Annotated in this window: 109 protein-coding genes (1 of these 109 cut by a window edge); 53 read left to right on the top strand and 56 right to left on the bottom strand. The window is 59.3% G+C overall.

The annotated features are described in order from the left end of the window. Window positions 1-97: 97 nt before the first annotated feature. The 6 genes from F1529_RS03120 to F1529_RS03095 all read left to right on the top strand — a co-directional run bounded on the left by F1529_RS03120 (window position 98) and on the right by F1529_RS03095 (window position 6,737). Window positions 98-1,414 carry a 2-hydroxychromene-2-carboxylate isomerase gene (locus F1529_RS03120; RefSeq protein WP_155132093.1) on the top strand — a complete coding sequence of 439 codons (1,317 nt, stop codon included), beginning with the start codon at window positions 98-100 and terminating at the stop codon, window positions 1,412-1,414. A gap of 188 nt (window positions 1,415-1,602) precedes the next feature. After that, window positions 1,603-1,989: an MAPEG family protein gene (locus F1529_RS03115; RefSeq protein WP_007151160.1), complete on the top strand. Its 387-nt coding sequence runs from the start codon at window positions 1,603-1,605 to the stop codon at window positions 1,987-1,989. A 104-nt stretch (window positions 1,990-2,093) separates the two neighbouring features. Further along, complete coding sequence (locus F1529_RS03110; protein ID WP_155132091.1) at window positions 2,094-3,089, top strand: 2Fe-2S iron-sulfur cluster-binding protein; 996 nt, start codon at window positions 2,094-2,096, stop codon at window positions 3,087-3,089. Between the two features lie 200 nt (window positions 3,090-3,289). Next, a complete protein-coding gene (locus F1529_RS03105) occupies window positions 3,290-4,615 on the top strand; it encodes a paraquat-inducible protein A (RefSeq protein WP_155132089.1) in 1,326 nt (441 codons plus the stop codon). After that, window positions 4,612-6,231, top strand: coding sequence for an intermembrane transport protein PqiB (gene pqiB / locus F1529_RS03100; protein ID WP_155132087.1), 1,620 nt, complete (start codon window positions 4,612-4,614; stop codon window positions 6,229-6,231). Before F1529_RS03105 ends, pqiB begins: the two co-directional genes overlap by 4 nt. Continuing rightward, entirely contained in the window at window positions 6,228-6,737 is a 510-nt protein-coding gene (locus F1529_RS03095; RefSeq protein ID WP_155132085.1) for a membrane integrity-associated transporter subunit PqiC, read from the top strand. The genes pqiB and F1529_RS03095 overlap by 4 nt, the downstream gene beginning before the upstream one ends. Before the next feature lie 151 nt (window positions 6,738-6,888). Here F1529_RS03095 and F1529_RS03090 read toward each other — a convergent pair whose 3' ends face one another. From F1529_RS03090 to F1529_RS03060, 7 genes are all read right to left on the bottom strand, one after another. Then, on the bottom strand, window positions 6,889-8,121 hold the full coding sequence (locus tag F1529_RS03090) for a heme biosynthesis HemY N-terminal domain-containing protein (RefSeq protein WP_155132083.1): 1,233 nt from the start codon (window positions 8,119-8,121) through the stop codon (window positions 6,889-6,891). Continuing rightward, window positions 8,118-9,083: a uroporphyrinogen-III C-methyltransferase gene (locus F1529_RS03085; protein ID WP_155132081.1), complete on the bottom strand. Its 966-nt coding sequence runs from the start codon at window positions 9,081-9,083 to the stop codon at window positions 8,118-8,120. The genes F1529_RS03090 and F1529_RS03085 overlap by 4 nt, the downstream gene beginning before the upstream one ends. Window positions 9,084-9,340: 257 nt before the next feature. Further along, entirely contained in the window at window positions 9,341-10,069 is a 729-nt protein-coding gene (locus F1529_RS03080) for a uroporphyrinogen-III synthase (protein ID WP_155132079.1), read from the bottom strand. Then, window positions 10,066-10,998 (bottom strand): hydroxymethylbilane synthase, encoded by a 933-nt coding sequence (hemC, locus tag F1529_RS03075; protein WP_155132077.1) that lies wholly within the window; start codon window positions 10,996-10,998, stop codon window positions 10,066-10,068. The genes F1529_RS03080 and hemC overlap by 4 nt, the downstream gene beginning before the upstream one ends. A 213-nt stretch (window positions 10,999-11,211) precedes the next feature. Beyond that, on the bottom strand, window positions 11,212-11,523 hold the full coding sequence (locus F1529_RS03070) for a TRL-like family protein (RefSeq protein ID WP_007150603.1): 312 nt from the start codon (window positions 11,521-11,523) through the stop codon (window positions 11,212-11,214). Window positions 11,524-11,628: 105 nt separating this feature from the next. After that, window positions 11,629-12,369, bottom strand: a complete 741-nt coding sequence (locus tag F1529_RS03065; RefSeq protein WP_007148361.1) for a LytTR family DNA-binding domain-containing protein — start codon at window positions 12,367-12,369, stop codon at window positions 11,629-11,631. Between the two features lie 14 nt (window positions 12,370-12,383). Then, window positions 12,384-13,412, bottom strand: coding sequence for a sensor histidine kinase (locus F1529_RS03060; RefSeq protein WP_155136926.1), 1,029 nt, complete (start codon window positions 13,410-13,412; stop codon window positions 12,384-12,386). 136 nt (window positions 13,413-13,548) lie between these two features. On the opposite strand from F1529_RS03060, the gene argH reads away from it, so the two are divergent. Further along, window positions 13,549-14,949, top strand: a complete 1,401-nt coding sequence (gene argH / locus F1529_RS03055) for an argininosuccinate lyase (protein ID WP_155132075.1) — start codon at window positions 13,549-13,551, stop codon at window positions 14,947-14,949. Between the two features lie 137 nt (window positions 14,950-15,086). Here the strand turns inward: argH and rnk are convergent, their stop codons facing one another. Next, on the bottom strand, window positions 15,087-15,482 hold the full coding sequence (rnk, locus tag F1529_RS03050) for a nucleoside diphosphate kinase regulator (protein ID WP_155132073.1): 396 nt from the start codon (window positions 15,480-15,482) through the stop codon (window positions 15,087-15,089). Window positions 15,483-15,763: 281 nt separating this feature from the next. Here rnk and F1529_RS03045 point away from each other — a divergent pair, with 281 nt between their 5' ends. The 3 genes from F1529_RS03045 to F1529_RS03035 all read left to right on the top strand — a co-directional run bounded on the left by F1529_RS03045 (window position 15,764) and on the right by F1529_RS03035 (window position 18,293). Continuing rightward, complete coding sequence (locus F1529_RS03045) at window positions 15,764-15,949, top strand: lipoprotein (protein ID WP_155132071.1); 186 nt, start codon at window positions 15,764-15,766, stop codon at window positions 15,947-15,949. 2 nt (window positions 15,950-15,951) lie between these two features. Continuing rightward, window positions 15,952-17,193 (top strand): diaminopimelate decarboxylase, encoded by a 1,242-nt coding sequence (lysA, locus tag F1529_RS03040; protein ID WP_155132070.1) that lies wholly within the window; start codon window positions 15,952-15,954, stop codon window positions 17,191-17,193. Window positions 17,194-17,288: 95 nt separating this feature from the next. Further along, window positions 17,289-18,293, top strand: coding sequence for a Solitary outer membrane autotransporter beta-barrel domain (locus F1529_RS03035; protein ID WP_155132068.1), 1,005 nt, complete (start codon window positions 17,289-17,291; stop codon window positions 18,291-18,293). 24 nt (window positions 18,294-18,317) lie between these two features. Here F1529_RS03035 and F1529_RS03030 read toward each other — a convergent pair whose 3' ends face one another. After that, complete coding sequence (locus F1529_RS03030) at window positions 18,318-19,169, bottom strand: 23S rRNA (adenine(2030)-N(6))-methyltransferase RlmJ (protein ID WP_155132067.1); 852 nt, start codon at window positions 19,167-19,169, stop codon at window positions 18,318-18,320. A gap of 319 nt (window positions 19,170-19,488) precedes the next feature. On the opposite strand from F1529_RS03030, the gene dapF reads away from it, so the two are divergent. From dapF to F1529_RS03005, 5 genes are all read left to right on the top strand, one after another. Beyond that, entirely contained in the window at window positions 19,489-20,337 is an 849-nt protein-coding gene (dapF, locus tag F1529_RS03025; RefSeq protein WP_155132066.1) for a diaminopimelate epimerase, read from the top strand. Window positions 20,338-20,403: 66 nt separating this feature from the next. Then, window positions 20,404-21,129, top strand: a complete 726-nt coding sequence (locus F1529_RS03020; RefSeq protein WP_155132065.1) for a DUF484 family protein — start codon at window positions 20,404-20,406, stop codon at window positions 21,127-21,129. A gap of 16 nt (window positions 21,130-21,145) precedes the next feature. Then, window positions 21,146-22,069: a tyrosine recombinase XerC gene (xerC, locus tag F1529_RS03015; protein WP_290516648.1), complete on the top strand. Its 924-nt coding sequence runs from the start codon at window positions 21,146-21,148 to the stop codon at window positions 22,067-22,069. 77 nt (window positions 22,070-22,146) lie between these two features. Then, entirely contained in the window at window positions 22,147-22,854 is a 708-nt protein-coding gene (locus F1529_RS03010) for an HAD family hydrolase (RefSeq protein WP_155132064.1), read from the top strand. Between the two features lie 18 nt (window positions 22,855-22,872). Next, on the top strand, window positions 22,873-23,187 hold the full coding sequence (locus F1529_RS03005; protein ID WP_196220359.1) for a YqcC family protein: 315 nt from the start codon (window positions 22,873-22,875) through the stop codon (window positions 23,185-23,187). 162 nt (window positions 23,188-23,349) lie between these two features. On the opposite strand, the gene F1529_RS03000 is transcribed toward F1529_RS03005, so the two are convergent. Continuing rightward, window positions 23,350-24,330, bottom strand: a complete 981-nt coding sequence (locus F1529_RS03000; protein WP_155132061.1) for a hypothetical protein — start codon at window positions 24,328-24,330, stop codon at window positions 23,350-23,352. A gap of 375 nt (window positions 24,331-24,705) precedes the next feature. Next, window positions 24,706-24,882 (bottom strand): hemin uptake protein HemP, encoded by a 177-nt coding sequence (hemP, locus tag F1529_RS02995; RefSeq protein WP_007149677.1) that lies wholly within the window; start codon window positions 24,880-24,882, stop codon window positions 24,706-24,708. 256 nt (window positions 24,883-25,138) lie between these two features. Between hemP and F1529_RS02990 the strand changes: the two genes are divergently transcribed. The 10 genes from F1529_RS02990 (at window position 25,139) to F1529_RS02945 (ending at window position 35,910) form a co-directional block, all read left to right on the top strand. Next, window positions 25,139-25,657: a DUF6231 family protein gene (locus F1529_RS02990; RefSeq protein ID WP_007149223.1), complete on the top strand. Its 519-nt coding sequence runs from the start codon at window positions 25,139-25,141 to the stop codon at window positions 25,655-25,657. A gap of 79 nt (window positions 25,658-25,736) precedes the next feature. Further along, entirely contained in the window at window positions 25,737-26,429 is a 693-nt protein-coding gene (locus F1529_RS02985) for a hypothetical protein (RefSeq protein WP_155132057.1), read from the top strand. 115 nt (window positions 26,430-26,544) lie between these two features. Next, the gene (locus tag F1529_RS02980; RefSeq protein ID WP_370456937.1) at window positions 26,545-26,967 is read left to right on the top strand and encodes an OsmC family protein; all 423 of its coding nucleotides are present in this window, start codon (window positions 26,545-26,547) and stop codon (window positions 26,965-26,967) included. 232 nt (window positions 26,968-27,199) lie between these two features. Then, the gene (gene ubiD / locus F1529_RS02975) at window positions 27,200-28,675 is read left to right on the top strand and encodes a 4-hydroxy-3-polyprenylbenzoate decarboxylase (protein WP_155132055.1); all 1,476 of its coding nucleotides are present in this window, start codon (window positions 27,200-27,202) and stop codon (window positions 28,673-28,675) included. A 91-nt stretch (window positions 28,676-28,766) separates the two neighbouring features. Further along, window positions 28,767-30,125, top strand: a complete 1,359-nt coding sequence (locus tag F1529_RS02970; protein ID WP_155132053.1) for a D-arabinono-1,4-lactone oxidase — start codon at window positions 28,767-28,769, stop codon at window positions 30,123-30,125. Window positions 30,126-30,200: 75 nt separating this feature from the next. Beyond that, window positions 30,201-31,481 carry a DSD1 family PLP-dependent enzyme gene (locus F1529_RS02965; protein ID WP_155132052.1) on the top strand — a complete coding sequence of 427 codons (1,281 nt, stop codon included), beginning with the start codon at window positions 30,201-30,203 and terminating at the stop codon, window positions 31,479-31,481. Next, on the top strand, window positions 31,481-32,449 hold the full coding sequence (locus F1529_RS02960) for a 1-aminocyclopropane-1-carboxylate deaminase/D-cysteine desulfhydrase (RefSeq protein ID WP_155132050.1): 969 nt from the start codon (window positions 31,481-31,483) through the stop codon (window positions 32,447-32,449). Before F1529_RS02965 ends, F1529_RS02960 begins: the two co-directional genes overlap by 1 nt. Before the next feature lie 181 nt (window positions 32,450-32,630). Beyond that, complete coding sequence (locus F1529_RS02955) at window positions 32,631-32,996, top strand: NirD/YgiW/YdeI family stress tolerance protein (RefSeq protein ID WP_155132048.1); 366 nt, start codon at window positions 32,631-32,633, stop codon at window positions 32,994-32,996. A 235-nt stretch (window positions 32,997-33,231) separates the two neighbouring features. Beyond that, window positions 33,232-34,977 (top strand): SDR family oxidoreductase, encoded by a 1,746-nt coding sequence (locus tag F1529_RS02950; protein WP_155132045.1) that lies wholly within the window; start codon window positions 33,232-33,234, stop codon window positions 34,975-34,977. Between the two features lie 15 nt (window positions 34,978-34,992). Further along, complete coding sequence (locus F1529_RS02945) at window positions 34,993-35,910, top strand: metal-dependent hydrolase (RefSeq protein WP_155132042.1); 918 nt, start codon at window positions 34,993-34,995, stop codon at window positions 35,908-35,910. A gap of 141 nt (window positions 35,911-36,051) precedes the next feature. Here the strand turns inward: F1529_RS02945 and F1529_RS02940 are convergent, their stop codons facing one another. Further along, the gene (locus tag F1529_RS02940) at window positions 36,052-37,548 is read right to left on the bottom strand and encodes an amidase (RefSeq protein WP_155132039.1); all 1,497 of its coding nucleotides are present in this window, start codon (window positions 37,546-37,548) and stop codon (window positions 36,052-36,054) included. Between the two features lie 151 nt (window positions 37,549-37,699). On the opposite strand from F1529_RS02940, the gene F1529_RS02935 reads away from it, so the two are divergent. Next, window positions 37,700-38,710 (top strand): zinc-binding alcohol dehydrogenase family protein, encoded by a 1,011-nt coding sequence (locus F1529_RS02935; protein ID WP_155132036.1) that lies wholly within the window; start codon window positions 37,700-37,702, stop codon window positions 38,708-38,710. A gap of 284 nt (window positions 38,711-38,994) precedes the next feature. Next, on the top strand, window positions 38,995-40,155 hold the full coding sequence (gene cfa / locus F1529_RS02930) for a cyclopropane fatty acyl phospholipid synthase (RefSeq protein ID WP_155132033.1): 1,161 nt from the start codon (window positions 38,995-38,997) through the stop codon (window positions 40,153-40,155). Here the strand turns inward: cfa and F1529_RS02925 are convergent. From F1529_RS02925 to F1529_RS02915, 3 genes are all read right to left on the bottom strand, one after another. After that, window positions 40,093-41,184: a metal-dependent hydrolase gene (locus F1529_RS02925; protein WP_155132030.1), complete on the bottom strand. Its 1,092-nt coding sequence runs from the start codon at window positions 41,182-41,184 to the stop codon at window positions 40,093-40,095. The genes cfa and F1529_RS02925 overlap by 63 nt on opposite strands. A 337-nt stretch (window positions 41,185-41,521) precedes the next feature. Continuing rightward, window positions 41,522-42,094: a DUF2780 domain-containing protein gene (locus F1529_RS02920; RefSeq protein WP_007150612.1), complete on the bottom strand. Its 573-nt coding sequence runs from the start codon at window positions 42,092-42,094 to the stop codon at window positions 41,522-41,524. 112 nt (window positions 42,095-42,206) lie between these two features. Continuing rightward, window positions 42,207-42,638, bottom strand: coding sequence for a MarR family winged helix-turn-helix transcriptional regulator (locus F1529_RS02915; protein WP_196220358.1), 432 nt, complete (start codon window positions 42,636-42,638; stop codon window positions 42,207-42,209). Window positions 42,639-42,730: 92 nt separating this feature from the next. Here F1529_RS02915 and F1529_RS02910 point away from each other — a divergent pair, with 92 nt between their 5' ends. Beyond that, window positions 42,731-43,006, top strand: coding sequence for a DUF2218 domain-containing protein (locus tag F1529_RS02910; RefSeq protein WP_007149813.1), 276 nt, complete (start codon window positions 42,731-42,733; stop codon window positions 43,004-43,006). Between the two features lie 24 nt (window positions 43,007-43,030). On the opposite strand, the gene F1529_RS02905 is transcribed toward F1529_RS02910, so the two are convergent. Next, complete coding sequence (locus F1529_RS02905; RefSeq protein ID WP_007148634.1) at window positions 43,031-43,645, bottom strand: trimeric intracellular cation channel family protein; 615 nt, start codon at window positions 43,643-43,645, stop codon at window positions 43,031-43,033. A gap of 170 nt (window positions 43,646-43,815) precedes the next feature. On the opposite strand from F1529_RS02905, the gene F1529_RS02900 reads away from it, so the two are divergent. Beyond that, window positions 43,816-46,005 carry a TonB-dependent siderophore receptor gene (locus tag F1529_RS02900; protein WP_155132024.1) on the top strand — a complete coding sequence of 730 codons (2,190 nt, stop codon included), beginning with the start codon at window positions 43,816-43,818 and terminating at the stop codon, window positions 46,003-46,005. Between the two features lie 86 nt (window positions 46,006-46,091). Here F1529_RS02900 and F1529_RS02895 read toward each other — a convergent pair whose 3' ends face one another. The 3 genes from F1529_RS02895 to F1529_RS02885 form a co-directional block, all read right to left on the bottom strand. Next, window positions 46,092-46,937: a S1 RNA-binding domain-containing protein gene (locus tag F1529_RS02895; RefSeq protein ID WP_007149493.1), complete on the bottom strand. Its 846-nt coding sequence runs from the start codon at window positions 46,935-46,937 to the stop codon at window positions 46,092-46,094. A 157-nt stretch (window positions 46,938-47,094) separates the two neighbouring features. Further along, window positions 47,095-47,634, bottom strand: coding sequence for a DUF2058 domain-containing protein (locus tag F1529_RS02890; protein ID WP_155132021.1), 540 nt, complete (start codon window positions 47,632-47,634; stop codon window positions 47,095-47,097). A 57-nt stretch (window positions 47,635-47,691) separates the two neighbouring features. Then, window positions 47,692-48,216 carry a DUF4262 domain-containing protein gene (locus tag F1529_RS02885; RefSeq protein ID WP_007150353.1) on the bottom strand — a complete coding sequence of 175 codons (525 nt, stop codon included), beginning with the start codon at window positions 48,214-48,216 and terminating at the stop codon, window positions 47,692-47,694. Between the two features lie 147 nt (window positions 48,217-48,363). Here F1529_RS02885 and F1529_RS02880 point away from each other — a divergent pair, with 147 nt between their 5' ends. Continuing rightward, window positions 48,364-49,104, top strand: coding sequence for a TIGR04219 family outer membrane beta-barrel protein (locus F1529_RS02880; RefSeq protein ID WP_007149379.1), 741 nt, complete (start codon window positions 48,364-48,366; stop codon window positions 49,102-49,104). Window positions 49,105-49,208: 104 nt separating this feature from the next. Here F1529_RS02880 and F1529_RS02875 read toward each other — a convergent pair whose 3' ends face one another. The 8 genes from F1529_RS02875 to thiC form a co-directional block, all read right to left on the bottom strand. After that, on the bottom strand, window positions 49,209-50,099 hold the full coding sequence (locus F1529_RS02875; protein ID WP_155132018.1) for an acyltransferase: 891 nt from the start codon (window positions 50,097-50,099) through the stop codon (window positions 49,209-49,211). Between the two features lie 169 nt (window positions 50,100-50,268). Next, window positions 50,269-52,506, bottom strand: a complete 2,238-nt coding sequence (parC, locus tag F1529_RS02870) for a DNA topoisomerase IV subunit A (RefSeq protein WP_007148975.1) — start codon at window positions 52,504-52,506, stop codon at window positions 50,269-50,271. Between the two features lie 168 nt (window positions 52,507-52,674). Next, entirely contained in the window at window positions 52,675-54,561 is a 1,887-nt protein-coding gene (gene parE / locus F1529_RS02865; RefSeq protein ID WP_007148567.1) for a DNA topoisomerase IV subunit B, read from the bottom strand. Between the two features lie 81 nt (window positions 54,562-54,642). After that, entirely contained in the window at window positions 54,643-55,233 is a 591-nt protein-coding gene (locus F1529_RS02860; protein WP_039926753.1) for a YqiA/YcfP family alpha/beta fold hydrolase, read from the bottom strand. A 198-nt stretch (window positions 55,234-55,431) separates the two neighbouring features. Further along, window positions 55,432-56,238: a 3',5'-cyclic-AMP phosphodiesterase gene (gene cpdA, locus F1529_RS02855; RefSeq protein WP_039926751.1), complete on the bottom strand. Its 807-nt coding sequence runs from the start codon at window positions 56,236-56,238 to the stop codon at window positions 55,432-55,434. Between the two features lie 251 nt (window positions 56,239-56,489). Continuing rightward, complete coding sequence (locus F1529_RS02850) at window positions 56,490-56,948, bottom strand: DUF1249 domain-containing protein (RefSeq protein ID WP_007148940.1); 459 nt, start codon at window positions 56,946-56,948, stop codon at window positions 56,490-56,492. After that, window positions 56,945-57,580 carry an NUDIX domain-containing protein gene (locus F1529_RS02845; RefSeq protein WP_155132015.1) on the bottom strand — a complete coding sequence of 212 codons (636 nt, stop codon included), beginning with the start codon at window positions 57,578-57,580 and terminating at the stop codon, window positions 56,945-56,947. Before F1529_RS02845 ends, F1529_RS02850 begins: the two co-directional genes overlap by 4 nt. Beyond that, on the bottom strand, window positions 57,573-59,447 hold the full coding sequence (gene thiC, locus F1529_RS02840; protein ID WP_370456936.1) for a phosphomethylpyrimidine synthase ThiC: 1,875 nt from the start codon (window positions 59,445-59,447) through the stop codon (window positions 57,573-57,575). The genes F1529_RS02845 and thiC overlap by 8 nt, the downstream gene beginning before the upstream one ends. Before the next feature lie 164 nt (window positions 59,448-59,611). Here thiC and F1529_RS02835 point away from each other — a divergent pair, with 164 nt between their 5' ends. Continuing rightward, window positions 59,612-61,030, top strand: coding sequence for a TolC family outer membrane protein (locus tag F1529_RS02835; RefSeq protein WP_007150139.1), 1,419 nt, complete (start codon window positions 59,612-59,614; stop codon window positions 61,028-61,030). 138 nt (window positions 61,031-61,168) lie between these two features. Here the strand turns inward: F1529_RS02835 and waaA are convergent, their stop codons facing one another. Beyond that, window positions 61,169-62,449 carry a lipid IV(A) 3-deoxy-D-manno-octulosonic acid transferase gene (waaA, locus tag F1529_RS02830; protein ID WP_155132012.1) on the bottom strand — a complete coding sequence of 427 codons (1,281 nt, stop codon included), beginning with the start codon at window positions 62,447-62,449 and terminating at the stop codon, window positions 61,169-61,171. Between the two features lie 96 nt (window positions 62,450-62,545). On the opposite strand from waaA, the gene F1529_RS02825 reads away from it, so the two are divergent. The 3 genes from F1529_RS02825 (at window position 62,546) to F1529_RS02815 (ending at window position 65,058) form a co-directional block, all read left to right on the top strand. Next, the gene (locus tag F1529_RS02825; RefSeq protein WP_155132009.1) at window positions 62,546-63,754 is read left to right on the top strand and encodes an FAD-dependent oxidoreductase; all 1,209 of its coding nucleotides are present in this window, start codon (window positions 62,546-62,548) and stop codon (window positions 63,752-63,754) included. Window positions 63,755-63,916: 162 nt separating this feature from the next. Further along, window positions 63,917-64,711, top strand: a complete 795-nt coding sequence (locus F1529_RS02820; protein ID WP_155132006.1) for an aldo/keto reductase — start codon at window positions 63,917-63,919, stop codon at window positions 64,709-64,711. Between the two features lie 17 nt (window positions 64,712-64,728). Then, entirely contained in the window at window positions 64,729-65,058 is a 330-nt protein-coding gene (locus F1529_RS02815) for a hypothetical protein (protein WP_155132003.1), read from the top strand. Between the two features lie 48 nt (window positions 65,059-65,106). Here F1529_RS02815 and F1529_RS02810 read toward each other — a convergent pair whose 3' ends face one another. Continuing rightward, window positions 65,107-65,958 (bottom strand): patatin family protein, encoded by an 852-nt coding sequence (locus F1529_RS02810; RefSeq protein WP_155132001.1) that lies wholly within the window; start codon window positions 65,956-65,958, stop codon window positions 65,107-65,109. Between the two features lie 344 nt (window positions 65,959-66,302). Here F1529_RS02810 and atzF point away from each other — a divergent pair, with 344 nt between their 5' ends. The 4 genes from atzF (at window position 66,303) to F1529_RS02790 (ending at window position 70,839) form a co-directional block, all read left to right on the top strand. Beyond that, window positions 66,303-68,093: an allophanate hydrolase gene (gene atzF, locus F1529_RS02805; RefSeq protein WP_155131999.1), complete on the top strand. Its 1,791-nt coding sequence runs from the start codon at window positions 66,303-66,305 to the stop codon at window positions 68,091-68,093. Between the two features lie 18 nt (window positions 68,094-68,111). Next, entirely contained in the window at window positions 68,112-68,837 is a 726-nt protein-coding gene (locus F1529_RS02800; RefSeq protein WP_155131996.1) for a GntR family transcriptional regulator, read from the top strand. Window positions 68,838-68,908: 71 nt separating this feature from the next. Continuing rightward, window positions 68,909-69,784, top strand: a complete 876-nt coding sequence (locus F1529_RS02795) for an AEC family transporter (protein WP_155131994.1) — start codon at window positions 68,909-68,911, stop codon at window positions 69,782-69,784. A 140-nt stretch (window positions 69,785-69,924) separates the two neighbouring features. Next, entirely contained in the window at window positions 69,925-70,839 is a 915-nt protein-coding gene (locus F1529_RS02790; RefSeq protein WP_155131991.1) for a bile acid:sodium symporter family protein, read from the top strand. Between the two features lie 23 nt (window positions 70,840-70,862). Here the strand turns inward: F1529_RS02790 and pdxH are convergent, their stop codons facing one another. Beyond that, window positions 70,863-71,492 carry a pyridoxamine 5'-phosphate oxidase gene (pdxH, locus tag F1529_RS02785; protein ID WP_155131988.1) on the bottom strand — a complete coding sequence of 210 codons (630 nt, stop codon included), beginning with the start codon at window positions 71,490-71,492 and terminating at the stop codon, window positions 70,863-70,865. A 92-nt stretch (window positions 71,493-71,584) separates the two neighbouring features. On the opposite strand from pdxH, the gene F1529_RS02780 reads away from it, so the two are divergent. Further along, a complete protein-coding gene (locus tag F1529_RS02780; protein WP_007151579.1) occupies window positions 71,585-72,148 on the top strand; it encodes a gamma-glutamylcyclotransferase in 564 nt (187 codons plus the stop codon). Here the strand turns inward: F1529_RS02780 and F1529_RS02775 are convergent. Next, entirely contained in the window at window positions 72,145-72,564 is a 420-nt protein-coding gene (locus tag F1529_RS02775) for a VOC family protein (protein WP_155131985.1), read from the bottom strand. The two genes, F1529_RS02780 and F1529_RS02775, sit on opposite strands and share 4 nt — an antisense overlap. 92 nt (window positions 72,565-72,656) lie before the next feature. Between F1529_RS02775 and F1529_RS02770 the strand changes: the two genes are divergently transcribed. Together F1529_RS02770 and F1529_RS02765 are read left to right on the top strand one after the other, a co-directional pair. Next, window positions 72,657-73,229: a TetR/AcrR family transcriptional regulator gene (locus F1529_RS02770; RefSeq protein ID WP_007149721.1), complete on the top strand. Its 573-nt coding sequence runs from the start codon at window positions 72,657-72,659 to the stop codon at window positions 73,227-73,229. Window positions 73,230-73,250: 21 nt separating this feature from the next. Continuing rightward, window positions 73,251-73,691: a YchJ family protein gene (locus F1529_RS02765; protein WP_007151005.1), complete on the top strand. Its 441-nt coding sequence runs from the start codon at window positions 73,251-73,253 to the stop codon at window positions 73,689-73,691. Between the two features lie 104 nt (window positions 73,692-73,795). Here the strand turns inward: F1529_RS02765 and F1529_RS02760 are convergent, their stop codons facing one another. Beyond that, window positions 73,796-75,277, bottom strand: a complete 1,482-nt coding sequence (locus F1529_RS02760) for an NAD(P)/FAD-dependent oxidoreductase (protein WP_155131982.1) — start codon at window positions 75,275-75,277, stop codon at window positions 73,796-73,798. Window positions 75,278-75,551: 274 nt separating this feature from the next. On the opposite strand from F1529_RS02760, the gene F1529_RS17760 reads away from it, so the two are divergent. From F1529_RS17760 to F1529_RS02745, 3 genes are all read left to right on the top strand, one after another. Further along, window positions 75,552-76,973, top strand: a complete 1,422-nt coding sequence (locus F1529_RS17760) for a fatty acid desaturase (protein WP_196220356.1) — start codon at window positions 75,552-75,554, stop codon at window positions 76,971-76,973. A gap of 639 nt (window positions 76,974-77,612) precedes the next feature. Further along, window positions 77,613-78,842, top strand: a complete 1,230-nt coding sequence (locus F1529_RS02750; protein WP_155131979.1) for a trans-acting enoyl reductase family protein — start codon at window positions 77,613-77,615, stop codon at window positions 78,840-78,842. Window positions 78,843-78,957: 115 nt separating this feature from the next. Continuing rightward, on the top strand, window positions 78,958-81,084 hold the full coding sequence (locus F1529_RS02745; protein WP_155131976.1) for an IgaA/UmoB family intracellular growth attenuator: 2,127 nt from the start codon (window positions 78,958-78,960) through the stop codon (window positions 81,082-81,084). Here F1529_RS02745 and F1529_RS02740 read toward each other — a convergent pair. From F1529_RS02740 to F1529_RS02715, 6 genes are all read right to left on the bottom strand, one after another. Further along, the gene (locus tag F1529_RS02740; protein ID WP_230457691.1) at window positions 81,081-81,440 is read right to left on the bottom strand and encodes a DUF4189 domain-containing protein; all 360 of its coding nucleotides are present in this window, start codon (window positions 81,438-81,440) and stop codon (window positions 81,081-81,083) included. The two genes, F1529_RS02745 and F1529_RS02740, sit on opposite strands and share 4 nt — an antisense overlap. 143 nt (window positions 81,441-81,583) lie before the next feature. Next, window positions 81,584-81,931: a hypothetical protein gene (locus F1529_RS02735; RefSeq protein ID WP_155131973.1), complete on the bottom strand. Its 348-nt coding sequence runs from the start codon at window positions 81,929-81,931 to the stop codon at window positions 81,584-81,586. A 112-nt stretch (window positions 81,932-82,043) separates the two neighbouring features. After that, on the bottom strand, window positions 82,044-82,955 hold the full coding sequence (locus F1529_RS02730; protein ID WP_155131970.1) for a bestrophin family protein: 912 nt from the start codon (window positions 82,953-82,955) through the stop codon (window positions 82,044-82,046). A 356-nt stretch (window positions 82,956-83,311) separates the two neighbouring features. Further along, a complete protein-coding gene (locus F1529_RS02725) occupies window positions 83,312-84,748 on the bottom strand; it encodes an efflux transporter outer membrane subunit (protein ID WP_196220355.1) in 1,437 nt (478 codons plus the stop codon). Continuing rightward, entirely contained in the window at window positions 84,741-87,935 is a 3,195-nt protein-coding gene (locus F1529_RS02720; protein ID WP_155131964.1) for an efflux RND transporter permease subunit, read from the bottom strand. Before F1529_RS02720 ends, F1529_RS02725 begins: the two co-directional genes overlap by 8 nt. A gap of 154 nt (window positions 87,936-88,089) precedes the next feature. Beyond that, a complete protein-coding gene (locus F1529_RS02715; protein WP_155131961.1) occupies window positions 88,090-89,271 on the bottom strand; it encodes an efflux RND transporter periplasmic adaptor subunit in 1,182 nt (393 codons plus the stop codon). Between the two features lie 700 nt (window positions 89,272-89,971). Here F1529_RS02715 and F1529_RS02710 point away from each other — a divergent pair. Continuing rightward, window positions 89,972-90,928 carry an AraC family transcriptional regulator gene (locus F1529_RS02710; protein ID WP_039926738.1) on the top strand — a complete coding sequence of 319 codons (957 nt, stop codon included), beginning with the start codon at window positions 89,972-89,974 and terminating at the stop codon, window positions 90,926-90,928. Window positions 90,929-91,188: 260 nt separating this feature from the next. Here the strand turns inward: F1529_RS02710 and F1529_RS02705 are convergent, their stop codons facing one another. The 3 genes from F1529_RS02705 to F1529_RS02695 form a co-directional block, all read right to left on the bottom strand. Continuing rightward, window positions 91,189-91,950 carry an ABC transporter permease gene (locus F1529_RS02705; RefSeq protein WP_007149452.1) on the bottom strand — a complete coding sequence of 254 codons (762 nt, stop codon included), beginning with the start codon at window positions 91,948-91,950 and terminating at the stop codon, window positions 91,189-91,191. Continuing rightward, entirely contained in the window at window positions 91,950-92,939 is a 990-nt protein-coding gene (locus F1529_RS02700; RefSeq protein WP_007149257.1) for an ABC transporter ATP-binding protein, read from the bottom strand. The genes F1529_RS02705 and F1529_RS02700 overlap by 1 nt, the downstream gene beginning before the upstream one ends. Before the next feature lie 133 nt (window positions 92,940-93,072). Next, window positions 93,073-93,663 carry an NADPH-dependent FMN reductase gene (locus F1529_RS02695; protein WP_155131955.1) on the bottom strand — a complete coding sequence of 197 codons (591 nt, stop codon included), beginning with the start codon at window positions 93,661-93,663 and terminating at the stop codon, window positions 93,073-93,075. 90 nt (window positions 93,664-93,753) lie between these two features. Here F1529_RS02695 and soxR point away from each other — a divergent pair, with 90 nt between their 5' ends. After that, complete coding sequence (gene soxR / locus F1529_RS02690) at window positions 93,754-94,218, top strand: redox-sensitive transcriptional activator SoxR (protein WP_155131953.1); 465 nt, start codon at window positions 93,754-93,756, stop codon at window positions 94,216-94,218. 202 nt (window positions 94,219-94,420) lie between these two features. Continuing rightward, on the top strand, window positions 94,421-95,437 hold the full coding sequence (locus F1529_RS02685; RefSeq protein WP_007149111.1) for an isocitrate dehydrogenase: 1,017 nt from the start codon (window positions 94,421-94,423) through the stop codon (window positions 95,435-95,437). On the opposite strand, the gene F1529_RS02680 is transcribed toward F1529_RS02685, so the two are convergent. The 9 genes from F1529_RS02680 to F1529_RS02640 form a co-directional block, all read right to left on the bottom strand. Further along, window positions 95,424-95,639, bottom strand: a complete 216-nt coding sequence (locus F1529_RS02680) for a hypothetical protein (RefSeq protein ID WP_155131951.1) — start codon at window positions 95,637-95,639, stop codon at window positions 95,424-95,426. The two genes, F1529_RS02685 and F1529_RS02680, sit on opposite strands and share 14 nt — an antisense overlap. A gap of 33 nt (window positions 95,640-95,672) precedes the next feature. Further along, on the bottom strand, window positions 95,673-97,280 hold the full coding sequence (locus F1529_RS02675) for a hypothetical protein (protein WP_155131948.1): 1,608 nt from the start codon (window positions 97,278-97,280) through the stop codon (window positions 95,673-95,675). A gap of 376 nt (window positions 97,281-97,656) precedes the next feature. Further along, entirely contained in the window at window positions 97,657-98,808 is a 1,152-nt protein-coding gene (locus tag F1529_RS02670) for a hypothetical protein (RefSeq protein WP_155131945.1), read from the bottom strand. A gap of 30 nt (window positions 98,809-98,838) precedes the next feature. Further along, entirely contained in the window at window positions 98,839-99,222 is a 384-nt protein-coding gene (locus F1529_RS02665) for a hypothetical protein (protein ID WP_155131942.1), read from the bottom strand. Between the two features lie 122 nt (window positions 99,223-99,344). Further along, the gene (locus F1529_RS02660) at window positions 99,345-99,716 is read right to left on the bottom strand and encodes a hypothetical protein (protein WP_155131939.1); all 372 of its coding nucleotides are present in this window, start codon (window positions 99,714-99,716) and stop codon (window positions 99,345-99,347) included. A 30-nt stretch (window positions 99,717-99,746) separates the two neighbouring features. After that, complete coding sequence (locus F1529_RS02655) at window positions 99,747-100,097, bottom strand: hypothetical protein (protein WP_155131936.1); 351 nt, start codon at window positions 100,095-100,097, stop codon at window positions 99,747-99,749. A 173-nt stretch (window positions 100,098-100,270) separates the two neighbouring features. After that, window positions 100,271-101,353 (bottom strand): ferrochelatase, encoded by a 1,083-nt coding sequence (gene hemH / locus F1529_RS02650; RefSeq protein WP_155131933.1) that lies wholly within the window; start codon window positions 101,351-101,353, stop codon window positions 100,271-100,273. A gap of 132 nt (window positions 101,354-101,485) precedes the next feature. Next, complete coding sequence (locus F1529_RS02645; protein WP_007149765.1) at window positions 101,486-101,887, bottom strand: thioesterase family protein; 402 nt, start codon at window positions 101,885-101,887, stop codon at window positions 101,486-101,488. 101 nt (window positions 101,888-101,988) lie between these two features. After that, complete coding sequence (locus F1529_RS02640) at window positions 101,989-102,774, bottom strand: hypothetical protein (protein ID WP_155131930.1); 786 nt, start codon at window positions 102,772-102,774, stop codon at window positions 101,989-101,991. Window positions 102,775-102,974: 200 nt separating this feature from the next. Between F1529_RS02640 and F1529_RS02635 the strand changes: the two genes are divergently transcribed. Together F1529_RS02635 and F1529_RS02630 are read left to right on the top strand one after the other, a co-directional pair. Further along, window positions 102,975-104,564, top strand: a complete 1,590-nt coding sequence (locus tag F1529_RS02635) for an ABC-F family ATPase (protein ID WP_155131927.1) — start codon at window positions 102,975-102,977, stop codon at window positions 104,562-104,564. Between the two features lie 215 nt (window positions 104,565-104,779). Beyond that, complete coding sequence (locus F1529_RS02630; RefSeq protein WP_155131924.1) at window positions 104,780-105,106, top strand: DUF1244 domain-containing protein; 327 nt, start codon at window positions 104,780-104,782, stop codon at window positions 105,104-105,106. 102 nt (window positions 105,107-105,208) lie between these two features. Here F1529_RS02630 and F1529_RS02625 read toward each other — a convergent pair whose 3' ends face one another. The 3 genes from F1529_RS02625 to F1529_RS02615 form a co-directional block, all read right to left on the bottom strand. Continuing rightward, on the bottom strand, window positions 105,209-107,113 hold the full coding sequence (locus F1529_RS02625; protein ID WP_155131921.1) for a choice-of-anchor I family protein: 1,905 nt from the start codon (window positions 107,111-107,113) through the stop codon (window positions 105,209-105,211). A 212-nt stretch (window positions 107,114-107,325) separates the two neighbouring features. Then, on the bottom strand, window positions 107,326-108,879 hold the full coding sequence (locus F1529_RS02620) for an NAD(P)/FAD-dependent oxidoreductase (RefSeq protein WP_155131918.1): 1,554 nt from the start codon (window positions 108,877-108,879) through the stop codon (window positions 107,326-107,328). Window positions 108,880-108,952: 73 nt separating this feature from the next. Then, window positions 108,953-109,879: a ferritin-like domain-containing protein gene (locus F1529_RS02615; protein ID WP_155131914.1), complete on the bottom strand. Its 927-nt coding sequence runs from the start codon at window positions 109,877-109,879 to the stop codon at window positions 108,953-108,955. Window positions 109,880-110,058: 179 nt separating this feature from the next. Here F1529_RS02615 and F1529_RS02610 point away from each other — a divergent pair, with 179 nt between their 5' ends. From F1529_RS02610 to F1529_RS02600, 3 genes are all read left to right on the top strand, one after another. Beyond that, entirely contained in the window at window positions 110,059-110,679 is a 621-nt protein-coding gene (locus tag F1529_RS02610; RefSeq protein WP_155131911.1) for a TetR/AcrR family transcriptional regulator, read from the top strand. 54 nt (window positions 110,680-110,733) lie between these two features. Continuing rightward, window positions 110,734-111,222, top strand: a complete 489-nt coding sequence (locus F1529_RS02605; protein ID WP_007150640.1) for a DUF4282 domain-containing protein — start codon at window positions 110,734-110,736, stop codon at window positions 111,220-111,222. A gap of 370 nt (window positions 111,223-111,592) precedes the next feature. Beyond that, window positions 111,593-112,558 carry a nitronate monooxygenase family protein gene (locus F1529_RS02600; RefSeq protein ID WP_007150945.1) on the top strand — a complete coding sequence of 322 codons (966 nt, stop codon included), beginning with the start codon at window positions 111,593-111,595 and terminating at the stop codon, window positions 112,556-112,558. A 163-nt stretch (window positions 112,559-112,721) separates the two neighbouring features. Here the strand turns inward: F1529_RS02600 and F1529_RS02595 are convergent, their stop codons facing one another. Then, window positions 112,722-114,221 (bottom strand): NAD(P)/FAD-dependent oxidoreductase, encoded by a 1,500-nt coding sequence (locus tag F1529_RS02595; RefSeq protein WP_155131908.1) that lies wholly within the window; start codon window positions 114,219-114,221, stop codon window positions 112,722-112,724. A gap of 235 nt (window positions 114,222-114,456) precedes the next feature. After that, window positions 114,457-114,855 (bottom strand): hypothetical protein, encoded by a 399-nt coding sequence (locus F1529_RS02590; RefSeq protein WP_155131905.1) that lies wholly within the window; start codon window positions 114,853-114,855, stop codon window positions 114,457-114,459. 179 nt (window positions 114,856-115,034) lie between these two features. On the opposite strand from F1529_RS02590, the gene F1529_RS02585 reads away from it, so the two are divergent. After that, on the top strand, window positions 115,035-115,277 hold the full coding sequence (locus tag F1529_RS02585) for a hypothetical protein (protein WP_007150877.1): 243 nt from the start codon (window positions 115,035-115,037) through the stop codon (window positions 115,275-115,277). A 16-nt stretch (window positions 115,278-115,293) separates the two neighbouring features. Here F1529_RS02585 and F1529_RS02580 read toward each other — a convergent pair whose 3' ends face one another. Then, window positions 115,294-115,343, bottom strand: the final stretch of a protein-coding gene (locus tag F1529_RS02580) for an alpha/beta hydrolase (RefSeq protein WP_155131902.1). 838 nt of this gene lie beyond the right edge of the window; the window shows 50 of its 888 coding nt (coding positions 839-888); its start codon lies beyond the right edge, outside the window; the stop codon is at window positions 115,294-115,296.

The following is a 115,343-nucleotide window of genomic DNA, read 5'->3' as shown; positions in this document are numbered from 1 at the left end:
GCGTTTTTTACCCCTTTTCACGGAAACAGCTGGATGGCTTAAGCTATAGTCGACAGTCTGGCCAACAATGCGCCATGCCAAAGGAGCCATCATTCGCATGAGCCTCAAACACAAACTGATGCCCCTGCTTGCCCGCCTGATCACCAGTGAAGGCCTGCAACAGTTACGCCGCAGACTATTGGAGTGGCGCCGCATATTGCGCCGCCAACCCCACCAGGCCACCTTCTACTTCCGCATTGATGATCCCTATTCGGTGCTCATGGCGCAGGTAATGCCGCGCTTTGCCCAGCACTTCGGCATCACCGTCACCCCCCGGGTAATGCTGTATCTGGATCAGCAAATGTACCCCGCCGCCGACATGCTCGCGGAGCTCGCCCCCCGTGACGCGGTCAAGCTGGCCGGCCTGCACGGGCTGGACTTCCCAAAAGACTGGCAGCTGCCTCCCCGCGAAGTCAGCCTGGCCGCCACCCGCTGCCTGCTGAAACACGAAGGCGACGAGCGCTTCTGGAGCCTGGCCGCCGCCCTGGCCGATGCCCTGTGGCGCAATGATCACGACAAACTGGAAGCCCTGCTCAGCGAGCATGGCCAACAGGCTGCCGATCGGGCCCAGCTATCACTGGAAGCCCGCCGGGACCAGTTCCTGAAAGACGGCCACTACCTCACTGGCACCCTGCACTACGCCGGCGAATGGTACTGGAGCGTGGAACGGCTGGATCATCTGGGCCACCGCCTCAACGAACTGGGATTGGGCGGCGCCGACTGGCCATTACCCTACGGCCGCGCCAAACGGGCCCGCCTGAAAGATACCCCCGAAGCCCTCAAAGGCACCCCGCTGGCGCTGTATTTTTCCTTCCGCAGCCCCTATTCCTACATCGCCCTGGCGCGCACCTATGCGCTGGCCGACCACTACGGGCTGGACCTGAAAATCCGCCCGGTGCTGCCCATGGTGATGCGCGGGCTCACGGTCCCCAAAGCCAAGCGTTTCTATATCCTCAAGGACGCTGCCCGGGAAGCCCGCCTGCACGCGGTGCCGTTCGGCAAGGTCTGCGACCCGGTGGGCGCCGGCGTGGAACGCTGCATGGCGATCTGGCCCTTTGCCGAAAAAGAAGGCCGCCTGCGCGAATGGTTGCGCGCCGCCGCCACCGGCATCTGGAGCCAGGGCATCAACGCCGCCAGCGATAATGGCCTGAAGTTTCTGGTGGAAAACGCCGGCCTGGACTGGAACCGGGCCCGCCGCTGGCTGGATGACGATAGCTGGCGCGATCTTGCTGAGGACAATCGCAACGCCATGATGGAGGCAGGCAGTTGGGGCGTACCCAGTTTTATGACCCAAGATGACATGATATGGGGGCAGGATCGTTTTGCGATTATCGAGCAGAGGCTGCTAGCCTCACAGGCCGATGACAGCGCCTGAACTACCCTGATGGCATAATCACAGTAGTCTCGCTGGGGGCGAGAAAAACAGGAGCGAGTGACGAGGAGTGAGTCGCGAAAGGCAAACCGATTTGGGTTTTCGAAACTCGCTCCTCGTCACTCGCCACTATCTCTTGTTTCGAACCGCCAGCAGCATCCCAACAACCCCCATAACAACCGGAGAACGTCATGACCATTGCTTACTGGTGCGTGCTTGCCGCCATGTTCCTGCCTTATCTGTCCACCGGCATCGCCAAGTTTCAGGGCGGATTCGGCCCCAGACAGAATCACAACCCCCGCGAGTTCCTGGAAACCCTGGAAGGCAGCCGCAAACGCGCACACTGGGCGCAGCAGAACGGTTTTGAAGTCACCCCGGCCTTTGCCGCTGCGGTGATCATCGCCCACCTGGCGGCCACGTCTCCGCAGGGCACCATTGATGGTATCGCCGTGGCCTTCGTCGCCAGCCGCATCCTCTTCACCGTCTGCTATGTGGCGGACTGGGCCAGCGCCCGCACCCTGGTTTGGGCCTTTGGCATGGGGTGTATTGTGGCCCTGTTTGTGGGCGTAGGCAGTTAAAACAGTGGCGAGTTACGAGTATTGAGTTTCGAAAGGCAAAACCACAACCGGCAACAGCGATTGTAGATCTTCGCTTCTCGATACTCGTAACTCGCAACGTTTCCATGCCCCAGACCTTCACCATCACCGTCAGTGGCAAGGGCCATTTCCCCTGCCGCACCGACCAGAGCATCGTCGACGCCGGCCAGCAGGCCGGTTTCGGCTTCCCCATTGCCTGCCGCAATGGCGTGTGTGAGCGCTGTATCGGTCAGCTCAGTCATGGACAGGTGCAACAGAAAAACCGCACCATTCACGCGGGCGATGCCAGTAGCTCCCAGGTGTTATACTGCGTCGCCCTGCCACTCAGCGACTGCGAGATAGATGTGCCCGAGGTAACCGCGCCCGGTGAATTGCCGGTCCACCAGATTCATTGCCAGATCCAGCAGATCGACGCGCTCAACCATGACGTGAGTCGAGTCTGGCTGCGCCTGCCCGCCGGCAAGAAAATCCAGTGGCATGCAGGCCAGTATCTGATGCTGAACCTGCACGGCGAAAGCTATCCCTTTTCCATCGCCAACCATTGCGATGGCCGCGATATTGAGCTGCACGTTCGCCATGGCGATGACAACAGTGCCGCCCAGGACATCATGGCCAGCCTGCAGGCAGACAGCACCGTCAGCACGACCCTGCCCGCCGGCCTGCGTTTTATCGACAGCGCACCGGATCAGCCGGTGTGGTTTATCTGCGGTTCCACAGGTTTCGCGCCGGTGAAAGCCATGATCGAACGCCTGATCGCGCTGAATTTCACCCAGCCCGTGCGATTGTTCTGGGGCGCACGAACCGACGCTGACCTGTATCTGCCCCACCTGCCGGCCCAATGGCAGGGCGCCCTGGCCGACTTCGATTTCGTCACCTCCCTGTCGGACATCCGCCACCCGGACCACGCCGAAGGGCTGGTCCATGAAGCCGCACTGGAAGCGCTCAGCGAACCCGACCTGCCCCTGTTCTTTCTGGGCGGTTCCCCGCCCATGGGCTGGGCGGTTTTCGATGCACTGGTCGCCGAAGGTGTTCCCGCCGGCAACATCCACTGCGACGTGTTTGATTACGCGCCACGGGATTAGCTGCAAGCTTCAAGCTACAAGCGGCAACACGAATTAAGTCCAACGCTAACCGGAAAGGGCCTTGCCACGCGCTACAAGTCTGGCTGCTCAGACAAAGCCAGGATCCAGCACAAATCGCGGCCAAAATGCTGTCGGGCTGGCAACAACCCGGCTCGCGTTGTAGCTTGTAGCTTGAAGCTACACCCCAGGGAAAGGATACGATGGCAGACTCCCCCTCCTCGGCTCACGACGGTCAAGTGCTACTGCTGCCTTGCCACGAGTGCGACCTGGTTTCCGAGGTAGTGATTCACCGGGACGGCCAGTGGCTGCAGTGCCCCCGCTGCCAGCACCCGCTGATGCGGCCGGCGCAAAACGACCAGCTCACCCCTGCCCTGGCGTTCACCGCCCTGCTGCTGCTGACGTTGTCCTTACTGTTTCCCTATCTGGGCTTCGAGAAGAATGGCATTGAACGGGCCATGACCGTCACCGACGCGGCCTACGAGCTGGCGATTTATCACCACCCGGCCCTGGCCGCTATCGTGATCGCCACCATCATTGTGATCCCGGGGCTATACCTGCTGTCGGTGTGCTGGATTCATATGAGCCTGGCCAGCCCCGGGCGCTTGCCCGGCAGCCTGTTTCTGGCCCGCTGGCTGCCACGCATGCAGCCCTGGATGATGGCGGATGTCTTCGCCATCGCCGCCCTGGTCAGCCTGGTGAAGATCATCGCCATGGCCCATATTCAACTGCTGTCCGCCTTCTGGACCTTTTCCGGGTTCGCCTTGATCCTGCTGATCACCGTCACCCGCATGAACACTATCGGCCTGTGGCAGCGACTGCTCGGCGACCTGCAACAGCCAGCGCAGGCACAAGCCGGCGACACCGCCCAGCGCCAGGGCCTGATTGGCTGCCAATGGTGCGGGCAACTGCAACCGCTGGGACAATCCCACCGCTGTCATCACTGCCACAGCTTTCTCCATGAGCGTCATCCCTTCAGCCTGCAGCGGGTCTGGGCATTGCTGGTCACCGCCATTCTGTGCTGCTTTCCGGCGCACCTGTTCCCGATCATGATCACCACCAGCCTGGGCAAGACCGAGCCGTCCACCATCATTGCCGGGGTCATGCTGTTTCTGCGCCACGGCGACTGGCCCATCGCCCTGATCATCTTCACCGCCAGTGTGCTGGTCCCCTTCGGCAAGATCCTCGCCCTTGGCTGGCTGTGCATCGCTGCCCGCCAGCGACAGGCACTGGACATGACCAGCCAGATGAAGCTCTATCGCCTCACCGAGTGGATTGGCCGCTGGTCCATGATTGACGTCTTTGTGGTGGCCATCATTGTCGCCCTGTTTCAGATGGGCAATATTCTTACGGTCACACCCGGTGTGGGTGGGCTGGCGTTTTCTGCCGTGGTGATTTTCACCATGCTCGCCGCACACCAGTTTGACCCCCGCCTGATCTGGGACCGACAACAACAGCTGCAGCAATACTCAAAACAACGCGCAGAACAACGCCTGCCCCCCACTCTCGCACCGGAGAAATCCTCTTGAACCAGGCCGATTCGCCACCGTCACATCGTCGCCCGCGGTTATCTTCTGTCTGGCTGATTCCGTTGATGGCCGCACTGATCGGCCTGTGGCTGGTGTTCAGCTACCTCTCCAGCCAGGGCCCGGTGATTACCCTGGAACTGGAAGATGCGGAAGGCATCAACGCCGGTAAAACCGCCGTCAAAATGCGTAATGTACAAGTGGGTGTAGTAGAAAGCGTCAGCCTGTCCGAAGACCTGAGCCACACCCTGCTCAGCGTACAGATGCAGGCCGACACCGAGCGCATGCTCAACAGCGACACGCAATTCTGGGTGGTCAAACCCCGAGTCGGGCGCGAGGGCGTCAGCGGCTTGAGCACCGTCCTGTCCGGTGCCTATATCGAATTGCTGCCCGGCAACAGCAGCAAGAAGGCCAAAACCTTTACCGTAGAAAATTCGCCACCGCCGGAGAAAACCGGCGACGGCCTGTTCCTGAAACTGATCAGCGAACCGGGCACCAACATCAACAACGGCGACCCGGTGAGTTTCCGCAGCCTGAAAGTGGGCCGCGTGGTGGACACCACCTTCGACCCCGATGCCGAACTGTTTCGCCACCGCCTGTTCATTGAAAAACCCTACGATGTACTGGTCAGCGACAGCAGCCGCTTCTGGAAGGTTTCCGGCATCGGCTTTCAGCTGGATGCCCGCGGCTTCCAGGCACAACTCAGCTCACTGGAAGCCCTGCTTGGCGGCGGCATTTCCTTCTCCGTACCGGACCCCAACATGAGCACGGGCGCCCCCGTGGAAGACGACCACCAGTTCGTGCTGCATGACAACCAGGAAAGCGCCAGGCGGGCACTCTACACCCAAACCCTGGATTATGTGCTGCTGGTTGAACGCAGCGTGCGCGGCCTGCAAGCCGGGGCCCCCGTCGAATACCGCGGCATCCGTATCGGCACGGTGGAGCAGGTCCCCTGGGCCTTTGGCGCCGAAGGCCCCAACGCCATGACCGACAGCCCGATTCCGGTACTGATCCGCCTGGAACCACAACGGGTCACCCATCAATCCGCGATTGCATTGCCCTCGTGGGAAAGTGAAATCCGCCAGATGGTGGAGAACGGCCTGCGCGCCAGCCTGAAAGCCGGCAACCTGCTGACCGGTTCCCTGTTTGTTGACCTCGAGTTCCACAAGAACGTCACCGCAACCGACACCACCCTCACCTACCGCTCCGTACCCGTCCTTCCCTCCGTGGACAGCGGTGGGCTGAGCAAGCTGGAAGATCAACTCCACGCCCTGCTGAAAACCCTGAATGGTCTTCCCATGCAGGACATGGCCAACAACCTCAACAGCAACCTGAAACACCTGTCCGGCGTGACCGGCCGCATCGAAAACCTGCTGGATGATCCCGCCCTCAATGCGCTGCCCCAGCAGATTTCCGACAACCTGAATGCGCTGGAAAACACCCTGCAGGGCTGGCAGGCAGGCGGCGATGGCTACCGGGAACTGCAAGGCACCCTGCAGAAGCTCAATCGCCTGCTGGATGACGCCGAGCCATTACTCGACACCTTGAATGAACAGCCCAACGCGCTAATTTTCCAGCGCCACCCGGCCACCGACACCCAACCCCGAGGTGCACAATGATCCGTCTGCTAGCCATCGCCGCCATTCTCACCGGCCTGTGGGGCTGTAGCCACGCCCCCGCCACATCGCCACCGGGCTACCTGTTGCCCTCCGCCACCGGGGCCGCGCATTCACCGCTGACCATCAAGGTACACCTGGCCAGCTACCTGAACCGGGGCGGCATTGTCATGCAACTCAGTGACAGCGAGATACAGGTGGGCCGCCACCATCGCTGGGCCGAACCGTTGGCCGCGCAATTACAACGTTCCCTGGAAACCCGCATGCCCAGCGGAGACGAAAAGACGCTCACCGTGGAGCTGACCCGTTTTCAGGGCCTGCAAGGCAAAGACAGGGATTCCGCCGTCATCACCGGCCGCTGGGCACTGACTGGAAACAATGGGGAAGCAACACAGGGGCGCATTCAATGGGAAGCCGCGCTGGACAACGGCGGCTATGCCAATCTGGTAAGAACGCTGGATCAGGGTTGGCAGGCAGTGGCGGCAGAGATTGCCACCGCCATGGATTGAAGGGGGGCTTGCCTGCATCCCCTAATGCGTTGTCGGATTACGGCCTTCGGCCTCTCTGTGCCCTTGGGTAAATACGACCTACAAGGTGCTGCGGTTTTTGTAGGTCGCGTTAGCCGCGTAGCGGCGTAACCCGAAAAAACGACATTCAACACTACTGCACGCTCTTATCAGGCAGCGGCAGGGCAGGAAGCTCCCCTTCCAGCTGCGCCATACGGCGATCGAAGGCAGACATGGCCTTGCTGGAATCTCCCAGCGCCCGGTACAGGCGCGCCAGTTCTGCCAGCGCCGTGGCACTCTGGCTGGAGTTGGCCGCCGCCTCGAAAAAGCCCTGAGCCTTACCCCACAGACGCGCTTTCAACGCGACGCGACCAGCGGTAATCAATACCGACGCATTGCCCGGCCGTTCCACCAACCACTTTTCCAGTACCTGTAGCAGGTCGTCCGGGGGAATGTCGTCGATGGCTTCCAGCACCGGCGGCAAGCGGTCATCCCACTGGTTACCCAGTTGCTCACGGACCAGATTCAAGGCACCACGGCCACCACCCAGCTGGGCCAGAAAGCCGGCATAGCGTGCCACCATGGCCGGATCGTTTTTCAGGTGTACCGGCACATCTTTCCAGAGTTTGCGCAATTCATCCCGGCGACTATCGGCATCGTTGAAGCCAGGCCTGCGGGCGGTTTCCTGCAACCAGGCCAGCCAGGCCCGGCGCTCACGGCGAGCCTGATTCGCCTCGCCAAAGGCCCGCTTCAGGCGCGGCATCAGTGCACACAGAGCCTGCCAGTCCTTCTGGCTTTCCAGCACCTCAGCGTAGGTATTGAGAATACGCTTGTTGCGCGGAGCCATATCCGCCAGCACTTTCAGCTCGCTGCGTGCCTGCTCCGGGTAGCCGTCATCCAGGGCGAAGCGCGCTTTCATCAGGCCGGCGACCAGGCGTCCCCGCCGGTCGGTGCTGGCCTGTTCAAGATAATGCTGCGATGCCTCTACCTTGTCCTGTTCCTGGGCCGCTTCCGCCGCCAGCAACCAGGCCACCAACGGCCAGTCACCGTCTTCACCGGCGGCCACCAGCAAGCGCTCGGCTTTTTCCTGTTCGCCATCCACCAGCTGCAGGAAACCACTGCGCAAGCGACGCTCCGCCACCGCTTTTTTCCAGCGTCGGGTGGCCCGCACCGGCTCCATGGCATTCCAGGCCGCGTTGCCCAGCAAAGTCAGCACCACCAGCGCCACCGCCCCAAGCAGGGCCATCAGCACCACAAACCCCAGGGTGGTATCCACGGACACGGAGTCACGGATGATCAGCACATAACCGGAATCCGCTGCCATCCAGCGCCCCAGCGCCAGCGCGGCAACCAGGGCGATAATAATCAGCAGGACGACTTTCTTCATGCGCCGCCCTCCTTGCGTTTCAAGGCCTCGATGGCCGCCAGACCATTCCCGATCTGCGGCAGGGCCTGGGCCACACTGGCACCGCCCATTTCTTTCAGGGTTGCCTGCATTTGTGCTGCACGGGGATCATCGTCCCGGAACCATTGTTTCAGCGTGCTCCGGGCATTTTCGACGGCTTGACCATAGGCATCGGCACGGCCCTGCATCAGCGCCAGCTGCGCCTGCTGCAGGCTACCATCCAAAGTCAGACGCACCAGCGAGGCCTGCTCACCCGACAACGGCAGCGGCACCGCCCCTTCGTGACGACGCACGGTCACCGGCATCCGGTCCAGCACATCTTGCCACCAGGGTTGATCTACATCCGGGGTATCACGCTCCGGTGGCGACGCTTCTGCGGGTACCGCCAACTCAGCGACCAGTTCCCGCAAGGCCCCCAGGCGCAGCACCATGCCCTGCACGTCCACTTGGCTGGCACCACTGAGGGTTTCCATGTCCAGAGCCAGCGCCTTGCGGGCCGGCAACACGGCGGGGTCATCCAGGCGGGCCAGTGTTTCGTCCGACGCTTTCAACAAGCGGCGCGCGGCCTGGGCATCCTGGGTGAGCAACAGCCGCTGGCTGGCCAGGCTCGCCAGGGCACGTGCTTCATTGATCAGCCACAGGCGCTGGCCACCACTTTTCAAATCAGTCAACGCAGCACGATCCTTGGTCATCTGTGCCGCCAGTTTGGCCTGCTCTTTTTCCAAACCGGACAGGGCAGACTGAACCTGGGCGCGCTGGCTGGCCAACTCGCCTTTCACGGTCGTCACTTGATCCGCCAGGCTGCTCTTTTCACTCTTCAGCCGGGAAAACTCCTGCCACCCCCACCAGCCCGCTGCCCCGAGTGCGGCCAGCACCACCAGTACCAGCAGCACAGTCAAAAGGCTTACTCCTGCCTGGCGGGAAAAAGGACGATCCTGCGTCATGTCAGCTCCGTTGTTGTCATAGCGAGGCGTGCGCGAGTCTCGAACCCCCTGCGCCCTCGGTGTGGCGATACCCGATATCATTGCAAAAACCTTAAAGTGAGCGCCCATTGCTGTCCAATCATTAACGGTTAGATCGGGTAAAAAGTTCTACGCGGAATGGCGTGACACGCCGGTTTCAGGCGTTGCGTGTGCAGTAAAAAGGGAGATTCGCAGCCAGGCCGGCAATCGCATAGACACAGAGAGAATTCAGGTTCGCCTTAACCGCCGCCCCCATCCATCAAGGCCGCCAGCATATCCTCGTCATGGGCGCTGGCCGCCACCCGCACAGGACCGGCGTGACAGGCCTGCACCGCCGCGGCCACACGCGCTCCAGCCGCCACCACGCCGCACCCGGCGGGCAGGGCTGACTGTAACGCCTGCCAACCCTGCACACTGGTAACCATTACCCAGTCAGCTTGCATCGAAAGGGTGATGCCGCTGATTCCATGGCGCCGATAGAAGGCCAGTCCATCGACACGGGCACCACGCGCTTCCAGGCTTTGCGCCAACAATTCGCGGCCGCTGTCGCCCCGACAGATCAGGACCTGTTTTTCGTGCAGCTGTTGCAGGCAAGGCAGCGCCAGCACTGCTTCGGAATTGAAGCCATGCTCTGGCACCGTGGCAGGCAGATGCCAGGACGCCAACTCCGCCGCCGTGGCCCGACCAACCGCCAGCCAGTGCACTCCCACCGGCCACTGCGGCCACAGGTCCGCCATGGCCGACAGGGCCAACCGGGCGGCATTCACGCTGGCAAAAAATACCGCGTGGTAACGGTCCAGCTCCATCAGGGTGCGTTGCATGGCGCCATCCACCGGCACCGGCTCTATTGCCAGCGCTGGCTGGTGAAGAGGCTGGTAGCCCGCCTCCGTGAGCAGGGCCATCAGCCGTTGCTGCTGGCCCGCGGGGCGGGTCACGACGACCTGTTGCTGCCGTCCTTGCTGGGTCATTGGCGTGCGTACAGAGCCTTCAAAATGGCATCCGCACCCTGCGCCAACAGCTGTTCGGCAATATCGATACCCAATTCGGCACCCTTGGCGCGCGGCGCCGAGCCTTCCGCCCGCAACACCCGGCTACCATCTTCCTCTGCCACCAGGCCGCGCAGCCACAACTGGCCATCTTCCAGCAACGCAAAACCCGCGATGGGGACCTGGCAGCCCCCTTCCAGGCGGCGGTTCATGGCCCGCTCGGCCACCACGCGATCCCAGGCATCCACATCACTCAGCGGTGAGAGCAGATCAATGGTGCGCGTATCCGCTTCGCGGCATTCGATCCCCACCGCGCCCTGCCCTACGGCGGGGAGCGATTCTTCTGGAGGCATTTCATAGCGAATGCGGTCGTGCATTTCCAGACGCTTGAGGCCCGCGGCAGCCAGGATAATGGCGTCGAATTCGCCGGCATCCAGTTTGCCCAGCCGGGTTTGCACATTACCGCGCAGGCTTTTCACCACCAGATCCGGGCGATTGGCTTTTACCTGGGCCTGGCGGCGCAGGCTGGAGGTGCCCACGCAAGCGCCATGGGGCAAAGACGACAGGCTATCGAATGTATTGGAAACAAAGGCATCCCGGGGGTCTTCGCGTTCACAGATCACCGGCAGGGCAAACCCTTCCGGCAGCTCCATGGGCACATCCTTCATGGAGTGCACGGCAATGTCCGCGCGCCCGTCCATCATCGCCTCTTCCAGCTCTTTCACGAACAGGCCCTTGCCACCGATCTTGGCCAGCGGGGTATCCAGAATCTTGTCCCCCTGGGTCTTGATCCGCACCAGCTCCACCGCCAACCCTTCATGCAGGCTTTCCAGACGCTGCTGAACATACTCGGCCTGCCAGATAGCCAGCGGGCTGGAACGGGTAGCGATACGCAAGATTTCGCGGGACATGGGGCATCCTGAGGGCAGTGAATTTGGGTTGATAGTCTATCAGTTTAAAAAGCTTCAAGCTGCACGCGACACGCTGCAACACGACTGCCTGATTGCCGCGGTTTTAAACGACCGGAGCCGCGCCCATACTCTGGACGCGGCTCCGATGCGTAAGAACATTCAAACCGTTAAGCCGTGTTGTTGCTTGCAGCCTGAAGCTTGTCGCGGATCTTTTCAGTTGCCGTAGACCACTACGGTAAATTCCGCCAGCACCCCAAAGAAATTCTGGGATTCATAGTCCACGTGGTGGATTTCGGTGATCCCGCCATTGCGGGCAGCGGTCTGGATACTGGCATCACCGGAGGCGATCACACCGAGGATGGAGCGGGCACTGGCGCGGCCTACACGGGTCGGTTTTTCCGAAGAAGCGGTGGCCGCCATGGGCGCCTTCACGTTGCCGTACAGGAAGCCGGTAACCGGCATGGTGGCACTGGCACAGCCGCTGAGCACAACCGCGCTGACCAGAAGAAGCAGAGTCTTTTTCATTACAGAGATCCTGTTTTTGTTATTCGTTATCGTTCACTTTTCGTGCAATGCAGCAGGCCCAAGGCTAGCACGCGGCCCGGACCTTGTTAATTACCCCGACGCCCGTTACAGGCTTTGCAGCACCCGCCGCAAGCCCGCCACATGGCGGCGGCTCACAGTCAGGCGCTCGTCTACCCCGCGCAGACGGACCTGATGGTGCCCGGCGGTGGCCATTTCCATGCCCTCGATATACCGAAGCGCCACCAGCGCATTGCGGTGAATACGTACAAACTGGTCGCCGAATTCGGTTTCCAGCTCTTTCAGGGTTTCGTCGATCAGCACTTCGCCTTCACTGAAACACACGGTCACGTATTTTTGATCCGCCAGGAAGTAGCGCACATCATCCACCGGCACCAGCTCCAGCCCCCGGTGAGTACGGGCGCTGATATGGCCGCGACGGCGAGGCTTGTCTTCGCTCACCTCATCGCTGATTTCCGCCAGTTGCACACGGTTAAGCGTTTTCGCCTTGGTCAGCGCCGTCGTCAGGTCGGCCGCATTGACGGGCTTGAGCAGGTAATCCACTGCGTGGACCCGAAACGCCTGCAAGGCATGCTCGTCATAGGCCGTACAGAAGATCACGGCCGGCGGATTATCCATCTTGCCCAGATGCTCCGCTGCTTCCATGCCATCCATTTCCGGCATGCGGATATCCATCAGCACCACGTCCGGCTTGCAGGACTGGGCTTCAATGATGGCTTCACGGCCATTGGCCGCCTCTGCCACCACCTCGGCATTCTCGATTTTATCGACCAGCCTCTTGAGCCGGTCCCGAGCCAGTTGCTCGTCATCGCAGACAAGTACCCGCATAAGTCCCATCCTTTTTATTGCAGCGGATATCGAATTTCGATCTCGTATTCTTTTTGTTCCGGGCGGGATTCCACCGCCACCTCGTCACCGTACAGGGCTTCCAGCCGGTGACGTATATTTTCCAGTGCCATGCGGTTGCCTTTGTGATGCCCGTCGCCTTCCGGCTTGGGATTGCTCACCGACAGCACCAGGTTGCCATTGTGCGCGAGGGCACGAATCGTCACCATCCCCCCCGCCGATAATGGCTGTATGCCATGATAAATGGCATTTTCAAGCAAGGGTTGCAAGGTTAATAACGGAATCTTCAGGGATTTTGCGTCTACCTGGATATCCCATTCCACCTGCAGCCGCTCGCCCATGCGTAGCTGTTCAATGTGAATATAGCGCTGACACAGCTCCAGTTCCTCTTCCAGAGAGGCTTCATTCCCGCTGTTCTTGAGGCTGGCGCGAAACAGCACCGACAAGTCTTCCACCACCTGCTCGGCCCCGTCCGGGTCCACCGCGATCAGGCTGGCGATGATGTTCATGGAATTGAACAGAAAATGCGGGCGAATCCGTGACTGCAGGGCCTGAATACGCGCCTGCAGCTCCGCCTGGCCTTTCTGGCGCAGCTGCTCCTGCACATAGAAATAACGCATCACCAGCCCGGCGATAATCGCCGCAATCAGGCCATTTACCGGAATATCTGCCGACCACAATCCCGTTTCTAGCGCGCCGCCGCTAACCCAGTCCATCACCAACCGGGCCAGAATGCTGAACAATAACGTATCGGCCACCACCAGCAGCACCACCACGGTGGATGTCCAGGCAGGCGGCAGACGATTCAGCCGATTGCGCAGCTGGCAGATCAGCGCCGCAGAGCTCAACCCCACCCACTGCACAAACAGGGAGGTAATTGCCAACCGGCCAACGCTGAAATCGTCGTAGTAAGTGGCCACCAACGTCACCACCAACGCCATCAGCTCGGCCACCACCACCACCACCAGCACGGCACGGGTGCTGCACAGGTCGGGCAGGAAACTGTTATTGGCCGGCACGTCCATGGCCACAGGCGATCCCCTTTATACGGAAAAAGAACTAATTATTAAGATGTTATACCTGAACCAACCGCCACTCCCAAGGAATAGTGTCTCCCTGCTATACTTGCGCCCCCCGCAAACCAAGCGTTGAGCAAGTACGATGACTGACAAGCAGCAGAACAAACTCTGGGGCGGCCGCTTCAGCGAGTCCACCGACCAGTTCGTGCAGGAATTCACTGCCAGTGTGAACTTCGACCGCCGCATGTACCGTCAGGACATCTACGGCTCCCAGGCCCATGCCACCATGCTGGCCGAAGTGGGCGTGCTCACCGATGAAGAGCGCGATGCCATTATCCAGGGGCTGCGTGAAATCCAGCTGGAAATCGAGAACGGCGAGTTCGAGTGGTCCGTGGCCTTGGAAGATGTGCACATGAACATCGAGGCCCGGCTCACCGACAAGATCGGCATCACCGGCAAGAAGCTGCACACCGGCCGCAGCCGTAACGACCAGGTGGCCACCGACATCCGCCTGTGGCTGCGTGACGAGCTATTGATTCTGGAAGAGCAATACCTGCACCTGATGGTCGGTCTGCTGGACCTGGCTGAGCGCGAAGCGGCCACCATCATGCCCGGCTTCACCCACCTGCAGACCGCCCAGCCAGTGACCTTCGGGCACCACCTGCTGGCCTGGTTCGAAATGCTCAAGCGTGATCGCGAGCGCCTGCTGGATTGCCGCAAGCGGGTCAACCGCATGCCCCTGGGCGCCGCCGCCCTGGCCGGCACCACCTACCCGATCAACCGCGAGCGCACCTGCGAGCTGCTCGGCTTCGACGGCGTCTGCGAAAACTCGCTGGACGCGGTGAGTGACCGGGATTTCGCCATTGAATTCTGCGCCCTGGCCGCCCTGACCATGACCCACCTGTCACGGATCAGCGAAGAGCTGGTGCTGTGGACCAGCGCCCAGTTCAACTTCATCAACCTGCCCGACCGCTTCTGCACCGGCAGCTCCATCATGCCGCAGAAGAAAAACCCGGACGTGCCGGAACTAGTGCGCGGCAAGACCGGCCGCGTCAACGGCCACCTGATCAGCCTGCTGACCCTGATGAAAAGCCAGCCGCTGGCCTACAACAAGGATAATCAGGAAGACAAGGAACCGTTGTACGACGCCGTGGACACCCTGAAAGGCAGCCTGCGCGCCTTCGGCGACATGATCCCGTCCCTGGAACCTAATCGTGAAGTGATGCGCGAGGCGGCCCGCCGTGGCTTCGCCACCGCCACCGACCTGGCCGACTATCTGGTCCGCAAGGGCATCGCTTTCCGCGACTCCCACGAGATCGTCGGCAAGGCCGTGGCCTATGGCGTAGAGAAGAAAAAGGACCTGGGCGACATGTCCCTGTCTGAGCTAAAGCAGTTCAGCGACCAGATCGACGACGACGTGTTCGACGTGCTGACCCTGGAAGGCTCGGTGAGCGCCCGTAACCACATCGGTGGCACCGCGCCGGACCAGGTACGAGCGGCCGTCGGCCGTGCCCGCGAGGCGCTGGACAACACCGGCCAGTAAGCGCCGCAACAAGCGCTTTCTTCGGAAGGCGCCGTACGATAAAAAACGCCGCCGGCTCCAGAGAGCCGGCGGCGTTTTCGTTCCGGGCAACCGGCTTGCGCAGCCGTAGCACGCCCGGCAGCAGTCCCATCCCGGCGCTACTCCAGATCCTCACCATTGGCTTCCGGCTGATATTCAACAGCCAGGATTTCCAGTTTCAAGATCTTGCCGTTGGGCGCCGGCCAGTCAATGCTCTGCCCCACCGACAACCCCAGCAACGCCGCCCCCACCGGCGCCAGTATCGACACCCGCTCCGGACCGTTATCCTGTGGATACACCAATGTCAGGCTCATTTCCCGACCACGGGCCTGCTCCCGGCAGCGAATCCTCGAATTCATGGTGACCACATCCGCCGGCATTGCCTCGGGCGCCACCACCGTGGCTCGCAACAGTTCCTCTTCCAGGCCTTCGGCCACCTCGCCATGGGCGGTCGCTAACAATGCTTCCAGGCGCGCAACATCCAAACGTGAAACGGTAATGGCCGGTAACGCCATGGCTTTCTCCTTACAGGGTCAATCATTCAGAAATGCCCCACGCATACACGCCCGCCCGCATGCCGGGGTATCCAGGCGCAGGCAGGGCAAGTACGAGAAAGGGGCGAAAAGATCAGCAGAAATGCGTCCACGCGGAGCGGACTATCCACAGATAGTAAACCGGACCGTTTTTTTCTCAAGCGGCGTTATCGGACACCGCCATCACCGGATTTCACATCGACCCCGCATTACCTCCAGAGTCACGAACCGTTATACTCACACCCCAGCAAACGGAGTACCCCATGCGCCCATTCAGCCTGTTACTGTTCCTGCTCCTGGCCGGCTGCGGCCAGAAAGGCCCGCTGTATTTTGATCAGGAACGCAACACCGCCGCGTCGGCCGGCAACGCCCAGGCGGCGCAAGCCGACGCCACTGACAGTGACGACATCCAAGACGAAGACGACGCCAACGCGTCCGGACAGGAATAATCATGGACCCCTTTCAGTACCGCGACGGTGAATTGTTCGCCGAAGAACTTCCCGTAGAGCAACTGGCGGATCGCTTCGGCACGCCGCTCTACCTGTATTCCCGTGCGGCTCTGGAGCGTCATTATCTGGCCTTCGATGAAGCCTTCGGCGACCACCCTCATCAGGTGTGTTACGCGGTGAAAGCCAACTCCAACCTGGCGGTGCTGAATGTACTGGCTCGTTGTGGCGCGGGGTTCGATATCGTCTCCGGGGGCGAACTGGAGCGGGTGCTGCGCGCCGGTGGCGATCCGGACAAGATTGTCTTTTCCGGCGTGGGCAAAACCGCCGATGAAATGGCCGCAGCCCTGAAAGCCAACATTCATTGTTTCAATGTGGAATCCGCCGCCGAGCTGGAGCTGCTGAATCTGGTAGCCGGCGAACTGGACCGGGAAGCGCCCATCGCCATTCGCGTGAACCCGGACGTGGACGCCCAGACCCACCCCTATATTTCTACCGGCCTGAAAGACAACAAGTTCGGCGTGGACATCACCAAGGCGCCCGCCCTGTACCAGCGCGCCGCCGAATTGCCGCACATCCGGATTCTCGGTATCGACTGCCACATCGGCAGCCAGCTCACCAAGCTTGCGCCCTTTGAAGATGCGCTGGAGCGGGTATTGAAGCTGCTGGCCCAGCTGCAGGAACACGGCATCGAAATCCATCATCTGGATCTGGGCGGCGGCCTGGGCGTCACCTACGACGACGAAACCCCGCCGGACCGTTCAGCGTATGTGCAGGCCCTGCTCAAGCACATTCCCGGCGAATTGCCCGTGCATATCGAACCGGGCCGCTCCATTGCCGCCAACGCCGGCCTGTTCATTACCCAAGTGCTGTTCCTCAAGCCCACCGAGCACAAGAACTTCGCCATTGTCGACGGCGCCATGAACGACCTGATCCGCCCCAGCCTGTACTCCGCCTGGCAGAACATTATCCCGGTAAAACCCCACGACGCCGATTGCCGCGAGTGGGACATCGTTGGCCCGGTGTGCGAAACCGGCGATTTCCTCGGCAAGGACCGCGCCCTGTCCCTGGAAACCGGCGACCTGCTGGCCGTGCGCAGCGCCGGTGCCTATGGCTTTGCCATGGCCAGCAACTACAACAGCCGCAACCGCCCCGCCGAAATCATGGTGGATGGCGACCAGGCCTTTGTGGTGCGCCAACGGGAAACCTATGACGATCAGCTGAAGCAGGAGTCGCTGCTTCCTTGATATGGCCTGACAAGGCACAGAAAACGGGCTTCGGCCCATTTTTTGTTTTACGCTTTGGTTGTCACGGCCAACCCCCTGGACCTCCCCCTGCCATCATGAATTTCCGTGCCGCGCTGTCATTACTGATCCTGTCCGGGCCGTTACTTGCCACCGCTCCCGGCAAAGCGTCAGCCAACGACGCCGTTAACCGTGCGATTCGGTTAAGCCTTGCGGAAAGTTTTGTCACTGCCAACCTGCTAACCAGCGGCGACGCCGTACGCTTCGGGTTCTGGGATTTTGACCCCAACACATTGCTGAATCTGGACGACGATAACTTCGGCTCACTGGAATCCCGGGAACTGCGACAACGCATCGCCACCTTCAGCCTGCCCTACACCTGGCAAACCCCTCTGGCGGAAACCGGTAATACCCTGTCGCTGGGCGTGAAAGCCGCCTATGTGGAAAACAAACAGCAGACCCAGATCATCAATAGCACCAGCCGGGCCAAGGACGAAATCAACAGCTCGGTCACTTCCCTGAGTGTCGGCGGGACCTTTAGCCGCCGGTTGTCCACCCACTGGGACCTTGCCTTCTCCACCCACGCGCACTGGATGCGTTACCGCAACGACACCGACTTCAATACCGCCGATTCCCAGGCCATCGCCCCCGCCGTCGACGGACTCATTACCAACTTCAACGCGGATGCCTGGCTACTGGAACCCAGCGCCCGGCTGACCTATTTCATTGGCGGGGAACAGTCGGAAGTACAGCTGTTCAGTGACATCCATTATATGGCCGGGCACACCTTTCATACCGACCGCGCCGCCCATGACGTCGCGCCGGAAGCCTGGCACTGGTCCAATGGGGCACGCTGGAAACACCCCTTTGTCACCCGCATCCTGCCCGGCCAGAACGTGTGGATGCAGGCATCCCGCTTCGACCTGGGCGGCGATCTGGAGGGGTCACTGGGGAATCATTATTACTACGAGGCAGGCGTAGGCTGGCTGCTGGATATTCACGAGCGCATCCCGTTCATCGACAACATCGGCATCGGGATCAATCTGAACTACGGCAGCCTGCTGCGTGGCGGCACCCTGGTGCTGTTATTCAACGAGACGTAAACAGCCACCAGGGCGACAACCGGATCAGGACTGACCCTGTTCCCCGGTGAGCATTTTCACCAGCGTATGGCCGTTGGTATCGCAGAGCGCGTCTTTTAATAACGGCATGGCCTGAGCCATGTGCTGGGCCAGCGTGTAAGGCGGGTTGATGATCAGCATGCCGGTGCCGGTCATGCCACGGCCGGAAGCATCCGGGCGCACGCAACACTCCACCCGTAGCAGGTTGGGAATGCCGGCTTTCACGAAACGGCGAATAAAGCTTTCTGTGCGGTTGCGGTCCAGCACCGGGTACCAGATGGCATAGGTGGCGGTGGCAAATTTCTCCATGGCCATTTGCACCGCAGGCAGCACGCCGTTGTAATCCGCTTCCATCTCGTAGGACGGATCGATCAATACCAGACCACGCCGGTGCTGCGGTGGCAACAATGCCTTGAGCCCCTGCCAGGCATCTTCCTTGAGCACCTGCACGCGCTTGTCGTCGGCAAACTCACGCTTGAGCAGGGCAAAGTCGGTGGTGTGCAGCTCAGTGCATTGCAGCACATCCTGCTCACGCAGCAGGCGGGCACTGATCTGCGGCGAACCGGGATAATCGGTCAGCCGCCCCACCGGGTTCAGCTTTTCCACCAGTGACACGTACTGGTCAATCACCCCCACCCCGGTGCGCTTGCCAAACAGTTTGGCAATGCCGTCCTGGTACTCACCGGTCTTCTGCATATGCTCGCTGGCGATGGCATAACGGCCCGCGCCGGCGTGGGTATCGTGCACGGTGAAGGGTTTGTCCTTCTTCTTCAGGTATTCAATGATTGCCACCTGCACAATGTGCTTGAGCACATCCGCAAAATTGCCGGCGTGGTAACTGTGACGGTAGGAAAGCATGACGGACACCTGAACTGGGAATGAAAAACGCCTCACGGCGGATTCGCGACGACAGATTCGCCACGATCAATGGACAATTGTACCTTGCTCGGCCGGCGTAGGGTCTGTTTTTTGATTGATTGTGTCTTTTGCAAGGCACTGAATGCCCCGCGCATGAAACCGTATAACCGGCGCCAGCGTTCGCAGCAGACCCGCAATTCATTCCGCGTATCGCCGGAAAGAATCAGCCCCATAGACATTTTGCACCGCCCAAGGCACTGATTTCAGCCCCGGGAGGCCGTACAATAGGCCTTTAATTACGATTTCACCGGACAGCGGTATGAACCTGCGCTTTACCAAAATGCACGGCCTGGGCAACGATTTCATGGTCATCGACGGCATTCGCCAGACATTACCGGAAACCGGCCTGCCCCTGCCTGCGGATGAAATTCGCCGCTTGGGCGACCGCAATTTTGGCGTGGGCTTCGATCAGATGCTGATCGTGCAACCCTCCCGTTCCGCTGACGCCGATTTCCGCTACCGCATCCTCAATGCCGACGGCTCCGAAGTGAGCCAGTGCGGCAACGGCGCCCGCTGCTTTGCCCGGTTTGTGCGCGAACAGGGGCTCACGGACAAGCGTGAAATCCAGGTGGAAACCGCCGCCGGCCAGATGACCCTCACCGTCACCGACGATGAACAGGTCACCGTGGACATGGGCGCGCCTCGCTGGGCGCCAGACGCCATCCCCATGACCGCCAAAGCCGAAGCGGACAGCTATTTCCTGGTATCCGGCACGCAAGCCTGGGAAGTGGGCGCGGTTGGCCTGGGCAACCCCCACTGCACTCTGCTGGTAGAAAACGTGGATAACGCGCCAGTAGAGAGCGTCGGCCCGCTGCTGGAAAGCCATGAACAATTCCCCGAGCGGGTGAACGTGGGCTTTATGCAGATCGTCAGCCGCAACGAAATCCGCCTGCGCGTCTACGAACGGGGCGCCGGCGAAACCCTGGCCTGCGGGTCCGGCGCCTGTGCCGCTGTGGCCATCGGCCAGCGTCGGGGCTGGCTGGATGCCGCCGTCACCGTGCACCTGCCGGGCGGTACGCTGCAAGTCTGCTACGATGGCCAGGGTGGCATCCAGATGACAGGCCCCGCCAGCCATGTCTATGATGGCGCTATTGAAATCACTCTTTAGCAGGCGATTACGAGCACCGGCGATGTCAGTGCCGACTGACCCGAATGATGACAAAGGACAGGATTGATGACGGATCAGACCCCAGCCAGCGCCGACCAGGTCGCCGCCTACCTGCGAGAACATGCCGATTTCTTTCAGCATCGCCCGGAGCTGCTGGAGCTGTTACGCCTGCCCGATTCCAAAGGCCAGGCGGTATCGCTGCTGGAGCGCCAGGCGTCGATTCTGCGCGAGCGCAATACCGAGCTGCGCGACCGGCTCAACGGCCTGCTGGATGTGGCACGGGAAAATGATCACCTGTTCGACAAGACTCGCCGCCTGACCCTGTCGCTGCTGGAAGCCCGCGGCGCGGAAAAACTGTTCCGCAATCTCCTCACCAGCCTGAGCACGGACTTTCACTGTGATCAGGTGGCACTAATGCTGTACGACCGGGAAGTGCCCATTCTTGGTGACCTGCGCAACCAGATCCGCTGCGTGGACAGCGACGCCCTGCCCAGCGCGCTCAACCATCTTCTGCGCAGCGGCAAAGCTGTGTGCGGTGCCATGCGCACGGAAGAAATGGAAGCCCTGTTCCAGGACAATGCCACCGACATTCGCTCCGCCGCCATGGTGCCGCTGGAATACCAGGGCCGCCTGGGCCTGCTGGCCATTGGCAGTAAAAGCGCCATGCACTTCCGCAGCTCCCTGGGCACCCTGTTCATTACCCATATTGGCCAGGTGCTGAGCCGCCGGCTCCACGAAGTCGTGCGCCAATACCCCCATCAGGCAGCCAAGAAAACCAGCGATATCAGCTGAACGAGGGCCGTTAACCGTGGACAGCGACAGCACTGGCACAGCGCCAACGGTTAACGCCTTCCTGACCCATCTGGCCAGCGAGCGCCGCCTTTCCCCGCACACCGTCAGCAGCTATCAGCGCGACCTGGTCGAGGCCCGAAAAGTCCTGGGCACCCAGCCCTGGGATGCCCTCACCGTGCACGACATTCGCAGCCTGGCGGCCGCACTCCACCGCAAGGGGAAAAGCGGCAAAACCATCCAGCGCATGCTCTCCACCCTGCGCACGTTTTTCCGCTACCTGATGCGCGAAGGGCTGGCCCGTGATAACCCGGCCATGGATATCCGCGCCCCGAAAAGCGGCAAACGCCTGCCCAAGGCGCTGGACGCGGATCAGGTCAGCCACCTGCTGGATGCCGGCACCCACAGCAGCGAACCGCTGGCCCTGCGCGATCAGGCCATGATGGAGCTGCTCTACGCCTGCGGCCTGCGGCTGGCAGAGCTGCTGAGCCTGAATCTGGACAGCATCGACCTGCGTGACGGCCAGCTACTGGTCACCGGTAAAGGCAACAAAACCCGCCAGCTGCCGGTGGGCAAACCCGCCCTCACCGCCGTACGCCGCTGGCTGAAAGTACGCCCCCTGCTGATTAAAAGCGGCGACCAAACCGCCCTGTTCATCAGCAAGAACGGCCGTCGCCTGTCACCTTCCAGCGTGCAGCAACGGCTCAAGCGGCACGCTCTGGAACGGGGTCTCGACGACCATCTGCACCCGCACAAATTACGCCACTCCTTCGCTACCCACCTGCTGGAATCCTCCGGCGACCTGCGTGCGGTACAGGAACTGCTCGGCCATGCCGATCTGGCCACCACCCAGGTCTACACCCATCTGGACTTCCAGCATCTGGCCCAGGTCTACGATGGCGCCCATCCAAGGGCCCAGCGCCGCAAGGACGAAGACGAATAATCCCGGGCACCCGCCCCATCTCTGACACAAGCAACCCGGTGTGCTGCCATTAGCGGTTTTACGATAAACTACCGCCCATGAGTACACTCAAGCTGATTACCTTCGATCTGGACAACACGCTGTGGCCTGTGGATGAGGTGATCCGCAAGGCCGAGAAAGCCTGTAGCGACTGGATCGCTGACCGCCACCCGGATGCCGCCCGCGCCCTCAACGCGGAGCGGGTGCGCATGGTGCGCACCACCCTGCTCAAGGAAAACCCCGGCTACCTGGACAACCTGACCGCGCTACGCCAGGACGCCATGACCCGGGCCTTCATGGACGCCGGGTTCAGTAACGCCGAGGCCCGCAAGATCGCCCTGGACGCCTTCGCGGTCTTTCATCAGGCCCGAAACCAGGTATCGTTTTTTCCCGGTGCCCGGGAGGTACTGGAGCAACTCGCCGACAGCTACACCCTGGGCGCACTGACCAACGGCAACGCCGACCTGCGCCAGATCGGCATCGCCGAACTGTTCGCGTTCCATCACTCTGCGGAAACCATCGGCAAGCGCAAACCCGCCCCGGACATGTTCCATGCCGCGCTGGAATCCGCCGGGGTTCAAGCCCACCAGGCCGTCCACGTGGGTGACCACCCGCTGGAAGATGTGCACGCTGCCCGCGAACACGCTATGCATGCCGTCTGGGCCAACCTCATCGATCTGGCCTGGCCGGTTGAACTGGACCGCCCCCGTCACCATATCCACAACCTGCATGAGCTACCGGATCTGGTGCCGCTCTTCGACGACTGACCGCGGATGATTTCCCCCATGAGCCAACGCGCCCAACTTTCCTCGTTACTCGATGACCTGCAAACGGAACTGGACCAGCAAGGTCTGTGGGCCACGCAGCCGCCGGCGCCATCGGCTTTCGATAGCAGCACGCCATTTTTTGCGGACACCATGAATTTCAGCGAGTGGCTACAGTGGGTCTTCATCGCCCGTTTCCGGGCCATTCTGGAAGCGGACCATCCCCTGCCCGGACAATGCGATATTGCCCCCATGGCAGAGGAAGCCCTGAAAGGCATGGAGCAGGACGTGACCGGAATCATCAATCTGATCAAGCAATTCGATGATCAGTTTTGAGTGATCTGACTGCCCGGCGCGGGCTGACGACAGCCCTGCCTCGCTTCAACCTGACGCTTCAGCGTCTGCCATGCGGCAGCAGCACCGTAGAAACGTAGCGGCGTGAAACGTTTCTACTTTTCCCAATCCCGTCGCTCGTCGCTCGTCGCTCGTCGCTCGTCGCTAGCGAATAACACTATCTTTCAATAGCGCCCGCCACTGGCTTTCCTCGTCACCGGCGGACAGGGTCCACAACCACTGACCTCGATCATCCAGGGCTTCAAGGGCGGTAACCACCTGCCCATCACCGGGCTTGCGCAGACGCCACAGGCTGTCCATCTTTGCCATGTCCAGCGACACCAACGCGCCGTTATGGGCCAGATGGCAATGGCTGCCCTGCCAACGCGGCGACGACCAGGGCGCAGTCATGCACAGGCGCACCCCCTGATTACCCACGCACAAGGTTGTTACCGTGTCTCGAACAGCCGCTTCCGCCAACACTGCCGGCAACGTTTCCGGCCTTACCTGGCAGGCAAAGCTGTCGCGCACCGAGCGATACAAGACGTCGCGCTGTTGATCGCAGCGCTGCAACAAGCCGGCAAAATCTTCGTCATCCGTGCTGCTCGCCCAGTCGCGTTCCAACTGGCTGAGCGACCCAAGTTCACCGCCCACACCACACGGCAACACCGCCGGCAGATTGAGCGTTTGCTGGTCCGGGTGAAGCATGGCGCACACCAGTTCCTCGAACGCCAACCCGCCACTGTCCGGCGCCACCGCCATTTGCTGTAGCGGCTGCCCATGACGGTCAAAGAACACCAGGCTGCGGGCCGGCAAGGCACCTGTGGGTTCCAGCACCGCCAGCACCGAATGCCACTGGCCGACCTGCAAGCTCTGGCGCAGCCGGCAGCGCTCCCCCACCGACTCCAGCCACCATTCACCGGGCACCCCGGACTCGCCGTCCTGAAGGGTCGGGTAATGCATGTTCTGGGAAATGCGCGAGCCACTGGAGAACGTGGTTACCACCAGTGAACCCAACCGGTACAGCGCTTTGAGAATTGCCAGCGGTTCATCCTGCAACCGCAACACCCGGTCACCGAGCGCAGCACCACACTGCCTCAACAGAGGGGATGTTGCCGGGGCCGCGGGCCATGCCATGACAGCCATACTGCCTCCAAAAAAATAGCGCAGCAGGCAACATGCTTCACGCCACAACGCGGTCACAGGGTCATGACTATTGCCGCTTGCTGCCGCGCCGAAAGAGTGGGCTCGGCTGGCAGACAACCTAATGACAACAGATCCTGTGCGTTGCGGCAGGTGGCATGCTGCATGCCGAAGAGCCTTAAATTAGGTGTGGAAAGCTGGCTGCGGCTGGCGATCCACGTCAGGGAGAAAGATGAGACGCGACACGCAACAACGCGATTCGTTGATTGTCGGTTTTTAAACGCCTTGCCCCGCGCTCACGTTTTTACGCGGGATTGGGACCTTGAAAACCAGAAGCGCTTTCTGCGTGTTGTTGCGTGGAGCGTGTTGCATGCCGCGTCACTTGGTAAGTATCAACTTGTTGTTGGACGTACGGCGCAGCTGGTAACGCTCACCGGCATGCTCAATCCACAACTTGCCCTGATGGTTAAGCAGCAAACCACTTGCCACACTGCTCTCCGCATTGATGGCAACCTGGCGCGTGGTAGTGGCAACGTTTTTCTTTACCTGAGACATGCTGACCTCCTTTTCGTATATGAGAATCATTATCATTATTGATTAGACAGTCGTCAACGCCTGTTTTTCATTTTCTGATGAAGATCTCATTTCAGTGGCCCAGCCCGATGGCGCACCGGTCAAACTCTCCCGGCACCCTGCCCAAAACACCCCCCTGTAAACCACCCGGGAAGCCATAACGGCAATGCATCAAAAACTGCAAAACGCTACCCAACCCCCTATCGAAAGCCACCCACATTGGCGTTAGACTGAAATCATGAATATTGCGACGGCACACTCCATGACCGAATCTCCACAGGAACGTCTGGCCGCTATTCTTGATAGCCACCAGCCCACCTCCATTCTCACTGTCAGCCTCAACCCCATCCCTGTCGTTGCCCAGTGGTGCAAAGACCACAACTGCACTCTGGTAGAAATTCAGGAACAGAACCCGTTCCCCGCCCTGGATGACATTAACCGGGTGGATATCGCCATCGTGGCGGATCAGCTGGAATACATGCCCCAGCATGACGGCGAGGCACTGATGGGGTTGCTCCGCAACCTGCATACCGACTCCATGGTGGCCGTGTATCAACCCACCCTGGCCCCGCAAAAATTGCGTTGGCCGGCCAACGGTTTTCTGGCACTGGGCTGTCGTGAGCAGGGGCATTTTGCTGAAGACGGTCGCGAGCTGAACATCTATAGCTACGACCTGGATAACTACAATTTCGAACGCAAGTGGAATAACCCGCGCTTCTGGGCCAACCCGGAAAACTGGGGAAAATACTGGTGGTAGCCCCGGGATGGCGCTGCGTTCTGGAAATGGACGCAGCGCTGTCGTATGGTTGCGCCGTCGACTGAATTGATGGCTCACCATGATCGGACACCGTTTTCGCGAAATTCTCCTCTTCTGGTGGCGGCACCTTGGCCCGCTGTTTCTGGTCACCGCCCCCTTTGCCCTGATCACCGAAGCTACCCAGTGGATTTTCGGCCCCTCCTTCGTGCTGCCGGAAACCGAAGGGGCCGCCCTGCAATTCAGCGGCATCAGCCTGGCCATTATTCTGCTGGTACGCCCGCTGGCCGAAGGCGCGCTCTATGTACAGCTGTCCGCCATCAGCAACGGCAAACCACGCGGCCTGCTGGCCTGCACCGCCCCGGCATTACTGGTTTATCCGCCCTTGCTGCTCAGCTATGCACTGATGGCCATTGGTGTGTCACTGGGCTGGATGGCCCTGTTCTTCCCGGCGGCGTGGGTCTATACCCGCCTGTGTTACGCCCCCCTGCTGGTGGTACTCAAGCAACAAAACCCCATAGCAGCCCTGCGCCAGTCCTTCCGGATGACACAGTCCCAACAATGGCCGCTGCTGCTGGTGCTGGTACTGGTATTCCTGGCGTACCTGATGATGAGTAGCCTGGTGGCCAGTGCCATCCTCGGGGTGGTCAGCCATACCACCGCCGCTTCCTTGCTCGCCGCCCTGCCGGTGTCGCTGATGAGTGCGCTGGTGAATATTGCGGTATTCCGCTACTGGTCATTAAGCCAACCCAGCGGCCCCTCCGGCACCGCCTGACAGCGAGATAGCAACACTGGACCCAAGACGTCATGGCAAGTGGCTCTTTTGATGGCATACTGCCCCAAAGGGGTTCACAACAGCCTGCTAATAACGGATCAACCGGGGAAATTTCGTGTCACAACACACCATGCATTTAAGCTGGACCGCCCACGGCGACCGGGAACATTACCTCTGGCATCTTGCAGACGGCAATGAAGTGCGCGTGGTCGATGGCCACCACGGCCACCAGGAATTCATGGAACCGGAAGAAGCCTTCCTGGCCGCCTTGGCCAGCTGCCACTTGCTCTCGTTCCTCACCGAAGCGGCCCGCGAAGGGCTGTCGGTGGCCAGCTACGATGACGACCCCCAAGGCGTACTCGGGCAAAACGATCAAGCAAAGATTTATATGCAGACCATGGTGCTGCAACCGCTAGCCACCTTTAATGGCGAACAACCGGACGCCGCCAAGATTCAGGCTCTGCACCAGCGCGCCCACGAAAAGTGCTTTATCGCCCAATCGGTGAGGAGTGAGGTTCTGATCGAACCGCGGGGCTAGATCGCTGTGCGCATCAGATAAGACAACACAACAAACGAGAGCTCAATCGCGCTGTAAGCAATAGAACTCGCGCGATTCCACCAGGTCTGTCTATCCCTGCAGCGGCTTCGTCGATCTTTAGGACTAGTTTTTTCAGCGTTTCACTGTCCAGCCTCGCGCCGCTTCTAGCTTCCCCCCGGCCTGCTATACTCGCCGCACAACCTTTTCGGTGACCCGATCAACAAGGAACGCCATGAAATATCGCGATCTTCGAGACTTCATTTCCCAGTTAGAGCAACTCGGCGAACTCAAGCGCATTACGGTGCCGGTGGACCCGAATCTGGAAATGACGGAAATCTGCGACCGCACCCTGCGGGCCGGCGGGCCGGCCCTGCTGTTTGAAAACCCGGTGGGGTTCGGCACCCCGGTCCTGGGTAACCTGTTCGGCACCGAACGGCGGGTGGCGCTGGGCATGGGCCGCGATTCGGTGGCGGAGCTGCGTGAGCTGGGCGAACTGCTGGCCTTTCTCAAGGAACCGGAACCGCCCAAGGGCTTCCGTGACGCCTGGGAAAAACTGCCGGTGTTTCGCAAGGTCCTGAGCATGAGCCCCAAGGTGTCCAACTCCGGCCCCTGCCAGGAAAAGGTGCTGGAAGGCGACGAGGTGGACCTGTACAAGCTGCCGATACAGACCTGCTGGCCCGATGATGCCGGGCCACTGGTGACCTGGCCGCTGGTCATCACCCGCGGCCCCAACAAGGAACGCCAGAACCTGGGCATCTACCGCCAGCAACTGATTGGCCGCAACAAGCTGATCATGCGCTGGCTTAGCCACCGCGGCGGCGCTCTGGATTTCCAGGAATGGCAGCAGCAACACCCCGGCGAACCGTTCCCGGTGAGCGTGGCCCTGGGCGCGGACCCGGCCACCATTCTCGGCGCCGTCACCCCGGTGCCGGATACTCTCAGCGAATACGCCTTTGCCGGTTTGCTGCGGGGCTCCAAGACCGAGCTGGTGAAATGCATCGGCAATGACCTGCAAGTCCCCGCCAGTGCCGAATTCGTTTTGGAAGGCTACCTCTACCCGGATGACATGGCCGACGAAGGCCCCTTCGGCGACCACACCGGCTATTACAACGAGGTAGAACGCTTCCCGGTATTCACCGTGGAACGCATCACCCATCGCCGCGACCCGATTTACCACAGCACCTATACCGGTCGACCACCGGATGAGCCTGCCGTGCTGGGCGTGGCCATGAACGAAATTTTCGTGCCGATTCTGAAAAAGCAGTTTCCCGAGATCGTGGATTTTTACCTGCCCCCGGAAGGCTGCTCCTACCGCATGGCGGTGGTGACCATGAAGAAACAGTATCCCGGTCACGCCAAGCGCGTAATGATGGGCGTGTGGTCTTTCCTGCGGCAGTTCATGTACACCAAATTCGTGATTGTCTGCGACGACGACGTGAATGCCCGTGACTGGAAAGATGTGATCTGGGCCATGACCACACGCATGGACCCGGCCCGCGATACCGTGATGATCGAAAACACCCCCATCGATTATCTGGACTTCGCTTCTCCAGTGGCAGGTCTGGGCTCCAAGATGGGCATGGATGCCACCAGCAAGTGGGCCGGAGAAACCACCCGCGAATGGGGCCGCGCCATCAGCATGGATCCAGCTGTCAAAGCCCGGGTCGATGAAATGTGGTCATCACTGGGTATCGATACCCCGGAATAATCCCCGGGGTGGGCGCCGCATCACATCACAGCAGTGGCGCCCAAACACAAATATGGTACGATCGTGCAAAACAAAGATAACAAGGTCGCCCATGTCCGCTTTTTCGTCACTCAACCGCCGTGCTTTCCTGAAATCCCTGGCCGCCACCGGTGCCCTGGGCTCAATGAGCCCCGCCCAGCTACTCGCCAACACAGGTAACGCTCCCGCCTGGCAAAACTGGTCCGGTAACCAGAGCGCCACCCCCCGGCAACTGGTGTACGCCACCGATGAAAGCATGGTGCGCGACACCATTCGCAACAGCACCGGCACCCTGCGCGCCTTCGGTGGCAGCCACTCTTTCAGCGGCATCGTGCCCACCGACGACACCCTGATATCCCTGGAACCCATGGCCGGACTGCGCGGCGCTGACGGCAACACATTCCGCTACGGCGGCGGTACCCGGCTGGCCATGGCCAGCGCCATGGCCTACGAACAGGGCTACAGCTTCACCAACGAACCGGACATCAACCTGCAATCCCTGGCCGGCGCCATTGCCACCAGCACCCACGGCACCGGGCTGGGTTTGCAAAGCCTGTCCGGGCAGGTGGACTCCTTGCGCCTGGTCACCCCTGACGGTGAACCGCTTGAGTTGACGGCCGCCGATGGCGATCACTTTCTTGCCGCCTGCTGCAACGTGGGCGCTCTGGGTGTCGTCACCGAAATCGGTTTTCGCCACGATCCCGCCTATCGGCTGGAAGAGCACACCTGGACCTTGCCCCTTCGCGACGCCATGGATTTTGTGGAGAAAGAAAAAGACAATTTCCGCCACATTGAATTCTTTGCCTTCCCGCTGGGTGATCAGGCCATCGTCAAGACCATGGAGATCACCAGTGACACCCAGGACAGTCCTACCCGTGCCGACGACAACGAACTGCTGGAAATGGTCTCCAAGCTGGCCATGCAGGCCGGCTGGCTAACACCAACCCTGCAGAAACTCTCCACCCTCTTTGTGGAAGACAGCCGTTATGTGGGCCCGGCCAACAAAGTCTTTGCCAACCACCGCACCGTGCGTTTCAACGAAATGGAATACACGGTACCAGCGGAACAGGGCATCGCCTGCCTGGAAGAAGTCTGTGCCGCCATTCGCCAGCATGACATCAACGTGTTCTTCCCCATTGAATTCCGTTACGTCGCGGCCGACGACAATCTGCTGTCCATGTTCCATCAGCAATCCGGTGCCAGCCTGTCGATACACCAATACTTCGAGCAGGACTACCAGCCGCTTTTCGACGTGGTAGAGCCCATCCTGCGCCGCTACGCCGGCCGGCCTCACTGGGGCAAGATTCACAATCTGGGACGCAGGGAACTGGCGGAACTGTACCCGGCCTTTGATCGTTTCCAGGCCGTGCGCAAAGAACTGGATCCACAGGGGCGGATGCTGAATCCGCATCTGAAACGCCTGTTTTTATAGGGTGAGAGTCGACCGTGCCGGGGAGGCATCATCCCGAGCCTTTGCGGCAGACACACGCTTGATCGGTTATTGCTTATGAAACGACGTCATTTTCTCTTCGGCGCAGGCGCGCTTGCCGTGGGTGGCTGGTGGCTGCGACCGGACAATCGTGGTGCGGCCCATAATGCTTACTTCCAGTCGCTGAACGACACCCTGAAACAACACGGCCCCGGTCGGCCGCTAATGCTCATTGACCGTCAGCGACTGATTGGCAACTGCCGGACCCTGGTTCAGATGCTGCCCAGCCACTGCCAGCTGCGCATCGTGGCAAAATCCCTGCCCAGCGTACCGCTGATTCAGGAAGTCATGACACACACCGGCAGCCAACGGGTGATGGTCTTTCACCAACCGTTCATGAATGCCCTGGTCGATGCCGAGCCCGGTGCGGATCTGCTGCTGGGCAAACCCATGCCCATCCAGGCGGCCCGCCGTTTCTATACCGAGCTGGGCGATACCCACCCTTTCAAACCTGATCAACAACTGCAGTGGCTGATTGATTCACCCACTCGCCTTGAGCAATACCTGACCCTGGCCCGCGAGCAAAACCGGCAACTCAATATCAATATCGAAATTGATGTGGGCCTGCACCGGGGCGGGCTCACCGACCCACAACAACTGGACGCCATGATCGCGCTGATCGAGGCCCATCCCGAACAACTACGGTTCAGTGGCTTCATGGGCTACGACGCTCACGTGGGGAAATTGCCCGCTTTTATCCAGAGCGCAGAAGAGGGCCACCGGGAAACCGAAGCCATCTACCAGCGCTATATCGACAGGCTGTATCAACTGAACCCCGCCTACCAGCAACAGACATTGTGCTTTAACGGCGCCGGCAGCCCCACGGTGGCACTCTACGACAACACCACCGTGGTCAACGAACTCAGTGCCGGCTCCTGCCTGGTCAAGGCCAGCGACTTCGACCTGCCACTATTGAAAGACTTCCAGCCCGCCGCCTTTATTGCCGCCCCGGTACTCAAGCAACTGGATGGCCTCGCCCTGCCCGGCCCGTTACCGCTGGGCGAACTCTGGCAAGGCTGGGACAGCAACCGCCGACGCACCTACTTTATCTACGGCGGCTACTGGAAGGCCGAGCCGGTTTCCCCGCCGGGAATTCAGGCCAACCCGGTGTACGGTGTGAGCACCAACCAGATGATGTACAACGGCAGTCCGGACACCGCTCTACAGGTCGACGACCAATTGTTCTTCCGCCCCACGCAAAGCGAATTCGTGTTGCTGCAATTCGGCGACCTGGCAGTGTGGGATAACGGCGCCCTTGCCGACTGGTGGCCACCGCTCTCCCAGGGTAACGGGGCCTGATGAGCTGGCCCCTGCTCACCCGGTTTCCGCATCTCGCCAACCTTGCCCCCGTTGCGCTGTGCGATCTGCCCACTCCGGTGGAGCCGCTTCCCGAACAAAGCCCCCTGTGCTGGGTCAAGCGCGATGACATCAGCGCCCACCCTTACGGCGGCAACAAACTGCGCAAACTGGAGTGGGTGCTGGGCGAGCTTCGCCAACGGTCCATAAAACGCGTCGTCACCCTGGGGGCCACCGGAACCAACGCCGGGCTGGCCACCGCACTACTCTGTGAACAGGAACAACTGGGCTGTGACATTTTCACTTTTCCCCAGCCGGATTCCCCCGTGGTCCACCAGAACCGCCAGCGCATGCAACAGGCCGGCGCCCAGCTGCACGACCGCAACAGCCTGCTACGGGCCGCCCTGGGCTGGTACCTGCACCCGGGACGACTTCGCCGCGACCACTACTTCCTCTATGCCGGCTGCTCCAACCCGGCGGCCACCCTTGGCTATGCCAACGCCATGCTGGAACTCAAACAGCAAATCAACGACAGCCTCTGCCCGACACCCGCTGACATTGTGGTCGCCGCCGGCTCCGGTGCCACCGTCGCCGGGCTGCTGGTGGGCAACCAACTCAGCGGCCTGAATGCCCACATCCATGCCGTGCAGGTAGCACAGGACCATCTCGGCCCGTTCTCGGTATGCAATGCCCGACTGGTCATTCGCATGGCCCGGCAATGCTGGCAACAACTGGGGCTACCCTGGGAACAATTCGATACCGGTTTCCTGCAATGGCATGACGACTACCTGGGCACCGGTTATGGCCACCCCACTGCCGCCAGCACCCAGGCCGTGAATGCTGCCTCTCGCAGTGGCCTCCGCCTGGAAAATACCTATACCGGCAAAGCATTCGCAGCGTTTCTCTCCCTGGAAAAACACGCCGCGCAACCCTGCCTTTTCTGGCACACCTTCAATAGCCACTGCCGCTAACCCCCTCACCTCCCCTCACCTCATTTGTCGCCCCACGCCCTTCCTCTCTTCTGAACCTGTGAGCCAGCTCGCAAAACGCAGCGTTATGCAGGGGCTTTAACCGAGCTTTTACAAACACCAGGAACGACCTGCCCCCATCGCCCCACTAATTCCCTGAGACATCAACCAAGGAGGATGACTCATGAAAAAATTGATTCTTGCATCTGTACTGCTGGGCGCCACCGCCACCGTGAGCGCCGGCGACACCATCACCACCGACAGCGCCGCCATCACTCAGGGCATCAAGGAAGGCACTGAAGTACGCATGGACGGTGAAGTGGTTCAAGCACTGGGCGATGAGCGTTATTTGCTTCGTGATCGCAAAGGGCAATTCGAAGTCGAACTCGACGATGACCTGACGGCAAACCGCCCGCTGAAAGCCGGCACCCAACTTTCCTTTACCGGTGAAGTGGACCACGACGACGGCCGCAGCGTGGTGGATGTGAAGAAGGTGCACTCAGTGAAGGGCACCACCACCAACAGCCCGAGCGCGACGATCAGCAACTGATGCGCTGATCCCCTGCTCCGACCTTGTTGACGGCGGCCTCCGGGCCGCCGTTTTTCGTTCCCCCTCCCCGCGACCTGCCGCTTTGCTTCCTCACCGCCCCCGTCCTTGACCCATGGGACTGACCACCGGGTATTTATTGCCATTCTCTGCACATTGACCGTTACATTGAGCACTGATACATTCGATAAAACTTGACGTTGTCTAGATGCAACGTTGCCATGCTTCAGGAGCCAACATGACCCCCACCACCGTCAACAGCCAGGGCGTTTCACTCCAGGCCTATACCCTCGGCGACCCCAAAAAGGCGCCCGTGGTGCTGGTGCACGGCTACCCGGACAACCACAGCGTGTGGCAACCGGTGGCTCAGCAGCTGGCCAAGCACTACTTTGTGATCCTCTATGATGTGCGTGGCGCAGGCGCCTCCCAGGCCCCCCGGGCACAAGCGGACTACCGCATGAAGCTGCTGTCCGCTGACCTGCTCGCGGTGGTAGATACCCTGATCCCCGACCGTGGGTTTCATCTGGCTGGCCATGACTGGGGCTCCATCCAAAGCTGGGAATCGGTCACCAGCGAGCCGCTGAAATCGCGCATCCTGTCCTACACCACGATTTCCGGACCCTGCCTGGACCACATGGGCCACTGGATGCGCGAGCGCACCCTGAACCTGTCCGCCTCCGCCAAGGCGAAAGTCTTCAAGCAGGTACTCAGCTCCTGGTATATCGGCTTCTTTCATCTTCCCGTGCTCGCTCCCAGCGCCTGGCAGGGCGGCCTCGACAAACTCTGGCCGCAGTACCTGAAGCACCGTGAAAATGTCGCCGAACCCGACGCCAACCCCACCCAGGGCAAAGATGGCAAATTCGGTGTGCAGCTCTATCGGGCCAATTTCCGCAACAAGCTGATCAACCCGGAAAAACGCTACGCCAATTGCCCGGTTCAATTGATCGTGCCCACCCGCGACAACTATGTGGGCACACAGTTATTTGAGGACCTGCATCTCTGGGCAGATCAACTCTACCGCCGCGACATCAACGCCAACCACTGGGTGCCCCTCAGCCACCCGGAACGCATTGCCGACTGGATTCACGAATTCGTCAGCGGCGTTGAGAAAGGCACCATGAGCGGCACCCTGCAGCATGCCCGCGTGCGGCCCGCCCGCAGTGCCCTCCCGCTGAATGGAAAAACGGCGGTGATCACCGGCGCCGGTTCCGGAATCGGCCGCGCCACCGCGCTGCGCTTCGCTGCCGAAGGCGCGGACCTGGTTTGTGTGGATATTGATGAAGACAGCGCCGCAGACACTGCTGCCCAGGCGCGGGAGCTGGGCGCCGTTGCCTGGTCTCGCAAAGTCGACGTGGGCTCGGCCCAGGCCATGCAACGACTGGCCAATTGGGTGAGCAAAGAAATCGGCGGCGCGGACGTCGTCATCAATAACGCCGGCATTGGTATGGCCGGCGGGGTGCTGGATACCAGCGTCAAGGAATGGGATCGCCTGCTGAAAGTGAACCTGTGGGGCGTCATTCACGGCTCGCGTCTGTTCGCCCAACAGATGATCGACGGCCATCGCCACGGCCACATTATTAACGTGGCGTCCGCCGCTGCCTTTGCCCCCAATCGCAAACTGGCCGCCTACTCCACCAGCAAGGCTGCCGTGCACATGCTGAGCGAATGCCTGCGCGCCGAACTGGCTGAACACGATATCGGCGTCACCGCCATCTGCCCCGGCTTTGTCGCCACCGGCATCGCCACGGCCACGGTTTATGCCGGCGCCAGTGAAGAAGAACAGGCGCAGAAGCGCGCCAAAGCCGATGCGCTGTATAAACGCCGTAATTTCTCCCCGGACGATGTGGCCGAGGCCATTCTCAAGGCGGTTCTGCATAACCCGGCGCTGTCGCTGGTTGGTGCCGAAGCCTGGAGCACCCGCTTGCTCAGCCGGTTTGCCCCCGCCCTGTCACGACGCGTTGCCCGCATCGACCTAACCCCCTGACGGAGACCGGACACCATGAATAACCCTGTTCGCCACCAACTCAAAGCTCGTCGGGTGCAATTTGATTTTGACAATACACCGTTGCACTGGCTGCGCGATGATCCGTTCTCTACCCACACCATCAACGGCATTCACCTGTTACTGCCTGAAGGTGAGCTGTGGTTCTGCCGGGTCTACAATCAGGCATTGCCCCTGATTCAAGACGATCAGCTACGGGCGGATGTGGAAGGCTTTATTCGCCAGGAAGCGGTGCATTCCCGCGCCCACAGCAAGGCACAGCTGTATCTGGAACGTCACGGCCTCAGCGTGGAGCCGTTCCTGAAAAAAGTGGAATGGTTGTTTGGCACCGCCCTGGCCGATGCGCCGTTCGGGCTGACCCTGCTGCAGCGCAAACCGTTCAAGAAACACTGGTTGGTCATGCGTGTCGGTATCATCGCTGCCATCGAGCATTTCACTGGTGTGTTGGGGCAGTGGGCCATGGACAACGAAAGTTGGGAGCAGAACGGCGACCCCACCATGGTGGACCTGTTCAAGTGGCACCTGGCCGAGGAAGTGGAACACCGCACCGTGGCCTACGATCTCTTCGAGCACCTGTGCAAAACCCAACTTGGGTTCTATGTCAGCCGCCAGGCCCTGATGGCCATTGTGTTCCCGCTGTTCATTTACTTTATTGCCGAAGGTGGGCGCAGCCTGGCCCGACAGGATTCCGACAAGACCGCACGCCAGATAGGGCGCAAGCTGATCCCGCAAGTGCTGATCCAGCTACAGCAGGTCGGCCAGCAAACCCAAAACGTGCCCACCTTCGGCTTTCTGCTCAACGCTACTCTGCGCTGGGTCTCGCCACGCTTTCATCCCATCCATGAAGGCAACACGGAACAGGCGCTGGCGTATCTGGCACGCTCACCGGCGGCGCAGGCGGCGTCGAGACACTGAAGCCGTTCAGCGAAACAACCACCGAAAGCCCAGCCCGGACTTGAGCCGGGCCGGGCCGCAATGACAAGAATCAGAAACGCGGTAGAGGCGAATGACGAAAGGCCTTTCGCTTTTCGTCACTCGCTTCTCGCCGGTTAGCCCCTACATCGGCACCTTATCAAACCAGGGCGCCGCCTCTTCCAGCTGCGCGGCCAGCGCCAACAGCTTGCCTTCATCGCCGTGACCGCCGACAAACTGGGAGCCCAGTGGCAGGCCCGTACTGCCAGGCGAAGAGTCGCACCAATGCAAAGGCACGGACATGGCCGGCACCCCGGTCACGTTGGCGAACTGGGTGAAAGGCATGTATTTGAAATTCTCCATGGCCATCTGTTCGATCATGCCAGTTTTCATCAACAGCTTTTCCCCGCCCACCTTGAGCAACATCTTCAGCGCAGCCTGCTGCCACGGCGGCGTCGCCATGGCACCGATACCCGCAGGGGGCATGGCCAGGGTGGGGGTCAGCCAGAAATCGTACTGCTCCAGGAAGGTATCCATGGCAATCATGTACTGTTGCCAGCGGGTCTGGCATTTCACGTATTCATGGGCCGGGGTGGCGCGACCAAAAGCGGCAATGGCCAGGGTGTCCAACTCGAAGCCCTCATCACCGCAACCGGTAATGGCCTTCACCTCATCCACTTCGGCTGCACACTGACCAAACCAGACCGACAGCCAGTCCATGCACATCTGTTTGGCGTCCATCTGCGGCTCGGCATCCACCACTTCGTGGCCCAGGTCCCGCAACAACGCCACGGTTTTCTCCACCGCCCGGATCGCTTCCGGATCCACATCGGTACCCAGCGGCGAGCGGGTGGAAAAGCCGATGCGTAATTTGCCAGGGCGGCTGGCCGCAGACTGGGCGTAAGTCTGCGTTGGCGGGGCGATCTGAAACAGGCTACCGCGCTCGTCGCCCTGGGCAATATCCAGCAGCAATGCACTGTCACGGACGCTACGGGTCAGCACATGATTGACCGCTATCCCGTGCATGGCCTCGGTGAATTCCGGCCCCCAGGGGGTGCGGCCACGGCCCGGCTTGAGACCGAACAGGCCACAACAGGCAGCGGGTATCCGAATGCTGCCGCCGCCATCGTTGGCGCCGGCCACCGGCACCACACCCGCAGCGACCATGGCTGCCGAGCCTCCGGAAGAGCCACCGGGAGTATGGTCCGGGTTCCAGGGGTTGCGCGCCGGCCCGAACGAATCCGGCTCGGTAATCCCCTTGGCGCCAAACTCCGGGGTATTGGTGCGACCGAAAGGAACCAGTCCACCCTGCTTCCAGCGTGCCACCAGGGTGGAGTCTCGTTGTGCATGGACATCACTGGCCTTGCGCGCTTTATTGCCCTGATAGTTGGGCGCACCGCCGATTTCCTGGAACAGATCCTTCACCAGCATGGGCACACCCGCCAGCGGTCCACTCAAAGGCCCCGTGGCCTGCTTTCGGGCCATGTCGTACAACGGAATAATCAAACCATTCAATTGCGGATTCACCGCGTCGGCACGGGCAATCGCCAGTTCCAGCAGCTCCGCCGCCGTGACCTCCCCCCGCGCCACCAGATCGGCAAGGCCAATGGCATCAAACTGACGGTATTCTTCAAACTTCATTGTGCTCTCCCTTTTGCTCTCCCGAAGCGCTGGCGATGACCTGCTGCCAGACGATAAAGCCATACTGTGGCATAGTCTGCCCAGCCAAGTGTGCCAAACCGTTGCACGCAACACTTGTGAGAATACGTTAGCGATCCGCGAGGGAGCCGAAATGAAAGCGATTGGATTCAATCAACCCAGAGCTATCGAGGATGTTCACGCCCTGGAGGATATCCAGCTGGACCTGCCCTCTCCCGGCCCGCGGGATCTGCTGGTCGCCGTGCAGGCGGTCTCCGTCAATCCGATTGACACCAAACTGCGTCAGCGACCCCTGGAGCAACCCGGTTACCGGGTGCTGGGGTTTGATGCCGCCGGCGTGGTGGAAGCGGTGGGTGCGGAAGTGGAAAACTTCAAAGCCGGCGACCGGGTCTGGTACGCCGGCGCCGTGCAACGTCAGGGCAGCAACGCACAACACCAGTGCGTTGACGAGCGCCTTGTCGCCAGAAAGCCGGACAGCCTGGGCATGCAGGAAGCCGCCGCCCTGCCGCTCACCGCGCTCACTGCGTGGGAAGCCCTGGAAGATCAGCTGGGTTTTCAACCCGGCCAATGCGAAGGAAAAAATGTGCTGGTGATCGGCGGTGCCGGTGGCGTGGGTTCCATCGCCATCCAACTGGCGGCCCACCACTTCGGCCTCAAGGTCATTACCACCGCGGGCCGGGAAACCTCTGCCAACTGGTGCCAAAGCCTGGGTGCCCATCACATTGTGGACTACCGCAAACCATTGCTGCCGCAGCTGGAGGCCATTGGTTGCCCACAGATCGATGGCATCTTTATCACCCAGAACCTGGACGACTACTGGGCCACAGCCTGCCAGGCCGTAGCCCCGTTCGGCGGCATCTGCGCCATTGTCGATGCCCGCGCTCCGCTGGATCTGAACCCCCTGAAGGCCAAGAGCGCCCGCTTCAGCTGGGAATTCATGTTCACCCGCGCCATGTTCGCCACGGACATGCAACGCCAGGGCGACATCCTCACCCAACTCAGCGCGCTGGTGGACCAGGGCAAAATCCAGAGCACCGTCAGCGAGGGGCTCGGCACCATCAATGCCGCCAATCTGAAAGAAGCCCACCGGCGGCTGGAGTCAGGCGGCACTATCGGAAAGCTGGTACTTGCCGGCTGGGAATAACTCGCAGGTCGGATGCATCGCCCTGCTGACGCCCCACGTCGCAGCGACCTTCCTACAAAGCTTGCGGGTTTTGTGGAAGGTCATGCCTGCATAACGAAGCGGCTGGTGCCGTTTATGCCCCTCTTGCCCGTGGCCACACACAGGAGAACAATAGGGACTGTGCGGTTATCCGCGTTTGCGCGCGCAGCAGCGTGTTATAACCGACACAAGCAACACCGAACGGGCAGCCGAGCTGTCGCCCAGAACCGACTCCGCCATCATCGCTAGCGACGAAAGGAGGCGTTATGTCTGGCCTGCATCACCCCGATTCTCTGCCCTCGCATCAGCACACCGGCCTGGCCGGCCGGGTTCACGACGTGCTGGATAGCGCCGATATCCGCATCAACGGCTCCCGCCCCTGGGACATGCAGATCCACCACCCTCGCACGCTCACCCGCATTGCCCTGCAACGCTCACTGGGCCTGGGCGAGTCATACATGGATGGCTGGTGGGACTGCGATGCCCTGGATGAACTGTTCCGGCGACTGTTGCGCCACGGCGCCAACCGCATCAGCCAGAACCTACTACAACGGGGCCTGCAATGGATCGGCCAGGGTCTGTTTAATCGGCAGAATCTGCACCGCGCCAAGGATGTGGCTCTGCGGCATTACGACCTGGACAACAGCCTGTTCGAAGCCATGCTCGACCCGACCATGAGCTACAGCTGCGGTTACTGGCAGCAGGCCGACACCCTGGCCCAGGCGCAGCGAAACAAACTGGACCTGATCTGCCGCAAGCTGGAACTGCAGCCCGGCATGACACTGCTGGATATCGGCTGCGGCTGGGGCGGCCTGCTGGAACATGCCAGCCGTCACTACGGCGTGCGCGGTGTGGGCATTACCCTGTCCAAAGAGCAGGCAACCCTTGCGACACAACGCTGCGCCGGACATGACGTGGAGATTCGCCTGCAGGATTACCGCACCCTGCAGGGACAATTCGAGCGGGTGGTATCGGTGGGCATGTTCGAGCACGTGGGCCGGCGCAATTACTCCGTCTTCATGGCAAGTTGCGCCCAGCTGTTACGGCCAAAAGGCCTGATGTTGCTGCACACCATCGGCAACAACCGGACCAGTCACCACCACGACCCCTGGATCGACAAATACATCTTCCCCAACGGCGAACTGCCTTCCTGCGCCCAGATCAGCCGTACCGTCGAACCCTGGTTTGTGGCTGAAGACCTGCATAATTTTGGCGCCGATTACGCCCGCACGCTACGCGCCTGGGATCGCAATTTTGTCAGCGCCTGGCCACAACTTTCCCGGCGTTACAGCGCCCGCTTCTATCGCATGTGGCGCTATTACCTGAATGCCTGCGCAGGGGCGTTCCAGGCCCGGGATCTTCAGTTATGGCAATGGGTGTTCAGCCATACCGGCGGGCGCCAACGTGTCTACACCGGCGCCCGTTAACGGGCAGCCATTCTTCCCCGGGGCCGACAACGTCGACAGGCACCACAGGGTGCTCTGCGACAAGGTCCGGGCCAGCAGGGCCGGCCAGGCCTCGGGATGCGTCATCGGCCGGGGCATCCGCTGGCTGGCAGCCAGCGGATGCCAGCCGTCCGGCTGACGTTCGGCCAGTACAAACTGGAACGGATGCAGCCCGGGCAACCCCAGGCGGATATCCGTGGCCAGCAGCCTGCCTTTTTGCTCATCCGCCGCCACAAACCCACGGGTAAAGTGCAACAGGGTACGCCCGGCGGGCAGCGCCCGGATCGCTGCTAACCGTTGTGTATCACGGGGAAAGGCTTCCACCTGCAACGGTGCATCGCCATCCAGAATCCCCGTCAGAATTTCCAGCCGTTGCTGCTCGCCCAGCACCGTGATTCGCCACAAGAGTGTGGAGAACGGCATCGGCTGCACCAACCGTGGCGCCTGAGACAAACCACGCTCGGCCAGGGCCGGCATTACCCGCTGGGTCATCGCATACTGGGCCGCTACGCTCCAAGCCAGGTACAGGGAAGACACGGCGAGGCCGCCAATCAACACCCGCCCGGCCGGCGGCTTCGCCACTGCCCACAGGACCGCGATCAGTAACGGCAAGGTATAAAGCGGATCAATGATGAAGACACTGCTGATGGCCACCGGATCGCCCAGTGGCCAGAACAACTGGGTGCCATAAGTGGTAAACGCATCCAGCAGCGGGTGCGTGATCAGACACAGCCCGGTGAACAGCCACCAGCGTCGCAACGGAATCTGTGTCTGCCAGCGGGACAGGCACAGGGCCAGCAGCAGCGATACCGGCAACAACACCAGCAGGGAATGGCTGAAGCCGCGATGCTCGGTGAAATTGGCCACCGCATCGCCGTAATCAATCAGAACATCCAGATCAGGCAAGGTGCCCAGCAAAGCCCCCCCGAGCAGAGCCCGGCGGCCCAGCGGGCGGGCGAGAACGGCGCCCCCGACGGAGGCACCCAATACGGCCTGTGACAATGAATCCATGAATTACTCTAGGGCCTGTTAACACTACCGAGGTAACGCCTGCTGGATGCATTTTTTCGTCCAGTGGTGTCAGCCGGTGTGCCGTGTAGTCATTCTACATAAACAGCGGATGGCACTGCTGGGCGGGAAAAGGGACCAGCCCTTCGGGTTGAGCCCCAAAAGCCGCCACTCGTCGTTATTCGTCACTCATTTGGAGCCACCAAACTTCACTCCTCATGCCTAGATTGACGACTTTTGGGGCTCAACAGGTGTCATCTCGGCAGTGTTAACAGGCCCTAGATGGACAGGCAGGACGGCAGTATCGCCTCCGGCCTGCCAACAGGCCGTCAATACGGCATTAACCCGCTACGCCCCACAGGCCCTTCAGGCTGTTCAGTGCGGTCGCGCCAACGCCTTCACCGCCCAGGAAGCCGAGGATCTTCGGCGCAAACTGGGAGATCATCTCCGGGCTCAGGCCCAGTGCGCTGAAGGCTTTGGAGACACCCTGCAAAGAGGAAATGTTACCCAGCATGGAGGAGGCCATGCCACCACCGCCACCCAGCAGGGAATCCAGCCCCGGCACCTTGTTCATGATGCCGCTGAACTGATCACCCGACAGGTTGTTCTGGGCCATGGCCAACAAGGCCCCGGCACCGCCTGCCGCCTGCTGCTGAGTCACACCCAGATCGGTGGACAGGGAATCCACCAATGCCTTGGCTTCACCGGTCACCGCCAGTTTGCTGTTGGCACTGTCCATGGCACCGGTAGCGGCGTCGTTAGCCTCATTCACGCTGGCATTGGCCTTGTCGGACGCGTCATTCACGGCCTTGTTGGCCGAGTCGGTCATGGATTTCAGATCAAAGGCCTGGGCCGGCGCACTCAGGACCAGGCACAGAGAGGCGCCCATCAAGCCAAAACGGAAAGCGTTCATAGTTGCTCCTTGGTTATCGTCAATCATCCCTGTTCAGAGGGGAACAGTATGGCAAACCTTACCCATGCAAAAAGACGACGGCCATCACTTTGTGCACGCTTTGCGCAGGGGGTCATTCAAGCGGCTGCTGACATTTCTGCAATAACCCGAGCAACTGCTCTTGCTCACTGCGGCTCAAGCCTTGCAGAAGCTCGGCAAACGCCGCCCGGCGAATCTGCTCAGCGGCACCCGCCATGGCCTGCCCCTGCTCGCTGAGGAAAAGGCGCACCTTGCGGCCATCATCCGGGTCGGCTTCCCGGCGTATCAGCCCCTGCGCTTCCAGTGCCTTGATCTTGCGGGTGAGCTGCGCCTTGTCACGGGCCTGGTGGCGCGCCAGGCACTGGGGCGTGGCGCCCGGCGTATTCAGCAGAAACTGCAGCAGGCCGATGTCCGGTGGACCCAGCGACACCGGTAACGTGGACAGCGGTTCACGCATGGCCCCACGCAGCCGGTTCAATGCGGCGGTGAAAGCCCGGGCAAGAGGCGCGGTAATGTCATCAGGCATGGCGTTCTCGTAACGGTTAAAGTAGTTGACACAGTCAACTTTAAGGTGGAATATAGTTGACATTATCAACTTAATGAACAGGATTTACTACCATGGAACATGCCCACGGATTTGCCGCCACCGGCCAGGCTTCCCTGTATCTGAAAAAACTCTGCCGCCATTTCAGCCACAAGCTGGAAACACAGTTCGACGACCACAACGGGGTCATCCGTTTTCCGTTCGGCACCTGCGAGCTGAGCGCAGACGAACAGGCCTTGCATCTGCACTGCCAGGCCGGCAGCAATGATCTGGAGCGCCTGCGCGAGATTATCGACAGCCACCTGGCCCGCTTCACCACCCGCGAGCCGGTGACCTTGCGCTGGCACTGAAACCGCGACTCATACCGGCAGGGGCTACTGCTCCGGCACGTTGTACTTGAAACGGGGCAGATGCCACTCATAACGAATTGCCAGCATGCGCACCAGAAAGCCGCTAGCCAGCGTTACCAGGGTGATGACCGTCTCCCCCAATGGCGTCAATTGCAGCAACAAATACAGGCAGGCCGCCCCCAGTGAAATCACCGCATACAGTTCTTTCTGGAATACCAGCGGCATGCGGTTACACAGCAGATCACGAATCACGCCACCAAAAATACCGGTGATCAAGCCCGCCAACACCGCCACCGGCGCCCCCAGCTCCATGCCCTGGGCCACCTTCACACCAATCACCGTGAACACCATCAGCCCAAGCGCATCCAGCACCAGAAACAGCATGCGCAGGCGCTGCATCAGCGGTGCCACCCAGGTGGTTACCAGTGCCGCTACCGCCGTCAGGCCCAGATATTCCGGGTGCACGACCCAGACCAGCGGATAGTGCCCGAGCAGCACATCACGCATGGAGCCGCCGCCCATGGCCGTCACACAGGCCACCATGACGACCCCAAACAGGTCCATACGCAGCCGCCCTGCAGCCAGCGCGCCGGTCATGGCTTCCGCCGTGATGCCGATCAGATACAACGTCAAAAGCATATCTCTTGCCCCTGTTTCACCGTTCGCCCTGTTGCCGCCTTGAATTACAAATGAAAATCATTATCATCCACAGGCCTGTGATTCTCGCCAGGTTTCCCCCAGCCATCACATGCCTCGATGCACGCAAACCGCGAGCGTCGTTACTGCATTTTATTGTTACCGGGGGAACCATGTCTGATTTTCGTTTTTCCGTTCTGGCGACCAGCTTGATACTGGCGTCCGGCACGGCCTATTCCGAAACCGCCAGCAGCAGCGATGCGCATACGCTGGGCAATATTGATGTCACCGCCAGCAGCGTGGATGAACACGATGCCAGTATGACCACCGAAGGCACGGAGCGATACGGTACCGCCGCCACCGACACCGCAACCCGCATGGTGCTATCGCCCCGCGAAACGCCGCAGTCTGTTTCCGTGATTACCCGTCAGCAGATGGACGACTTCAACCTCGACAGCGTAGCGGAAGTCATGCAGCGCACGCCGGGCGTCACCGTGAAAACCCAGGACACCGAACGCCAGCAGCTGTTTGCCCGCGGCTTTGAAATTACCAACTTTCTATACGACGGCATGCCGTCCACACGGATCGACACCCTGGGCAAACAAGCAGCCCTGTCCGATACCTTCATCTACGACCGCATTGAAGTCTTGCGCGGGGCCAGCGGCCTGCTCAACGGCATTGGCAACCCGTCCGCCACGGTAAACCTGGTACGCAAGAAACCCACCCGTGATTTCACCGGCCAGGTGGGCGCGGAGCTGAACAGCTGGGACGGTTACCGCGGCGAGTTCGATGCCAGCGGGTCACTGTCCAAGAATGGCCGGGTGCGCGGCCGCTTTGTCAGCGCCTACGAACAGGGCGAGTCTTTTCTGGATCACTACGAAAACGAAAAACAGGTGTTCTACGGCGTAATCGAAGCGGACCTGTTCGACAACACCCTGCTTACCATGGGCATGGACTACATGGATTATGATCCCATGGGGTCTACCTGGGGCGGCATCCCCCTGTTCTACAGCGACGGCGGCCTTGCCGATCTGGACCGGGACCTGAATCCGGCCACCGACTGGAGCAGCTGGGCCCAGGATTCACAAACCGTCTTTGTGAACCTGGAGCATCAGTTCGAAAACGGTTGGTACAGCAAGTTTGCCTACACCAACCAGCAGAACAACTATGACGCCCAGCTGGCCTCCGCCGGTGGTGGCCAGCTGAACCGCGATGGCAGCGGCAAGACGCTATGGTCCGGACGCTTTGTGGAGGACAAGGCCCAGGATACGTTCGATCTCTACGCCAACGGGCCCTTCGCCCTCTTCGGCCGCCAACATGAACTGGTGGTGGGCGCCAGCTACTCCGATGCCGAACGGGATTACACCGGCCAGTCGCCGGTTAATTTCAACAACGTGGTACCGGACCTGCTCAATTGGGATGGCGATATTCCCAAACCGGCCTGGGCCGCACCCAATACGGTAGAAGAGCAACACACCAAACAGACCAGCCTGTATGCCACCGCCCGCTTCAAACCCACCGATCGCCTTGCCGTCATTGCCGGTGGCCAGGTGGTGGACTGGGAGACCGACACCCAGGGCGTGAACTGGCAAGGCCCCCTGGATGAGCAATACCAGGAAAGCGGTGAGGTTGTCCCCTACCTGGGGCTGGTCTATGACCTGACCGATCATCACTCTGTGTACGCCAGCTACACCAGCATCTTTCAACCGCAGACCGTACGCGACACCAACAACCAGATTCTCGACCCGGAAGAAGGTAACAGCTATGAAGCCGGCCTGAAGAGTGAGTTCAATGAGGGGCGCCTGAACACCACTGTCGCGGTGTTCCGTATCAATCAGGACAACCTGGCCGAGTCCACTGGCCAACCCATTCCAGGCGGGCCACCCAACTCCGTGGCCTACCAGGCCGTGGATGGTGCCGAAACCAACGGTTTTGAGCTGGAAGCCGCCGGCGAGATCCTGCCTGACTGGCAGGTACAGGCAGGCTACACCTACCGCATTACCGAAGACCCGGACGGCGACGAGCTAAACACGACGTCGCCGGAAGACATGATTCGCCTGTCCACCCAGTACCGCTTTCGCGGTGACCTGAACGGCCTGACTGTCGGCACGGCGGTATCCTGGCAGAACAAGACCTATGCATTCGTGACTCGCCCCGGGGCCAGCGCCGACTACAAGTTTGTTCAGGAAAGCTACACCCTGGTGGACCTGATGGCTCGCTACCAGGTGACTCCCGCCCTGTCGGTTGGGGCCAACGTGAGCAACCTGACGGACGAAAAGTACTACAACAATCTGGGGTTCTATAACGGGGGATACTACGGGGATGCCCGCAAGTATAGCCTGAAGATGGACTACCGGTTCTGATCGCGGTTTAGCCATCCCAGGCGAAGGCGGGTGTCGGCTTACGGCTCCGCCTAAGCCGACCTACGGAATCACGGAGCCTGCAAAGATCAAACGTCAGACAGAAAAATGCGCTCTTTTTCGATAACAATCCGGCGCGCCTTGTAGAGCCCGCCAATGGCCTGTTTAAAGGCATTCTTGCTGCAACGGAAAGTCTGGAAAATGGCTTCCGGCGAACTCTTGTCCCCCAGTGGCAGTTCGCCACCGGCCTTTTCCAGTGCCGCCAGAATCTGCTCCGTAAGCCCATCGCTTTTCGCCGCGCCCGGCGCGTTCAATGACAGGCTGAGTTTCTGATCTTCACGCAAGCGCTGCACATAGCCGGTCACCCGTTGCCCCGGGCGCAATGGCGCACGCAGTTCACTGGCCGCAATCATGCCCCAGGCATGGTCATCCACCACGACCTTGTAGCCCAGGTCGGTGCTGTGCGCCGCCACCAGCGAGACTTCATCACCCTGCTGATAGGCCTGACAGGTATCGGACAGAAAACGGTCCAGCTGGGCGCTAACCATCAGCCGCCCTTCCCGGTCCGTGGTCAGTATCACCAGCACCCAGCTTTCTTCCCGCACCGGCCCTTTTTGTTCAGCGAACGGCAGCAGCAAATCCTTGGGCATGCCCCAGTCCACAAACGCCCCCACCTTGCTGGTGGAAACCACTTTCAGTAACGCCACCTGGCCAAGTTGTATTCGCGGGGTGCGCAGGCTGGCCATGGGCCGCCCTTCACCATCGCTGTACAGCGTGACCATGACACTGTCACCGGGACCCAGGGTCTGGCCTTCCACTTCCCGGGACGGCAACAACACTTCGCCCAGCTCGCCACCATCCAGCAGCAAGCCATTGCGAATGACCTTGAGAATTTCCAGGGAATGGCGAGTGCCGAGTTTCGGGGATACGGTCATGGATCGGGCCTGTTTGGTTGAAGTGTGCACCACGCTTCACATGAGTTTTGCGCAAGCGGCTACGTTCTGGTTTCCCTGATCGCCCTGCGGGCGATGGCCTCGCTGTGCGAGGTTCGTCCCCTGGAAGGGAACTCCTACAGCGACTTGGTAGCGGCCCTTACCACATCAGGTCATCGGGGATCGGGAAGTCTTTGTAGGGATCATCTTCGTCCACCGCTTCGTTGCCCCGCTCGTTGAGCAACAACACAGCAGCCTCATCCCGCTGACGGATTTTCTCTGCCACCACGGTTGGCACCAGCTCAAAGCTCTCACCCAAAGCCACAATGGCGATCTGTCCTCGCTCCAGCTGCTTCTGCTGTTTGCCGGTGACATAGGCTTTCTTGATCTTCTTGTCCTGCACGAACTGGAAAGCCACTTCGCCATTGTTCCGGTCCAGCCGGCTTTGCTCGATCATCTGCTTGATCTGCGCGGCAATTTCTTTCTTTTCCCGCTCGGCCTTGCGCTCGGCTTCGCGCTGACGGTCTGCCTCGGCCTTTTCTTCACGCAAGCGACGGGCCCGATCCGCCGGGTCTTCCAGCTCGATCTCGCCGCGCTTGGCCTTGTTCACATCCTCGCGTTTCTGCTGCTTGGCCTTGCGGGCTTTTTTCTCGTCCGCCAGCCCCGCTTTCATCAATTGCTTCTGCAGTGAATTCGCCATGATGTTCTCTCTTTCTCCATGAACAGATTGCCCTCGGCAAGGGCTGTCAAAAGACCTTTAACGCTGACCCAGCGGTGACGCTGGCGCTTTACCCAACAGCGGCTGGGCACGGTGAAAACGGCTGTCGTAACCGGGCTGCCAGGGAAACACACCTTTCGGATCCGGCCAGACCATCTGCAGCGCCGGGTACGGCGCCGGCAGGCTCTGGTAGAACCAGTTGGCAAAACCCAGGTATTCCTTGTAATGCGGGAATGCCACCGGCAGAAACATGACTTCCAGCCCATCAGCAATATCGTTATACAGGCGGTACGGCTGATAGGGCTTTTTCAGCCCACGAATCCGCACGGCCGCGCTGTCCAGCAACTTGCTGGCCAGGGCATCTTTCAGGCCCACCACAATCAGTTCCGGGTGATTCAGGTTGAGAAAATGCCCCACGCTGAAGGTGTAGCCGGGCTGGCCGTCGCCACCGGGCACAGCGAAGTGGTGCCAGCCCTTGCGCTGAATATCCGCCAGCAGCGCTTTGTCTTCAGCATCTTCCGGCTGCGGATAACGGAATTTGCCGGGCATTTCATCAAGGAACATAGAATCATCATCAGGTTCAAGCAGCGCAAGGGGGCACTGCCAAGCGTTTTCGCGGTGTGATCGCAATCATAACAGACTCCGCCTTCACTTGGTGACACCCCCCGCACCTGCAATACTGGGGCAAATTCAGAACAATGAGGATTCCCCATGAAACGTGCTGGCTTGCTGGTAACCGCGCTACTGGCCACCCCTCTCGCCCACGCAGCCCCCGGCGTGGCGATCTATGGTGGCGGGTATACCTGGGATACAGAACTGGAAGGCAACGTGGCTTCCGGTGGCGCCAACATCGATGTGCAGGATGATCTGGGCTTCAACAAGGCCGACCAGAGTGTGCTCTATCTCGGGGTGGAACACGCCGTGCCGGTGATCCCCAATGTTCGCCTGCGCTATATCGATCTGTCTGACAGCGCCAGCAATGTCATCAGCCGGAGCTTCACATTCAATGGGCAAAACTTTGTTGCCAACACCCGCGTCGCCACGGACTTTGACCTGGAAATGCTGGACGGCACTTTTTACTACAGCCCCATCAACAATGCGCTGAAAGTGGATCTCGGTCTGACCGTACGCCAAATGGATGGTGACTTGCGGCTGAACAGCCTGGTGGGAAAAACCACCCTGAGCATTGATGAAACCTTGCCCATGCTGCACGCCGGTGCCCGGGCACAGCTTCCGATTCCCGGCGTATATGTGGGCGCGGAAGTGAACGCCATTTCCTACGACGGCAGCAAGATGAACGACTATAACGCCCGTGTGGGCTGGCGTTCAGATTACCTGCTTGGCCTGGAGCTGGGGTACAGCCGCATGAACATCGAGCTGGATGACGTGAACAACCTGGATACCGACCTGGAGGTCGGCGGGCCCTATTTCGCCATTTCACTGGGTTTTTAGGGATCCTTAAGGGCATAATCCCACACCCGGCGGTAGCGTCGGTTGAAAGGTAAGTGTCGGCTTACGGCTACGCCTAAGCCGACCTACACATCCCTCGCTCGCCGCTACTGAGGCCTTTGCAGTTCGCCGCGAATCGAATCAATGCGCGCATCTTTTTCCTGCCAGAGTTCACTCACCCACTGCTGAATCTCTTCACGGAACACCGGGTCGTCCTGATAATCGCTGCGCCACAGCCGCGGCTCCAACGGGCAGGTGCGCACGTCCACGATCACCCTCTGCACCTTGCCACTGAGCAAATCCCAGAACCCTGGCGTTTCGCCCTCCGGGTACACCACCGTCACATCCAGCAGCGCATCCAGGTTATCGCCCAGCGCAGCCAATACAAACGCCACCCCACCCGCCTTGGGCTTAAGAAGGTTCCGGTAGGGAGACTGCTGCGCCGCCTGCTTGGCAGGAGTGAACCGGGTGCCTTCCAGGAAATTCACCACCGTGACCGGGATACCCTGAAATTTTTCGCAGGCTCGCCGGGTAATGTCCAGATCCTGGCCTTTCAGGTGCGGATTCTTTTTCAGGAATGCCTTGCTGTAACGCTTCATGAACGGGTAATCCAGCGCCCAGAACGCCAGCCCGAGAAACGGCACCCAGATCAGTTCCTTTTTGAGAAAGAACTTGAAGTACGGCGTCTTGCGATTAAAGGTCTGCACCAGTGCCGGGATATCCACCCAGGATTGATGGTTACTGACGACCAGATAGGAGGTGTCCTTGCGCAGGGACTCCACTCCACGGATCTCCCAGTGAGTGGGCGTGAGAAGCGCAAAAATCCCCTTGCAGATTTCCGCCCAGCTTTCCGCAATCCACATGACCGTGGCCGAGCAAGCACGCTTCGCCGTCACACCGGGCAGTACCAGCTTCAGCAGCGCCACCAGCAACATCGGACCAATCAACACCAGGGTGTTGAGCAACAACAATACAACCGCAAGGATACCCGTCAGCATTCCGTGCAAACCTCGTTAATTCCAATCCCTATCCACTCGCCGCACCTCTACCCCGGCGAACCTTTTTACTGCTGGAGAACCTGTCACCGCAGCAGCATTCCTCTGTGCACAGAAAAAAGGCCGGCTGCGCGCTCGCATTACCGGCCCTTCCCCTCCTACAGGCACACGATCAGCCCTTGCGCTCCACAGACATGGCATCCACGTTCTGGAAGCCACGCGGCAGCTTCGCCCCGCGACGGCCCCGCTCGCCATAATAGTGCTCAAGATCGCCGGCTTTCAGGGTCAGGTGACGCTTGCCCGCGTAGAGAGTCAGCGCATCGTCTGGGCCAACCACCTGAACGTCCTGCACGAATTCCACCCGCTCGGCCACACGCGCCCCCGGAATCGACATCATCTTGTTGCCCTTGCCGCGAACCATTTCCGGCAACTCGCTGACCGGGAACACCAACAGCCGGCCTTCATTGGAAACCAGCGCAATGCGGTCATCCGCCGTGGAGGCAATCGGTTGTGGCGACAACACGCGCGCACCCTTGGGAACATTAAGCACCGTCTTGCCCGCTTTCTTGTTCGCCAGCAAGTCCGCATAGCGCACCACGAAACCGTAACCGGCATCGGTGCTCATCAGGTAGGCATCCTTGTCCTTGCCCATCACCGCCGCCATAAAGCTGGCGCCGGAAGGCGGGCTGACCCGGCCAGACAGCGGTTCACCCTGGCCACGGGCGCTGGGCAGCGTGTGCGCCGGCAGCGAATAGGTTCGCCCGGTACTGTCGATAAAGCAGACCGGCTGGTTGGATTTGCCTTTGGCGCTGGCCTTGTACTTGTCGCCGGCTTTATAACTGAGGCCTTCCACGTCCACTTCGTGCCCCTTGGCAGCACGCACCCAGCCTTTTTCCGACAGCACCACGGTCACCGGGTCGGCGCTGAGCAGGTCGGTCTCATCCAGGGCCTTGGCGTCATCGCGCTCCACCAGCGGCGAGCGGCGATCATCACCGTATTTCTCGGCGTCATCCTTCAGCTCTTTGGCTACCAGCTTCTTCATTTTCGCCATGGAGCCCAGAGTGGTTTCCAGGTATTCGCGTTCTTCGTTGAGCTCGTCCTGCTCACCGCGAATTTTCATTTCTTCCAGTTTCGCCAAGTGGCGCAACTTCAATTCCAGAATCGCTTCCGCCTGACGGTCGCTGATACCAAACCGTTCCATCAATACCGGCTTGGGGGCATCTTCAGTACGGATGATATGAATCACTTCATCAATATTCAGGAATGCCGCCAACAAGCCTTCCAGGATGTGCAGGCGTTCCAGCACCTTGTCGAGACGGTACTGCAGACGACGGCGCACCGTGACCATGCGGAACTGCAGCCACTCGTTCAGGATCATATCCAGGCTTTTCACCTGGGGCCGGCCATCGATGCCGATCATGTTCAGGTTAACCCGGTAATTCTTTTCCAGGTCGGTGCTGGCAAACAGGTGACTCATCAACTGTTCCACATCCACCCGGTTGGAGCGCGGCGTAATCACCAGGCGAGTGGGATTCTCATGGTCGGATTCGTCCCGCAGATCGCTGACCATGGGCAGCTTTTTCTTGTTCATCTGATCGGCGATCTGTTCCAGCACCTTGGCCCCGGAAACCTGATACGGCAGCGCGGTCACCACAATATCGCCATCTTCGCGTTCGTAAACTGCTCGCTGCTTCAGAGAGCCTTTGCCCTCGGCATACATGCGAATGATGTCGTTGATCGGGGTGATCACTTCCGCTTCGGTAGGGAAATCCGGGCCCTTGATGTACTGCATCAGGTCATCCAGCGAGGCGCCGGGATCTTTCAGCAGGTGAATACAGGCATTGGCCACTTCGCGCAGATTGTGCGGCGGGATATCCGTGCTCATGCCCACGGCAATGCCGGTGGTGCCATTGAGCAACACATTGGGCAGCCGGGCCGGCAGCAGCTTGGGTTCATCCATGGTGCCATCGAAATTGGGCAGCCATTCCACCGTTCCCTGGCCCAGCTCGGACAACAACACTTCCGCATACGGCGCCAACTTGGATTCCGTATAACGCATGGCGGCAAACGATTTCGGGTCGTCCGCGCTACCCCAGTTCCCCTGACCATCCACCAGTGGATAGCGGTAACTGAACGGCTGCGCCATCAACACCATGGCTTCGTAGCAGGCAGAGTCCCCATGAGGATGATACTTACCCAGCACATCACCCACCGTACGGGCGGACTTCTTGTACTTGGACGTGGACTTCAGGCCCAGCTCACTCATGGCGTACACGATACGCCGCTGCACCGGCTTGAGGCCGTCACCAATATTGGGCAGGGCCCGATCCAGAATCACGTACATGGAATAATCCAGGTACGCTTTTTCGGTGTATTCCTTTAACGGAAAACTTTCAAATTCGTCAGCCATGTTTGCTCGCTATACTCGCTGGCCTGCACGCTTACACGCATCACGCAACACTCTGTCGTTACGCTTTACGAGAAAACCAAACCAGCAATATGTTCCAATTTTTATTAACCTTTGTGCTTCAGAAAACACACTCAGCGTGCTGCGTGAAGCCTGTTGCGTGAAGCGTTTCTATACTTCCGCCAGATTGCCTTTTTCTTCCAGCCAGACCTTGCGGTCGGACGCGCGCTTTTTGCTGAGCAGCATATCCATCAGCTGGTGGGTGCCGTCATCGGTGGAGACATCCAGGCGCACCAGGCGGCGGGTGTCGCGGGCCATGGTGGTTTCGCGCAATTGCAGCGGGTTCATTTCACCCAGCCCCTTGAAGCGGGTCACGTTCACCTTGCCGCGTTTTTTCTCGGCCTTGATGCGGTCCAGCACGCCATCGCGCTCTTCCTTGTCCAGGGCGTAATACACTTCCTTGCCCACGTCGATGCGATACAGCGGCGGCATGGCCACAAATACATGGCCGTGCTTTACCAAGGCAGGAAAGTGACGCAGAAACAGCGCGCAGATCAACGTGGCGATATGCAGACCATCAGAGTCCGCATCGGCAAGAATGCAGACCTTGCCGTAACGCAGGCTGCCGAGATCATCACTGCCGGGCTCGATACCCAGGGCCACGGCGATATCATGAATTTCCTGGCTACCCAACACCTCGTTGGAATCCACTTCCCAGGTATTCATGATCTTGCCGCGCAGGGGCATGATCGCCTGATAAACCCGGTCGCGGGCCTGCTTGGCGCTGCCACCCGCCGAATCCCCTTCCACCAGAAAGATTTCACTCTGGGACGGATCATCGCTGGTGCAGTCCGCCAGCTTGCCGGGCAAGGCCGGGCCGCTGGTGACTTTTTTCCGGGTGACTTTCTTGGCTGCGCGCAAACGCTTCTGGGCGTTATTGATGCACAGGTCCGCCAGTTTTTCGGCTTCATCGGTGTGCTGGTTCAACCACAGGGAAAACGCGTCCTTCACCACGCCGGAGACAAAGGCTGCGGTCTGGCGGGAACTCAATCGCTCCTTGGTTTGCCCGGCAAATTGCGGGTCCTGCATTTTCACGCTGAGCACGAAGGCAGCCCGATCCCAGATATCTTCCGGAGTCAGTTTAACGCCACGGGGCAGCAGGTTACGGAACTCGCAGAACTCGCGCATGGCATCCAGCAAGCCGGAACGCAGCCCGTTCACATGGGTGCCGCCCTGGGCCGTGGGGATCAGGTTTACATACGCTTCCTGAATTAACTCACCGCCTTCCGGCAGCCAGGTCACCGCCCAATCCACTGCTTCGGTTTCCGCGCTCATGGCGCCATTGAACGGCTCCTGCGGCACGCGCTCCCAACCGCGGCTGGATTCCAGCAGGTATTCGATCAGGCCATCATCGAATTGCCAGGCGTCGCTCTCGCCGGTGAGCTGGTTATCCAGCGTGACCAGCAGGCCCGGGCAAAGTACCGCCTTGGCCCGCAACAGGTGCTTGAGGCGAGTCACCGACATTTTCGGTGAATCGAAATACTTGGCGTCAGGCCAGAAGCGCAAAATGGTGCCGGTGTTGCGCTTGCCAACCGTATCGATCACTTCCAGATCGCTGCGCTTTTCGCCATCACCGAATTCCATGCGGTGCAGCTGACCATCACGCTTGACCAGAATCTCCAGTTTGGTGGACAGAGCGTTCACCACGGACACGCCCACGCCGTGCAGGCCACCACTGAACTGGTAGTTGTTATTGGAGAACTTGCCCCCGGAGTGCAGGGTAGACAGGATCACTTCCACACCCGGTTTTTTCTGTACCGGATGCATGTCCACAGGCATGCCGCGGCCATCGTCTTCCACTTCCACGCCGCCGTCCTTGAGCAGGGTGACCTTGATCGACTTGGCATGGCCGGCCAGCGCTTCATCCACCGAGTTATCGATGACTTCCTGGGCAAGGTGATTGGGGCGGGAGGTATCGGTGTACATGCCCGGGCGCTTACGCACCGGGTCCAGGCCCGACAACACTTCAATATTTTCGGACGTATAGTTATTGGCCATAGATTTTCCAGAAGCACCAGACGCAGGACGCCAGATGCCGGACGCATGATGTATCACACGTCCAGCATCTGGCCTCGGGCATCAGGCGTGTATTTCAATCCCACAAAACCGCAGCATCAGCGGTATGAAGGCGTCAAAGTTATCAAAGCCGTGGCTGCCACCCAAGCCACAATAGCGGTGACAGTCGCCGTAATAGTCCCAGCCGTCTTCCCAGTTAAGGGTTTCGTCACCGGTCTGGGTCAGCAACAGCAGGTTTTCCGGCTGGGTGATCTCTGTCACTTCGTAGCGCCGTAACTGCTCCAGCCAGACCGGATCGAACTGGTAGGCTTCGCCGGTATGGTAGTTATGCTGGATACCTGTGTATTTGTCCAGTAGTCGCCACGGTCTGACCGCAGGATTTACGATTGCGGCCTTCAGATCGTGGTGCTCCGCCAGCCAGGTGGCATAAAAACCGCCCAGCGACGAGCCCAGCAGCGCCACCGGCCCGGCCCCGGCAATGGCCGCATCCAGCTCCGCCATGGCCAGCCTCGGCGACGGCGGCAATGCCGGCACGATCAGCCGTTCCGGGCACCCGGCCTGCTCGAACACCGAGCGCAGCAACCCCGCCTTGTGGGACGCAGGCGAGCTATTGAAGCCGTGGATATACATCAGGGACATTTGCGGGGCAGTCATGATCACTCCTCGTTACTACGCTGTTCAGGAGTTTGACGCGATGGGGAGGAGTTGCAAGTTGAAAGTTTAACGTTGAAAAGCGCGTGCAATCGCTCGACCGTGCCCGCGATTCTGCCCCTCTGGCAACGCGGAGAAAGGGCCTGCCAATGTCACGGCTACCTGTCTTCGCGTTTCAACTTTAAGCTTTCAACTCGACACTCAATAACCTTTGACCGTGAAATCCACCTCGAAGGTGATGCCTTCCACCCGGCTCACCCCTGTGTCGATCTGGCCATCCGGGTGCAAATCCAGCCAACGGTAGCCGGGATTGGCATCATCCACGGCAAAGTCTTCGCTCTTGGGCTTGAACTGCACACAGGTGCTGGGTACCGCCATCATCCGCACCCCGTTGCGGTGCGCGTCATACTCCTGGTGCACATGCCCCCAGATAATGGCGCGCATCCGCTCATGGCGGTCGATGACCTGGAAAAACTGGTCGGCACTGCCCACCACCTGGGTATCCAGCCAGGTGCACTCCATCGGTACCGGGTGGTGATGCAGGCACACCATCAGGTGTTCACCGGTGGCGTCTCGCAGGGCGGTATCGAGAAATTTCAGGTCTTCATCGAACAGATCGCCGGGCACTTCACCGGGAATGGTGGAGTCCAGCATGACAATGGTCCAGTTGCCCACATTCAGCACGCACGGACTCATTTTTTCGCGGTGGGCTTCCAGCGCCTGCAACATGGGCGCGGGCTTGTCGTGATTGCCTTCCAGCCAGTAAACCGGCACATCGAAACCGGACAGAGCGCGATCCAGGCGCTCGTAGGATTCGTAGGAGGCATCCTGGGACAGGTCCCCGGTGGCCAGAATCAAATCCGGATTGGGTTGTTCCTTGCGAATCAGCTCCAGCACCTTGTCCAGACTGAACTGGGTATTCAAACCCAGCAGCTTGCCTTGTGGATCGGCAAACAAATGGCAGTCTGACAACTGCACGACTCGAAGGGGCTGCAACTGCTGCGTCAAGATCCCCGCTCCCGTAACCGTTTATTAGGGTCCCATCTATCCTGCAGCTCCTCCCTGTACTCCCCAGTACTGTGGAACTGCGCGTCACGTCACTTATAACCAAGATGATGGCACTTTTCTAGGAAACAGGTCCAAGAGCTGGAATTGGTTACCATTTCTCCACGAAGAAGCCGCAGGGCGGGTTGATTCTGTGTCCAGAGAATGGCAGGGGCCCAGGGAACCCGCTGAATAACGCCTTGCATGCTCAGAGGCTAGCTACCGGTGACCTGCTGCCGCCAGGCCTGGCCACTGTCGCGGCCGTGGTCATGGAGGTGGCGTAGCCATTCCGCCAGAAACCGGTTCCACTGCACCTTCTCGTCACGCTGATGCATGTTGCGGTTGGGGTAGGCGTAACGGGCATTGACCCGCCGGAAAGGCCGCGCTTCAGTGACTTCTGCCAGTCGCGCATCGTGGTACATGCGCACGGTGAGCCGGGATGCCGGCAAGGTTTCCAGCAATTCCTGGTCTTCCAGGCGCACGGTAGTGGTGTAGGGGGAGCGCTCCAGCACACGCATCTGCAGGGTATGAGGATGCAGGTCATGCCCCACGTCCACCGCCATGCTGTCGCGCTCACCCAGCGCCTTCATCAACGGCAACAGCCGCGCATAGTTTTCCTCGCACTGGGTCATCAGCGCACGGAAATCCAGCCGGTAACGCTCGCGACGACTCATTGTCCGCCCCAGCTTGCATCCAGCCGGTCACGGTTCAACAACAACCACTGCAGGGCGATCAGCGACGCGGCGTTGTCCACCTGACCGCTTTCCAGCAGCGCAGGAATATGGACTGCACTTACGGTGACCGCACGAATGTCTTCGCCCTCGTCCGGGCAACCGAAAATACCGCCGGCGCCGGCCAGATCCGCATGGCCCACGAACACCTGCAGGCGCTCGTTGGAGCCACCCGGGCTGGGCATGTACGCCGCAACCGGCTCCATGGTTCCCAGAGTCAGCCCCGCTTCTTCCACCGCTTCACGGCGAATCAGGTCGGCAGCACTTTCTCCGTCCTTGTCGGCGATGCCGGCAATCAATTCCAGACACCAGGGCGTATCCCGCCATTCCAGCGCGCCGACCCGAAACTGCTCCACCAGCAGAATCTCGCCACGCACCGGATCATAGGGCAACACCGCCGCCGCCGGTGGGCGCACAAACAGCTCCCGGCGAACGGGCTCACCCCAGCCACCGTTATAGTGCTTGTGACGCAGGGTCAGGGTATCCACCCGGAAGAAGCCCTGGAACGGGGTCTCCCGTTCCAGCACTTCCACATCCTGCGGGCCAAATGGCGGTGTCAGCGACTGATTACTCATGGGCCTCGTGATAAAGCGCGGAGCCCTGCTCGCGGAACTCCTTGGACTTTTCTTCCATGCCCGCTTCGGCCTGGGCCACCTGGGCGGTGCCGTCACCGTAGATCTCGCGGACTTCCTGGCTGATCTTCATGGAGCAGAACTTGGGCCCGCACATGGAACAGAAATGCGCCACCTTGTGAGCCTGTTTCGGCAGGGTCTCGTCGTGGTATTCGCGAGCCCGGTCCGGGTCCAACCCCAGGTTGAACTGATCTTCCCAGCGGAATTCGAAACGCGCCTTGGACAGGGCATTATCACGCAGCTGCGCACCCGGATGCCCCTTCGCCAGATCCGCCGCGTGGGCAGCAATCTTGTAGGCGATGATGCCTTCCTTCACGTCTTCGCGATTGGGCAGCCCCAGGTGCTCCTTGGGCGTCACATAGCAAAGCATGGCGGTGCCATACCAGCCGATCATGGCCGCACCAATGGCGCTGGAAATGTGATCGTAACCGGGGGAGATATCGATGGTCAGCGGACCCAGGGTATAGAACGGTGCTTCCCCACAGTGCTCCAGCTGCTCATCCATGTTGGCCTTGATCATGTGCATGGGCACATGGCCGGGGCCTTCGATCATCACCTGTACATCATGCTTCCAGGCAATCTTGGTCAGCTCGCCCAGGGTGCGCAGCTCGCTGAACTGGGCTTCATCGTTGGCATCCGCCAGCGAACCGGGGCGCAGGCCATCGCCGAGACTGAAGGTCACATCGTAGGCCTTCATGATCTCGCAGATATCTTCGAAATGGGTGTAGAGGAAGCTTTCCTCATGGTGCGCCAGGCACCACTTGGCCATGATCGAACCACCGCGGGACACAATGCCGGTAACCCGGTTGGCGGTCATCGGCACGTAGCGCAACAGCACACCGGCGTGAATGGTGAAGTAGCTCACCCCCTGCTCGGCCTGCTCGATCAGGGTGTCGCGGAAGATTTCCCAGGTCAGGTCTTCGGCCACGCCGTTGACCTTTTCCAGCGCCTGGTAGATGGGCACGGTGCCGATGGGCACCGGCGAGTTACGCAGAATCCACTCGCGGGTTTCGTGAATATTGTCACCGGTGGACAGGTCCATCACCGTGTCGCCGCCCCAGCGGGTAGCCCAGGTCATCTTGGACACTTCTTCCTCGATGGAAGAGGTCACCGCCGAGTTGCCGATGTTGGCGTTGATCTTGGTAAGAAAGTTGCGGCCGATGATCATCGGTTCGATTTCCGGGTGGTTGATGTTCACCGGAATCACCGCACGGCCCCGAGCCACTTCATCACGAACGAACTCCGGGGTAATTTCCGCCGGAATCGCCGCGCCGAAGCTCTGCCCCGGATGCTGATCCACCGGCAGGCCGGCTTCGCGATGCTCGCGCAACCGCTGGTTCTCGCGGATGGCGATATATTCCATCTCCGGGGTGATGATGCCCTGGCGCGCGTAGTGCATCTGGCTGACATTCTTGCCGGCACGGGCACGGCGCGGAATGCGGGTGTGCTCAAAGCGCAGGCCGGCCTTGGCCACATCGTTGGCCCGCTTGCGGCCATACTCGCTGGTCAGCCCGGCGAGTTGCTCGGTATCATCACGTTCATCAATCCAGGCTGAGCGAATAGGATTCAGCCCTTTACGGATGTCGATTTGGGTGTCCGGGTCAGTATAGGGACCAGAGGTATCATAAACCGACAGCGGTGGGTTATCCTCGAACTTTCCGTCCGCCAATGGGGTCGGATGCTGTTGGATTTCCCGCATGGGCACACGAATGTCCGGGCGCGAGCCCGTGACGTAGATCTTTCGTGAACCCGCGATGGGCTGGCAGGATTCGTCAATGGCGTTGGCGATGGGGCGCTGATCGTCTGGCACGTCGGCCTCCAGAAGCAAATAAGGGAAATTCAGGAATGGCGGACACTATACGCCAGCGCCCAATAGCCAAACAACCGCGGAACTGGCCCAAACAGGCAGTGTTAATTTTCTGTACTTGCCAGTACCATAATGATTAATCAGACACACAAAAAGAGTGCACCAGAATGAAGCGTAGCCCGGCAACGCCCCTAGTTCTTCTTCTTACCTCACTGGCCAGTGCCGTTCAGGCCGCTGACCTTACTGAAGTCGCCAACGCAGCCTGGAGCTACGACGGCACCTGGCGCGCCGCGCGGATGAACTGGAATGCCGACCAGGAGCTGATGGTACAAGGCCGCGCCGCCCTGTTCCCGAACGTCTCCGCCAGCTACGGACGCTACGACAACGACCGTGAAATCGAAGATATCAACGTGGACCAGAACTACGGCAGCGAAGTCAGCACCTTCACCCTGACCCAGCCCCTGTTCCGTGTTGATGCCTGGTATGGCTATAAAGAGGCACAATCGAGCACCGATATCGCGCAGGCCAATTTCGAGCAGGCCCGCCAGGATTTTGTGCTGCGTGTGGCCCAGGGCTACTTCGGTGTACTGCGCGCCTGGGACACCTGGGTATCCGCCAAGGCGGAAGAAAAAGCCATCGGCCGCCAACTGGAACAGACCCAGGAGCGCTTTGATGTGGGCCTGGTGCCGGCCACCGACGTGGAAGAAGCCCAAGCCACCTACGACCTGACCCAGGTAAACCTGATTGTCGCTCGCCAGCAATACGACATTGCCCGTGACCAGCTGGAAACCCTCACCGGCCAGCAGTGGCAAACCCTGCTGGAGCTGCGCGATGAATTACCCATGGAAGGCCCCCAGCCCACCGACATGAACGACTGGATCGAAAAGGCCAAGGTGCAAAACCCGCAGGTGCAGGCAGCGCTCTATAATACAGAGCTCACCGAGAACACCGCCAAACGCCAGCTCGGCGCACAGCTGCCCCAGGTACAACTGGTGGCCCAGTACCAGCACTCCCACCTGTCGCCGGACGAAGATCCCAACGCCTCGGGCATCAACTCCAACAGCTCCCTGTTCGACACCCAGAATCGCCAGATCGGTGTGGAAGTGAGCATGCCCCTGTTCCAGGGTGGCGGCCTGAACAGCCGTCGCAAGGAAGCCTACCTGCGTGCGGATGCGGCGGATTTCCAGTATGACCAGGCGGTACGCGATATCGTGCAACAGGCGCGCAGCGCCTACCGCACCGTGGAAGCCGATGCCCTGCGCATCAAGGCGCGCCAGCAGGCCATCCGCTCCACCCGCTCGGCGCTGGACGCCACCCAGTCCGGCTATGAAGTCGGCACCCGTAACGTGGTCGACGTACTCAACGCACAGCGCGCCCTGTTCGCCGCCGAGCGTGACTACGCCAACGCTCGCTACGACTACATCATCAACTCGCTGACCCTGAAATCCACCACCGGCGACCTGCAACAGGGCGACCTGGCGGCGGTAAACAACTGGCTGGCCCCGGATCAAACGCTGGATCTCTACAACCCGGATCTGGAAGGCCAGAGTGAAGAAATGATGGAAGAAAACTCGCCGATCAACTGAGGCAGGCCAGCCTGACGCCGAACGCCCGATGCCTGACGCAAACACGCGGGCATCGCCCGGACCATAAAAAAACCGCTACCCGGCAACGGCTAGCGGTTTTTTTATGCACAACCTGCGACAGGCACAGCGTAGGTCGCATTAGCCCGAAGGGCGTAATCCGACATTCATCTCCATGGCGATCAACTCCAACCCTTTTTCCAGCGCGCCACGGTTCGCTTCCACCACCGCAGCGGCGGCCTGGCCCTGCCGGGCACACTGGTCCGGGTCACTCATCAATACCTGCAACTTGTCACCCAACGCTTCGCCGCTGTCGACCACACTGAGCCCGCCAGCCTCATCCAGCAGTTGCGCGATGGCGGTGAAATTATGCAGATGCGGGCCGGTGAGCACCGGCTTTTCCCAGGCCGCCGGTTCCAGCAGATTATGGCCGCCCACTGGCACCAGCGATCCGCCCACAAAGGCCACATCACAGGCACCAAACAACATCAGCAATTCGCCCATGGTATCGGCCAGATACACCGCCGCATCGGCGGCCGGTTCCTGCTGGCTACGGCGGGCCACTGACAAGCCAGCCTCGCGGACCTGATCGGCAACCCCGTCAAACCGTTCCGGGTGCCGCGGCACCAGAATCAGCAGCGCATCCGGCTTCTGTGCACGCAGTGTCTTGTGCGCCGCCAGCACCGGGGCGTCTTCCCCCGGATGGGTACTGGCGGCTATCCACACCGGCCGATCACCGAATGAAACACGCAGCTGCGACGCGGCCTGCTTCACTGCCGTATCCAATGTCATATCGAATTTCACGCTACCAATGGGGTAGACCCGCTCCGGCCAGGCACCCAGTGCCATATAACGTTCGGCCTCTACCTGGGTCTGCACGGCAAGCGCATCAAAGCGCGCCATCATCGGGCGAATCAGCCGAGGCAACTTGCCGTAACCCCGATAGCTTTTTTCTGACAACCGCCCGTTCATCAGCATCAGTTTTGCGCCATGGCGCTTCACCGCCGCACACAGGTTCGGCCACAGCTCAGTCTCCAGCACGATCACCAGTTGCGGATCAAAGGCGCGCATAAAGCGCGTCAGTGCCGTGGGCAATTCCCAGGGACAGTACACATGGGTCACCCGATCCCCGAACAGCGCCTGTACACGCTCCGACCCGGTGGGCGTGGTGGTGGTGACCAGCAAAGGCACATCCGGGTAATCCGCCAACAACCGCTCGATCAACGGCGCCGCCGCCAGCGTTTCGCCCACCGACACTGCATGTACCCAAAGGCTGTTTTTCAGGGTGCCGGGCCGATAACCCCACGCCATGCGTTCTTTCCAGCGCAACCGATAGGCCGGCGCCTTTCTGCCGCGCAGCCACAGGCGCAGAAAAAGGAAGGGCAGCAATAAATACCAGAGGAAAGAATAAAGGGTTCGCATGGGCTCTCTTGTTTTTGGCGTGGTGCGTATCGCGTGCTTGCGTGTTAGCGGCTTGGCCTATGCTAGCATAGCCGCACTGTTCAACGATGGTGAGCCATGAGTGACTCAACCCTGAAACCTGACACACTCCGCCCGGACATTGTGATCTTTGGCGGCGGCATCGCCGGCCTGTGGCTGATCAACCGACTCAACGCCGCCGGCTACCAATGCCTGCTGCTGGAGTCCGCCACCCTCGGCGGCGACCAGACCCTGGCCAGCCAGGGCATTATCCACGGTGGCCTCAAGTATGCCTTGGGCGGCAACCTGTCCAACGAGTCCGAAGCCATTTCCGCCATGCCGGATCGCTGGCGTGCCGCCATGGCCGGCGATGACCCTGTGGACCTGCGCGACCTGACGGTACTGAGTGACACCCAGCACATGTGGTCCAGCGGCTCCGTGGCCTCACGGATGACCAATTTTTTCGCCAGCAAGATGCTGCGCGGCCGCATTGAAAAGCTCAAGCGCGATCATTTCCCCAGCGCGCTGGCCAATAAGGCTTTCAAGGGCAACGTCTACAAACTGGACGACCTGGTCATCAATACCGAATCGCTGATCGAGACACTCAGTGCGCCGGTCCGCGACCGGCTGCTGGCGTTCGACAACGAACGGGACCCACTGGAATGGGATGAAAACGGCCTGCGCGCCGTCACGGTCAATGGTCAACGCATTGAACCGCGCCTGACCCTGCTCGCCGCCGGCAATGGCAACCCGGCCCTGCTCGACGGCGCCCATCAGGCTCACCTGCTGGAGCAGGAAAACAGCCAACTGCGCCCGCTGAAAATGGTGCTGGTCAAACACGACCTGGGCCATCGCCTTTACGCCCACTGTGTCGGCACCAGCAACAAACCGGTGCTCACCGTCACCACCCACGACTGCCCGGACGGCAAGGTGGTGTGGTACCTGGGCGGTGACCTGGCGGAACGGGGCGTGGAGCGCACCGATCAGGAACAACTGGCCGCCGGCCGGGACGAACTCCGGCAGCTGTTCCCCTGGCTGGATTTCAGCAACGCCGAATTCGCCACCCTGGATGTGACCCGCGCCGAACCCAGACAACAGGCACTGGTGAAACCGGATAATGCCTACGCCCGCCGGGACCAGAACCTGATCATCGCCTGGCCCACCAAACTCACTCTGGCGCCGGATCTGGGCGACCGGGTCATGGCGCTAGTGGAAGAAAGCGGCCTGCAACCCGGCGAACCGCTAACGGTACCGGCAGAGCTTGAGCAGGCCCCCATGGGCCTGCCGTACTGGCATCGTTGTTTTTGATTACCCACTGCGGCGCGCCCCAAAAAAACAGTATCGAGAAGCGAGTTACGAGTCGCGAAAATCCAAAATATTCAGCCTTTCGTAACTCGTAACTCGTAACTCGCTTCTGGGTGTTCGCGCCTCCAGTGGCGCTCCTACAGCGAGAATGATTCAGGAGTTTTCATGTCCTTCATGCGCCCCTTGGGCAACACAGGGTTAACCGTCAGCGCACTCGGCCTGGGCACGGTGAAAATCGGCCGCGACAAGGGGGTGAAATACCCCAATGGTTTCACCATCCCTGATGACCACGCGGTAACCGAGCTGCTGGCCCAGGCCCGGGACTTGGGCATCAACCTGATCGACACCGCTCCCGCCTACGGCCACAGCGAAGCTCGTCTCGGCCAGCTGATGAGCCGGCGCCAGGACTGGGTCATTGTCACCAAGGTCGGCGAAGAGTTTGATAACAACAGTGGTGAAAGCCATTTCGATTTCTCCCCGGAACACGTTCGCCGCTCCGTGGAACGCAGCCTGAAACGCCTCAACACCGATTACCTGGATTGCGTATTGATTCACTCCGATGGCGATGACATGGGGATCATCAAACAGGGCACCCTGGACGCCCTGAACGACCTGAAGAAGGAAGGCCTGGTGCGCACCACTGGCATGTCCACCAAGACCGTGGCTGGCGGCATTGCCTGCCTGGACCACGCCGACATGGCCATGGTCACCTACAACCTTCAGCACCATGATGAAGTACCGGTGATCGAACACGCCGCCGCTCACCACAAAGGCATCCTGATCAAGAAAGCCTTTGCCAGCGGCCACCTCAACGACACCCTTGCTGATCCGGTGCAGGAAAGTCTGAACCAGATCCTTGGCACCGCTGGCGTCAGCAGTATCATTGCCGGCACCATCAATCCCGTTCACTTGCGGGAAAACGTGGCCAAGGCCCGGCAGGCCTGCAAGTCCGACCAATAACAACAACAGGAAACACCATGCGCTTTTGTCTGATGATTCTGCTGCTCGGCACCGCCCTGGCGGCACAGGCGGATAAAATATTACTGCTCCGCGAAGCCCCTCAGGGGTGCGAAGAAAAGGGGGAAGTTTCGGTGTCGTCGGGGAGCAAGATGCAGGGCATGTTGTTCAGCGATGCCTGGATCAATAACAACGTGAACAAGAAGCTCGCCAAGGCCATCAAGAAAGCCGGCGGCAACCGCGGCATGCTCAGCGATCGCCGCGAGTTCATGATGGAGAGCCACTTTCGCGGTATTGAGCATATCGAGTTGGATGCCTGGGTCTGGCACTGCGAAGAAGACGATGGCTGACAGCGGCGGGAGCCTTTGAAAAACGCCTTCGCGACTGCAGACTTGTCGCTAGCCGCTCGACGCCTGCTTCATCTCCACCCCCAACGATTGCAACCCGGCCCGATGCCCCTGCTGATACCCCATATCCAGTTTCTGGGGATTGGTGGTCAACCGGTTTACCGGAAAGTCCGGGTCAGGCGCAACCACCGTCAACCGGCAATCTGCAGGCGGGTTGTCGATGAAGTCCAGTGACGCGTTGTAACTGTCCGTGCGCCTGAGCAGGGCGTCATACAGCGCGGGCATGTCCCGCACCCAGGGTTTCAGCAAGGGCGTCAGGGCACTGGAGCGTTTGCGGTAACCCTGATGGTGCGACAACACCACGGTAATATCCCGCGCACCCTGCTGATAGGCCCAGCGCACCGGGATGGAATCCCCCAGCCCGCCATCGGTCATGGGATGCCCCGCGACGGTGGGGAAATCGCGGTAAGCAAAGGGAATGGAACAGGACGCGGTCATCACTTCGTCCAGGTTATCCGGGCGAGTTTCAAAATAGCGCGGCGCACCGTCTTCCACCGACGTGGTCACCACCCACAGGGGCACCTTCCCCTGCCAGTGTTGCTCCAGGCTTAACGGCACCTCCAGTCGGGATTGATGCCACAACCAGTGCACATCGCAAAGATGCCCACCGGCCATAAAGCGCTGCCAGTTTATAAAGTCCGGGCGGCAGGCATGGTCGGTGATGATCCGCCGGCTTCTGCCGTGGTCTCCCGCCAGGTAACCAATCAGGTTGGTCGAACCGGCAGAAACGCCCACCGCAAAATCGAAACCGTGATGCGGGTTTTCCAGAAACGCATCCAGCACACCGGCGGCGAAAATGCCGCGCATGGCACCGCCCTCCACAACCAACGCACGCTGATCCATTACCTTTCCTCCACATCGAATCCACTCACTGGAATCAGTTCAACCACGATGCCAGAGCAAACAAATCGGTGGAAATAGAGCCTTGCTGTCCCTGCCATCGGCATCCCTGATCAATCGCTCGATCCGCTCCAACCCACTCTATGGGGCAAGTTGTGCAAGTCCTGCACTGATACAGCGCAGATGCATCAGGTTAGCGCACCCAGTTTCCGCCCGGGGCCCAGCCGCACTCAATGTCTTTCCTATTAATTATTGTAAAAACAACACGTTAAATATTTTTCCCGTCGCTGGCACCACATTTGCACAAGTTCGCATACCAACTTGTATACAAAAAGGTGTGCAAACAAATGATCGGCTGGACTCTTCAACAATGGCAGGCGGCCTACCGTAACGGTGATCTCACCCCGGTACAGGCCATGAAAGAACTGGCACCACGACTTCACGACAGTGAACGTGCCCTGTGGATCCACCTGCTGGATGAGTCCTCATTGATCGAGCAGGCCAACGCTCTCACCGATTCATCCCTGCCCCTGTATGGCATTCCCTTCGCGGTGAAAGACAACATTGATGTGGCCGGCATGCCCACCACTGCGGCCTGCCCTGACTTTGCCTACACCCCGGAAGCAGACGCCACCGCGGTGCGCCTGCTGCGCAAGGCCGGCGCCATCGTGGTGGGCAAGACCAACCTGGACCAGTTCGCCACTGGCCTGGTGGGCACCCGTTCTCCCTATGGGGAAGTGCCCAACCCGTTTAACCCGGATTATCTCAGCGGTGGCTCCAGCTCCGGTTCCGCCACGGCGGTGAGCCTGGGTCTGGTACCGTTTTCTCTGGGTACTGATACTGCCGGCTCCGGCCGGGTGCCAGCCGCATTCACCAATACCGTGGGCCTCAAGCCCACCCGTGGCGCCATCAGCACCAAAGGTGTTGTGCCCGCCTGCCGGACCCTGGATTGCGTCAGCATCTTTGCGCTCAGCGTAGACGACGCCCAACAGGTATACCGGGTGATCGGCCAGTTCGACAACGACGATGCCTACAGTCGCCCGGCCCCGGCATCACAAACCACTAGCCTGCCCGCACGCCCCACGCTGGGCATCCCCAAAGATTTGCCCTGGTTCGGAGACACCCAGGCCCAGCGGTTGTGGGAACAACAGCTTGAACAGATCCAACAGATTGCCGACCTGGTCACCGTGGATACCATGGTGCTACAGGATGCCGCCGCACTGCTCTATCAGGGCCCGTGGGTGGCCGAGCGCTTCACCGTTACCGAATCCCTGTTGCAGGAAAAACCGGACGCGCTGCTGCCGGTGATTCGCGACATTCTGGAACCCGCCGCCACCCTCACTGCTGCGGATGGTTTCCGCGCCCAATACCAGCTCGCCGCACTGAAACGCCAGTCAGACGCCCTGATGGAAACGGTGGATGCCCTGCTGTTGCCCACCACTCCGGGGATTTACACCCGCGCCGCCGTGCAGGCTGACCCCATCACCCTGAACAGCCAGCTCGGCACCTGGACCAATTTCGTCAACCTGCTGGACCTGTGCGCCCTGGCCCTGCCCGGCGGCTTCCGTGAAGACGGCCTGCCCGGCGGCGTCACCCTGATTGGCCCGGCCTGGCAGGACCATGCGCTGGCCGACTTCGGGCAGCGCTGGCAGCAGGCGCAGCCCTGGCAGGCCGGCGCCACCGGCCAGCCCTTGCCGGAGCCGCAACCCCGCGCGGCCAATGATGATGACGGCGACCTGATTACCGTTGCGGTGGTCGGCGCGCACCTCACCGGGATGCCACTCAATACCCAGCTCACCGAACGCGACGGAGTCTTGCTGGAAGCCACTCACACCGCGCCCTGCTACCGCCTCTACGCCCTGGCCAACACGGTGCCGCCCAAACCCGGACTGATCCGCAATGAAAAAAACGGCGGCGACAGCATCCCTATCGAACTGTGGCAAATGCCGGTGAAACACTTCGGCAGTTTTGTCGGCCTGATCCCCGCCCCACTGGGAATCGGCAGCCTGGAAACCGCCGACGGGCGCTGGGTGAAAGGCTTTATCTGTGAGCCCTGGGCCATTGATGACGCCACCGACATTACCGCCCTGGGCGGCTGGAGGAATTACATTGCCTCACTCAACCCCACCAGCCCCTGAACCGGTGATGGAAAAGTCATGAAAGCAGAAACGTCCGGCGGCAGAGCCCCCAGCCTGGCAGACCAGATCTACGCTAGGCTTAAGCAGGACATCTTTGATTTCCGCCTGTTGCCCGGAGACCGCATCACCGAAAGCCATATTGCCGAACGAATGGGGGCCTCACGGACACCTGTTCGTGAGGCACTCTTGCGCCTGCAACGCGAGTCCTATGTGGATGTATTGTTCCGCAATGGCTGGCAGGTAAAGCCTTTTGATTTTCGTTATTTCGAAGAGCTGTACGACATCCGTATCGTACTGGAATGCTCGGCCGTGGATCGCCTCTGCCAGCGCACCCGCGACACGGCCACCCAGACGACACTGCAGCAACTCAAACAGCAATGGAGCCTGCCACCCACAGAAAGAACCACCGGGGGACCCGCCACCTGTGCCATGGATGAAGCCTTTCACGGACAACTGGTCGCTGCCGCCGGCAACCGGGAAATGACCCGCATCCATCAAGATCTGACCGAACGACTGCGCATCGTCAGGCGACTTGATTTCACCCAGCCAGCCCGCATCGACGCCACCTATGATGAACACTCGGCCATTCTCCAGACCATCGAGGAAGGCCGAGCGGCGGATGCCAGGCTGCATCTGCAGCAGCACATCGCCTCTTCCCGTCAGGCGGTCCGCGCCATTACCTTGCACATGCTGCAAGACGCCCACGCCCGCAACCAGAACACCACTGAACACACCGCGACCTGATCGCCGACAATGGACATCCCGGCCAGCAGCTCCCAGACTGCGTGGCTGATTTATTTACGGGATGTACCGACATGCTTACCACTCTGTGGACCATCATTGCCCCGGTACTGTTTTGCGCCGGTGTCGGTTTTTTCTGGGCGCGGGCCGGCAAGCCCTTCGATACCCAGATGGTCACTTCACTGGTCACCCTGGTCACTACCCCTTGCCTGATTGTCGCCACCATGGGCAAGACGAATCTGGACCTGCAGGCGCTCATGGAAGTGGCCGGTCTGGCAGTGGCGGTGCTGGCCGCCACGTTCGTGGTCAGCGCGGTGATACTGCGCCTCACCGGCCAGCCCTTCCGGGTGTTTCTGCCTTCACTGGTCTTTCCCAACACCGGCAACATGGGCATCCCGCTGTGCATGCTCGCGTTTGGTGAAGCCGGATTGGCGCTATCGCTGGCCTGGATGATGCTTTATTCCGTGGCACACTTTTCCCTGGGGCTGGCCATCGTCAGTGGTCAGGGGTTTTCCCTGAAACTGTTCCGCCACCCGATTCTGATCTCCGTGTTTCTGGCAGTGGCCATGGTCGCTTTCCAGCTAAGCCTGCCTGAGTGGCTCTACAACACCGTCAGCCTGATCGGCGATCTGACCATTCCCTTGATGCTGATTACACTCGGGGTGTCCCTGTCGCAGCTGAAAGTGCGCCATCTGGGTAGCGGAGCCGGGTTTGCAGTCCTGCGTCTGGCCAGTGGCTTTGCGGTGGGGTGGGGTCTGGTGACGGCACTGGACATCGACGGCCCGCTGCGCGGGGTGGTATTAATCGAATCCACCATGCCGGTGGCGGTATTCAATTACCTGCTCGCCAAAGCCTATAACCGGGGCGCGGAAGAAGTCGCTGCCATGGTAGTGATTTCCACCTTGCTGGCGTTTTTGCTGCTGCCGTTTCTGCTGACGTTGGCACTGTAGGAGAAGCAGCTGCGAGTGACGAGTTTCGAGTTGCGAAAATCCGCATTAAGCTTGTCGTTCCTGAATGCCGAAACGCGTTACTTGTGCCTCGTTGCCGACCCAACCGCAACCCCGAACACATAACAATAAAGGCCAACATCATGATCCAGCGACTTACCCGACTCTTTCCGCTCTGGGCGCTGCTGTTTTCCCTGCTGGCATATTGGCAACCACACTGGCTTGTCGGTGGCAAGCCGGCCATTGTGCCGCTACTTATGCTGATCATGTTCGGCATGGGGCTGTCATTACGTTGGGAGGATTTTCGCCAGGTCTTCCAGCGGCCCGGGATAATTGCGCTTGGCGTCGTGCTGCAATACAGCCTGATGCCATTGATTGCCTGGGCAATTGGCATCGCCCTGCAATTGCCTGAGGAACTCCTCATCGGCCTGGTGCTGGTCGGCGCCTGCCCCGGTGGCACGGCGTCCAATGTGATTGCCTATCTGGCCCGCGCCAATGTGGCCCTGTCCGTGGCCATCACCTTTGCCTCCACCCTGGTGGCCGTGGTCGCCACGCCCTTGCTGACCTGGCTGTATCTGGGTGAACGCATCCCGGTGCCGGTTACTGGCCTGTTGCTGTCACTGATTCAGATCGTGGTCATTCCGGTGGTTGCCGGCTGCACGCTGAATACCTTTCTGCACCGGCAGCTGACGTCGGCTCGCGCCGTTTTTCCGCTGGTTTCCGTGGCCGCCATCGTCATCGTGATCGGCATTATCGTGGCCCTGAACCAGGGCAACATTGCCGAAGCGGGCATGGCGGTGTTTATGGCGGTGATGCTGCACAACGCGCTGGGGCTGGTGGGCGGCTACGGCATCGCCCGATTACTGCGGCTTGATCCACAAACCGCCCGCACCCTGGCCATTGAAGTGGGCATGCAAAATTCCGGGCTGGGCGTGGCGCTGGCGATCAAACACTTCACCCCACTGGCCGCCCTGCCGGGGGCCCTGTTCAGTGTCTGGCACAACCTGTCCGGGTCGTTGCTTGCCTCATTCTGGCGGCGCAGCACGCCAGAACAGTAGGCGCGTCGCTGGCGGCGTGATGCTCAGGGCGCCAGGCGCTCATGACTCCAGCTGCCATCAGCCTGCCGGGTATAACGAAACCGGTCATGCAGGCGACTGGGGCGGCCATGCCAGAACTGGATTTCTGTAGGGATAATCCTGTACCCGCCCCACATTTGCGGACGCGGCACCGGCGCCGAAGGAAATTCCTGCTCCAGTCGCTTCACTTCCTCTTCCAGCCACTCCCGGCTGGCGGGCTGACTCTGGGGGGAAATAGCCGCGCTTACCTGGCTGGCATAGGGGCGGGAGGCAAAATAACTGTCGGATTCTTCCCGATCGACTTTGTGCGCTTCGCCGATAACGATCATCTGGCGATCAAACGGCTGCCAGAACATGGTGAACGACACCTTGGGGTTGGCCGCAATTTCCTCCCCTTTGCGGCTATCGTAGTGGGTAAAGAAGGTGAATCCGCCACCCTCGATACCTTTAAGCAACACCACCCGGGAAGAGGGCTGGCCGTCAGCGCTCACGGTGGCAAGCGTCATGGCATTGGGCAACGGCAATCCGGCCTCAATGGCTTCATCCACCCAGAGACGCGCCTGCTCCAGTGGGTCGTCATGGAGGGAGACCTGGGTCAGCCCTTCAGCGTGATATTCTTCGCGCACATCTTTCATTATTTCCCCGGCTGGCTGTCATACTGAGCCGGCAGTATAACGCCCACACGCCAACAACCACGAACCTGGATCAAGGAGCAGGACGGTTAGCCATGCTCGACACCGCCGACGAAAATCGCCGCCGCCACGACCTGCACCCGGACCACCCGGTATGGCTGTTTGGATATGGCTCGCTGATCTACAAGGCCGACTTTCCCTATCTGGCACGACGCCCGGCGTCGATTACCGGCTGGGTCCGGCGTTTCTGGCAAGGCTCCCACGATCATCGCGGCACCCCGGACAAACCGGGCCGGGTGGTCACCTTGATTGAGTCCCCCGGTACGGTGTGTGCCGGCATGGCCTACCGCATCACGCCGGATGTGTTCGAGCATCTGGATCACCGCGAGAAAAACGGCTATCTGCGCGTCACCACCCCACTGACCTTTGCCGATGGCCAGCATGAACAGGGCCTGGTTTATATCGCTACCGCAGATAATGCCGCCTTTCTCGGCGAGGCCAGTGAACAGCAGATTGCCGATCATATAGCGGCCAGCCATGGCCCCAGCGGCAGCAACGCCGAGTACCTGCTGCAACTGGCCGAGGCACTACGACAACTCAACGTGGGCGATGAGCATGTGTTCCGCATCGAACACTATCTGTTGGCCTCCGCAGGCTAACCCACGGTCTGCATGTATCGGTCCCAATAGCCGTCCTCTGGCGCAATCTGCTCGACCACATCCACCCACAAACCGGACGGGTCCCGCAACCCGAAGCGATGTTGCCCGAACGACTCCCTGGTCAGCGGGTACGCCACCGGCCCGCCGCCCCGGGTAAAGTGCTGGTGGGTTTGCACGATGTCATCCACTTCAATCTCCAGGCACACACCTTGCCCGCCGAAGCACTCAGGCCCAGGCGGCGCCGAGGGATGATCCGGGCTCATGAAGGCCACCACGCTGCCCTGCTGCTCATTGCCCAGCAGCACAAACCAGTCGCTGTCGAACAGCACATCCAGCCCGAAATGCCGCTGCCAGAAATCCCGGCAGGCTACCTTGTGGTCGGTGACCACGATGGGATAGCGGTCGCTGATTTTCATTTGATACCTCCTTGTTAAAAACAGACAGGCAGTCTGCTTTGAGAAAATAAAAACAAACTGTTAGTTTGTTTGTCAACCAAAAGAGGAAAACCATGGCCACCAATGCACAGCGCCGCGCCCAGACCCGCGGCTGCCTGATCAATGCCGCCCGCCACCTGTTTGCCGAACAGGGCTATGCCGACACCAGCACCGAGACCATCCTGTCCGGCGCCGGCGTCACCCGGGGCGCCATGTATCACCATTTCCGTAACAAGGCGGAGCTGTTCGAAGCGGTCTGTGACCTGCTCAGCCAGGAGGCCATGGCTGCCATCGAGAAAGCCGTGGACGGCCAACGCGGCAGCCTGGCCACCCTCAAGGCCGGCAGCCTGGCCTGGGTGGATTTTATGGCCCGGGACAATGTGCGCCGCATCCTGGTGGTCGAAGCCCCCTCGGTACTGGGTCAGCAACGTTGGCGGGCCCTGGATGAGCGCTACAGTTTCCCGTTGTTGCGCGAAGGCATTCGCGAAGCCATGGCGGAAGGCGCCCTGCACTTTGCTGGTAGCGCCGAAGGGCTGGCGGAGCTACTCAACGGCGCCATGAATGCACTGGTACTGAATGACCCAAGGGGAGAGAATTTGCCCCAACGACGCCAGGACCTGCTGGCCCTGTTTGATCGCTTTTGTTGATCGCTTCCGCGGAGACACCCCATGACTGCCTGCCCCTGCCAGTCCGGCCTTGATTACGCCCACTGCTGCCAACCCCTGCATCAGGGCAAGCCAGCCGCTTCACCGGAAGCGCTGATGCGCTCGCGCTTTTGCGCCTTTGCCTTAAAAAATACCGATTACATTGCACAGAGCTGGCACCTGAGCCAACGCCCCGCCGGGCTGGATCAGGATGACGGCCAGCAGTGGCTGGCGCTGGAGATCATCGCCAGTGACGAAGACGGTGATACCGGCTGGGTACACTTTCGCGCCACCAGCAAGGACCGCCAGGGCCTGGCCGTACTGGAAGAACGCTCGCGGTTTGTGAAGGAAAACGGCCACTGGTATTACCTGGACGGCACACCCTCGGTGACAGCCTTAAAGCCCGGCAGAAATGATCCCTGCCCCTGTGGCAGCGGCAAGAAATTCAAGAAATGTTGCGGTTAAAACATACCGCTCTTTGGCACCCGGTGGCCCGACAGGGCTGAACGGTCAGGCCGGCGCTGAAACCGGCACATCAACGAATGCGGCGGAGCTGCCAGATCCTCCGGTTACCGTGAAAACGCCAGAAAACCATCTTCCACCGGCTCCTCCAGCAACATGTGAGAATCATGGGCATAGTGGTTGGTGACTCTCCAGGGATGACCCTGACCCTGACGGGGAAGCAGATGGCTCGAGCGCTGCACATAACCGGAACCCAGCGCATCCATAATGGAATGGTCCTGTTGCGGCTGGGCGCATTCGGCCCGAGGCATGGCAACAGAAAGCCGGTTTTCTTTCAGGTAATTCAGTAACCGGCAGACATAGGCGGCAGCGATATCGGCTTTCAGTGTCCAGGAAGCATTGGTATACCCGAACACCCACGCCATATTGGGCACCCCTTCCATCAGCACGCCCTTGTAGGTCATGCGCTCACTCACATCCAGTGGCTCGCCGTTCAGTGACAATTGCATGCCGCCAAGCACCTGCAGGTTCAAGCCGGTGGCGGTAATGATGATATCCGCTTCCAGCTCCCGGCCGGATTTCAGCAAGATGCCGTTTTCCGTAAACGTTTCAATGTGGTCGGTCACCACGGACGCCTTGCCACCGCGCAGGTCCTTGAACAGGTCCGCATCCGGCACCGCACACAGGCGCTCATCCCAGGGCATGTATGAAGGACTGAAATGGGCCATGTCCACGCCATCGCCCACATGCCGTTTGACATTGGAGAGAAGCAGTTTGCGCATGAAATTCGGATACTTTTTTGACGCTTTATAAATCAGGCGCTGCAGCTTGATATTGCGCCACCGGGCCATGCCAAACACCCAGCCTGACGGCAACACCGCGTCCAGCATTTCGGATAATTTGTCATGGCCGGGAATGGAAAAAATATAGGAAGGGGAACGCTGCAGCATGGTGATATGAGCCGTCTCTTCCGCCATGGAGGGAACCAGTGTGACGGCAGTGGCACCACTGCCGATTACCACCACTTTCTTGTCCTTGTAATCAAGATCCTCCGGCCATTGCTGGGGGTGAACACAGCGTCCCTTGAAGCGATCCATGCCCGGAAAATCAGGCAAATAGCCCTTGTCGTAATTGTAATAGCCGGTACACCCCATGAGAAAGCGGGCGGTAAAGGTTTGCGTCTCACCGGTTTCTTCCCGCAGCACGGTTACGGTCCAGCGTTGCTCGCTGTCCGACCAGTCGGCGGCAGTGGTTTTCAGGCCATAACGAATGTGTTCCGTTACCCCAAACTCCTCAGCGGTTTCACAAATATAGTTACGGATGGCCGGCCCATCCGCCAGCACCTTCAACTCATTCCAGGGGCGAAAACCGTAACCAAAACTGAACATGTCGGAATCCGAGCGAATCCCCGGGTAGCGAAATAAATCCCAGGTACCCCCCATTGCCTGGCGGCGCTCAAGAATCGCGAAACGTTGATCCGGGCAGTCCTTTCTCAGGTGGCAGGCAGCGCCAATACCGGACAGCCCCGCACCAATGATCAGCACATCAAGATCATTGCGGGCATTGTTAATTTCTTTCTGGTTCGCCATGAAATGCTCTCCCTGTTGAAATCAACGCAACGTATCAGCTACAGCCACCTGTTTACCTTCTCACCGCTTCAGTAGTCAGGCAACCGCCTTTTTCTCTCCACCGTCCCCCGCTGTTTTCCCGAAAATCAGTATTTAAATGCAATTCCTTGCTTCTGCTTTTTTCTTTTCAAAATCAAGGCCTGTCGCCTCGTTTCCAAGTTAATACAAAGCAATGCTTGGCCTCATATGGCCATAGGTATAGCGTGAAACGAGAAGCAGAATAAAAGGTGGCACCATGGCAGCACCCGAGCACACCGCTACACTGTCAAGCTGGCACGACGGGAAACGTTACCTTTGGTTACTGAGTCCCGCCATTCCGGTGCTTGCTGTTTCGTTTCTTCTCATTTACATGTTCCTCTGGTCCTGGCCGGGGTTGCTCTGGGGCGGGCCGGTATTGATCTATGTACTGATCCCCCTTGCCGACTGGGTTGTCGGTACCGACAACAACAACCCACCGGAATCCGCCGTGTCCCAACTGGAAGGGGACACCTATTACCGACTCATCGTCTATGCCTATATCCCCACCCAGTACCTGGCTACCGTGCTTGGCGCCTGGCTGGTAGCCAGCGGCAATGTACCCCTGTGGGGGCTGGTCGGTCTGGTGTTCAGCGTGGGGGCGGTGAATGGCATTGCCATCAATACCGCCCACGAACTGGGCCACAAGAAAACCCGAGCCGAACGCTGGCTGGCCAAGGTGACGTTGGCACCGGTAGCCTACGGGCATTTTTTTGTGGAGCACAACAAAGGGCACCACAAAAATGTGGCGACACCCGACGATCCCGCCAGTTCACGCATGGGGGAATCCTTCTGGGCGTTTTTACCACGCACCATGATCGGCAGCGTGCGATCCGCCTGGCATATTGAGGCGCAACGCCTGCAACGCTGTGACCAGCCGCGCTGGTCCCTGAACAATGAAAACCTGCAGGGCTGGTTGATGACTGTGGGGCTTTTCGGCCTGCTGACGTTGTGGCTGGGCTGGATCGTTTTGCCCTTTCTGCTGTTGCAGGCTTTTTATGGTGCTTCCCTGCTGGAAGTCATCAACTACATGGAACATTACGGCCTGCGACGCCAGAAAAAAGCCGACGGGCGTTACGAACGTTGCGAGCCCCGGCATTCCTGGAACAGCAATCACATTGTCACCAACCTTTTCCTGTATCAGCTGCAGCGTCATTCCGATCACCACGCCAATCCGACACGGCGCTTCCAGGCCCTGCGCCATTTCGATGACAGCCCGCAATTACCCTCTGGCTATGCCTCCATGCTGGTCCCTGCTTACCTGCCTTTTGTTTGGTACCAGAAGATGGACCCATTGGTGGTTGAGCATTACAAGGGCGACCTGACACAGGCCAACTTGCAGCCAGGAAAGCGCGAGGCGCTACTGGAAAAATGGCAACGCCCGGTGGTGAGTTATCGTAGTGCAGATTCTGAACCGGACGTCCAACAGAGCGACATTGAGGCGGCACGGCAAGCGGAACAAGAAATAGAAACCACCCACCAGTTTCAATGCCCCAACTGTGGCTACACCTATGACGAACGCCATGGCGATGAGAAAGAAGGGTTCCCGGCTGGCACCCGCTGGTTACAGATCCCTGATGACTGGCCCTGCCCGGACTGTGCTGTGCGGGAAAAAATCGATTTCGTCCTCAAGCAACACTGACGGACTCCCTCCGGCAACTCCCCCCCTGTAGCCGGAGGGCTTTTTTTAGGTCCATCGCGGATTAGAGTGAATAACACGCTTCTCGCCATCTGCCCGGTTTATCCCGAATACCCGGCACTTTGCCAAACGCTCGACGCCGGATGCCTGACGTAAACCTCCATAGCCTGAGAGGCTATCGTTATTCCGGCCTCTCTTTTGAGAGGTATTTTGAGGAATTGTCAGGGCCATCATTGATGGCAATAATCGGGTAATGCTCTTTGCACAGAGAGTATGGCGGGCAAGGTTTTCAGGTTTTGAATGCAAGCGTCCGGCGTCGAGCATCCGGCGTCCAGCGTCGGCCAAGGCGGGATAATGAGACAAGTTCTGAAGCCGGCTGATCACTCAATTCCGCGATGAACCTTTTTTTGGCTTACCGCGAATCCCCCCACACGTGACCAAACGCTCGGCGCCGGTTGCCTGAGGTCACGCTTCAGGCTACGCCGAGTACGCAAGGAGGTAATTCAGCGGTTCCCTACCTTTTTACCCCTGCACACGACCAATCTCACCGGTTACGTATTCGCCCCCCAATAGCTTAGGATACGGACACAGTCAGACTTTCCATTGCGCTGATCCATTTCGCTGATTCTTCAAGGAGTCTCCATGAGCGATTCACAATTTGATGTGGTGGTTTTCGGTGCCACCAGTTTCGTTGGCCAGATTCTCTGCCAGTACCTCTTTGACACCTACGGGACCGATGGTGAATTAAAGTGGGCCGCCGCCGGGCGCTCCCAGGATAAACTGGAGCAAGTCAAAGCCTCACTGGGCGACGCCGCCAGCGCCCTGCCCCTGATCACCGCCAATGCCAACGACGCCGACAGCCTGGATGCCCTTTGCGCCCAGACCCGCGTGGTGGTTTCAACGGTGGGGCCTTATGCCCTCTATGGCGAACCGATGATCAAGGCCTGCGTTAACAGCGGCACGGATTACTGTGATCTCACCGGTGAAGCCCAGTGGATTGCCGACATGCTTGAGCAATACGAAGCTACCGCCAAGAAGAACGGCGCACGCATCGTGCATTGCTGTGGCTTTGACTCCATTCCCTCCGACATGGGCGTCTACTTTCTCCAGCAGCAAGCCCAGGCCCGCTTCAACGCGCCGGCCAGCACTGTGCGCATGCGCGTCAAAGTGGCCAAGGGTGGCGTTTCCGGCGGCACAGTGGCCAGCATGATGAATATTGCAGAAGAAGCCGGCAAAGACCCGGCATTGCGCAAGAAGCTCGCCAACCCTTACCTGCTTTGCCCGCCGGATCACGGCTTCAAGAGCCGCCAGACCAGCATTGGCCTTGCCAGCTACGATAACGACTTCAACGCCTGGGTTGGCCCCTTCGTGATGGATGCCATCAACAGCCGTGTTGTCCATCGCTCCAACGCCTTGACCGGCCAGGCCTACACCGACCACTTCACCTATAACGAAGCCATGCTCACCGGTGATGGTATGGGCGGGCGCATGAAAGCACTGGGGATCGGTGCCGGCACCGGCCTGTTCTTTGCCGCTGCGGCGATCAAGCCCACCCGCTGGGCGCTGAACAAATTCGTGGTGCCCCAGCCCGGCGAAGGCCCCAGCCCGGAAGCGCAGAAAGCCGGCTTCTACGACATCCGCTTTGTCGGCCACACCGACAATCAGGAAACCCTGAAAGTGAAAGTCACCGGTGATGCCGACCCCGGTTACGGCTCCACCGCCAAGCTGCTGGGCCAGGCGGCGGCCTGTCTGGCACAGGACGTAGTGGAAGATGCCCCCGGCGGCTTCTGGACCACCGCCTCCCTGCTCGGCGAGCCGTTACTGAAACGACTGCAGGAAAACGCCGGCATGACCTTTACCGTGATCGATTAAGCCCTCTCCCGGCCTGTGACCTCGTTCACAGGCCGGGCCAATTTTCAGCGGCAACGGATGCCAGCCTCAACGGCAATCCGTACTCTCCCCGTTTTTCAAACAGGACGGGGTTGCCATGGAAGCGCTTGCCATACTGAAAATTCTGCTGATTCTCTTTCTGCTCGGCTCCACGCTCTACAGCGTCATTGTCTATCAGGGCCGCAAGAAATCCTCACTGAAAAGTCTCACGACCTTCCGCCAGGAAGGCACGCCCCAACGCAACCTGGATCCGACCGAGCTGCGCCTTGTGGATGCGGTCATCGCCGAGGCCGAGAAAAAGACCCTGGGCACACTCACCGGCAATGCGGTTTTTGCCCTCAGCGGCCCTTACCTGCGCCACGGGCTGACCACCAATGGCAATACCGTCTGGCATGACACCATCGGCGGCGTGGAAGTCTTGCTGCCCTATGACGCCGAATATTTTCTCCGCGAGCACAATGATGCCCTGGTCGTGCTTGCCGAGAAAAAAGCCATCGTCGTTGCACTCAATGATGATTTCACCCTGGCCGGCGGCGAAGAACGCAACCAGCGCCGCGAGCAAAAACAGCAACAATGGGAAAGCGGCGACCACGGTGAGCTGGCTCGTGTGGTTGAGGAAGACGAGCAAACCCGCGAAGACGACCCTGCAGGCACCCTGCGCATTCGCGAACAGCGCGATGAAACCGACGCGGAAATCGAATCCCGGCGCGGGCGCGGCCTTGCCATGCTGCCCGCCTTTCTGTGGATACTGGCCTTTGTCTGCCTGGGCATTGCCATCGGGGTCGACAGCTCGCTCATCGGGTCAATCTCTCTGGCCACCGGCCTGCTGTTCGTTGTCATCGCCCTGTTCCGGTTTTTCCGTAAACCGTCGCCGGACAAGCCGCAAAAAGTGAATCAGGTCTCCGGGCAGATTTGCCTGACGCCGGTGGCCGTGGATGAACAGAACAACGTACAGATCTCCGTCACGCTCAACGAAAGCATCGGCTTTGTGTTGCCCGAGCACTGGCGCCCCTTCATCGAGTATGAGGACGGCCAGAATCAGGAAATGGCCGTGCGCGTGGATGATTACAGTGTCGTCAGTTACGGCAACCGGATGTCGCTGGACGAAGAAGTTCGCCGTTTCCCTCCGGTGTACTGGGGGCGCCACCTGACCCTGGCTCTGGTGGGTGCTATCGCCTTGCTGTTCCCGCTTGCCAGCTTCACCGAACTGTCCCGCGATCTTCTCTTTACCGGTCAGCTGCTCAGCGGCGCACAGGAAACCACCCTGCAAACTCCCGACGCCGTGCTCCAGCAGCCCCCCGCCATCGGCGCACCGGTGAGTATCGAGGGGCGCGGTCAATGCGCGTTGAGCATAGACGGTTACCGCCCGACCTTCGACTGCAGACGCATCCACTGGGGCAGCAACGTACCCCAGTCACAGCACCTGGAAGAGCCGGAGATCATCCGCCAGCTGCGTGACCGGACACTGCTGCAAACCCGCACCGATGGTTACCTCAGTTTGATGGCGACGATGCAAGGCTGGGACACCTACCGCAATGGCAAACCGGTCATGCTCAGGCACCTGCCTGAGCTTATCGACACGCTGGATTCGGCCTGCAGCCAAAGCGGCACCAGCAGCAGTGCCGAAAGCCAGTGCGAGCGCATTCACCGGCACATGCTGTCCCGGCTGATCTTCACACTCGACCACCAGCCGGAAACATGGACCTCACTGAGAAACGCCGTACAAACGCAAGCAGGCAGTGATGACCCGGTAACCGCGATCACCAGCGAAGCGCACGTCAAGGCCCTGCGTCAGCGGTTGAATCAGCTGGCCAACGAGCTGGATATGGAACGCGGCGTCAACATTGCCCGGGACATTACCAACAGCCAGCAAGGCGGCGTGCAGATTCGGCTGGTGCAAGGCCCTGTGCCCAGCACCCTGACGCCCGACGACACCACCTCGCCCTATCAGGCCAGCATTGACGCGATGACTGCCATGATCGACAACGCCGCCGGGCAGCCCTTCAAGCTTCGGGGCATGGTGACCGATTATCAGGTTGATGGGGGGACCGCCGTGCTAAGCCTGGACCTGACCCGTCACCGCGATAATCCGGGCAACGCGGTCCTCAATGTGCTCTGGCTATTACTGGCAGCGGGACTATTGGCCGGTCACGGCCTTATGAGTGTCATCCGCTTCAAGCAAAGCAGACAAAGGAACAGGGCCGTTGCGGCCCTGTACGCCTAGTTACCGTTACAGCCCCAAGCCCGAACCATGCAGCGCTGGCCGCCCTGACGCACGCAATATTGCAGCGCGGTGTTCTGGGCCTGGCCACCGCTGGAGGCCGTACCCCAGCCATACGCGGAGCTCCCCGATGCCTGGTCCGCCGCATAGGCGGCGCAGCCCCGGGAAAACGTCTGCACCACCCGACAACCGTAACCGCATTCGCTCAGCGCCCGTGACTGGGCCTGCTGCATGCTTTCATGGTTATAGCTGAAGCCGTACTGGTCACCCTGATTGCTGTCGATGGCCAAGGCCCCGTTGGCGCTGGCTACGCTGGCGAACAGCATGGCGATAAATATCGCGAATATTTTACCCATCATTGATCCCTTCCCTGTTCGTTGTTTGGAGCTGAATAATCGATCCCTTACCGGCTCAATTGCACCGCTTTTCCCGGCCCCTCACCATGGAGAAACCGCAACAGTATGGTGGCTTTTTGTTGCCGGGCCGGCACAGCATGACGCCCTTATTGATAGCGAGCGCCAGTACCGGTTTTACGGCCGGAGGGGCACAGGCACTCATAATCAATGGAGTCCAGGGTTCTACGTATCTTGCCGTTACCCAGCGGCTCGCTCTTCATATAACCCAACAGATAGTTCGGATATGCCGCTGAGCCCGCCCGAATAGGTGTGGTGCCTTCCGGGCAACGCACTTTGGGGGCATTGTCCGATTCAAAGAGATCCAGCACCTCACTGTACGCCGGGCGGGTAAACGGCCCCGCACAAACCTCATTCGCCGCCGCCACTAGCGGCGCGCCCTGCAACGCCACCAGCAATACCGAAAACCCCATCAACCTTTTCATGTTACTTTTCATGTTGCCTCGCCTGTTCACACCGGCCCATCCGGCTTATGGAAATAACATAGCGAGGCGCGGTAAGGCCGGCATCCCCCAGATAGGGGATGCCGGCGTGGCAAATCCAGCGGGGTTACTGAAGCTGGAAGTTCTTTACCGGCAAGGGGGCGGGTGCAGTCTCGCCCAGGGCATCGGCCACGGAAATTTCATGAATGCGGCACAGCGCATCCAGGGGCAGGTCATTGGGGGCGCGGCCGAAAGGTGTCTCCAGGTGTTCGGACAGGCGATCGATACCGAAGAAGGTATAGGCCACAGCCGCCGCCAGTATCGGGGTTGCCCAGCCCATGCCACCAATCAACGCAAAGGGCAGCAGGTAGCAATAGACATAGGCGGTGCGATGCACCAGCAAGGTATAGGCGAACGGCAAGGGCGTGGAAGCAATACGTTCACTGGCCGCCTGGATACCGCTCAACGCCGCCAGACGTTCATCGAGTATCTTCAGCCCCATGCTGTCCAGCGCCCCCTGCCGATACTGCTCCCCCAGCAAGCCACCAGCCTGTGCCAGAAACGCATCCGCCGGGTTGGCTTTCGCCAGCGCCGCATCCCGCTGTTCCGCTGACACCCAGGCCAACAGTTCCTCGTTGACGGTTTCGCCACGAAGCTGGCCCTTCAACGTCACCGCATGGGCCAGCACCTGCATCAATAATGCGCGCCGGGCAGCGGCGTCCTCGCCCAGCAAGGCACCGCTGGCTCGGGCCAGGCTGCGGATTTCATTGACCATCTGGCCCCATTGTTTGCGCGCCTCCCACCAGCGGTCATAGGCAGCGTTATTGCGAAAACCGAGCAGGATCGACAACACGATGCCGAGCAGGGTCACCGGCATAATCGTCAGGCTGGTCAGATCAATCAGTTGGTAGTGACTGAGCGCGGCCACCACCACAGAAAATAACGCGACAAAGGCAATGTGCGGCAGAATTTCCGGCACCACCGACCCCCGCAGGGCAAATAACAGGGCAATGGCATTGGGGCGCTCTCGAACGATCATGGTCTTTATCCGCAGACAGTCAGCCCTGATGGTAAGCAATCGTGGTGGCGATTGGCAGAAGGGGTTGAAACAAAAAAGGCTGTCGTTATTGCGGTATCTCTTTTGAGGGATGCTTTGAGGGATTGTCAGGGCCATCATTCAGGCAATAATCTAGTAATGCATTTTGCGCAGAGAGCATGGCGCCCAAGGTTTTCAGGTTTTGAATGCAAGCGTCCGCCATCGGGCATCCGGCGTCCAGCGGTTGCCAGGGCGGGACAAGGCGACACGTTCTGACGCTGGCTGATCACTCAATTCCGCGATGAACCACAAAAAAGGCCCCTAAGGGCCTTTTTTGTTTTCGCATTGACTGACGCCGCCTACGGCTTCGACTCCGCTGCCGGCGCCGGGGCACCGGCCAGGGCCCGGTAGACATCCACCATGGCCTGAGTGACAGCCGCCTGACTGCGCACCTGGGCATCACGGGTGGTGGTCAACTCCTGTTCCGCTGCCAGCACTTCGAAGTAACCGATAAAGCCTTGCTCATACCGGGTTCTGGCCAGCGCCGCCGCCCGCTGGGCATCGTTTGAAGCCCTCACCAGCCGTTCGGCTCGCTGCCGGGCGCGTTGATAGCGCACCAACCGGGTTTCCGTTTCTTCCAGTGCCACCAGCACCGCCTGCTGATAGTTGGCCAGAGCCTCACGGCTGCTGGCATCTTCCGCTTCGATACGCGCCTTTACCTTGCCATAGTCGAGGAAGGTCCAGTCCACGCCCAACGCCACACGCCGGCTTTCCGCCGGGCCGCTGAACAGGTCACCGCTGTCCGTGGCCACCGACCCCAGCAACCCGCTGAGGGTAAAACGGGGGAACAAGTCCGCCGTTGCTACACCAATGCGGGCCGTGGCGGCGGCCAACCGGCGTTCCGCTGCCGCCACATCCGGCCGGCGTCGCAACACGTCACCGGGGCTGTCTACCGGGATCACCGGCAAACTGCCCGGCAGCCCGGTATTCACCGCAAGAGTGTCAACCAGGGCAGCCGGCGGCTGGCCGGTGAGCACGGCAATACGGTGCATGGCTGCACGAATGTCCGCCTCCAGTGAAGGCAGGGCAGCGCGGGTCCGTTCCAGCTGCGCCCGGGCGCGCACCGAGTCGAACTCCGTGCCGCGACCGGCATTGACCCGGGCGGAGACAATATCCAGGGTCTGGGTCTGAATCGCCACATTCTGCTCGGCCACCTGCAGCCGTTGCTGCAAGCCACGCAGTTCAAAATAGCTGCTGGCCACCTGTCCGGCCAATGCCACCTGCAAGGCACCGAGATCAGCCCCCACCGCCTGCAACTGCGCCGCCTGGGACTCGGTGGCCCGGCGCAAACGGCCAAACATATCCAGCTCCCACTGCGCCGCGATGCCGGCCTGGTACAGTTCTACCCGCTCCGGCCCACCGCCGACCGGAGTGCGCTCCACATCCGCCAGATGCTGCTCGGCACCGCTGGCACTGGCCGTGACGCTGGGCCACTGCTCCCGCTTGGCACCGTACAGCAAGGCCGCGGCCCGATCGTAACGGGCCAACGCCGCCTGCAACGTCTGGTTCGCTGTCAGGGTTTGTGCGATCAATTGCGCCAACAAGGGATCATCAAAGCCCTGCCAGAAGTCCTGCTCGGCCTGGGCAAAATCACCCGCGGTGGTCGAGGAGGTCGCGCTGGCATGTGGCGCCGAAAAGCTGTCCGGTTCCGGGGTCTCCGGCACCTGATAATCCGGCCCGACTGCACACCCGGCCAACAGGGCCAGCCCGCCAATAAGGCCCACTGCATTACGCATGGTTGCCTCCTTGAATCTGTCCATGGGCGCCCCCTTCCAGAGTGCTTTCATGGTGACTGACCGGCGGTTTGCTGCCCGCCAGTTTGCGCAACGCCACATAGAACACCGGCGTCAGGAACAGCCCGAACAGGGTGACGCCGAGCATGCCGAAGAACAGCGCCACACCCAGTGCCTGGCGCACTTCCGCACCGGCACCACTGCCCAGCACCAGCGGCAGCACCGCGGCGGTGAAAGTAATGGATGTCATGATGATCGGGCGCAAGCGCAACCGGCAGGCTTCCAGTGCCGCCTCGACCACACCTTTGCCCTGCATTTCCAGTTCGCGGGCGAATTCCACAATCAGGATCGCGTTCTTGCAGGCCAGCGCGATCAACACCACCAGCCCCACCTGAACAAAGATATTGTTATCCCCACCGAAGAACCACACGCCCATCAGGGCCGACAGCATGCACATGGGCACGATGAGAATCACCGCCAATGGCAACGTCCAGCTTTCGTACAGGGCGGCCAGCACCAGGAACACCAGCAGTATCGACAGGGGGAAGACCAGCAAGGCCGCGTTGCCCTGGGTCGCCTGCTGATAACTCAGGTCTGTCCACTCGAACGTCATGCCGTTAGGCAACACCTCATCGGCAATACGATTGAGCACCGCCATGGCCTGGGCAGAAGAAAGCACCTGAGGGTCGGCTTCACCGGCCAGGTCTGCCGCCGGGTAGCCGTTGTAGCGCAGCACCGGATCCGGACCGAAATCTTCGGTGATAGTGACCATGGAACTGATGGGCACCATATCGCCGTGAATATTGCGGGTACGCAACCGGCCAATGTCATCAATGTCTTCCCGGAAAGGCGCATCCGCCTGGGCAATCACCTGCCAGGTTCGACCGAAGCGGTTGAAGTCATTCACATAGGCCGAGCCCAGATAGGTCTGCAAGGTATCGAACAGCTCGGTCAGCGGCACGCCCTGGGCTTTCGCCTTGAGACGGTCCACCTCCGCATTCAGCTGCGGCACATTGGCCTGATAACTGCTGATGGGAAAACCCATCCCCGGGGTTTGCGCAATGGCCCCCTGGAATGCATTCACGGCGTTCTGCAACTCACCATAGCCCAGGTTGCCCCGGTCCTCGATAAACAGCTGATACCCTGAACCGTTACCCAGACCGAGAATCGGCGGCGGCATAAAGGAGAACGTAATCCCTTCCTTCAGGCCGGCGATTTTCTGGTTAATCTCGGCATTGATCTCGGCCGCCGAACGGCTGCGCTGATCAAACGGCTCCAACGGGAAAAATGCCACACCGGTATTGGAGGTATTGGTGAACTGCAAGGCATTCAAACCCGGGAACGCCACCGAGTGCGCCACGCCTTCGGTGTTCATGGCGATGTCTGTCACTTTCTGCAGCAAGGCATCGGTGCGCTCCAGCGACGCCCCTTCCGGCAGTTTCACCCCGGCGATCAGGTACATCTTATCCTGTACCGGAATGAATCCCGGCGGCACCACCTTGAACATCAAGCCGGTACCGGCCAGCAACAACGCATAGATCACGAACACCACACCACGATGATGGAGCGAGCGGGACACGCCGCCATGGTACTTGTCCGAGCTGGCGTTGAAGAAACGGTTGAACGGACGGAAAAGCCAGCCAAACAGCGTATCAATCAGGCGTGTCAGCCGATCCTTCGGCGCGTCGTGGGGCTTGAGCAGCATGGCCGCCAACGCTGGCGACAGCGTCAACGAGTTGATGGTGGAGATCACCGTGGAAATGGCAATGGTGACCGCGAACTGTCGATAGAACTGGCCGGTAACGCCGGACAGAAACGCCATGGGAATAAACACCGCACACAGCACCAGACCAATTGCCACAATCGGGCCAGACACTTCCCGCATGGCCTGATGCGCTGCCGCCAGTGGCGTGAGCCCCTCTTCAATATTTCGCTCCACGTTCTCCACCACCACAATGGCATCGTCGACGACAATGCCGATGGCCAGGACCAACCCGAAGAGAGTCAGCGTGTTGATGGAATAGCCAAGCAGATAGAGCGCCGCAAATGTCCCTACCACGGAAATCGGCACGGCCAGCAACGGAATAATCGACGCGCGCCAGGTCTGCAGGAACAGGGTGACCACCAGCACCACCAGCAGCACGGCTTCAATCAGGGTCTTGATCACCGACTTGATGGAATCACTGACGAATACCGTGGTGTCGTACACCGCTTCATACTTCACGCCTTGTGGAAAACGGGTGGCAATCTCATCCATGGCGGTGATCACCTGGTCGCGAATTTCCAGCGCATTGGCGCCCGGCGCCTGGAAAATACCAATCGCTACCGCGTCCTTGCTGTCCAGCTGGGAACGCAAGGTGTAATCCCCCGCGCCGAGCTCCAGCCGCGCCACATCGGACAGACGAACAATCTCGCCCTGCGCACCGCTCTTGAGGACCACATCACCAAATTCTTCCACCGTGCGCAGCCGCCCCTGGGCGTTAATCAGTGTCAGGAAGTCACTGCCCGGCATGGGCTCGGCGCCCAGTTGGCCGGCGGATACCTGCACATTCTGCTCGCGCATGGCGCCCACCACATCGCTGGCGGTCAGGCCCCTGGCGGCAATTTTTTCCGGGTCCAGCCAGGCACGCATGGCGTAGTCACCGCCGCCAAAGATTTGCGCATCGCCCACACCACGAATCCGCGCCAGCACGTCCCGCACATGCAGGCGGGCGTAATTGCGCAGGTACAGGGTGTCGTAACGGCCATCCGGGGATGTCAGGTGAACCACCATCAAGAATGTTGGTGACTGTTTCTGCGTGGTCACCCCCTGACGGCGCACATCTTCCGGCAATCGGGCCAGGGCCTGACTGACCCGGTTCTGCACCCGCACGGTGGCATCATCAGCGTCGATGTCCGGCCGGAACGTCACCGTCATCTGCAGCACCCCATCGGAGCCCGCCACGGATTTCAGGTACATCATCCCTTCAACGCCGTTGATCGCTTCCTCCAGTGGCGTCGCCACGGTTTCCGCAATCACCTTCGGATTGGCCCCCGGATACACGGTGCGCACCACCACTGACGGCGGCACCACTTCCGGATATTCACTTACCGGCAGGTTGGGTATGGAAATCAGCCCCACCGCAAAAATAATGATCGACAACACCGCCGCGAAAATGGGCCTGTCGACAAAGAAACGTGAAAAATTCATGGCAATACTCCTGCGCGGCAGATCAGCGACCCACCGTGACATGTCGTTCCCTTTGAAGTTGCCGGACCTCCTTTCTCGCTAGCGAGCAATCACGGTTATCCGGTTTTGCTGGAGAGCCTCTGCACAGCACCTTGTACGGCAGAGGCGATCCGGGTCACGGCTGGGCAGACGCCACCGCGGGTTCAGCCGATTGCTCACTCATGGCAACCTGGTTAGGCGCCACCGGCATACCGTCAAAGAACACTTTCTGGACACCATTGATAATGACCCTGTCACCCCGCTGGAGGCCTTCGAGAATAACCAGCTGGTCGTCCACCGACCGGCCCGGTGTTACCTGGCGGCGAGCGGCCATGTTGTCGTCACCAACCACATACACGAAGCGACGGTCCTGATCGGTAAGCACCGCTTTACGGTTGACCAGCATGGCGTTATCCATGCGCGCCATCGGCAATTGCACGCGGGCGAATTGCCCCGGTTTAAAAGTGCCATTCGGGTTGGCCAGTTCCGCCCGGTATTGCAAGGTGCCGGTGTTGGCGTTCAATCGGTTGTCGATAAAGTTCAGCGTGCCCTGATGCGGAAACCCCGACTCTCCGGCCAAGCCAATGCGCACCCTGGTCGGCTTTCCCGCCACACGAGCCTGTTCGCTTTCCTGTGCGGCTTGCTCGTCCGCATCGAAATACACGTACATCGGATCCACCGACACCAACGTGGTCAGCAATGTCTGATCCGCACTGGCCAGGTTTCCCCGCGTCACCAGGGCGCGACCTGCCCGGCCACTTACCGGCGCCGTTACCCGGGTGTACTGTAAATCCAGCTCGGCGGTTTCCAGCGCCGCCTTTGCCGCATTGACCAGCGCTCGCGCACTCATCTTTGCCGCGTTGCGCTGGTCATACTCTTCACGGGAAATCGCACGGCTTTCCATCAACGAACGGGCTCGCTCCGCCTGGCTGTTCGCCAGTGCCAGCTCACTCCTTGCCTGTGCCAACTGCGCTTGCGCAGCCTGCTTTCTGGCCTGATACGGGCGTGGATCAATCTGGAAAAGCAGATCACCAGCTTCCACCAGAGCCCCTTCTTCAAAGGCCACCTTATCGATGTAACCGCTGACCCGGGGCCGTAGCGCCACCGTTTCCGGCGCCACCACACGACCGGTAAAAGACTCCCACAAGGTCACCGGTTCCGGTTGAACCAGGGCCACATCCACATCCGGCGCGGGCATCTGCTGCGAGGCTTCACTACGCGCATCGCAACCGGACAAGAAAACAATCGCCATCAAAATAAACGCCAGGCCCAGGTACACACCCACACCACCGGCCGTTTCACTACTAACACTTTCCATGAATCTGACTCCCGCTATCACCCTTGATGCATTACCGCAGTAATGCGTACCCGATAATCGAATAACCCTGAAACGATTCGACAGCGTGGCAAAATCAATTCACCACCCGATCAGACACTCACCCTGAAAAACCACAACCGAACCGTCATGGCAGAGGACTCTAATTCCTCAAGTTGAGTTGAGGTCAATAAAAAAATCCACGCTCCTGACGAACCGGCAAACTGCCAGCACGGTTGCCCGGCAAGAAAGCACAGGGCTTTCCTGAATGGAGAGAAACTGTAATGAAAAGGGGCCGAAGCGCGATATCGGGTTACTGCCTCAACATTGCCCGATCCTGTTTAAATCCATCTGCACCGGTGAAAAGCAGGTTTGCCCCCGGCCATATTTCACCTGGATGTCATTACTGTTTCAGGCAAGCAAACCACGGCAGGAACAGGCGAAAAGGAGAGGAAAAAGAAAAACAAAACCAATAACCCCTTAATTTAAAAGGGTTAATCTTTGAAACAAGGGAGCCGCTGGCCACCCGCATGGTTCTTCCCCTACAGGTTCGCAACAGTAGGGGATATTGCCTGATCCCACAGGCAGCCGGGTGCAGATTGCCGGTTTCTGCGCAGTCATTGCCCGATTCTGCAGAAAATGGCTCGATACCCCACCGCCCCACCCGGTGCATGCGTATACTGCGGCAAAAGGGAGAAAGGTCATGACCGCCACTTTATCCAATGTTGCCGCCCCTGCTGGCAGCACACTCGAGCAACAGCTGGCGCAGCTTGTCTGCGAACAGATTGCAGAGCCAGGCATGCTCGATTCCGGCATTCCGGGCGTCTCGTTGTATCGTGCCGATGACACCAGCAGTTGCGCCTCTACGGTCTACGAGCCTTCACTGATTTTTATTCTGCAAGGCACCAAGACCATTGAGCTTGGCGACCGTGAAATTGTGTACGGCCCATCAAGCTACCTGGCCAGCTCCGTCCACCTTCCGGTGCTTGGGCAAATTGTGGATGCCTCCCCAAACCATCCTTACCTGGCGGTAAAAATCGATGTGGATCCGCAGGAGGTCACTGACCTTGTGCTGGAGTTGGGTGACAAGGTTGGCCGTTATGAACCGGGTAATGAATGCCCCGAAGTGGGCTGTGGTCTGTGCATGTCCCACATGGATGAATCCATGCAGGGGGCGCTCTATCGACTGCTGAACCTGATGACCACCCCGGACGATATTGCCGTGCTCGCCCCACTGACCCGTCGGGAGATTATCTACCGTTCTTTGATTGGCGAGATGGGGCCACGCATGCGCAAGTTCGCTTCTATTGATTCCCAGGCCAACCGGATATCCAGGGTCATTTCCACCCTCAAGGACCGCTATTCCGAACCATTGCGGGTGAAGGATCTGGCAGACTCGGCCAACATGAGTGAGTCCACCCTGTTCCATAGCTTCAAACAGGTCACCCGCATGTCACCACTACAATTTCAGAAGAAGCTGCGCCTCCATGAAGCACGCCGACTGATGCTCACCGAAGGGCTGGAAGCGGCCACGGCCAGCTACCGGGTGGGCTATGAAAGCCCATCCCACTTCAGCCGGGAATATAGCCGCTTGTTCGGCGCACCACCGCGCGCAGACGTAAGCAAGTTGCGCGGGGCACAGGCAGGCGTTAGCGCCTGATTAGGGAGCCCAAAAAAATTCATCGCGGAATTGAGCGATTCTTGCCTGAATGATGGCCCTGGCAATCTCTCAAAACATTCCTCAAAAGCGACACCGCAATAACGACAACCCCTCAGGCTATGTTTTTTGCGTCAGGCAACCGGTACCGAGCATTTGGCAAAGTGCCGGGACTTCGCGACTAACCAAGCAGACGGCGAGAAGCGTGTTCTTCATTCTAATCCGCGAAGAACCAAAAAAAGGGCGCATAAAGCGCCCTTTTTTCAGCTTTTCAATTTATATCCGGTTTTGAATATCCACCACACCAGCCCCATGCACAGCGTCAGGAACAACAGCGTCATGCCAAGGCTGATCCCGATGTGCACATCCGCCACACCAAAGAAGCTGTAGCGGAACCCGCTGATCAGATAAACCACTGGATTGAACAGGGTCACCGTCTGCCAAACCGGCGGCAGCATATCGATGGAGTAGAAACTGCCCCCCAGAAAGGTCAGCGGAGTAATGATCATCAGGGGAATGATCTGTAGCTTCTCGAAGGTATCCGCCCATACCCCGATGATAAAGCCAAACAGACTGAAGGTGATCGCCGTCAGCAGCAAAAAGCCAATCATCAGGAAAGGATGCTGCACCTCATAGTCCACAAACAATCGTGCCGTCAGCAGAATCAGGATGCCCAGAATCGTGGACTTGGTTGCCGCCGCCCCCACATAACCAATCACGATCTCCACATAGGACACCGGTGCCGACAGCACCTCGTAGATGGTGCCGGAGAAAGTGGGCATGTATATCCCGAAAGACGCATTGGAAATGCTTTGCGTCATCAAAGACAACATGATCAGACCGGGAATAATGAACGCCCCGTAACTGACGCCGTCAATCTCGACCATCCGTGAGCCGATCGCAGAACCGAACACCACAAAATACAGCGAGGTGGAAATCACCGGGGAAGCCACGCTTTGCATCAGGGTGCGCCAGGTACGGGCCATCTCGAACTTGTAGATAGCGCGAATGGAATGAATATTCATCAAGCGTCTCCCTGTGCGTTAGGTGCATCTTCACTGGTTACCCGCCCGGCCGTACTGTCGTCCGGGTTACCGTTATGCACCAGGTCCACGAAAATATCTTCCAGCGAACTTTGCCGTGAATGCAGGTCCTTGAATTCAATACCCTGCTCGCTCAGGTGGCGCAGTAATTCGGCAATGCCCGTGTTTTCCTGGTTGGCATCGTAGGTATAAACCATCGAGTAGCCCTCATCGGCCAGCGCCAGCGCCTCGTCCGCCATGGCGGCGGGAATCGCATCAAGCGGTTCTGCCAGGTGCACAGTCAATTGCTTGCGCCCCAACTTTTCCATCAACCGGGACTTTTCATCCACCAGGATAATTTCGCCCTGACGAATAATACCCACCCGGTCAGCCATTTCCTCGGCCTCTTCAATATAGTGGGTCGTCAGAATAATGGTGACGCCCTGTTCGCGCAGCTGGCGGACCATTTCCCACATTTCCCGGCGCAGCTCTACATCCACGCCCGCCGTAGGCTCGTCCAGAAACAGGATCTTGGGCTCATGGGAAAGCGCCTTGGCAATCATCACCCGTCGCTTCATGCCACCGGACAACATCATGATCTTGCTGTCTTTCTTGTCCCACAGCGACAGCGCCTTGAGCACTTTCTCAATGTGGGCATCATTACGCGGCTTGCCAAACAGCCCGCGGCTGAAACTCACTGTTGCCCAGACGGTTTCAAATGCGTCGGTGGAAATTTCCTGGGGCACCAGACCGATGGCGCTTCGTGCGGCGCGAAAATCGGTAATGATGTCATGCCCATCGGCGAGAACCTTGCCGGACGAGGGATTCACGATCCCGCAAATAATACTGATCAGGGTCGTTTTGCCGGCGCCGTTGGGGCCCAGCAGGGCAAAGATCTCCCCGGGCCGAATCTCCAGATTGACCTCTTTAAGCGCCTGAAATCCGGATTCATAAACCTTGCTGAGATTGTTGACTGAAATTACTGCATCCACACTATCTCTCCTTCAAAGGACGCCTTCCCACTCTCACTGCATCGCGCCGATGGCAAGCATACCCTATACAGGCGCACCATTATGCACACCCGGCGCCGTCTATGGGTGCGGATACGCAGAACGACCAACACGCTCACGAAACCGCCGCAAACTCCGGTCGCCGGCGCCCCGCTTTCAGGCTCTGCGCCCACCACCGAAGTACCGCCAGCTGCTGCGTCAAACGCTTTTCTGCGCGGACCTTCTGCTCCACCGATTGCCAGCGCCCACGGGCATCAAATTCGTCACCGGCATTGATGATGCTCACCACATTGCGCACTGTCACCGCATGCAACTCGGCATAGACCAGCCGCAACTGTTCTACCGCTCGCAGCCCGCCAGACACCCCGCCATAACTGATAAACGCCACCGGCTTTGCTTTCCAGGCCGCACTGGAGACATCAATGACCTGTTTGAGGATGGCTGGAAAACTGTGGTTGTACTCCGGCGTAACCACTAAAAACGCATCGGCCTTTGTCAGCCTGTTTTTCAACTGCCGCACACTGGCGGATGCTGCATTCGGAAAATCCGCCGGCACATCAAAATCGCGGGGATCAATCACCTGCAGCGCAAAATCGGGCACATCCCGAATCTGCTCTGCAGCCCAATTGACCAGAGTGTCACACAAACGCCCTTCACGGGTACTGCCGTATACCAGAGCCAGAGTCAGCGGGTCGCGCGTAGCCATATTATCTCCTGAACAGTTGACGACAATGAAGGCTCAGCGTAAAACCTCAATCATTATTGAGGTCAATAAAGAAAGAAAAAGGGAGCAGCTATGACCCTCATCAACGCAAACGATATCGGTAAAGCCCTGACCGTGGGGGAAGTGGCAGAGCGGAGCGGGGTTGCGGTATCCGCCCTGCACTTTTATGAAACCAAGGGATTGATCCAGAGCTGGCGCAGCAGTGGCAACCAGCGTCGCTACCACCGTGATGTACTGCGCCGTGTCGCCGTGATCAAGGTCGCCCAGCGTATTGGCATCCCCCTGGCCGAAATCGCCGACGCCATGGCCAGCCTGCCCGACGGCCGAACGCCCACCGCCCGTGACTGGAAACGACTCTCCGCACGCTGGCAGGAGCAACTGGATGCCCGCATTCACGCCCTGACCCAGTTACGTGATCAACTGAGCGACTGTATCGGTTGTGGGTGCTTGTCGATCAAGGCCTGCCGGCTGCGCAATCCCTATGACTCACTCTCCGAGCAGGGCACCGGGGCCCAGCTACTCGAGGGTGAGCAATAACCCTGATTCCGCTTCTGCCAGGGCTTTCTCTATGAACGTTCTGCGCTAAAAGCACTCTGTCATCATAACCTGCGACTTTTGTCGGCATTCATTTTGCCGGCCGTGACGTGGCAGAATAGAGGCCCCATTTCTCTACTGGACATGGCATCTTGGCCCCGGACACATCACGCTCAACCCTTATTAACCGCAATCAGGAGGCAGTATGAACGAGAACACCGTAACCGTTATCCCCGGTGACGGAATCGGACCGGATATCGTCGATTCCACGGTACGGGTACTGGACGCGCTGGATTGCGGTCTCAAGTTTGAGTATGCCATCGCAGGGCAGACCGCTCTGGATCAGGGCCTGGAGCTGGTGCCGGAAGACACCCTCGCCGTGCTCAAACGCAACCGCCTGGCCCTGAAAGGCCCTATCACCACCCCGGTGGGCGGCGGGTTCACTTCCGTGAACGTAACCCTGCGCAAGACCTTCGACCTGTTCGCCAACGTGCGCCCGGCCCTGTCCATTCCCGGCGTGAAGTCCCGCTATGACAATGTGGACATCATGACCATTCGGGAAAATATTGAGGGTATCTATTCCGGGCTGGGGCAAACCGTCAGTGACGACGGCGAAACCGCCGAGCTGCGCAGCCGCATCACCCGCACCGAGTCCGAGCGCCTGCTGCGTTTCGCCTACGACACCGCCACCAAACAGGGACGCAAGAAAGTCACCGTGGTGCACAAGGCGAATATCATGAAGTCCACTTCCGGGCTGTTTCTGGATGTGGCTCGCAAGGTGCGCGAGGACTATCCGAATCTGGAACATGAGGAAATGATCGTGGACGCCTGCGCCATGCAGCTGGCCATGAACCCGCACCGTTTCGATGTACTGGTTACCACCAACCTGTTCGGCGACATCCTTTCCGACTTGTGTGCCGGCCTCATCGGCGGGCTGGGCGTGGCCCCCGGGGCCAACATTGGTGAACACGGCGGTCTGTTCGAAGCCGTCCACGGCAGCGCACCGGACATCGCCGGCAAGGGCGTGGCCAACCCCACCGCCATCATGCTCGCTGGCGCCATGATGCTCGATTACATGGAACAGCACGACAAGGCAAAAAGGCTGCGCCGCACCGTGCGACACGTGGTCGGCCAGGGGGAAATCGTCACCCCGGATCTGGGCGGACGCGCCAGTACCACAGAGTTTACTGACGAGCTGATTCGCCACCTCACCAATCAGTAGTAGCCAGCAACGCGTGGCACGCCTGGTTGCCGGCATCACCGGCAACCAGGCTATTTTCTTTTCCAGAAGCGAAAATCGTTATACAACCTTTACGGTCAGCACCGCAGGAAACAAACAACAATAGCCTTTCATTCCATTCAGCTGAACCCGACACATTCCCGCGCCGGGCAACGGCTTCAATGCCCGACAAAGCCTGCTCCATTTTTTATCCAGAAAAGCTATCCAGAAAGCCCAACTATTCGACCATTCTGAACTTGCCCCCCGTGGACAAGCAGGCCTGCTTCAGTTGCTCCGGTTCCGAGCCATAAAGGTAATCATGCGTCTCCGTGTCCCCTGTCGGGCTCTGATGACTGCAAATAGCCTGTCGGGTCGAACTGTCACAGCTGGCAACCTGTTTATTGCGCCCCTGAGCGCATTGCGCCTTAAACTGCTCACTTTTGGTTCGGCTGAAAAGAGTATAGTCAACACAGATAAAATTACCCGGGTCATAACAACTGAACTGAAATACCCCTTTGTCATCATCACTACCCACCTGGCTCGTTGCCCCACCACCCTGAGCAGCCTGCTGGCTCATTGCATTCATGTTCTTGCCGTCGCCGCCGGCCATCACATCGGAGGCGAAGGCAGTGCCAATATCCACTTTGGACGAATCTGAAATTCCCGATGAACCAATCACTGCTGCGCCGCCAGCGAGTGCAACAAATTTTCCGAATCCATCACCGCTGTTTGATTTTTCCTCGATGCCGTCGTCGATCAACTTGCCGTTGTCGTATATTTCCGTGAACTCCCCTGTTCCGCCACCCAACTGGGCCCGTCTACGCACCGTAAATGAGCCCTGACGTTTGCCGGCCAAGTATGTTCCGGCGTAGCTTTCACTGTTCTCGGCAACGTTAGCGTAATCACCGTATCCCTTGCCGTTTAATTTTCCCTCTTCCCAGTAGCCCACGCTCAAACTCGTCACGCCATTCGTCCACGCTCCTGCTCCATTCAACTCTCCCTCAACATGCTCGCCAATCCGCACATACCAGACCGCTCCTGCCTCTGTAGTGCCGGATACCTGTTTGGCTGCAAACCCGTTCAGCTTCGAGTGTTTGAATTCCCCCATGGACTTGACGATCATGGCGTTTGTGTAGCCCCAAATAACAACACCAAACCCGTGCATTTCCGCCCGGTCATTAAAATCACCGTATCGATGCCACTGAAAACCATCTTCACGGGTTTCTGTGCTTAACAGGCGGGCAATACGTGCCTTGCCGGGAACATCGCCAAGCTGGGTAACCTGACTGCCATTTTCCAAAGGCATATCAAACACACCCTCGACCATTACCCCTTGATCAAATCGCCCCACAAACTGCGCGTTATTTTTTTCATCAACCGCTTTTCCAACCCCATGTGCAAGCCCGCCAACACACTCCCCTTTAATAAAATTCCAATCGAACTGATCCGCTGCCACCTCTGTATTCACAACATAAGCGCCGGCATCCACCAAGGTACATTCCGTCTCATAACCGATATGGGGGTAACGAGCCGCCACAACTGCATCATAGCCTTCACGAACAAGGCTGATCGCCTCCATCATTGCTGGCTTGCTGAAACGATCCTGGAAATTACTGATGATGGCGTCGTTACGCGAGTCGAAGGCATAAGGGTCGCCCCAAGACCTTTCTGCCATGGCAATAACCCGGATTTTTCCATAAAGGTCTTTTAGTTCCGGCTCATTAATATAGGGATTGGGGCCCTGAGCTTGCAGTTTAGAAACAAGATTCCCGTGATATGACAACGCACAGCCACTCAATAGCAGCGGCACGATTAGCATCAGGATTACGGCAATGGATTTGGACATCATTTCCCCGGACAACAGGCAATCGCCAGCCCCACGCATAAGGCGCAGAGCCTCTGTCTGAACCATAGCAATGGGGTGAGGCTTATCCCATACCTCAAGTTAGGTATTCAGCCCCGCAGACGGCATCTCGGGGGAATCTCATCATGACATCCGTATCATCCGTGAAAGATACAACCACTATGCAACTTCATATGCGCTAGGCACAGCCCGTTCCGGGATAAAAAAACGTCCGCATAATGCAGGCGTCACCATTACATTCGAAATCCAGATTGTGCATTTGCGATCAAGCCTTCTGGCCAGCAACCAGCATAAGAGCCGACAGGAAGAGAGCTCTCATATTTTTCCTCATAACCCTTCACAAGGGATTCAGGAAACATCACCCATAATAGTTCTTTATTTCCAGATCCAGCCTCTTCTTCCTGATGCAGGACTGGATGTCATCAACGGTCGGCTCGTCAGGAGCCTTGACACCACGAACCGTTCCGTAAGAAGAGTAAATATCCGGCCAGATATTCCTTCCTTTCGGAGTATTCGCCCTCATCACCCGCACATCGCCATGTCTCAAACGGTCAAATCGGTCTTCAATACACGAAGCCACAAAATCCAGCGACCCCTTTCCCTTGTATAAATAGACATTGCTGTACCAAATTATTCGCCGAGCATCGGTATAGAAATTATCCGTCAGGTTTGCGTTACATAGTCTGCAGGTGTAGTACAACTGAAAGATGCCGTCATACTTGCTTTTAAAAATAACCGACTCCGCATCCTCTTTAGCTATTGCCAACGTCTTGTCCAGAGCCACCCTCCCCCTACGATTGATAATTTCAATTGCCAGGGAATCATCATCCTCAAGTCGGGAAAAGTCATACCAGCTGTTCACTGTCCAGGAATAGGGACCACGCCTTTCTTTCCCTCTAAACCCGGTAAGATTCACTTTGTTTACCCGCTTTCCATCCGCGCGGAGTTGAAAAACCAAAGCCCCACTTGAATCCTGGTAATTTCTGGCCAGCAGCTCCACGGTCTTGACCCCGGTTTTTTCTGGAGGCTGTTCCTGCTCCTCTCTCTTCCACTCATAAACCTTGTAGCATGTCTCCTGAAGGTCCTCTGCATAATCATCATCAATCATGGAGAAAAGGACATCGAAAACCATTACCACCTTGAAAACACACATACCGGGACTATAACCGTACGGCCCGTATCGCTCATAAGACACTTTCCGTCGTACGACAAACTCTTCCTTTTCCTGGGTGTAAATCTCAACCGGGTCGATATGGATATTCAGCTTTTCCTCGTCAACCTCATACTTCCCGCGTAGTTCATAGCGGGAAAACGCCGGCTCAGAAACCGCATCTCCAAAATACCGTTCTTTCTCATAAACGGCGTCTTTCATGTAGCTTTCTCTGTCTGCATTGATCGTTCCGCAGCCGACCAGTGCCAGCCCCCATAGCACACAGACAAAATAATGGATTTTCACCTTACCCCCGATCACAACCTTATTAATGACAGAACAACCGACCTTCATCAGCAAAATTATTTAATTCCTCAGCCGCTGGCACGTTTAACCCCTGAAATGCCAACGAGATATCTCCACATCCCAACCCCCTTCCCGACGCAGTTGCGAAACCGCATCCATGAGTGCCTCCTCGGCTTTCCTCCGGTCGGGCCTGCGGTAGCACGTTGCATCCCCGTCTACCCCCCAATAGGCATACGCATATTTCCGAAAGCGGCGCTGTATCTCCGGCATCTTGTCGGACATGTAGCCGCCATAGAAATCCACGAAATCCGCATGGAATACCGTTGAAAAGACCGCTCTTCCCCCATCACGGCCCTCTTTAACAGCGCAATAACCGAATTCCTTGCCGACATCGTCGCCTTCTGCTGCCAGCCCCCCTAGAGGCACCACCATCAAAGATACCGTAAGAAAAAGCATTTTCCTGCGCACAACGCCCTCCGAAAGCCAGTCTTAATAGTGAGAAACCCCAGACTTCCTTTCGTCAGTCTGCGCATACGCCAGAACGGGATTAAGCGGCACAGGACGCAGGAAACCCGGCAGCAATCAGAACGTCATCGACTCCATCTTACCCGGTGAACCTCATAATCCCGGTCTCGCCAGTTGGAGATAGCACGATTTCGGCTACGCTCTGCTTCCCGTTCGGAGTCGTGTTGATTCCTTGCACAACTCACGTTGTAAATGGTTGCTTCAGGGTCATATTCTGCATCGATAAATTCAGCGAAGCTGTCATCTACACGGCTTGGCGTCACGTAGGAATCATAGAAAACACCCGAGATGTAAACCTCGGATATGTCTTCATCACCATAGGATCGATATTCCGCTTCACAAAAATGGTATCCGGAGTATTCCGCATGGGCGAAACCGCCAAAAGACACCATGAGTACGCCTGCAGCAGCCCCAAATAACTGACGTATTGTTTTCATTTTCATCCCCTAACATTGATCCTTGATTGTTTATTGCGTCCAATACAACTTGTGGCTCTGACCACCATCGCCGTAGTCACGACACCCCTCCCGATCCTCCCCCCTGAGAAAAGCGGCAGGGTAACGCTCGTTGTACTCCTGGATCTGCAACCGGTTAATCGCCTTTGCGCAGGAGCACATGGCACTTCTTGATGCATCGGCACCTGACGCTGGCTCAACCGTTGTCCAAAACGCTTTATCCCCGACGGAAAGATCAAAATTCACAAAATAGTCACTGTCCATAATACATTCCTTGGCATAGCTGCTCGCATGGCCTGCGACGGCAAAGAACATACAAAAAAGACCCGGAATCAGAAAGAAAACCGATTTTGTAGCTTTCATGACACCCTCTCATTGCTTATCAGGATCGAACGCTCAAGCCCCCATTCAGGCTGGGCCTGCGATAAATAGTCAGGGATTTGGCATTAACCCGCATCCCCCAAATGAGGGATGCAGGAGCGCGCATCCTGAGATGCGAACGAAGGGAGGGGGAGGAAGGGGCGGGTTACCGCTTGCTACTTCAGTGCCTCGGCTCGCGTGGCGCGAGCGGCCAGGGTGGCCGGCTGATTGTCCCCTGGCTGCCAGCCTTGCAGGTTATTTTCGACCAGTTGTGTCAGCGCATCCAGGTGCACAGGCTCCGCATTCATGGCAGAGATATAGGCAAAGGATTCGCCACCGGCCTGCTCAAAGTAGCCCCGGTTTTCCTCATCGATTTCCTCCACCGTCTCCAGGCAGTCAGCGGAGAAGCCGGGGCAGAAGACCTGTACGGATTTCACTCCCTGCCCTGGCAGGGCTTTCAGGGTGGCATCCGTGTAGGGCTGCAGCCATTCTTCCCGCCCGAAGCGGGACTGGAACGTCGTCATCCATTGATCATCGGCCAGCCCCAGTGCCTCGGCCAGTAACCGGGAGGTCTTGTGGCACTCGCAAAAGTACGGATCACCCTTGAGCAGAAAACGCTTGGGCACACCGTGGTAGCTGAAGATAAGCTTGTCTGCACTGCCATGTGCTTCCCGGTAGGCACGAATATGTTCTGCCATGGCCTGAATGTACGGCGCAAAGTCCGGGTAGTGGCTGATAAACCGCAAGTCCGGCAGCCAGCGTCGCTGCATGAAATCCCGCGCCAGCGCATCGAAGGTGGACGCGTTGGTGGAGGCCGAATACTGCGGGTACAGAGGCAACACCAGCAGCTGACGCACGCCATCATCTTCCATCGCCTGCAGCTGACTGGCGATGGACGGGTTGCCATAGCGCATGGCAAGACGCACCACTACGCCGTCACCGTATTTCTGTTGCAGCCGCTCCCGAATACCATCCGCCTGGTCCTGACTGTGCACCAGCAGCGGTGAGCCTCTTTCTGTCCACACCCCTTTATAGGCTTCGGCGGAACGGCGCGGGCGAATCACCAGAATGACCAGATTGAGGATGAAGAACCAGACGAAGCGGGGAATTTCCACCACCCGGGTATCGGACAGAAATTCGCGCAGGTAGCGGCGCAGAGCCCCGGTTTCCGGCGCATCCGGGGTGCCCAGATTGGTGATCAGCACACCGGTTTTGCGGGGCTGGCGATGATCAAAGTTTTCTTGTCCCTGATAGGCCATGAAGCGATCTCACTCGGTTGCCATTCTGATAGAGAGGGAGCTCGACTCGCCCCCGAACTACTATGCCCGTTAGTGTAGCGGCATCACGCCAGGACGCCATGGCGACCAGGCTATCAGCACCATGGGAAAGCGTTATTCCGGCAACGCCCCTTCATGGCGAGCCAGCTCCTCACGGAAGTCATCAGGGATCGGTGCCGACGCCTGTTTTTCATGGTTGAAGTAAACCTGCACCGCCCGCCCCCGGGCGACCAGGGCATCGTTCTGCCAGGCCTGCTGGGTAACCACAAAAGAGCTGTTGCCAATGCGCTCAATGCCGGTGCGCAGGGTCACGTCGCTGCCGTAGTAAATCTGGGCAACAAAATCGACCTCGACTCGGGCGAGGATCAGCGGCAGGGATGCGGGATTGCCCCCTCTGCCGAAAAGCACAAACAACGGCGCGCGGCCCGTTTCGAACCAGCCGGTAACAACAGTATTGTTCACATGGCCAAACGCATCGGTTTCGTAAAAGCGGGGGGTAACGGTTTGTTCAAACATGACAAGGGTCCGGTGGGTAAAGCGGGCCTGCCATGATACCCATGGCGCCGCACAAGTCGAATCCTGCCGGCATGCCCGCTGCGCTCACACCGCTACTGTGATCACTTACCCTGCAGGTGGTCCAGATCCGCACGCAGCTTTTTAACGGTATCTTCCCGGGTGTACTTCTCCACTTGAAGCTGCTCCACTTGGGACATCAAGGCCTGCACGTCACCACTGAGCCGCTCCATGGGCTCCCCCATACCGCTGGACTGGCCGACGCTGTCCTCTTCCAGCGCCTTCAGCTCCTCATCCTTGGCCTCCAGCTGCATCCGCCCGCGTCGCAACCGGTCGGCGGTGTCGGTGAGGGCTCTCTGCTCGTCGAGCAACTGGCGACGCAGACGCTCCAGCATGGCCTGATAGGAGTCACTGCCCACGCTGATCTGCTGCCAGTCCGCAAAACGGTCGCGCAGCAACGATGCCGGCAGGCCCGGCGGCAGATCCGTGAGCGGCAGGCTCACATGCGCCCGTGAGGACGCCTCCCCCAGCGGCCCCTCTACCCGCGCCACCGCAGGCAACGTCACCTGCTCACCCGCCCGAGGGCCCGGCGTCACCACCAGTTCACGGGCGTCCGCGTCGGCATAGCGGACCAGCTGCAAATCTTCCTGCAGTACGAGGGCAACGCTGAACTGATAGGTCGTGGTCGGGTTATCCTTGTCCGTGCGCTTTTGCTGCTCCTCCTCCAGAGCCAGCGATTCAACCTGCCAAACCCCCAGGTTGTTATCCTGCAAGGTCCGCTGAACCTGCTGCTCGAGGTAATCATGGCTGGCATTGTTGCTACAGCCCGCACTGAAAAGCGCCGCCATCACGATGGTCGCCATCCCCGCCAGGGTCGTTTTTGTTTTCATAATCCCCTCTCTGTCTTGCCTCTCCGTTCTAATACGCGCCTTTTTGCCCAATTTTTCAACCCCGGACGGACCGCCGGGCGGGACTGCCTTTTGCCCGGCAAGCCGGTACAATGCCGCCTCTTTCTTCCCGCCGCCTGCTGATAACCCCCGCAGCCGGCGATGGCGCGCCCCCGGCCGCCCTCTCGTTACAGGACAGTCTTTTGATTTCTACTGCGAACATCACCATGCAGTTCGGCGCCAAGCCGCTGTTTGAAAACGTCTCCGTCAAATTCGGCAATGGCAACCGTTACGGCCTGATCGGCGCCAACGGCTGCGGCAAATCCACCTTCATGAAAATCCTCGGCGGCGAGCTGCAGCCCAGCAATGGTCAGGTCATGCTGGATTCCAATGATCGCCTCGGCAAGCTGCGCCAGGACCAGTTTGCCTTCGAGGAACACACGGTACTGGACACCGTGATCATGGGGCATAGCGAACTGGCCACAGTGAAGGCCGAACGCGACCGGATCTACAGCCTGCCGGAAATGAGCGAAGAAGACGGCATGCGCGTGGCCGAGCTGGAAATGCAGTTCGCGGAAATGGACGGCTACACCGCCGAAGCCCGTGCCGGCGACCTGCTGCTGGGGCTGGGCATTCCCGAAGAACAACACGCCGGCCCGATGACCGCCGTGGCCCCCGGCTGGAAACTGCGCGTACTGCTCGCCCAGGCCCTGTTCTCCGATCCGGACGTGCTGCTGCTGGATGAGCCCACCAACCATCTGGATATCCACACCATCCGCTGGCTGGAAGATATTCTGGTGGCACGCTCCAGCACCATGATCATCATTTCCCACGACCGTCACTTCTTGAACAGCGTGTGCACTCACATGGCGGATCTGGATTACGGTGAGCTACGCCTGTTCCCGGGCAACTACGACGAGTACATGACTGCCGCCACTGCGGCCCGTGACCGTCTGTATGCGGACAACGCCAAGAAGAAAAAGGAAATCGCTGACCTGCAGAGCTTTGTCAGCCGCTTCTCGGCCAACGCCTCCAAGGCCAAACAGGCCACCAGCCGGGCCAAGCAGATCGACAAGATCCAGCTGGAAGAGGTCAAACCCTCCAGCCGGATCAGCCCCTACATCCGTTTCGAACAGACCAAGAAACTGCATCGTCAGGCCGTCACCCTGGAAGGGCTGGGCAAACATTACGACGACCTGACCCTGTTCCAGGACCTGAACCTGCAGGTAGAAGCCGGCGAACGGGTAGCCATCATCGGCCCCAACGGCATCGGCAAGACCACCTTGCTACGCTGCCTGGCCGGTGATCTCAGCGCAGATAACGGCACGGTAAAATGGGCCGAAGCGGCGGAGCTGGGTTACTTTGCCCAGGATCACAGCCACGATTTTGAGCAGGACATGATCCTGTTCGACTGGATGGCGCAATGGACCAGCGATGGTGAACAGGCGGTACGCGCAGCCTTGGGCCGCATGTTGTTTTCCAACGACGAAGTGCTGAAATCCGTGAAGGTGATTTCCGGTGGTGAGCAGGGGCGCATGCTGTTCGGCAAACTGACGCTGACACAGCCCAATGTATTGTTGCTGGATGAGCCCACCAACCACCTGGACATGGAATCCATTGAAGCGCTGAACCTGGCACTGGAAAATTACCCGGGCACACTGTTCTTTGTCAGCCACGACCGGGAATTCGTCAGCTCGCTGGCCACCCGTATTCTGGAAATCACCCCCGAAGGGGTTCGTGACTTCAGTGGGAATTACGACGACTATCTGCGGAGCATTGAGGCTGACGCCTGAAACTAATGCGTAGGCGGGGTCTGTAGGAGTTCCCTTCCAGGGGACGAATCGCGCGCAGCGCGATCCTCGCCGACAAGTGATTTAAAAGGCCCATTGCTATTCAGCACACAGGCTAGCGTTAAGCGCTTTCGAATATGAACAAGCGCCGGATTCGTCCCCTGGAAGGGAACTCCTACAGCGGCTTCGAATCTGGTGACGAGCACAAGGAGAACCCCATGACCGACCTCGACCAGACCACCCGCACAGAAATGGAAGCCGCGGCGTTTCGCCGGCTGCTCCAGCATCTGGATGAAAACAAGGATGTGCAGAATATCGACCTGATGATCCTGGCGGATTTCTGCCGTAATTGTCTGGCCAAGTGGCTGATGGAAGCGGCCACCGAGCAAGGCGTGGAACTGGATTATGACGGCGCACGGGAATACGTCTACGGCATGCCCTTCGCGGAATGGAAATCGCTGTACCAGAAGCCTGCCAGCGAAGCACAGCTGGCGGCCTTTGAGGCCAGACAGGCAGCCCGTAAAGACCAGGGAACCGCTGAATAATACTCAGCCCGATTGCCTGTGGCTCCCACAGTAGAGCAGCAATGACGCAAAAAGGCGGCCCACAGAGGCCGCCTTTATTCTTTGCGATTTTATTGCTGCAGATTATTCGTTGAAGACACTCTGCACTTCATAGATGGCGGTAGAACCACTCACTTCGTTCCCCACTACCAGCAACGCCTTGCCGTTGGCTGAATCCGCTGCCGGAATGAACACCAACCCTTCCGGCCCCAGGTCGCCATACCCTTCCAGGTTGCCCGCATCCGGGTCCACATCCCAGGTTTCGCGGCTGTTCAGGTAATCCTGGTAGACCGGCGCCAGCGGGTCGGTAATGTCATACACCAGCACCCCGCCCATGCGTTCCAGCCCCAGGAACAGGAAATGCTTGTCGCCAATCTGGCCGATGGTCAGGCCTTCCGGTTCCGGCCCCTTGGCATCACTGCGGCTGTCCATGGCATCGCCTTCATCGTGGCCGGTGTTGAAGTAGTCGGCACAATCGATTGAACGGTCGGAGCCCAGCTTGCAGTCGTCGCTGGCCAGGAACTGCTCGATGGCGTCACCGCTATCAAACACCAGATCACCACTTTCATCGCGGATGGAGAAGGAACGGCCACCGTAGCTATATAGCGTGTCATACATGATGCGATCACCGGCAACCGCATCTTCTGCGCCGGCATCGTCGTACATTTTCGGGGAGCCATCCGCGTTGGTTTTATACCCCAACGTCCAGGTGATGTTCAGCCGGCCGAGAACGTCATCTTCCCGGCAATCACCGGAATCGCCCGCTTCAGCGCCGCAGTAACCGAAAATCGCCGGGTCCAGCAAGGCACCGTCGGCAAGCTCGCTCAGCTGAGGTGGCAGGTCATCACCACAGCGGCGCGCAAAACCACTGTTGTGCACCAGATGTTTCACCCGAAACTCTTCAACAAAACCCTGGCTGGCATCCGGCATACAGGCTACCGGCGGTACCGCATCTTCATCCGCCTCTTCACCCCAGTAGGCATCATTGTCCTCGCCCCAGGCGCGGGCATCACCTTCGTTGGCAGTCACCAGGTAGGTCTTGCCGTTAACGGTATAGCCATGAATCGAGTCTGGCAGATACAGCCCTACCACCCCGGCAAAGGTCTTGATGTCGATAACTTCATCGTCATCGCTGGCATCGATTCCATTACCAGCGATGCTACGATCCGTCTCACCGAGGGTAACGATGTCAGTCACTGAAGCGGTAGCGATATCAATGATAGCCAGTGCATTGTTTTCTTGCAGGGTGACCCAGGCGGTCGCGCCATCAGCGGAGACCGCAATATATTCCGGCTCCAGATCCTGGGATGCAGAGGCGTCTGGCCCATAAATTCGTACCCCCTGACTACGCAGGGCATCTTCTTCACCGTTGTAGTCAGTGAAATCCGCCGTGCTCACCACCGGGTTGGCCGGGTCACTGAAATCCACAATGCTGATGGAACCGTCCGGATCCGTCTGGTAATCATCGCTGGGCTCGCCCTCATTGGCGGTGAGCACGCGGGTTCCGTCCGGGGTAAACGCCACCATGTCTGGCTGGGCGCCCACTTCCTCACTCCCCAACAGAGTCAGGTCACTGGCCTGATACAGCGCGACAAAACCGTTATCCGTTTTCGGGTCGGCCTCAATGGCCACCGCTACCAGGCCATGGCTGGCAGCGACGCTGTTCACTTCCGCGCCCACCGCAATCCCTGCGGCACTGATCGCATCGATCTTGACCGGATTCTCAGGGTCACTCAGGTCCAGTACATCCAGCTCCCCCTGCTCCGCATTCACCACAAACAGGCGCTGGCTGGCCGCATCATAGGCCGGGATCTCGGCGGCGGAAGCATCAAAGCTGCCCGTGGAATAACGGCTCACATAGGACAACCGGATGCTGTCCGGTGTGCGCACCGCTTCATCAACAGCGGCATCAGACTCATTGCTGTCGCCACCACAGGCACTCAGCGTCGCGGCCAGAATCACGCTGGCCCCCAGATACAAATGCTTCATCGGTTTCCCCTGTTATGTGTATGTTCCCCAAACGGATTGCTCACAGGGTTTTACAGGACGAGGATGAATCCAGCACGACAGAGAAATGACTACCAAATGACAGGCCTGCAGATCACCACGGGCGACCTGGCATTGCGCGATGAAAACCATAAAAAAACGCGGCACCTGCCAGGCAGGGCCGCGTTCACCGGATGAAACCAGACTGATTCACATCAGGCGGTTTCGTAATCGTTCTCCTCGAAGTCGGCCATCTGCGCCGCGTACTGGGTGGCGAACCCGGGGTACATGGTGGCGTTGAAACCGTCTTCGGTGAGATACCAGCTCTTGCAGCCGGAATTCCAGTTGGTTTTCGCCAACCGTTTCTGCATGGCCTTGTTGTGCTTACGCTGAACGCTCTCTTTCACATCCAGCACCTTCAGGTCTTCCTGAAGAATTTTCTGCACCCCTTTCACGGCGTAATCGAGCTGGGATTCCATATACACCAGCGCAGAATTATGGCCCGGGCCGGAGTTGGGGCCAAAGGTCATGTAGAGGTTCGGATAGCCCGACACATTGATACTCTTATAGGCTTGAGCACCGCCTTGCCATTCGTCGCCCAGGACGCGCCCCTTTCGCCCCTTCACCGGGAAAGGCGTCCCCGAATGGCTGACATCGAAACCGGTAGCGAAAACAATACAATCCACCTGATGCTCAATGCCTTCCACGGTACGGATGCCCTTTTCACTGATCCGGGCAATCGGCCAGGTAATCAGCTTGGCGTTATCCTTCTGCAGCGCCGGGTAGTAATCGTTGGATACCAGCACCCGCTTGCAGCCGATGGTGAAGTCCGGCGTCAGCTGACGACGCAGCCAGCGATCTTTCACTTGCCGGCGCAAATGCAAACGCGCTACGCGTTCGGCCACGCGGGTCAGTGGCGAGTTCCAGATAACGGCCAACGCCATACTCTCATGCGTCCAGTAGAGCAGGTTGCGCATGGCTTGCTGGCTGGCCGGCAGTTTTTCGAACAGCTTCTTGTTCCACTGCGGCGTGGCAAAATCCGGGCGCGGCATGACCCAGCCCGGGGTGCGCTGGAACACTTTTACATGTTTCGCCTGTTTCACCAGCTCGGGGATGATCTGGATGCCACTGGCGCCGGTGCCGATGACCGCCACTTTCTTGTCCGCGAAATCGTAATCGTGATCCCAGCGGGCACTGTGAATCTTGTGGCCCTGGAAATCTTCGATGCCCGTAATCGCCGGGAAGCTACAATTGGACAGCGGCCCCTGGGCCATCACCGCAGCACGGCCGGCAAACTTTTCGCCTTTATCGGTGGTCGCGGTCCAGACGCCCTTCTTTTCATCGAAGGACAGGTCTTCCACGTTTTTCTCGAAACGGATGTGTGATTCCAGTTTGAACTCGGCCACCAGGTGATGGATATAACCGAGAATTTCCTCACTGCCCGAGAAGCTGCGCGACCAGTTGGGATTGGGCGCAAACGAATAGGAATACAGATTGGAAGGAATATCACAGGCTGCGCCCGGGTATTGATTATCGCGCCAGGTGCCACCCACAGCGTTGGCACGCTCCAGGATCACAAAGTTGTCAATACCGGCCTGCTTGAGACGAATGGCCATCCCCAGGCCGGCAAACCCTGCGCCCACAATCAACACCGATACCGGTTTTACCGCCGGTACTTTTTTTGCCGCAGGGCGCTTGCCCGTGGCGGAGCGTTTACGGGGGGCCGCCTTGCGAACGGCCTTTTTCGGAGAGGCAGAGGAGGTAGTCATAACAGGATCTCTTCAACAATCAGGAAAGCCTCGCCATGCGCACCGCACGCATGGCGAGCCAGCATTGGCCGCATCAGGCAGTGGGCTGATAGGTCAGCTCTTTCACCCAGGAAGGCACCGCCGGCAGTGCCCGGCGCGGAATCAGGCCGGTCAGTTTGACCATGCCATCGACCGGCATGTGATAGGCGCGGTTATTGCGATCCACCACGAATTTGGCATGCTGGCGAATCACCTGGAACCAGGGGTTGCGGCGGCCGTCTTCCGTACGCCCACCAATTTTTTCGAACTTGGCCATAGCGGCATACAGCCGCTCTTCCGGCAGTCCCATGGTGATGATGTTGTCGCGCATCTTGTTCAGCAATGGCACATAGGAAGCAATACCCAGCATCAGGCGTGGGTCGAGCAACGGCGCCAGCATTTTGGCGGCACCAATAAAGGTTTTTCCGCGACCCTGCATTTCCATCACGCTGAAGCCCACCCCCAGATGCCGTGACTCATCGTCGTTGATTTTTTCAAAGGCCTGGTGGCAAACCGGATCTTTCACCGTCTCAAGAAGGAAGGTGCACAAGGCACCGTCAAGAGCGATCTCCAGCATCGGCACCACCGTACCCAACACATAAACCGGCATTTCGTCGCTGTAACGGTCCAGCCATTCGATCACCAGCCGCAGGTTGATGTTGGGCTCCGGAATCTCATCCCCTTCCAGCATGCCCCAGCGTTTCATCAGCGCCATTTCCGCATTGGCGTGGCGCTGCTCTTCCGCGTGAAAGTAGGTATAAATTTCACGCAGGGTGTCGGTGGGGGCTTTCTTGGCCATGGCAGCAAAAGCGCGGGCGCCAACGTGCTCAATCCACATCAGGTCGGCCATGAAGTCTTTCAGCTTGGGCCACTGCTCTTCGGTAATCAGTTCCGCGCCAGGGGCGTCCCAATCGATATCTGAAAGGGCCCACTGGGTGGACTTGATCTTAGCCAGCATTTTGTCCAGATCGATAGAAGCCATGATGCTCTCCTGTTATCGCGATACGATATTTCAGCCGGTTTAACGTCTATTCGGTGCGGCAGCACAGCTGACCGCAATCCAGCGCCCTGGGGTGCTGCTGCATGCTCAAGGCTTTACTGTTACATTGCTCGGTGTAACAATAAATCGAATGCTTGTTCGGATTCAATTCGGAAACAGATATGGCACGCAAACCCAAACAACAGCGCTCCAAGGCCACCGTCGACGCCATCGTCGAGGCCGCCCTGATTGCCATTGCCCGGCAAGGCCCTTCGGCCACCACCGCCCGCCAGGTGGCGGATATTGCCGGCATCGGCGTGGGCTCGCTGTATGAATACTTCGAAGACAAGGACGCCATTTTCAATGCCGCCGGCGCCCGCTTTGTGGACGACACCGTGGCCATGATCAAGCCACTGATTCCAGAGCTGGTGCGGATGAACATCCGCGATGCGGTGAGCAAGCTGCTGTTCACCTTTCGGGATTTCCTCGAAGAGAACAACCAGATTTATCTGAAATGTGCCCGGCACGCCTTCAGTCAGGACATGGTGACGCACCAGGAGCCCATCAATCGGGCCTTGATGGACCTGTTTACTCAATACCTGATGCATCACCCGGAGCTGCTGCGGATGCCCAATATTCCGGCGGTGGCCTATTTCTATATCAACGGTGGCATTTTCACCGTGATCCGCCATCTCTCCGAAGAAAAACCGACCCAGAGCTTTGAGGAGCTCACCATGGTCTTCGGGGATTTTCTCGCCAGTTATGCGGAGCACAAACTGGGGGCCAGCAACGCCACGCAATAGCACCCAGAGCCCCGAAGCCGAACACCACAACCAACAATAAAACCAGGAGGCACCATGCAGACGCCCAACCCGGAAACGCCACCCTCTGGAACATCGCGCATTCCCAACCTGGCAGACTGGCGCTTCAACCGCTATCTGACCATGCAGCTGATGCCGCTGTTCTATCTGCTGCTGATTGTCGGCGCACTGGTCGTGGTGGTCAGTGTGGTCGGCCTGTGCTTCTGGTTCTCCACGCTGGCGGGCATCATCGCCACCGCCATCGCCCCGCTGGCACTGCTGGTGATCGTGGCGGTGATCCGCGCAGCACTGGAATACATGATCATGGCGCACCGCATCATGCGCATCATCGAACGCATGGATGCCCTGCCCGGGCAGGTGGCGGACTTGTCCGTGCGCGTCGATGGCATTACCGACCATGTGGATCTGCTCAATGATCACGTCAACGACATCCATGAAACCCTGATGCACGTGCGCCCCTTTTTGCGTTCGGCCGGCCTGCCCAGCCGCCTGCTGAATGCCTTCCGGGGCCACCCGGACAAGTAAGGTTTATCGCGAATAAACCTTACTTTGCCAAACGCCCGACGCCGGATGCCTGACGTAAAACCCCATAGCCTGAAAGACTGCCGCTATTGCGGTCTCTCCTGCTGAGGGATATTCAGGGAATAATCGGGTAAGGCCTTGTGCGCAAAGAGCATGGCGGCCAGGATTTTCAGGTTTTGAATCCCCGCATCTGCCGTCGGGCATTCGGCTTCCAGCGGTGGTCAGGGCTGGCAAGCCTGTGCAGCACGTCCATATTCGCGCCCTGATTGTCGTTCTCGGTGCTGACATCGCCGCAGCTATATCGCACTATTGTGCCCCTGAAAGCGCCCCGCCTTTTCCCGGTGGCGCTCACCGTGAGAGTTGAGGAGTTCCCATGGCCCTACCTGCCTCCCTGCAAAACAGCCTGCAGCTGCCCGTTGTGGCATCGCCCATGTTCATTGTTTCCAACCCGGATCTGGTCATTGCCCAGTGCAAAGCCGGCATTGTTGGCTCTTTTCCTGCGCTGAATGCCCGCCCTGCGGAAGAACTGGAAGTGTGGCTCAAGCGCATTACCGAAGAGCTGGATGCCTGGAACCAGGCCAACCCTGACAAGCCTGCCGCCCCCTTCGCGGTCAACCAGATTGTGCACAAGTCCAATAACCGGCTGGAGCACGACCTGGAAATGTGCGTGAAGTACAAGGTGCCCATCGTGATCACTTCCCTGGGGGCCCGGGTGGATGTGAACGAAGCCATCCACAGCTATGGCGGCCTGGTGTTTCACGACATCATCAATAACTTCTTCGCCAAAAAAGCCATCGAGAAAGGTGCCGATGGCCTGATCGCCGTGGCTTCAGGCGCGGGCGGGCATGCCGGCACCCTGTCGCCACTGGCGCTGGTGCAGGAAATCCGTGAATGGTTCGACGGCCCGCTGCTGCTGTCCGGCGCCATCGCCACTGGCGATTCAGTGCTGGCCGCCCAGGCCATGGGCGCCGACCTGGGCTACATCGGCTCCGCCTTCATCGCTACCGATGAAGCCAATGCCGACGAACGCTATAAACAGTCCATCGTGGACGGCAGCGCCAACGACATTATCTATTCCAACCTGTTCACCGGCGTCCATGGCAACTACCTGCGCAATTCCATTGAAGCGGCAGGACTGGACCCGGAAAACCTGCCGGAAAGCGATCCGTCCAAAATGGATTTCGGTGATGGCAGCTCCAAAGCCTGGAAGGACATCTGGGGCAGCGGCCAGGGCATCGGTGCGGTGAAGAAGATCGGCCCGGCTGCCGATCTGATCGCGCGCCTGAAGCAAGAATACTCCGCCGCCCGCCAGCGCATGGAAGCACTGCCCTGGAAGTGAGCGTGACGCTGAAAGAGAAAATAAAAAGGCCGCACCCTTTCCCGGGTGCGGCCTTTTTATTGATCAGTGCGGGGTAGTTGCCCGGTCGGGCGCCTGCACTTAATCTCGCTCTTCTTTTTAACTTTTAACTTTTAACTTTTAACTTTTAACTTTTAACTTTTATTCAGGATCCCAGCAGCGACGCCACCAGCCCTTTCTTTTTCACCGGCTGATAGTTATCGAACTCCAGAACCCCGTCATCAATAGCGCCAAAACGCAGCTTGGGCATATCAACCATGTAATTCTGCACCACCATCCACGGCTGCTTGGAGCCCTGACGAGGCAGGCGGTCATTGGCCCGCTGGATGTAACCGGACTGCATGCCGAGGAAGTTTTCGTCGGTGATGCAGTTATCCTTGTCACGGGGAATCACGGTCTGGGCACCGGTCTTTTCCATATGATTGAGCAAGCGACACACGTACTCGCACACCAGGTCCGCTTTCAGGGTCCAGGATGAGTTGGTGTAACCGAAGACCAGCGCCATGTTAGGCACATCGCGCAGCATCATGCCCTTGTAAACCAGCGACTCACGGGGCTCCACCGTCTTGCCGTCAACGGTACCTTCTACTCCACCCAGCATCTGAATATTCAGGCCCGTGGCGGTAATAATGATATCGGCTTCCAGCTCTTTGCCGGATTTAAGCAGAATCCCGGTTTCGGTAAACCGCTCGATGTGATCGGTCACCACCTCGGCCTCACCACGCCGCAAGGTCTTGAACAAGTCACCGTTGGGCACCGCACACAAACGCTCGTCCCACGGATTGTAGCTGGGGCGGAAATGCGTCATGTCCACATCATCACCCAGCTGACGCTTGGCCGCTGCCAACAAGGCTCGGCGCACCAGCTTGGGACGCTGCTTGGATAACTTGTACACCATACGCTGAAGCCCGATATTGCGCGCACGGGCCAAGCGATACACAGCCATTTCCGGCAGGAAACGGCGCATGCCCACCGAGATCGGGTCCACTTCCGGCACCGTGGCGATATAGGTTGGCGAACGCTGCAACATGGTGACCTGGGCGCCTTCTTTGGCCATGGCCGGCACCAGGGTGACGGCAGTAGCGCCGGAACCGATCACCACCACTTTCTTGCCTTTGTAATCCAGGTTTTCCGGCCAGTGCTGCGGATGAATCACCTGGCCCTTGAAGTCTTTCTCGCCGGGGAAATCCGGTTTGTAGCCTTCGTCGTAGTTATAGTAACCGCTACAGGAGAACAGGAAGTTGGCGGTAAAGGTTTCCTGCTCGCCGGTCTTCTCGTTGGTGGTTTCCACCGCCCAGTGATTGTCAGCGCTGGACCAGTTCGCCTTGATCACCTTGCGACCAAAACGGATATGTTTTTTAACGTCATACTCTTCCGCGGTCTCTTCCACGTACTGGCGAATCGAGTTGCCATCGGCCAATACCTTGGGCTCGGTCCAGGGGCGAAAGCTGTAGCCCAGAGTAAACATGTCGGAATCAGAACGAATGCCCGGGTACTTGAACAGATCCCAGGTGCCGCCGATGCGTTCGCGACGCTCCAGGATAGCGTAGGTGCGATTCGGCGCCTTGCGGGTTAAATGGCAAGCGGCACCAATACCGGAAAGGCCGGCGCCAACAATCAGTACATCAACGTGTTTATTGGACATATTCTTTACCTCCAGCCGCTCGGGCTGCCTGATCCTCGCAGTGCAAACATTGACATTGGCCAATGGCACGTTTCAATGGCTGACAGAATAGCCGTACTGGAGGGTATGAGAAAAGGCCAAAACGGGCCGTTAATTGACTTTGGAGCCCGGGAAAAGTGCCGCTACGGACGAAGGCGAGGCGCAACCGGCATGAACACTGGCGTTGATCGACAACCCGGAGGGGCAATATTTCCGGTCAGTAGCGCCCGGCGTTCTGCTCCAGGCAGTCCTGCTTGAAAGCCTGAATCATGTAACTCTGGGTCCGGCGCTGGGTAGCATACTCCGGGTAAGCCCACAGCCGCCGGTCGTTCTCCACCCGGCGCGGCTGGTAACTGATGCCTTTACTGCGCAATAACTTGTCCGTGAGCGCATCACGCTGGTCACTGCCCAGGTTGGCAGCCAACTGGCGAACACAAGACTCATAACCGGCAATCAGGGCGAACTGCTCGGCCGAGTAGTTGAAATCGCCGGCACGCACCGTGACCACCAGGCTCAGCAACAATGCCACCCGCCCCAGCCAGCAGACCACTCCACTGCGGCCCTGCTGTCCCATCGGCTGGCCAGGCTCATTTATCTGCATATCAACGCTACTCATTGATTTTCATAGAGATCTGGCACGTTAGAACCAATGTCAAAGTGCCATTATCTTTTTGTGATCTTTAACACACTGGTTACATAACCGGCTGTGCATACTCCCACCTGACCTCGGGGGAGGTCACCCCGGGCACCGGCCAATACGGTCCCGCCAATGACAATAACGAAACGGGTACTGGCATGTTCAATTTAGAAAACCTGTGGCATACCGCCGGATCGCACCCCTGGCTCTGGATTCCCCTTTCCTGCGCAGCGCTGATCAGCCTGGTGCTGTGGAGCGGGCGCATTCGGCAACCCAGCGCCATTAACCTGCTGGCCATTGGCCTGGTACTGCCTGCCATCAACCTGAGCCTGGTGGCGACCAGCGCGGTGATGGTGTCCAACCAGCTGTCGCTGGACCTGGCGACCCTTCTGCCTTTCTAGGCATCATTAAGCGACCCTAGCTCTCCAGGTCCCGCAAAAACGCCAGTTGATCCGCCAGGCTGATCT

Source organism: Alcanivorax sp. VBW004 (assembly GCF_009718865.1).
Classification (GTDB): domain Bacteria; phylum Pseudomonadota; class Gammaproteobacteria; order Pseudomonadales; family Alcanivoracaceae; genus Alcanivorax.
The sequence above is the reverse complement of the archived record's forward strand: the minus strand, read 5'-3'. Positions and strand labels throughout refer to the sequence as shown.

Coding starts and splice junctions, on each gene's coding strand:
- F1529_RS03120 (WP_155132093.1), top strand. CDS start 98: ATGAGCCTCAAACACAAACTGATGCCCCTGCTTGCCCGCCTGATCACC.
- F1529_RS03115 (WP_007151160.1), top strand. CDS start 1,603: ATGACCATTGCTTACTGGTGCGTGCTTGCCGCCATGTTCCTGCCTTAT.
- F1529_RS03110 (WP_155132091.1), top strand. CDS start 2,094: ATGCCCCAGACCTTCACCATCACCGTCAGTGGCAAGGGCCATTTCCCC.
- F1529_RS03105 (WP_155132089.1), top strand. CDS start 3,290: ATGGCAGACTCCCCCTCCTCGGCTCACGACGGTCAAGTGCTACTGCTG.
- F1529_RS03095 (WP_155132085.1), top strand. CDS start 6,228: ATGATCCGTCTGCTAGCCATCGCCGCCATTCTCACCGGCCTGTGGGGC.
- F1529_RS03090 (WP_155132083.1), bottom strand. CDS start 8,121: ATGAAGAAAGTCGTCCTGCTGATTATTATCGCCCTGGTTGCCGCGCTG.
- F1529_RS03085 (WP_155132081.1), bottom strand. CDS start 9,083: ATGACGCAGGATCGTCCTTTTTCCCGCCAGGCAGGAGTAAGCCTTTTG.
- F1529_RS03080 (WP_155132079.1), bottom strand. CDS start 10,069: ATGACCCAGCAAGGACGGCAGCAACAGGTCGTCGTGACCCGCCCCGCG.
- hemC (WP_155132077.1), bottom strand. CDS start 10,998: ATGTCCCGCGAAATCTTGCGTATCGCTACCCGTTCCAGCCCGCTGGCT.
- F1529_RS03070 (WP_007150603.1), bottom strand. CDS start 11,523: ATGAAAAAGACTCTGCTTCTTCTGGTCAGCGCGGTTGTGCTCAGCGGC.
- F1529_RS03065 (WP_007148361.1), bottom strand. CDS start 12,369: ATGCGGGTACTTGTCTGCGATGACGAGCAACTGGCTCGGGACCGGCTC.
- F1529_RS03060 (WP_155136926.1), bottom strand. CDS start 13,412: ATGGACGTGCCGGCCAATAACAGTTTCCTGCCCGACCTGTGCAGCACC.
- argH (WP_155132075.1), top strand. CDS start 13,549: ATGACTGACAAGCAGCAGAACAAACTCTGGGGCGGCCGCTTCAGCGAG.
- rnk (WP_155132073.1), bottom strand. CDS start 15,482: ATGGCGTTACCGGCCATTACCGTTTCACGTTTGGATGTTGCGCGCCTG.
- F1529_RS03045 (WP_155132071.1), top strand. CDS start 15,764: ATGCGCCCATTCAGCCTGTTACTGTTCCTGCTCCTGGCCGGCTGCGGC.
- lysA (WP_155132070.1), top strand. CDS start 15,952: ATGGACCCCTTTCAGTACCGCGACGGTGAATTGTTCGCCGAAGAACTT.
- F1529_RS03035 (WP_155132068.1), top strand. CDS start 17,289: ATGAATTTCCGTGCCGCGCTGTCATTACTGATCCTGTCCGGGCCGTTA.
- F1529_RS03030 (WP_155132067.1), bottom strand. CDS start 19,169: ATGCTTTCCTACCGTCACAGTTACCACGCCGGCAATTTTGCGGATGTG.
- dapF (WP_155132066.1), top strand. CDS start 19,489: ATGAACCTGCGCTTTACCAAAATGCACGGCCTGGGCAACGATTTCATG.
- F1529_RS03020 (WP_155132065.1), top strand. CDS start 20,404: ATGACGGATCAGACCCCAGCCAGCGCCGACCAGGTCGCCGCCTACCTG.
- F1529_RS03010 (WP_155132064.1), top strand. CDS start 22,147: ATGAGTACACTCAAGCTGATTACCTTCGATCTGGACAACACGCTGTGG.
- F1529_RS03005 (WP_196220359.1), top strand. CDS start 22,873: ATGAGCCAACGCGCCCAACTTTCCTCGTTACTCGATGACCTGCAAACG.
- F1529_RS03000 (WP_155132061.1), bottom strand. CDS start 24,330: ATGGCTGTCATGGCATGGCCCGCGGCCCCGGCAACATCCCCTCTGTTG.
- hemP (WP_007149677.1), bottom strand. CDS start 24,882: ATGTCTCAGGTAAAGAAAAACGTTGCCACTACCACGCGCCAGGTTGCC.
- F1529_RS02990 (WP_007149223.1), top strand. CDS start 25,139: ATGAATATTGCGACGGCACACTCCATGACCGAATCTCCACAGGAACGT.
- F1529_RS02985 (WP_155132057.1), top strand. CDS start 25,737: ATGATCGGACACCGTTTTCGCGAAATTCTCCTCTTCTGGTGGCGGCAC.
- ubiD (WP_155132055.1), top strand. CDS start 27,200: ATGAAATATCGCGATCTTCGAGACTTCATTTCCCAGTTAGAGCAACTC.
- F1529_RS02970 (WP_155132053.1), top strand. CDS start 28,767: ATGTCCGCTTTTTCGTCACTCAACCGCCGTGCTTTCCTGAAATCCCTG.
- F1529_RS02965 (WP_155132052.1), top strand. CDS start 30,201: ATGAAACGACGTCATTTTCTCTTCGGCGCAGGCGCGCTTGCCGTGGGT.
- F1529_RS02960 (WP_155132050.1), top strand. CDS start 31,481: ATGAGCTGGCCCCTGCTCACCCGGTTTCCGCATCTCGCCAACCTTGCC.
- F1529_RS02955 (WP_155132048.1), top strand. CDS start 32,631: ATGAAAAAATTGATTCTTGCATCTGTACTGCTGGGCGCCACCGCCACC.
- F1529_RS02950 (WP_155132045.1), top strand. CDS start 33,232: ATGACCCCCACCACCGTCAACAGCCAGGGCGTTTCACTCCAGGCCTAT.
- F1529_RS02945 (WP_155132042.1), top strand. CDS start 34,993: ATGAATAACCCTGTTCGCCACCAACTCAAAGCTCGTCGGGTGCAATTT.
- F1529_RS02940 (WP_155132039.1), bottom strand. CDS start 37,548: ATGAAGTTTGAAGAATACCGTCAGTTTGATGCCATTGGCCTTGCCGAT.
- F1529_RS02935 (WP_155132036.1), top strand. CDS start 37,700: ATGAAAGCGATTGGATTCAATCAACCCAGAGCTATCGAGGATGTTCAC.
- cfa (WP_155132033.1), top strand. CDS start 38,995: ATGTCTGGCCTGCATCACCCCGATTCTCTGCCCTCGCATCAGCACACC.
- F1529_RS02925 (WP_155132030.1), bottom strand. CDS start 41,184: ATGGATTCATTGTCACAGGCCGTATTGGGTGCCTCCGTCGGGGGCGCC.
- F1529_RS02920 (WP_007150612.1), bottom strand. CDS start 42,094: ATGAACGCTTTCCGTTTTGGCTTGATGGGCGCCTCTCTGTGCCTGGTC.
- F1529_RS02915 (WP_196220358.1), bottom strand. CDS start 42,638: ATGCCTGATGACATTACCGCGCCTCTTGCCCGGGCTTTCACCGCCGCA.
- F1529_RS02910 (WP_007149813.1), top strand. CDS start 42,731: ATGGAACATGCCCACGGATTTGCCGCCACCGGCCAGGCTTCCCTGTAT.
- F1529_RS02905 (WP_007148634.1), bottom strand. CDS start 43,645: ATGCTTTTGACGTTGTATCTGATCGGCATCACGGCGGAAGCCATGACC.
- F1529_RS02900 (WP_155132024.1), top strand. CDS start 43,816: ATGTCTGATTTTCGTTTTTCCGTTCTGGCGACCAGCTTGATACTGGCG.
- F1529_RS02895 (WP_007149493.1), bottom strand. CDS start 46,937: ATGACCGTATCCCCGAAACTCGGCACTCGCCATTCCCTGGAAATTCTC.
- F1529_RS02890 (WP_155132021.1), bottom strand. CDS start 47,634: ATGGCGAATTCACTGCAGAAGCAATTGATGAAAGCGGGGCTGGCGGAC.
- F1529_RS02885 (WP_007150353.1), bottom strand. CDS start 48,216: ATGTTCCTTGATGAAATGCCCGGCAAATTCCGTTATCCGCAGCCGGAA.
- F1529_RS02880 (WP_007149379.1), top strand. CDS start 48,364: ATGAAACGTGCTGGCTTGCTGGTAACCGCGCTACTGGCCACCCCTCTC.
- F1529_RS02875 (WP_155132018.1), bottom strand. CDS start 50,099: ATGCTGACGGGTATCCTTGCGGTTGTATTGTTGTTGCTCAACACCCTG.
- parC (WP_007148975.1), bottom strand. CDS start 52,506: ATGGCTGACGAATTTGAAAGTTTTCCGTTAAAGGAATACACCGAAAAA.
- parE (WP_007148567.1), bottom strand. CDS start 54,561: ATGGCCAATAACTATACGTCCGAAAATATTGAAGTGTTGTCGGGCCTG.
- F1529_RS02860 (WP_039926753.1), bottom strand. CDS start 55,233: ATGACTGCCCCGCAAATGTCCCTGATGTATATCCACGGCTTCAATAGC.
- F1529_RS02850 (WP_007148940.1), bottom strand. CDS start 56,948: ATGAGTCGTCGCGAGCGTTACCGGCTGGATTTCCGTGCGCTGATGACC.
- F1529_RS02845 (WP_155132015.1), bottom strand. CDS start 57,580: ATGAGTAATCAGTCGCTGACACCGCCATTTGGCCCGCAGGATGTGGAA.
- F1529_RS02835 (WP_007150139.1), top strand. CDS start 59,612: ATGAAGCGTAGCCCGGCAACGCCCCTAGTTCTTCTTCTTACCTCACTG.
- waaA (WP_155132012.1), bottom strand. CDS start 62,449: ATGCGAACCCTTTATTCTTTCCTCTGGTATTTATTGCTGCCCTTCCTT.
- F1529_RS02825 (WP_155132009.1), top strand. CDS start 62,546: ATGAGTGACTCAACCCTGAAACCTGACACACTCCGCCCGGACATTGTG.
- F1529_RS02820 (WP_155132006.1), top strand. CDS start 63,917: ATGTCCTTCATGCGCCCCTTGGGCAACACAGGGTTAACCGTCAGCGCA.
- F1529_RS02815 (WP_155132003.1), top strand. CDS start 64,729: ATGCGCTTTTGTCTGATGATTCTGCTGCTCGGCACCGCCCTGGCGGCA.
- F1529_RS02810 (WP_155132001.1), bottom strand. CDS start 65,958: ATGGATCAGCGTGCGTTGGTTGTGGAGGGCGGTGCCATGCGCGGCATT.
- atzF (WP_155131999.1), top strand. CDS start 66,303: ATGATCGGCTGGACTCTTCAACAATGGCAGGCGGCCTACCGTAACGGT.
- F1529_RS02800 (WP_155131996.1), top strand. CDS start 68,112: ATGAAAGCAGAAACGTCCGGCGGCAGAGCCCCCAGCCTGGCAGACCAG.
- F1529_RS02795 (WP_155131994.1), top strand. CDS start 68,909: ATGCTTACCACTCTGTGGACCATCATTGCCCCGGTACTGTTTTGCGCC.
- F1529_RS02790 (WP_155131991.1), top strand. CDS start 69,925: ATGATCCAGCGACTTACCCGACTCTTTCCGCTCTGGGCGCTGCTGTTT.
- pdxH (WP_155131988.1), bottom strand. CDS start 71,492: ATGAAAGATGTGCGCGAAGAATATCACGCTGAAGGGCTGACCCAGGTC.
- F1529_RS02780 (WP_007151579.1), top strand. CDS start 71,585: ATGCTCGACACCGCCGACGAAAATCGCCGCCGCCACGACCTGCACCCG.
- F1529_RS02775 (WP_155131985.1), bottom strand. CDS start 72,564: ATGAAAATCAGCGACCGCTATCCCATCGTGGTCACCGACCACAAGGTA.
- F1529_RS02770 (WP_007149721.1), top strand. CDS start 72,657: ATGGCCACCAATGCACAGCGCCGCGCCCAGACCCGCGGCTGCCTGATC.
- F1529_RS02765 (WP_007151005.1), top strand. CDS start 73,251: ATGACTGCCTGCCCCTGCCAGTCCGGCCTTGATTACGCCCACTGCTGC.
- F1529_RS02760 (WP_155131982.1), bottom strand. CDS start 75,277: ATGGCGAACCAGAAAGAAATTAACAATGCCCGCAATGATCTTGATGTG.
- F1529_RS17760 (WP_196220356.1), top strand. CDS start 75,552: ATGGCAGCACCCGAGCACACCGCTACACTGTCAAGCTGGCACGACGGG.
- F1529_RS02750 (WP_155131979.1), top strand. CDS start 77,613: ATGAGCGATTCACAATTTGATGTGGTGGTTTTCGGTGCCACCAGTTTC.
- F1529_RS02745 (WP_155131976.1), top strand. CDS start 78,958: ATGGAAGCGCTTGCCATACTGAAAATTCTGCTGATTCTCTTTCTGCTC.
- F1529_RS02740 (WP_230457691.1), bottom strand. CDS start 81,440: ATGATGGGTAAAATATTCGCGATATTTATCGCCATGCTGTTCGCCAGC.
- F1529_RS02735 (WP_155131973.1), bottom strand. CDS start 81,931: ATGAAAAGTAACATGAAAAGGTTGATGGGGTTTTCGGTATTGCTGGTG.
- F1529_RS02730 (WP_155131970.1), bottom strand. CDS start 82,955: ATGATCGTTCGAGAGCGCCCCAATGCCATTGCCCTGTTATTTGCCCTG.
- F1529_RS02725 (WP_196220355.1), bottom strand. CDS start 84,748: ATGCGTAATGCAGTGGGCCTTATTGGCGGGCTGGCCCTGTTGGCCGGG.
- F1529_RS02720 (WP_155131964.1), bottom strand. CDS start 87,935: ATGAATTTTTCACGTTTCTTTGTCGACAGGCCCATTTTCGCGGCGGTG.
- F1529_RS02715 (WP_155131961.1), bottom strand. CDS start 89,271: ATGGAAAGTGTTAGTAGTGAAACGGCCGGTGGTGTGGGTGTGTACCTG.
- F1529_RS02710 (WP_039926738.1), top strand. CDS start 89,972: ATGACCGCCACTTTATCCAATGTTGCCGCCCCTGCTGGCAGCACACTC.
- F1529_RS02705 (WP_007149452.1), bottom strand. CDS start 91,950: ATGAATATTCATTCCATTCGCGCTATCTACAAGTTCGAGATGGCCCGT.
- F1529_RS02695 (WP_155131955.1), bottom strand. CDS start 93,663: ATGGCTACGCGCGACCCGCTGACTCTGGCTCTGGTATACGGCAGTACC.
- soxR (WP_155131953.1), top strand. CDS start 93,754: ATGACCCTCATCAACGCAAACGATATCGGTAAAGCCCTGACCGTGGGG.
- F1529_RS02685 (WP_007149111.1), top strand. CDS start 94,421: ATGAACGAGAACACCGTAACCGTTATCCCCGGTGACGGAATCGGACCG.
- F1529_RS02680 (WP_155131951.1), bottom strand. CDS start 95,639: ATGGAGCAGGCTTTGTCGGGCATTGAAGCCGTTGCCCGGCGCGGGAAT.
- F1529_RS02675 (WP_155131948.1), bottom strand. CDS start 97,280: ATGTCCAAATCCATTGCCGTAATCCTGATGCTAATCGTGCCGCTGCTA.
- F1529_RS02660 (WP_155131939.1), bottom strand. CDS start 99,716: ATGAAAACAATACGTCAGTTATTTGGGGCTGCTGCAGGCGTACTCATG.
- F1529_RS02655 (WP_155131936.1), bottom strand. CDS start 100,097: ATGAAAGCTACAAAATCGGTTTTCTTTCTGATTCCGGGTCTTTTTTGT.
- hemH (WP_155131933.1), bottom strand. CDS start 101,353: ATGGCCTATCAGGGACAAGAAAACTTTGATCATCGCCAGCCCCGCAAA.
- F1529_RS02645 (WP_007149765.1), bottom strand. CDS start 101,887: ATGTTTGAACAAACCGTTACCCCCCGCTTTTACGAAACCGATGCGTTT.
- F1529_RS02640 (WP_155131930.1), bottom strand. CDS start 102,774: ATGAAAACAAAAACGACCCTGGCGGGGATGGCGACCATCGTGATGGCG.
- F1529_RS02630 (WP_155131924.1), top strand. CDS start 104,780: ATGACCGACCTCGACCAGACCACCCGCACAGAAATGGAAGCCGCGGCG.
- F1529_RS02625 (WP_155131921.1), bottom strand. CDS start 107,113: ATGAAGCATTTGTATCTGGGGGCCAGCGTGATTCTGGCCGCGACGCTG.
- F1529_RS02620 (WP_155131918.1), bottom strand. CDS start 108,879: ATGACTACCTCCTCTGCCTCTCCGAAAAAGGCCGTTCGCAAGGCGGCC.
- F1529_RS02615 (WP_155131914.1), bottom strand. CDS start 109,879: ATGGCTTCTATCGATCTGGACAAAATGCTGGCTAAGATCAAGTCCACC.
- F1529_RS02610 (WP_155131911.1), top strand. CDS start 110,059: ATGGCACGCAAACCCAAACAACAGCGCTCCAAGGCCACCGTCGACGCC.
- F1529_RS02605 (WP_007150640.1), top strand. CDS start 110,734: ATGCAGACGCCCAACCCGGAAACGCCACCCTCTGGAACATCGCGCATT.
- F1529_RS02600 (WP_007150945.1), top strand. CDS start 111,593: ATGGCCCTACCTGCCTCCCTGCAAAACAGCCTGCAGCTGCCCGTTGTG.
- F1529_RS02595 (WP_155131908.1), bottom strand. CDS start 114,221: ATGTCCAATAAACACGTTGATGTACTGATTGTTGGCGCCGGCCTTTCC.
- F1529_RS02590 (WP_155131905.1), bottom strand. CDS start 114,855: ATGAGTAGCGTTGATATGCAGATAAATGAGCCTGGCCAGCCGATGGGA.
- F1529_RS02585 (WP_007150877.1), top strand. CDS start 115,035: ATGTTCAATTTAGAAAACCTGTGGCATACCGCCGGATCGCACCCCTGG.